This is a genomic window from Aureimonas sp. AU20 (genome assembly GCF_001442755.1).
Lineage (GTDB): Bacteria > Pseudomonadota > Alphaproteobacteria > Rhizobiales > Rhizobiaceae > Aureimonas.
Genome location: NZ_CP006369.1, coordinates 1 through 115,343, shown reverse-complemented (window position 1 = coordinate 115,343; position 115,343 = coordinate 1). Strand labels below are relative to the sequence as shown.

Sequence of the window (115,343 nt, the reverse complement as noted above, 5' to 3'; positions counted from 1 at the left end):
GCGGTCGGGATCACCAGCGCATCGTCGCTGAGCTCGGAGGGGTCGATCACCTCGACCTCCAGCCCCTCGTCGAGACATTGCTGCACCATCAGCCGGCCGACATAGGGATCGCCCCCGCCCCCCGTTCCCAGAAAGGCCGCGCCCAGCGCCAGGTCCTTCAGGTCTTCCGAATTGAGCTTCATCGTCAGGCTCCAATCACGAGGTCGCCGACGGCCTTCACGCGGATGCGCGTCGCCGAGCCCGGCAGGTAGGCGAGCGGAACCTCCTCGATATCGACGATCTTCACCGAACCCGCCGCTGCGCCGGCACGAACGGCGTGTTCGGTAGCCTCCCGCTTCGCGCCGTCGAGAACGATTTCCCGCGAGGTGCCCTCCAGCGAATAGATGCGGTCCACCTCGCCGCCGACCTGCGCGATGGCGGCGCCGATCGCGTTGGCGACCGAGGCGTTCTCGGGCCGGATCACGCGCGAGGCGGAGGGAAGGTCGCGCGACACGAGGATCGAGCCGCCGCCCACCAGCACCACCGGAAGCGGCTGGGCCGATGTCTTCATGCGATCCACCGCCTCGTCCACCATGCGGTGCATCGTGGCGAGCGCGGCCTCCACGGTTGCGGCCGGAACATGCGCCACGCGCGAGCGGTCCCCGATGTCTTCGAGCCCGGCGGCCACGACGATATCGGTCGTGGTCAGCGTGTCGCCGCCGAACACGAGGGCCTTGGAGGTGATCTCGTAGCCGACCGAGTCCGGCCCGATGCGCCGCCCGTCCTCGCGCACCCGCGAGCCGCCGCCGAGCCCGACGGCGAGCACGTCCGGCATGCGGAAGTTCGTGCGCACGCCGCCGATGTCCACCGCCACGGCCGACTCGCGCGGGAAGCCCTGCATCAGCATGCCGACATCGGAGGTCGTGCCGCCGATATCGACCACCATCGCCTCCTTCTCGCCCGCCAGCATGGCCGCGCCGCGCATCGAGTTGGTGGGGCCGGAGGCGAAGGTGAGAACGGGATAGCGCTCGACATGCTCGGGCGTCATCAGCGTCCCGTCGTTCTGGCTGATGAAGAAGGGCGCGGAGATGTTCATGTCGCGCAGCGCCTGGCGGAACGAGGCGACGACGTGCCTGGACAGGTCGGCGAGGCAGGCGTTCATGATCGCCGCGTTCTCGCGCTCCAGAAAGCCGACCCGGCCGATCTCGTGGCTGAGCGAAAGAGCGATGTCGGGCACCTCGTTGCGCAGGATCTCGGCGGCGCGCTGCTCCATGATCGGCGTCACGGGCGAGAAGACCGAGGTGACGGAAGCCGAGCGAAGGCCCTTCTGGCGGATCTCCCGGGCGATGCGAAGGATCTCGGCTTCGTCCAGCGGCGCGATCTCGCGCCCGTCGAACTCGTGTCCGCCGCGAACCATGTAGCCGTGGCGGCCGAGCGTCGTGGCGAGGTCGTCGGGCCAGTCGGTCATGGGCGGAAGGGCGCGCGTCGCCGGCAGGCCGAGCCGGATGGCGGCCACCTCCAGCAGGCGGCGCCGCTCGACCACGGCATTGGTGAAATGCGTGGTGCCGATCATGACGGCCTGGATCGCGCCCGCCTCGACGCCGCTACGCTGGAGAACCTCGCGCAGGACGGCCACGACGCCGGACGAGACGTCGGCGGTGGTGGGCGACTTGCAGGCGGCGACGACGCGCAGGCCGTCCATGAGAGCGGCATCCGTGTTGGTGCCGCCCACGTCGATTCCGATCCGCATGGGGTGTTTCCTCGAAGGTCTGGGACTGAAGTTTGAAAGGGGCCGGCGGTCAGACGGCGAGCGCCTCGCAGCGCCCGGGGTCCCATCCCGCCAGAACGGACGCGCCGGGCGCGAAGCGCGGCTGATGAATCTGGTTCTGCCGCTCCGCCACGATCTCGGCCCCGCCGACGGCGAGCCGGTAGCGCACGATCGGACCCTGGTAGGTCTCCGACAGGATCTTCGCGGGAAACGGCACGACGCCGGGGGGCAGCGCCTCGCCGTCGATCAGGACGTTCTCGGGGCGCACCACGAGCTTGGCACCCCGCTGAACCTCGACCCCCTCGCCCGCCCGCGCCTCGAACTCGGTTCCGCCGAAGCGGACGCGGCAGCGCCGTTCGGAGACGGTCGCGATCTCGACGTCGATCAGGTTGGAATGGCCGATGAAGCTGGTGACGAAGAGCGTTTCGGGCCGCTCGTAGATGTCCTCCGGCGTGCCGACCTGCACGAGCCGGGAGCGCTGCATCACGCCGATCCGGTCGCTCATGGTCAGGGCCTCGTCCTGATCATGGGTGACGTAGACGGTGGTGATGCCGAGCGAGCGCTGGAGATCCTTGATCCAGAACTTCATCTCCTCGCGCATGTTCTTGTCGAGCGCCGAAAGCGGCTCGTCGAGCAGCAGGATGCGAGGCTGCGTGACGAGAACGCGCGCCAGCGCCACGCGCTGCTGCTCGCCGCCGGACAATTGCCGGGCGTAGCGCTCGCCGTATCCCTTCAGGCCCACTTGGTTGAGCACGGCCTCGACCTTGCGCCCGATCTCGGCTTTGGCGACCTTGCGCATGCGCAGCCCGAAGGCGACGTTGGCGGCCACGTCCATATGCGGAAAGATCGCGTAGTTCTGGAACACGATGCCGATGTTGCGCTGCTCGGGCGGCCGCTGGGTGACATCGTCCTCCCCCAGCCAGATGCGCCCTTCGCTCGGGTCCACGAAGCCCGCGATCATGCGCAGCGTCGTGGACTTGCCGCAGCCGGACGGGCCGAGAAGCGAGAAGAACTCACCGTCGCGAATGTGCAGTTCGACGTTGTCGACGGCGCGCGAGGCGCCGTAGCTCTTGGTCAGCTTGATGAGCCGGATGTCGGTCACGGGCGCGGGTCCTGCGGCGGGGTGCGAGGCGAAGGGGCCGGCCTTCGGGCCAGCCCGGCAAGGCGTCAGGAGGCGAAGATCTCGTTGACGGTCTCGACGATGTCGTCCTCGTTTTCGAGATAGCTCTTCCAGTCCGGCATGAAGAGGCCGTCGAGGGCGTTGGCGGTGTTTTCGACGCCCTGGCTTTTCAGGCCTTCGGGCAGCTTGGCGTCGCGGTGGCTCGGCCGGTAGAAGAACACCTCGCCGATCGCGGTCTGATAGGCCGGGTCGAGCGTGCGATCTACCAGCGCGAGCGCGAGCTTCTTCTGCGTCGGCTCGAGATAGCGGCTGACGGTCTTGGTCTGCGTCAGGATCGATTTGGGATTGTCCCAGATCCAGGCGTCCACCGGCACGCCCTTGGCCTTCTGCAGATAGACCTCGCCGTCGTTCTGGACGGCGATCTCGACCTCGCCGCGCTCCACCAGCGCCTGCATGTTGCCGGTGAAGTCCGAGATCTTCAGCGGCACGGCCGCCCGCATGGCCTCGTATCCGGCGTCGAGATCGTACTGGTCCTTGCCGAAATTCATGGCGGCGGCCAGGAAGAAATCCATCTGCAGCGTGTTGGTGGTGACATAGGTGCCGCGCTTGCCGGCATAGCGCGCGTCCCAGAAATCCTTGAAGCTGGTGGGCGGTGCGATTCCGGTGTCGGTGCGGTAGACCCAGCAATAGCGCGAGAAGGCCCAGGTCACGCCGAGCCCGTTGGCGGTCGCGAAGGGCCAGACGCCCTTGGCATTGGGCATGTTGGCCAGCAGTTCCTCCTGCGGCAGGAAATAGTCCCCCGCCCCGGCCGTCTTGAACATTTCCGGCAGGTTCCAGTTCGTCACGGCGTAGGCCGGGTTCTTCGGCCCGCCGGCCACGAATTTGGGGAACCAGGGGAAGGAGCTGTCGTACTGGACGCGGCAGTTGAAGTCCTTCTCGAACCGGTCGAGCAGCAGCTTGCGCTGGGTTTCCTGCCAGAACCCGCCCCATTCCGCGATCGTGATCGTGGCGCCGCCGGCGTCGAACGGGGTGCCGTCATAGGCCACGTCCTGCGAGAAGGCGTGGTTGATGGCGAAGAGATTGACCCCGGAGGCCGCCAGTCCGAAGGCGGCGCCGGCCTTGAGGATCTGCCGCCGGTTCGGCTGCAGGGAGGTCTTGTCATGGGTGTCGGTCATGGCGTTCTTCTCCGGGGTGGAAACGGCGCGTGGCCTTCAGCGTCCGCCGAACAGGCGGCGGAAATTGACGAGGCGTGAGGTCAGGACGGTCGAGGCGATCACGAGAAGGATCGCGAAGATGCCGGCGGCAGCGGCGGTCGGCTCGAACCGGTAGCGCAGCGAGGTGTAGATCGCGATCGGCAGGGGCTGGGTGTCGGGCGAGGCGAGAAACAGCGTCACCTCGAACTGGCCGAAGGAGACGATGAAGGCGAAGAGCGCGCCCGCCGAGATGCCGGGCATGATGATCGGCAGGGTAATGCGGCGGAAGGCACCGAGCGGCGACGCGCCGAGCGCGCGGGCCGCCTCCTCCAGCGAACGGTCGAAATCCACCAGCGCGGCCGTCACGGTTGCGATCACCAGCGGCGTGGTGACGATGACGTGGCCGACGAGAAGGCCGGTGAAGGATCGGGCCAGACCGATCCCGCTCGTCGTGAAGAAGACGTAGAGCGCAAGGCCGAGAACGACGCCCGGCAGAACCAGCGGCAGGACGAAGAGCGTGCGCAGAACCGCGCCGAGCGGGCTGAGCGTGCGCGACAGCCAGACCGCCGCCGCCGTGCCGATCAGGGTGGAGACGAGCGTCGCCGCCGCCGCGAGCTTGAAGGAGAAGAGGTAGGCCGGCACGAAGGTCGGCGAGGTCAGGAAGGCTTCGATCCAGCGGAAGGAGAGGCCCTGGGGCGGAAAGGTCAGATAGTCACCCGAGTTCAGCCCGGTCAGGATCACGATCAGAACGGGAACCAAGAGCACCGTCAGCGCGATGGCGGCGCCGATCTTGAACGGCAGGGGGATCGTCTCGCCGCCGCGCATCAGGCTCGCCCTCCGGCCGTGCGCCGCGCGGCGACCTGATAGACCGCGACCGCCAGGAGGCTGGTCAGGAACAGAACGGCGGCGATCGCGGCGCCGAACTGCCAGCGGCCCGCCTCGGCGATCTGCTGGTAGATGTGGATCGGCAGCGTCACCACCTTCCAGCCGCCCATCAGGGCGGGCACGACATAGGAGGAGATCGACAGCGCGAAGACGAGGAGCGATCCCGACAGGATGCCCGGCATGGAAAGCGGCAGCACCACAGCGCGAAAGGCGGCCCAGCGGGAGGCGCCGAGCGAGCGCGCCGCCTCCTCGTAGGACGGCGGGATCGCCTTGATGACGCCGATCAGCGAGATCACCATGAAGGGCAGCGTGACCTGCACGAGGCCGACCACCACGCCGAACAGATTGTACATCAGCGGCAGCGGACCGGAAACCAGACCCGAAGCGACCAGCGCGCCGTTCACGAGGCCGTTGTCGCCGAGCAGCACCATCAGCCCGTAGAGCCGGATCACCATGTCGAGCTGCATGGAGGACAGGACCAGGATCATCAGAAAGGCGTTGCGCCCGGGATGCGTGGTCTTGGCGATGACATAGGCCAGGGGATAGCCGAGCGCGAGGCACAGGAGCGAGACCAGAATTCCGATCCCGACCGAACGGCCGATCGCCTCATAATAGATCGCGCGGGTGAACACCCGCACATAGTTCTCGATCGTCAGGGCCGAGGTGAAGGCGACACTGCCCGCGACGCCCTTGTTGAAGGACAGGGCGAAGAGCGACGCCGTGGGCAGGACGAAGAAGGCCAGAAAGAACAGGGAGGCGGGCAAGGCCAGGAGCCAGAGGCCGGGGCGCGGGAGACGGGTGAGGACAGTGGCTTTCGCCCGGTCCCGTGGCGTTCTCAGAGCTTGGGTTGCGTCCATGCCGCTCGCTTCTCTTTGCTGAACCTCGGGAATGCCTTACTCCGCCGCCAAGAGGCGGCTCGCCTTCAACGGCTCGAAGCCGAGCAGTTCCTTTTCCGGCGGCGGCGGATAGGTCAGCGCGCTCTGCGTCAGGCCGGAGCGAACGAGCGCCGCCGCGACGTTCACCGCGTTGGGGATCGGGTCCACCACCGGAATGTCGATGCCGTGGGAGAGGAGCCCGTCGCGAACCGCGCTGGCGCAGCCGAGCAGCCCGGTGCAGCCAAAGATCACGGCCTCGGCGCCGTCGATCTCGACCGCGAGCCGCGCCTGCTCGACCAGAAGGCGCTTCGTGGCGTCGAGATCGTCCTCCAATGCCAGGACAGGGATGTCGACATGGCGGACAGAAGTCATGCGCGACGCCAGACCATGCACGGCCGCGGCGTTCTCGAACTGGGCGCGCAGCCGCCGCATAACGGTGATCACGGAGAAGCGGTGACCGAGCATGGCGGCGATATGCATGGCTGCCTGGCTCGGCCCGACCACGGGAATGCGGACCGCCTCGCGGGCGGCGCGCAGCGCCGGATCGGCCATGCAGTCGATCACGACCGCGTCCACCCCCTCGCGCTCGGCCTCGACGATCTTGCGGATCGTATCGGGCGCGCAGACGGCGGTCTCGAATTCGCTTTCGATCGATCCCGGCCCGAAGTCGATCTGCGACCCCGACACCACAAGCCCGGGATATCCCAAGGCTTCCAGATCCTCGACGCGGCGAAAGCCGCGCGTGGTGATCGGTGAAACCACCCGAACATGAACGGAGCGATCGTGCATGACACCCTCATCCGATTTCGTCGTAACGGAATGGTGCGCCGGATCGGCCTCTCGCGAAATCGCGCAGATGGATAGGCCTGCCCTCGATTGGTAGCGCGGGATTTCGGCGTTTGGCCTCAACATCCTACCCGTTTGGATAGTGCAACCTAATTTCGAGAAGCGCGCGCTGCACGACGAGGCGCCGGTGCTTATTTTGCTTAAGAAGCAGTCAACGGCCGCGCTCCTCCTACCCAACCCTGGTTTTTCCAAAGGGCTGCGAGACAGAGCATTTCGGTTCGACCCTGATCCTCAGCCTGGCCAAGGTCTGCGAGTTGGGGGCAAGCGTTCTGACCGGCCGGCGCATCGTCGCTTCGCCTGCGTCGCGCCAGAACACGCCGGGGATGCCGATCGCTGCGCGTTAGGACCGTGGCGGACCAAAAGCTCCGCACCTCGGAAACCATCTCAGGTCTCCATCACCTCGATACGGAACAGAAGGGGATCACCCTGCAACGATTTGGCGTCGCAACGGGACGTCTTTGCCACCTTAAAATATGATTGTATTTATCATGTTATGCGGCTAACAGTCGCAACGATCGACGTTGCGAAAGAAAGTCGTAGCAGATGTGGAAACATTCCAAAGTATTATCCGCTTCGCTCCTTGTCCTGTCCCTCGCTTGTCCCGCATTGGCAGGTGACAGAACGATTCCAATCACGGATGATCGCGGCGTCAGTGTCGAGGTTCCTTCAGACCCGCGCAACGTTGCCGCCGTCTCGTATCTGGCTGTAGATGTCGGACTGGCGCTCGGCGTCGCTCCCAGTCGTTTCGCCGTCACTTACATGACCAAGGGGCGCGATCCCGACTTTCTGCTTGGCCTGACCAAGGACATGGCGTCGCTCGGGCAGCGCGCCAAGCCCAATCTCGAGCTGGTCAGCCAGGCCAAGCCCGATCTTATCGTCGCGATGAAGCGCTACACCGTCGGCAACGCCGCCTCCTACGAGAAGATCGCCCCCTATCTCGCCTTCAATATCGAGCGGTACGACGAGAGCTTCCGGGAAGTCGCCGAACTCTCCAAGGCCTTCGGGCAGCCGGAGAAGGGCGAGGCGCTGAACGCCTCCTTCAGGCAGCATCTCGCGGACTATGTCGCCAAGGCTCCCAAGGACTTGCATCCCCGCTTCCAGATCATGTGGGCCGGCGACACGCCCTTCTCCTTCCATACAGAGAACACGGCCGCCTCGATCGTCGCCGCGCTCGGCGGCGACAACATCGTCGGGCCGATGACGCAGGGCGGCCGCTTCGGCATGGAGATGAGCCTCGAAGCCATGCTGGAGAAGGACCCCGAGGTCATCTTCGTCTACGACAGCGGCCCGGATCGCCCGCAGGAGAACAACCCGATCTGGAGCCAGCTCTCCGCCGTCAAGAACAAGCGGGTCCATTATGTCGGCGATCAATGGGTGGAGACCAACGGCCCGATCGCCCGCGAGATCGTGCTGCGCGAGGCCGCGCATTATCTCTACCCCGACACGTTCCCGGCCGTGGACGTTCGGGCCGAGGCGGCCAAGCTGATCCCCGCCGACATCCGGAAATGACAACCCGCCGCGCAGCCTCGCCGCCGCGCGGCGAGGCGCTTCGGATGCCGGTCCTGACCGGCCTTCTCCTCGTGCTGGCCGCGCTGGCGATCGCCGGCGGGCTGGCGATCGGCGATCGCACGCTGCCCTCCGGCACCGTGCTCGACGCGCTTGTCTCGAAAGCGGGGCGCGTCGACACGATCCTGGTCTGGACGCTGCGCCTGCCGCGCAGCCTCGCGGCCTTTCTGGCCGGGGCGGGGCTGGCGCTGGCCGGCTTTCTGCTTCAGGCGCTGACGCGCAATCCGCTCGCCGGGCCGGGTCTCACGGGCGTCAGCGCCGGCGCGGTGGCCCCGATCGTCGCCGCGTTCGTGTTCTGGCCTGCCCTTTCGTCGGTCTGGTATCCACTGGTGGGTTTCGCGGGCGGCATGGCCGCGGCCTCGGCGACTTTCCTGATCGCCTCGGGGCGGATGGCAAGCCCGCTGCATCTGGCGCTCGGCGGCATGAGCGTGTCCCTCTTTCTCCATGCCGTCACGACCTATGTCCTGCTTCTGAGCGGCCCGCAGGTTCCCTCGCTCCTGTTTTGGCTGGCGGGCGGATTGCAGGGCCGGTCCTGGCCGCAGCTCGCCGCCATGACACCTTTCGTGGCGGTTGCGCTGGCGGGCGCCCTGTCGATCCACCGCGTCGTGGATCTTCTTTCCTTAAGCGAGGGCGCGGCCATGGGCATGGGCCTGAGGCTGGCGCTCTGGCGGCCCCTCGTGCTCTTTCTCGCCGTGCTGCCGGTCGCCGGCATCGTGCCGGTCGCCGGTCCCATCGCCTTTGTGGGCCTTGCCGCGCCGCATATCGCCCGGCTTCTTCGCCCGCCCGGATCGGGATGGGCCATGACGCTCGCCGCCGCGATCGGCGGTTTGACGACAGTGCTCGCCGATCTGATCGCCCGCAGCATCGCGGCGCCGCGCGAACTGCCGGTCGGCCTCGTCACCGCGCTGATCGGCGGTCCGGTCTTTCTGTATCTCGTTCAGCGCCCGCGCGCCCTGGCTGTCGAGGCATGCCGATGACGCCGCTGGCACCCTCGCTCGCCGCCCGCCCGCCGGCACGCTGGCTCTTGCCGGCGCTGGTCGGCCTGACGCTGGCCGCCCCGCTCGTCGCGGTGCTCTTCGGCGTCGCGGACCTGCCCTTGCGCGATGTCGCTGACGTTCTGGCCGGGGGCGGGAGCGCCGGAGCGCGCTCGATCATCCTCGACATCCGCCTGCCCCGGATCGTGACGGGCATGCTGGCCGGGATGCAGCTCGCCACCGCCGGTTTCCTGCTCCAGACCATCACCCGCAATCCGCTGGCCGATCCGTCCCTGATGGGCGTGTCGCAAGGGGCGACGCTCGCGGTCACCCTGTTCCTGATGATCGCGGTCTACAGCCACGATCCCGGCTCCAACACCGTGGTCGAGCTTCCCTTGTCCTGGCTCCCGGCGGTGGGAATGCTGGGCGGGCTCGCGGCCGGCGGTTTCATCTATCTCATGACCCTGCGCCACGATCTCGGAGCCCTGCGGCTGACGCTTTGCGGCGTCGCGATGGGCGCGCTGTTGCAGGCCGTGGCGTTGGGGATCGTGGCGGGCTGGGGCTCGACGCGGATGGAGGTCCTGCTCGAATGGCTGTCGGGTAGCCTCTACGCGCGGCGCTGGGAACACGCCGTCTTCCTCGCGCCCTTCACGCTCGCGGGGTTGGCGGTCCTGCCGCTCTTGCGGCGCCCGCTCGAACTCCTGCGCTTCGAACCCGCCGTCGCGCGCTCCTTCGGCCTCGCCTACGCCAGGAGCTTCTCGCTGGTGCTGCTGGTGTCCTGCGCGCTTGCCGCGAGCGCGGTCGGCGCGGTGGGGCCCATCGTCTTCGTCGGGCTGATCGTGCCCCATCTCGCCCGCCGGCTGGCGCGCGGGCATTTCCCGCTCGTGCTGCCGCTGACGGTGGTGCTCGGCGCGAGCACGGTCACCTTCTGCGACCTCCTCGGCCGCCTTCTCGGCCGGGCCGACGAAATCCCGATCGGCGTCGTCACCGCCTTGTGCGGCGTGCCGCTGCTGATCGTCCTTCTACGTCGAACGCCATGAGCGACCCATGATCCTCAACGCTTGCGACCTCACCGTCCGCTATGGCCAGAGAACGGCGCTCAGCGGATTTTCCCTCCAGCTCGAACCCGGCGAGGTTCGGGCGCTGATCGGCCCCAACGGCTCGGGCAAGAGCACGGCGCTTCAGGCGCTGGCCGGGCTCGTGCGGGCAGCCGGCGGCCGGGTGGAGATCGAAGGTCGTTCCGTCTTCGCCATGGGGCGGCGGGATCTGGCGCGCCGGCTTGCCTTCCTGCCCCAGCAGCCGGTGGCGCCCGACGAGATGACGGTCGGGCAGCTCGTGCGGCAGGGGCGCTTCGCCCATGTCGGCCTGTTCAGGACCTACGGCGAGGGCGACGAGGCGGCGATCGCCTGGGCGCTGGAATGCACCGGGCTCGCGCGCTTTTCCCAGCGTCCCTTGAGCGATCTTTCGGGCGGCGAGCGGCAGCGCGCCTGGATTTCCGCCGCGCTCGCGCAGGAAGCGCGCATCCTGTTTCTGGACGAGCCGACGACCTTCCTGGACATCGGCCATCAGGTGGAGCTTCTCGATCTCGTGTATCGGCTCAGCCGCGAGCGCGGGGTCGCGGTCGTCATGGCGATCCACGATCTCAACCAGGCCCTGTCGGTGGCCGATCGGATCAGCGTCTTGGAAGCGGGGCGCCGCGTCTTCGACGGCGAGCCGGGGGCGCTCGCGGCCAGCGGGCTGATCGAGCGCGTGTTCCGCGTGCAGGGACGCTTCGTGGATCTGGCCCCCGACGCGCCCCCGCATTTCGATGTCGATCTCCTGCGGCGGCATGGCTCTGTGCGTGTCGCGCCTCAGGCCGCCGGGACGCCTTCTCCCCCGGCGTGAGCGGCCGCGAGGCGGCGCAGTTCCACCGTGAAACGCAGCCACAGAAGGAGGCTGGTCGCCCCGAAGCCGAGGCACAGGCCGAACCAGACGCCATAGGCGCCCCATCCCGTCGCATAGGCGCAGAAGGCCATGGCCGGGATGCCGATCAGCCAATAGCCGATCAGCGTGTTGACGAGGCCCGCCTTGGTGTTGCCAAGCCCGCGCAGGAGGCCGACGCAGATGTTCTGCGAGCCCTTGAATATCTGGTGCGCGATGGCGAACCAGAGCAGCGTCGAGGCGACCGCCAGCACCGCGCCGTCGCCCCGCTCCCCGAGAAAGGGCAGAAGCACCGCCTGCGGCGCGAGGACGTAGAGGAGGCCGATCGCGCTCATGAGCGCGAGGCTGATGGCGAGCGCCTGCACGCCGATCCGGCCGATCTCGTCCCGCTCGCCCCGCCCCAGCGCCCGGCTGACCAGGATCGAGGTGCCGTGCGAAAGGCCGATATTGGCCTGATAGACGATATAGGCGAGCTGGTTGACCACGTTGGACGCAGCCAGCGCGACGGGGCCGAACGTGCCCATGAAGAGCGAGGCGATCGAGGTGATGGCCGCTTCCGACCCGTAGGTCAGCGCGATCGGCGTGCCCATGCGTGCGATGCGCATCACCGTCTCCCGACGGGCGCGCCAGGCGTCGAGGGCGAGCAGGTCGCGCATCGCCGCGTCGCGCCGGACCATCCGCCAATAGACCGCGAGGGTCCAGAGCTGAACCAGCGTGGTGGAGAGGCCGATGCCGGCGAGCCCGAGCTTCGGAAACCCGAGCCAGCCATAGATGAAGACGGCGTTGAGAAGCGCGTTGACGCCGATCGAGACCAGCGTCACCGCGAGCAGCGAGCCGGGCCTGCGCATGCCCACGGCGAACTGGCGCAGGACGTTCATCCAGAGCATGGGCACCAGCCCCGGCGCGAGCGCCAGCATGATCGGCCGCGCCATCGCCGCCACGCCCGCGTCCTGCCCGAGAAGGGGCAGAGCATGGCCGAGCGCGACGAGAAGGACGCCCGCCGCGAGGCCCGTCGCGGTCGCGATCAGCAGCGACGCGCGGACGAGATCGCGAATCTCCTCGCGCCCCTGCGCGTCGATGGCGGCCGATCCGCCGCGCTTTTCGGCGCGGCCGACCGCGCCCGCGACGAGATTGCCGACCCCCGTCACCATGCCGACGCCCATCGTGCGCAGCTGGTTGTAGAGAAGGAGCCCGAGGCCGCCTGCGGCCACCGCGCCGAGGCCGAGAAGGCCCATCATCAGAAGATCGACCGTGGTCAGCGCGACCTGCGCGAACTGGATGCCGGCGATCGGCGCGGAGAGCCGGATGATCTCGCGGTAGCGGGAGGAGGTGGAGGACATCGGTGTCACGTTCCCGTCCGCGCGTGGTCGATCGCCGCGAGCCGCCGCGATTCCTCGAAGGCCGCCAGCAGGCGGTGGAGACGCTGATGGGCCGGCTCGTTCAGAAGGCCCCGCTCCCTCAGCCAGGCGTCGTCATACAGCGTGTCGAGATATTTCTCGCCGGCATCGCAGACCAGCACGACCATCGTGCTGCCCGGCTCCACCACGGCCAGCCGCTTCAAGGCGATGAAGATCGCGGCGCCCGCCGTTCCGCCGACGAGGAGACCCGTGCGCCGCGCCACGCCCCGCGCCGTGGTGAAAGCGTCCATGTCGCAGACGGTCACGCCCTCGTCGATCAGCGCGTGCACGACGTTCGGCCCGACCGTGAAGCCCGCGGGCGCGCCCGCACCCGTCTGCCAATACTTGCCGCCGGGGCCACCGAAGATGATCGAGCCTTTGGGCTCCACGCCGATGCTGGTGACGGCCGATCCCCGCTCGCGCAGGGCGCGGACGGTGCCGCACAGCGTGCCGCCCGTCCCGACCGCGCCGACGAGATAGTCGACGTCGCCCGCAAGATCCTCCAGCAGCTCGGCCGCGAGAGTGGCATAGCCGGCATTGTTGTTGGGGTTGTGATGCTGATCGGGCCAGAAGGCGCCCGTGTCGCGCGCGATCTCGCCGGCGACGCGGCGTCGCTCCACCGTGCTCGGCCCTTCGCCGTTGCCGCCCACCACGACGAGATGGGCGCCCATCGCCTGCATCGCGCGCAGCTTGTCCTTCGATGCGTGGTGATCGACCACGGCGATGAAGCGGTAGCCCCGTTCGATCGCGACGAGGGCAAGGCCCGTTCCCGTGTTGCCCGAGGTCGGCTCGACGATGGTTCCGCCGGGCTTCAGCGCGCCCGACCGTTCCGCCGCGAGGATCATCTCGCTCGCCATGCGGACCTTGGTCGATCCCGTCGGGTTGAACTGCTCGAGCTTCAGAAGCAGGCGGCTACCCGCTCCCGTGCGCGTCAGTTCCAGAAGCGGCGTTCGGCCGATCAGCTCCGCCGCGTTTGCGGCCACGCGCTCGCTCTTCATGGATGTCAGGCTCATCGCTCGTCCGTCCTCCAGAGAAAGCGCCCGTCCTGCTCCGTCAGGACGATCTTGGGCGGCAGGGGGAGTTGGTGGAATTCGCTCTCGTTCTTGTCCATCTGATAGCCGGCTGTGTTGGGATAGACGAGAAGGTCGCCATGGCGGGGCACGGCGGGAAAAAGGACTTTTCGCCAAGTCAGGACGTCGTATTCCATGCAGCTCGATCCGCCGACGGCCGCCTGGACCGGCGTCTGCTCCCGCGCCGGGCCGCGCTGCACGAGGATCGGCGTCGGTAGGTATTCGCTGCCCTTCCATTGCTCGGACAGGCTCATGCTGAGGCCGGCGACGGTGACGATTCCGTGCGCGTCGTTGCGCTTGAAGCCCTGCACGGGAAAGACGCTCATGCCGGCGCCGTCCAGAAGCGCCCGGCCGGGCTCGAGATAAAGGTCGATCCCCGCCGCCGAAAGCCGGGCCGCCAGGGACGCGGCCCCGGCCGGGCTTTGCAGGATCGCCTCCAGCATGGCCGCGCCGGTCGGCGCCTGAAAGTAAGGGTAGAAGCGATCGAAGCGCTTGCCGGCGTGAAACTGCGAGGGATCGAGCGACTCTTGGAACGAGCGCCAGTCGCCCTCTTCGAGATAGGCGCAGGCGAAGCCGCCCCCGATCGAGATCGCCGAGGCCGGAAAGCCGCGCTCGCGGGCGTCGAGGCACCGGTCCACCAGCGCGGCGGCGAGCTCTGCGCGGGGCGCGACCGCATAGCCGTCGAGATGGAAGGAGAAGCCGCGCATCTCGATCCTGTCCCGGCAGTCGGCACAGCGCGTCAGCGCCGCTTCAAGATCGCGTTCGCTAAGGCCGAACCGGCTGTCGGGATTGTTCGGTGGAAGCACGCGCAGCAGGATGCGCAGCGGCGGATCGCCTCCAGCGATGGCCGTGGCCCGATCGAGCTCGTCCAGCGCGTCGATGGCGAGGGTGCAGCCATGGCGCGCCGCGAGCCAGAGAAGATCGTCGCTCTTGGCCGCTCCGGTCACGCCGCTGTCCTCGCCCCGGATGCCGTTGGCGAGACAGTGGACGAGTTCCGGCACGCTCGCGACATCGACCGAACCACCAAGGCGCGCGACCTCGCGAAGCCAGGCGCCGGCCTTGTTGGCCTTCTTGCCGAAGTAAACGCTGCCCCGGACGCCATGGTCGCGCAGCACGCTTTGGAAGGCACCGAGATTTTCCGCGAACCGCTCGGGATAGATCAGATGGAACGGCCCGGCGACGGCGTGGGCGATGGCATCGAGCAGGGCTGTGTCCTGGCGCGCGGCTTTCGCCCAAGGAGCTTCGCGCGCCTGAAGAACGGGGGTCAGGTCCACAGTTCGATCCTCCGGCCGCGCCCCGCCGAAATGGCGCGGGTCGCCAGGGCGTGGGCGACGGGAATGTCGGTGATGATCATGCCGCTGGAAAAGGCGAAGACGCGATCTTCCGCCGACCGGCGACCCGGCTTGCGGCCTGCGACGATGTCGGGCAGCTCGGCGTCGATCCGGGCGATGCCGTCCGGGCCGGCGAGGCGCTTGCCCGTGACGCCCAACTGCCCTTCGCTGGTCGCGATCGCGTAGTCGGCCTCATGCAGCGCGCCGGCCTCCAGCCCCTTGCTTGCGACCGAGACGAGAAGCCCGCCGGGCGGGAGCCAGCTCGTTCTGACCTTGGGATGCGCCGCGCGGCCCGATGCGACCACCACGATGTCGGATCGCCCGACCGCATCGGGAACATCGTCCACCATCTCGATCCGCCGATCGGGAAAATAGCGCGCCAGGGTCTCGTGGCTGGCGGCGATCCCGTCGGGATGCGTTCCGAACAGCCGCAGCGTTTCGAGCTGGGGAAGCGCGGTGAGGAGATAGGGAAGCGTGTTCAACCCTTGCGCGCCGGTGCCGATCATCAGGGCCGAGCGGGCGCCTTCCCGCGCGCAATGTTTCGCGATGATGGCCGTCGTCGCGGGCGTGCGCGAGGCGCCGACACGGTGGCAATCCATGAAAACGGACGGCAGCCCGGTCGTGTCGTCGTAGAGGCTGATCGTCGTGTAGTATTTCTCGGCGCTTTCGCTTCCCTGCCGATAGGAGGTCTTGAACCCGACCTGCTCGATCGCACCGTCATAGCCGAGCATCGTGTAGGACACGGCGTCGCGCTCGGGCTCGGGCAGCGGCATCATAATCTTCGTCGGGCAGCGGGACGCGCCTTCGGCGAAGGATCGATAGGCGTCCTCGACAAGGGCGATGACCTCGGCCGGCGGAATATCGATGTCGGACAATTCGCTTCGCGCGATCACATGAACGGCGGGCGTGTGCAGGTAGGCGCTGGACATCGGGAAGAACCTCCTCGTCGAAATGGATGGGCCAAGCGACGCGCGATGAGGCGTTCGCCGCGAGGAACGCGGACGCTGGCAGAGCGGACATTGCCTTGGCTTTGGTGAGGGCCTGAAATCAGGCTCGGACGACGAGCGGTCGCGTGCCGCTCGTTTCGTGTCCGTTCCGGACCAAACGAAGGTCCGAAAGAGGAATGTCGCAGAGGGGAAGCGGGGGATCGAAGATGTGCCGTGTGGTCTTGGCGGGAAAACGCCTCCCGCTGCGGGCCATCGCGATGATATCGCTTGGCGTGATGATCTCGCCTTTCCGCCATGCCATGACGTCCACCTCACCATAATCGAGGAGAACGGCCGGGATGCGATCGAGACCTAGACGATGCGCCACCGTCAGCCGGTGATGGCCATCCATGACGAAGAAGTCACGCTTATGAACCGCGATCGGCTGCGTCCATCGTTGCTCGCGAACGATCTGGCGTTCGAGTTCGCTCGCGCGGTCAGGATCGATATCCTCGGTTGCAACAAGACAGAAAACATCCAAGAGACAGCAAGGCATCGGCAAATCCCTTCTCAGGCTGCGCGAAGTTCAAAAGGTGCTGGTTGATGGATTCAAAGTTCTGGACGAGAGCTAGATAAATTCTGCGTAATCGGCAGTCAATAGCTGTTGTTTTAATTCTCATACATGGAACTGTTATAGTTCTAATTCGAAACTCTTCTAAGTTTGCTTGAGAACTCACGGGAGCGGCGTGATACGTCCGAACCGCGCGGCGACCGGTAAAGGACGCGGAGCATGAGCGCAGCCGTCATAGGTCGGCACTTTGCGCCCGACGTGATCCCGATTTGCATGTGCTGGTGGTGCTGGTTCTCCCGAACTGGACCGCCGCGTTCGATGCTGTCGCAAACCGCTGGAGCGGCAGTCGGTAGGTCGATGAAGGTGCGTTGCGAATGGATGGTTCTCGACGGCGCGATCGGTGAGAGCGGCGAAACGCTGTACCCTCACCGCTTGCGAACGCGCACGACGAAGGCTGCCAAGCGTTTCCTGACCAAGGCGTTGAGCCGATCACCGCACGAAAGACCTTCGGTGATTTCGACGCACAACAACACACATCCCAATGAGGCCATCGCCTGCCTGCGAAGGAAAGGACAGCTCGCTCCCAACTGCCGACAGAGGCGGGTGACAGTCCTGAACAACCGGCTCGGGTCGGATCATGGCGAGCTGACGCAGCGAATCCGTGCTGTGCGTGGGTTTCAGTCGCAAAAGACCACGCATAACGCCACAAGCGGCTTCGAGACGATACGGATTGTCCTTAAAGCCAGTTTCGCTTGACGGCGAGCAGCTTGGCCGAAGGATCCGAAGCCCGATGCATCGGAAGGCTGTTCCAAGTCTTCATCGCCTGAAACTGGGACAGGACAGGATCATTGCGACCCGAGCGACTTTCCGTAACGGAGCCTTCTAAGGTCACCGCCCTCCCACACGCTGGTTAAGGGCCGCGATCTCGAGCGCGTTTCCAAAACGCGCCAGCGCATCACGGTTCTGTTCTCGCCTTGAGGGATGTTCTCGTGCTCCGTCAAAGCATGCGCGCGAGAACGTCGGTCTCACCGCCTTTGTCCTGGAGTCTGTGCAAGACGGCACCCGACACATGCAGCAGGACGCACGCGAGGAGGAGATAGGCGCTGTACATATGAAGCGCGGTGAATATCTCGAACAGCCGGTCGCTCTTCGGGATGATCTCGGGGATGTGCGAGACGAAGAAGAACGGAACCCCGTCGCTCTGTGAGAAGCTGCTCGACATTGCATAGCCGAAGAACGGCGTTGCTATCGTCAAGGCGATCATCAGGCGCTGCACGGTGGCGGACAGGAAGCGCTCCCATGGTTTCAGACCGTGGGGCTCCTGCGGCAAGGTCGAGCGCATGCGCCAACGAAGGGTCAGATGAACCAGCGCCAACAGCCAGACCAGGACCCCAAACTGCTTGTGGTTGGGATAAAGGAAAGCGGCGACGGCATCCCCCTCCTCCCGTCCCGTCATGAACCAGCCGCACGCTAGAAGCCCCAGGATCAAGACCGCACGCGTCCAGTGCAGGACCCGGATCGATGACGGGTATCGGATCGCGGTCGGCTCTCTATTGTGAAGCATCGGACTTCCCTACCGTTTGCTGCGCACGCGGCGCCGTCCCGTCGGCGAGCCATGGAACCATCGGCCCATTGCCCGACTGTGCAGGTTCGATGGAGGCTCGGTGGAGAGATCGATTTGCCCCGAGCCAGCGGATCGGACGGTCTGCGAGGAAGAGCGAAGAGCGCGGCAGGCCCATCGACCCTCTCGCCGAAAGCCCTGGCGTCAGACGCGGCAGAGCGATGGCGAGGATCGTGACGGTCCCCAAATCGCTCAAGGATCGGCGAGCGGGAACGAGATGCCGGGCCGCCGGGGCGGTCGAGGCGCGTTGCCCAACGGCAAGGCCATCTCGAACAAGGCCCCTCCCGCCGGCGATGGTCGATATCGCAAACGTCCGCCGTGCGCCTCGACGATGGCGCGCACGACCGACAGGCCCAGGCCGTTTCCCCCGAGCTCTCGGGAGCGGACCGGGTCGCCGCGCACGAAGGGTTCGAAGACACGCGTCGCCATTTCTGCCGGCAGCCCCGGACCTTCGTCGGCGACACCCAGGATGGCCTCGTCTTCCGATGCCCTCAGCGAGAGGGTGATCGCACCCCGCACGGCATGACGGCGTGCGTTGGTGACGAGGGCGAGGAGCGCTTGGCGGATGCGCGCTGCGTCGGCCTGAACGCAGATGTCGGTCAGCTCCAGCCGTAGCTCGAGGCCCTCGGCCTTGAGATCGGGCGCCAGGAGCTCGGCCATCTCCGCGACGCCGCCCGCCAGACGCACGGGCTCGATGCGCAGATCGAGATGGCCGCTGTCGGCCAGTGTCACCGTTCGAAGGTCCTCCACCAACCGCGCCAGATTATCGACCTGCAGGACGAGGCCACGCAGGGAGCGCTCGTCGGGCTCGAAGATGCCGTCGATGATGCCCTGGAGCCGACCTTTCAGGATGGTGAGCGGCGTGCGAAGCTCATGGGCGATCGTGGCATTCCACACCGCCATGTCGGCCGCCATGTCTTCCAGGCGCTGCGCCATGATGTTGAAGTCGTCGACGAGGCTGGCCGTCTCGCCCAGCGAGCGATCGCCCGCTTCGGCTCTCGCCGTCAGGTCGCCGCCGGCGATCCGGCGCGCGCCTTGGACGACCGTTTCGAGGGGCTGAAGGATACGACGCGCCAGCCGAAGGGCGATCACGGCCGCGATCGGCAGCGCAATGAGGATGGCGGCCGAAAGGATCGCGAGATCGGTGACCGTCAGCCACTCGTCGCCCGTGTCCAACCGGGGATAGAAAACCATGATCACGATGTAGGCGAGATAGGTGCCGAAGAAGACGACGAGGCTCGCCACCACGGTGATGGCGGACATGGCGAGGAGGATCTGGCGGCTCAATCCGGCGGGTAGCCTCATGACTTTAGTCCAGAAGCCGGTAGCCGACGCCGCGCACGCCCGGCAGGAAGCCGACCGCGCCGGCCTGCTCGAGCTTTCGGCGCAGCTTGGAGAGATGGCTGTCCACGGTGCGGTCGAGCGCGTCCGAGCCCGGCAGGCAGGCGTCCACCAGCTCGCCCCTCGTGAAGACCTTGGTGGGGCTGCGGGCCATGTGCGCGAGAATGCGAAACTCGGTCAGCGTCAACTGGATGGCCGCATCGTCGAGACTGGCGCGGTAGGCATCGAGGTCGATCGAAAGCTTGCCCACGCGCAGGACGCCGCCCGAACCGGCCAGCCCCGAGCGACGCAGCACGGCCTTGGCCCGCGCCACCACCTCGATCGGGTTGAAGGGCTTCACCACGTAATCGTCCGCGCCGATGCGCAGGCCCTGCAACCGATCGATGTCCTGGTCCAGCGCGGTGATCATGATCGCAGGCGTCGTGCCTCGTCGGCGCAGCTCGGCCAGAACCTCCCAGCCGTCGAGGCGCGGCATGGTGACGTCGAGCAGCAGAAGATCGGGCTTCAGAGAGAGATGAAGGTCGAGCGCGGTGCGTCCGTCGCGCGCCTTCACCGTGCGAAAACCCTCGCGCACGAGATAGGCGTCGAGGATCGCGGCGATCTCGTCGTCGTCTTCGGCGATCAGAACAAGGGCTGACATGCGGGGCGCTCTCCTTGCCCCTTGGATGCCATCCGCATCGCCGGGCGTCGAGCGCTTCCTGCCCTCCTCCACGAAACCGCAACACAAGCTCCACACCGCACCCACCCGGCGACACGATAAGGGCCGCGTCGCATCCGAGCGATGCTCTCCATGGATGTTCGCGATGACGCGCCCGCCCCGCTTCTCGACCTTGACCCTTCTTCTTGCGGCCGCAGCCGGCCTCGCGGCGTGCACCGAGGCGCGAACCGACCCGGTTCCGGGCGAGGTCTGGACGCAGCCGCCGCGCGTCGCGGTGGTGACGGTCCGGCCGCATCGGGTCGTGGTGGTGGACGAGTTGCCGGGGCGGGTCTCGGCCCTGCGCACCGCCGAAATCCGTCCGCAGGTCGGCGGGTTGATCCAGACGGTGCTTTTTGCGGAAGGGTCCGAGGTCGCGGCCGACCAGCCCTTGTTCCAGATCGACCCCGCCCCGCTCGCAGCCGACGTGGAGGCTGCTTCGGCCGTTCTGGCCCGGGCCGAGGCCGATCTTCTCAACGCCGGCCTCAAGTTCGACCGCATCCAGGCTTTGTCGGACGTTCGGACCGCCAGCGCCGCCGCGCTCGGCGATGCCACGGCCGCGCTCGCTCAGGCCAAGGCCAGCGTCGCGGAGGCGAAAGCCAATCTGACGCGTCGCAAGCTGGAACTCGCGCACGCCACCGTGCGCAGCCCTATCCCCGGACGCATCGGCCAGGCCTTCGTCACGGAGGGCGGCCTGGCCTCGGTCGGCGCGGCGTCGGCGCTCGCCGTCGTCCAGCAACTCGACCGCGTGTATCTCGACCTGCGCCAGTCCGCCACGCGCCGCGAGGCTATCGAGGATCTGATGGCGAGCGGCGGGAGCGAGGGGGCCGGAACGCTGCCGGTTGCCATCCTGACGATCGCGGGCCGACCCTACGAGTTCTTCGGCAAGGCGCTCTATTCCGAAAGCACAACCGATCCCGGCACGGGCAGCATCGCGCTGCGTGTCGAGGTGCCCAATCCGCACCGCCAGCTCCTGCCGGGCATGTATCTGCGTGCCCGCGTGCCGAGCGCGGTCTATCCCCAAGCCTTGAGCGTGCCGCAGCAGGCGGTCGGCCGCGACGGCGCGGGTCGCCCGCACCTCACCATCTTGAACGCGGACAAGACCGCCGCGCGTCGCGACGTCGAGTTGGGCCCTCTGGTCGAGCGCCAATACGTGATCCTGTCCGGCCTGTCCGCCGGCGAGACCGTCCTCGTGGAAGGGCAGGACCGCGCCGAGCCTGGGCGCAAGCTCGACGCCGTGCCCTACCGTCCCGCCGCAAGTCCCGCGAGCGAAAGCTGATCGGTCGATCCCATGCCCCAGTTCTTCATCGAGCGGCCCGTCTTCGCCTGGGTCATCGCGATCTTCATCACACTGGCGGGGCTGGCCGCGATCCCGCAGCTTCCGGTGTCGCGCTTTCCCTCGATCGCCCCGCCCAGCGTCAGCATCGGCGCGTCCTACACGGGGGCCAGTCCGCAGACCGTCAGCGACAGCGTGGTCGCGCCGATCGAGCGCGAACTGACGGCGGTAAAGGACCTTCTCTACTTCGAGTCGTCCGCCGACGCCTCGGGCAATGCCAGCGTCACGGTCACCTTCAAGAGCGGCACCGACCCGGAGCTTGCGCAGGTCGACGTCCAGAACCGGCTGAAAGCCGTCGAGCCACGGCTGCCGGAGGCCGTGCGCCGCGCCGGTCTCTCCGTCGAGTCCGCCTCGTCGGGCTTCCTGATGATCGTCTCGCTGCGCTCGCGTGACGGCAGCGTCGATCCCTTGACGCTCGACGACTATCTCGCCCGCACCCTGGCGCCGGAGCTCAAGCGCGTGGCCGGCGTCGGCCGCGTCCAGTCCTTCGGCTCGGAAGCGGCGATGCGGGTCTGGGTGGACCCCGGCCGCCTCCTGTCCTACTCGACATCGATCGCCGAGATCACGCAGGCCATCCAGACGCAGAACGTGCAGGTCGCGCCCGGTCGTCTCGGCGAGGCTCCGGCGGTGCCCGGCCAGGCGATCAGCGTTCCGCTGACGCTGAGCGGCCAGTTGGAGACGCCGGCGGAGTTCGCCGCCATCGTCCTGCGTTCCAATCCGGACGGCTCGAAGCTGACATTGGGCGACGTCGCGCGGATCGAAGTCGGCGCTCAGACGATGGGATTCTCGATCCGCGACGGCGGAAAGCCCGCAACGGCCGCAGCTATCCAGCTTGCGCCCGGCGCCAATGCCGTAGCGACATCCCAAAGCGTGCGCGCGCGCCTCGCCGAGCTTCAGCCCTCCATGCCCGAGGGTGTCGCCTATGCCGTCTCCTACGACACCGCGCCCTTCGTGAAGCTCTCGATCGTCCAGGTCGCCAAGACGCTCGCCGAGGCCATGGTGCTGGTGTTCCTGATCATGTTCCTGTTCCTGCAGAACGTCCGCTACACGCTGATCCCGACGATCGTCGCGCCGATCGCGCTTCTCGGCACGTTCGCGGCGATGTGGGCGATCGGCTACTCCGTCAACGTCCTGACGATGTTCGGCATGGTGCTCGCCATCGGCATCATCGTGGACGACGCGATCGTCGTGGTGGAGAGCGTCGAGCGTCTGATGGCGAGCGAAGGGCTGTCGCCGCGCGAGGCGACGCGCCGCGCCATGCGCGAGATCACGGGAGCGGTGGTCGGCATCACTCTGGTGCTGGTGGCCGTGTTCCTGCCGATGGGCCTTGCCACCGGCGCGGTCGGGGCGATTTATCGCCAATTCACGGTCTCGCTCGCGGTCTCCATCCTCTTCTCGGCCTTTCTGGCCCTCACGTTGACGCCCGCCTTGTGCGCCACCATCCTGAAGCCGGTCGCGCCCCATCACGAGCGCCGAGGCGTCTTCGCCTGGTTCAACGGCGGCTTCGACCGCCTGACCGGCCGCACCAGCCGCTGGGTCGGCTGGCTCGTCAAGCGCGGCGGGCGCGTCATGCTGGTCTACGGCGCGATCGTCGGGATGCTGGTGTTCGGATACGGCGCACTGCCGACCGCCTTCGTACCGGACGAGGACCAGGGCACGTTCATGACTTCCTTCACTCTCCCGGCGGACGCGACGGCCGAACGCACGCAAAAGCTGGTGAAGCAGTTCGACGCCCATGCCGCCTCGCGCCCCGACATCGAGAACAACCTCTCGATCCTCGGCTTCGGTTTCACGGGCTCGGGACCCAATACGGCCATGGCCTTCACCACGCTTCGCGATTTCGACAAGCGCACCGGGAGCACCGACGGCGAAGTCGAGGCTGCAACGCAGGCGATGCGCGATGCGACGGAGGGCGAGGTCCTCGTCATGAAGCCGCCCGCCATCGAGGAACTCGGCACGACCTCGGGCTTCTCGCTGCGGCTCGTGGACCGGGCGGCCCGCGATGCGGCGGCGCTTCGCACGGCGGCCGACACGCTGATCGACCTTGCCGGGCGAAGCCGCGCCTTGCGCGACGTGCGCGTCGACGGCCTGCCCGGCGGCCCCACCGTGAAACTGCGTGTCGACCGCGACAAGGCCGGTGCTCTCGGGCTTTCCTTTTCCACCATCAGCGACGCGCTCGGCGCGGCCATGGGCTCGACCTACGTCAACGACTTCCCGCGCGCCGGACGGCTCCAGCAGGTCATCGTCCAGGCGCGGGCGGAAGACCGGATGCAGGTGGAGGATGTCCTGAAGCTCCACGTGCGCAACGACCGGGGCGGGATGGTCCCCCTCGCCGAGGTGGTGACACCGGAATGGTCGGTCGGGCCTCTTCAGCTCAATCGCACCAACGGCTACCCCTCGCTGAGCATTTCGGGCGATGCCGCCCCGGGCGTGTCGAGCGGCAGCGCCATGGACGAGATGGAGCGGCTCGCGGCAGAGCTTCCGTCCGGCTTCGCCGTGGAATGGATGGGCCAGTCCTTCCAGGAGCGCCAGTCCGCCTCGCAGGCGCCGATCCTCGTCGCGCTGTCGTTCGCCGTCGTTTTCCTGGTGCTGGCGGCGCTCTACGAGAGCTGGGCGATTCCGGTCTCGGTGATGCTGGTCGTGCCGCTCGGCATCCTGGGCGCCGTCGCGGCCGTGCATCTGCGCGGGCTGGAGAACGACGTGTTCTTCAAGGTCGGGCTCGTCACGCTGATCGGCCTGTCGGCCAAGAACGCGGTGCTCATCGTGGAGTTCGCACGCAAGCTGCACGCGGAGGGGCATAGTCTTGCCGAGGCGGCGCGGGAGGCGGCCCGCCTGCGCCTGCGGCCGATCGTGATGACCTCGCTCGCCTTCGCGCTCGGCATCGTGCCGCTGGTGATCGCCCACGGCCCGAGTTCGGAAACGCAGAACGCGCTCGGCACCGGCCTCCTCGGCGGCATGATCTCGGCCACCGTCCTTGCCGTTCTCTTCGTGCCGGTCTTTTTCGTGCTCGTCATGCGGCTCGCCCAGCGCAAGCGGGCGGCAACGCCCCTCGTTCCCGAGACTGGAAACCCGGCATGATCCCCGCACCCTCCCTCAGAGGCCGGAGCGGAGGAATGCGTCACGGGCACAATCTCGACCACATGCCAAACTCTGACCGTTCAAGCCGCTGGCGGTCCCCTGAGCTCGGGATGGAAGCTCGGTCGCTCGCCCAGCTTCGGCATTCCTGAGCTTCGGATACGCTCTCACCCAATCCTGAGACATAGCGGACGGTTTGAAACCCATTTGGCGGACGCCGGGCCTCGCTCGTCAGTTTCCGATCGCTCCGAACACCAGTCCGGCGTGCAGAGCGATGCCAGCTTCCGCTCCAGACGCGGCCGCGATCAGCGCATTGTTCGCACGAGCGATGTCGCCGGCGGCATAGGCGCCCGCAACGCTCGTCATCCGCGCGGCGTCGGTCGTGATGATGGGTCCGAAACGCCCCTGCTCGATGGTGCAGCCGAGTTGCTCTGCTATCCCGCTTCTCAGCGGTGATCGGGGAGCCACGTACAAGGCGTCGATCGGGAGTCTGCGCCCATCGGCAAGAAGGATCGAGGAGAGACTGGTGCCCTCGCCCTCCAACGCGCGGACCGGAGCGGGCTCGACGCGCACTCCGCGAGACGCGAGCCGCGCCATCATCTCGCCTTCCGGAGGGGCATGGCCATCCAAGAAAAAAGTCACCGGACCCCAGTCGGCGATGAGGTTCGCCTGCATCGCCGACATGGGATGCGACTGGAGGACGCCGAGCTGTCGGTCCGCGAACTCGTACCCATGACAATAGGGACAGGCCAACACCGTCTTCCCCCACCGCTCGGCCAGGCCCGGGAGGTCCGGCAGGACGTCGCTCACACCGAAGGCAAGAACGATCCGACGCGAGTTCAGGACGTCGCCGGAACGAAGGGTGACAGCGAAGTCGTCGATCCCGCCACTGACCCCGGTTGCCAGACCCTTGACGAACCGGGCCGTGGGATAGGCTCCAAGCTGCTCACGCGCTTGGGACAGCATGTCCAGGGGGTCGCTGCCGTCCCTGGTCAAGAAGCCGTGGGAGCGTGAAGCGAAGCGGTTTCGGGGAGTGCCATCGTCGATCACGCACACTCGCCGCCGCGCGCGAGCGATATAAAGGGCTGCCGCCAATCCCGCGAAGCTGCCGCCGATGATGATCGCGTCGTCCATACCTGCCACCCTAACTGCAACTCTGTGAGTAGCAATAAGGCTGGACAGAAAGAATTGCAACTTTCGAAGTTCCGGTTATGACGAATGCGGTAGCGAAGAGAAAGGAAGCCGCACCGTGGCCAAGGACGCTCGACTGACGCGGGTCACGCACGTTCTCGTCCATATGGCCGGGCACGGTGGTCTGGCAGCCTCCGATCGGATTGCCGAGATGCTCGGAACAAACCCGGTCGTCGTGCGACGGATGATGGGTCTGTTGCGAAACGCGGGCCTCGTCCGATCGACGGCGGGAGCGCGCGGCGGATGGCAGCTGACGCGCGAGCTTCGAGACATTACCCTTCTCGAAGTCCATCGAGCGCTACAGTCATCCGTCTTCTCCATCGATGCCGGCACCATGGCGGCGCCGTGCAAGGTCGAGCGCGCGGCCAACGAGGCGATCGCGGGCGCACTCGACACGGGCCGACAGGCGTTCGAAAACGCTCTGGCCAACATCACGCTGGATGATGTACGCGCCGCGACCAGCCTCTAACGGGCCCGATCGCGTAGCGGCAAGGTTGTAAAGGGGGGCGAAAGCTTGAAACTGCCTGATCGGTTCGTCTGGCGTCCCCGGGACCTCCTGCGCGAACTCGGCCAAGTGCTGAACCTCGTTCCCTATCTGGCGATCCTTGCCACGCCTTTCGGCTTCGCGGTGTGGGTGATGGGCTTGGGCGGCAACGCGACGATGGAGGAGATCGAAGCGTCCTGGTGGTTCAAGGGCTACCTCGCGATGATCCTCTTCATCCCCTCCATGGCCGTTTGCGCCCTTCTCGAATGGTGGTCCCGGCGGCGCGGCTGGATGAGGGTGCGAGCCGGCGTCCGCATCTTCCGATGGACGCACTTCCTGGCGGCGTTCGGACCGATCGTCGTCCTGATCCTCCTTCCGTGATCCCGCTACCCGTTCGTGTCTTGCGGAACGAATGGCGAGTGCTTCGCGGGCCAGACGCCGGGTCGACGCCGCTTTCGACCCCTGGCCGTCCCAAGCCGACCTCACTCGCAAACAGCGTCTTATCTGCGATCTGGCAGGGCCCCGCAGCCGCGATACATGCGCTGCCTGAAGGGATCACCAACGCTGGGGTTGCGGTCCTTTCGCCGAGAGACGTAGGGATGGCGTCCCGTCGCCATCGGTCAGGCAGAGGAGAGGGGTTGGACATGCGACATCGCGATCGCGCACAGATGTTGGGTTTTGCACTGCTGGCGGCCGCCTGCCTAGCCGGCTGCAACGGCGAGGGCAAAGACGGCGCGGCGAAGGGGACTGCGACGCAGAGTTTGTCGTCGGCCGAGCAGGCGGAGCTCGCCAAGTCCAATGCCTACATCACGGCCGCCAACGAGAGTTCGGGCGCGTTCGGCAACGCCCTGGCGACGTACCGGGACACGGTTTCTCCCAAGCTTTCCGGCAACCGCCCGCTGGAGACCTACGCCGTCGTTCCGGTTCAGCTCGTGACCAAGATCCGCACCCGTCTGGAGACTGCGGGCGCGATGCAGGGTTCGATCCCGGAGCTCGACCCGGCGGCCCGCGACTATGCCGCCGCCATCGCCGCCTTCGAGCCGGTCAACAACGGCCTGTCCAACTATGCCCAATCCAAGGGCTTCCTGACGGACGGCGGCGCCAAGGCGCGGGCGGAGGACCCCGCCTTCGTCGCATCCCTCGCCAAGGTCGCGGACGCGGAGACCGTCTTCTACGACAAGATCGAGGCGCGCGACGAGCGTCTGATGCGCGAGGCCTACGACAAGGCGCCGGAGGGTAGCGTGGAGCGCTACCGCGCGGGCATCGTCCTGCGCGGCAAGGCGGCCATGAAGGAGGCTCTGACCGTCTTCACCGACCCGGCCGACGTCGCCACACGGCAGGCGTTCGCGAAGAATCTCGACGAGATGGCGGGGATGGTCGAGAACTGGGACCGTGTCGTCAGGGCCGAGAAGCCGGAAGGATGCCCGGCGCTTCAGGGGAGCTTTAACTCTGTGATCGCGGACGGACGCAAGGCGGTCCAGAGTGCCGGCGAGGGCCGGTTCGATCCGAACTCCGGCACGCCGTCCTTCATCCTGCAGCAGGATTACAGCCGCCTCCAGCAGAACTTTTCCATGATGATCCTCCAGCTCAACCAACCCTTCTCCTGCTGAAGGGCGGGGCTTCGTCGGCCATGCGATACGGGGGGCGCCGGGAACCGCGCCTGCGAGCCACATCCGCGTTCGGCCCGTTCGGAAGGACGCGGGATGCAGGCCGGCGGAAAGAACGGTCTTGGCGGGATCGAACTGAAAACCCTGTTCGCAAACTCTGTGGGGTCGGTTCGACGGTTCTATTTCCGCCGTCACGCCAAGGCGAACCATCCGCATGGGCCGCTGCCCCTCCTCGCCGATGCGCCCTCGCCCCCTCGAGTTTAGCGCCTCACGACACCCGAAAATCCTTCGCCGGCCCTGCGCCGCCGAGTTTCCAAACAAGCCTCCAGGGATGTCATGCGCCGCCAGCTTTCTTTCCTCGGCCTCGTCTTGCTGCTTCTCGTGTCCGTCGTCCCGTCGAGCGCCTCCCAGTCGCAGTCGGGACGCTATGGCCCGCTCGCGCTGATCGTGCGCGACGACGGGATGATCCACGGCGTGTTTGCCGAGCAACGGGTCGGCAACGGCACGTTGGACGCGCCGCAGTTCGGCTGCCTGTTTCTTCTCGAGGGCCGTACGGAGGGTGAGCGGGCGCGCGTGGACACGTGGTTTCCGGGCGAGGTCGAGCATATTCGCGGAGAGCTTCGTCTGGGCGCGGCGCCCAGCCTTCGGCTCGAGGAAAACCACGGCGGCTGCCTGATGGCGAGCGGCGACATGAAGGATGCGCCCTACGAACTCCATCTGGACGAGCGGCGGGCGGACTGGATCGGAGCGGGGCTCGTCACCGCCGAGCGGGCGATCCTGCATCCCGAACCCATCGACGCGCCGGGACGCAAGCGTCCCTATCTCGTCCAGTTCGATCCCGTCGCGGTGCTGTCGCAACGTCCCGGCTGGGTCCGCGTCGAGTATCTCGCAGCCGCCGGAGGACCTGTGACGGGTTGGCTTCGCGACGCGGACGTTGCCTTCAGCGCGCCGACGCGTCCCTGACGCGCCGGGCCCGATGGATCCGGTGGCTCGGGTTAGACCGTGGTGGTCGGCTTGCCCGTGGCCGTGGCAAGCACAGCCTGCTGGTCCATGGAGCCCGGCGATCGTCGGTCGCCCCGTCTTTCCAGCCATGCCAGATCGCGGATCGGACGCGCCCGGGTGCATCGTCCCGCGAGACGATCATGGAGCCGTTGCCGGCGTGTCGGGTCTTCGCCCCGCACCAGCTTTACGGCAAGATGGGCGGGGAGATCGGATGGACCGCGAATGCGGTCTTGCGTTCCATGCGGTTCGATCGGCCGCCCGACCCGGCGCGGGGCGACGTTGACCGATGGTGCGACGAGCGCATTTGGCGGCGGGCGCCAAGAGCCTGTTTGGAAACTCGGTCGGGTCGGTCCAACGGTTTCTTTTTCGCCGTCACCCCAGGGCGAGACACGCCGCGCAAGCGCGTCAGTGCTGCGCAAGCGCATCAGATGTTTCGCCCGTCCGCATGGACCGTTGCCAATCCTCGCCGATGTGCCCGCGCATCACTCAAGTTTGGCGCCTCGCGACGCCCCAAAATTCCTTGCCGGCCCTCCGCCGCCGAGTTGCCAAACCGTCGCTAATGGCCTCACTTCAACCGACGAGGATATTCCATGCAGCTTGCCATCCCGCTTCTACCCATCATGGCGCTTCTGGCCGGTGCGTGCGTGGTGCCGGCAAATGCGCAAGGCCCGGAGACCGTCGAGGTCGGCGGTGATCCCGAGCTCGATGCCTGCGCCAGCCTCGGGCGGATCGCCCGACTCGACCCGAAGGGCGACAACTTCCTTTCGGTCCGCGAAGGTCCGAGTTCGAAGCACCGGGAACGCGATCGCCTCAGCGCCGGCGCACTTGTGGCGATCTGCGACGAACGCGGTCCCTGGCGCGGGATCGTCTACCCCGCTCCTGGGACGGAGGCTGATTGCGGCGTGTCCTCTCCGCAAGCAACGCGCTCGCCCTATCGCGGCCCTTGCCGCTCGGGCTGGGTGCATAGCCGCTTCGTGGACGTCGTCGCGGGATGAGGCGCCAGGGGTCGAGGACTCGGATCGTGCGGACAAGCCCAGCCTTCATGCCTCTGGCCGCTGTCGTCTGGCTGAATGCCAGGAGCCTGATCGATGCTTACGGTGCAGGGCCCCCTACTCCGCGCGCGCGACCAACATGGACAAGTGGACCGATCCCCTGCCATGGCTGCTGCCCCGCCCGGGGCGCCGTGACACGATCGCACCTGGCATCCCGATCAGGCTCCGCCGATCATGCCGATCGTCGCGCGAGCGAAAATTCCCGCCGATGCGCCGACCGACGCGATCACCCAGAGTTTGGCCACTCGAGTGCCAGCCGTGGTCAGGATGGCGATGCCGGGCAGGTCGAGCGGATGGACGAGCCAGCCCGCCGCACGGTTGGCGAACTGGGCGTCGATCTCGTCGGCGGCCTTCTGGTCGGCCATGGCGCCGAGGGCTGCAACGCCGCCGCCAAGATACTTGCTCAAGGTCGGGGTGATGAGGCGCTGATCGATCCCGAGCCAGTCGAGGGGTGTTGCGAGCAGCCAGTTCAGGCCGTCGAGGCCGCCGGCCGCCCGTACCGCGGCGATGATGCTGAGCGAGAGCGCCATGATGGGGATGGACCCCGTGGCGATCCGGAAGGCTTCGCCGCCGGCGCGGTTGATGATCGCGAGAATGCCACGCGCGTCCTCCACGATCGCATGATGCGCGACGGCGTCCTCGCCCGGTCCCTCGCTCGACAGATGGCGGCCGAAGACGTGGTAGGTCATCGTCGCCGCGATGAGGCCGCCCAGCAATGAGATCGCCAGAAACCGTCCGACGTCGAGCCCGAGCGCGGCCATGGGAAAGACGACGTTAGCCTGCCCCATCGCGAGGACCATGGCGAAGGTCGTGGCGAGATGCCGGTCCGAGACGCCTTGCCGATCCATGGTGGCAAGCGTGGCGACGGGCGCGGCGAAGCTGACGAAGCTGACCTGCAGGAGCGCGATGATGCTGAGCCCGGTGAGGCCGACGGGGCGCAGGATCGGTGCGAGGAGCCGCGTCAGCCCGTCGAGGAGGCCCGCCGCCTCCGCCAGCCGCATGATCGAGAGCATGACGACCATGACCGGGAGGAGCGTGAAGAGCGACAGCTCCACCGCCGAGCGCCCGGCCGCCATGATGGTGCCGATGATGTCCATGGCCGGGGACCCTGCCACCGCGCGCGGCTCAGGCGTCCCGATCGACGGCGAAGGGCGACCAGGCCTGGCGCTGGGACATGACCTCGAGCCGGTTGATGGCGATGTGCGCCGGCAGGGTGGCGACGTAGACGATCTGGTCCGCGATGTCTTCCGCCGTCAGCGGCGTGGTGTCGCGATAGACGGCGTCGGACGCTGCCTGATTGCCGCGCGTGCGCACCAGCGTGAACTCGGTCTCGGCCGCGCCCGGCGCGATGTCGGTCACACGCACGCCTGTCTTCAGGAGATCGCAGCGCAGGTTGAGGCTGAACTGCTTCACGAAGGCCTTGGTCGCCCCGTAGACGTGGCTGCCGGGATAGGGCCATTCGCCCGCCACCGATCCGATGTTGATGATGCTTGCGCCCTTGCCCGTTTGGATCAGCAGCGGCAGGACGGCATGGGTCGTGTTGACGAGGCCGGTCACGTTGGTGTCGATCATCGTATGCCAATCGGCCAGCGCGACCTGTGGCGCCAGTTCCGGCGCGAGGGCGAGGCCCGCATTGTTCACGAGCGCGGTGATGCCCCGGAAGTCCGCCGGCAGCGCATCCACCACGGCCTGGACGGCTGCGGCATCGCGCACGTCGAGAGCGGCGATGTGGACCGGCACCTGATCGTTCAATTCGGCCGCCAGTTCCTCCAGTCGCTCGACGCGGCGGCCGGTGAGGACGAGTGCCCAGCCCTCGCGGGCGAAGCGGCGGGCAGCGGCGCGGCCGAAGCCGGAGGTCGCGCCGGTGATGAAGGCGACGTTGGTCATGATGGGTCCTTAGTGTCGAATGGGCTCGGCTGCGCGGGAGCGCGCCGCAATGGCATGCGGGGAACGATCCGGCCAGGCGGTCGGCGGGCGTCAGTCCATCCGCTCGAGGAACTTGCGCACCCGCTCCGAATCCGGGTTGCCGAAGAACTTCTCCGGCGGCGCCTTCTCGATGATGAGGCCCTTGTCGAGAAACACGACCTGGTCGGATACGGCTCTGGCGAAGTCCATCTCGTGGGTGACGACGATCATCGTGTACCCTTCCGCCGAGAGGTCGCGCATCACCTGCAGCACCTCGCCCACGCGCTCCGGGTCGAGCGCCGAGGTCGGCTCGTCGAAGAGGATCACCTCCGGGCTCATGGCGAGCGCGCGGGCGATGGCGACACGTTGCTTCTGTCCGCCGGACAGGGTGAAGGGATAGACCTCCGCCTTCTCCAGAAGGCCGACCTTGTCCAGGAGGCCCATCGCCTCCTCGCGGGCCTGCGCCTTGGGCACGCCCTTCACCTGGACGGGCGAGATCATGACGTTCTCGACGACGTTGAGATGGGGCCAGAGGTTGAAGCTCTGGAAGACCATGCCGGCCCGGGCGCGGATGGCGGCCATCTCCCGGTTGGTCATCTTGCGTTTCCTGGCCTCGTTGAAGCCGATGCGCTCCCCCGCGATGCGGATCGCGCCGCTGTCGGGCTCTTCCAGCCAATTGATGCAGCGAAGCATGGTCGATTTGCCGGAGCCCGAGGAGCCGAGGACGCTGACGACCTCGCCCTTGGCGACGGTGAGGTCGATGTCGCGCAGGACCTCGATCCCTGAACGGCGTGTCTGTGCGGCTCGCTCCGTCGCGCAACGTCGATTAGGGCCTTTCAGCGGCGGCCTTCCGCCAACCTCACCCGCCCCCCCTATTCGTGGTCATAGCCCTCCCCGGCCCTACTTTCCTGGCCCAGTTCAGCATCCCTTCCCGGACCGCCACGCCAGGCGTCAACGCACATCGCGCGCACCAGACACTTGCGTTTCATTGGCATTGCAGTATTCTTTGCATCATAAAGCGCTTGGGGGATAGGATGTCTGAACTGAAGGACGCGCTGGCCGATATCGAGGCGATCCGCCGGCGGATGGCGGCCGGAACCGTGTTCAAGGGGTTCGGGCCGCTCGCGCTCGGGGCGACGGCGCTCGTCGCGCTCGCCACCGCGACGATCCAGAACGTGTTTCCGCCCGGCACGCCGCTGGCCTTCTTCGTGGCCTGGATCGTGGCTGCGGTCCTCTGCGCCGCCTTGATCGCGGCGGAGACGGTCGTGCGCACGGGCCGCACCCATGGCGGCCTCGCCGACGCGATGCTTCATCAGGCCATCCAGCATTTTCTTCCCGCCGGGGTCGCGGGCGGCGTGTTCGCCGCCGTGATCGGCCGCTTCTCCCCGGACAGCGCCTGGTTGATCCCCGGCCTTTGGCAGGTGCTGGTGGGGCTCGGCGTCTTCGCCGCCGCGCCCTCGCTTCCCAAAGGCGCCGTGCTTGGTGCCGCGTGGTACTTCGTCTGCGGTTTCGGCGTGATGATGATGATGGCGGCGCGGCCGGGAGAGCTGTCGCCCTGGGGCATGGCGCTTCCCTTCGCGATCGGCCAGACCATCCTCGCCCTGGTGGTTCGTCGCGCGGCGGAGAATGGCTATGACGAAATCTGAAGCGCCCGCCCCCTTCGCCTATGACGGGCTGGATCGCGTCATCCACGAAAAGGCCCGGCTCGGCGTGATGACCTCGCTCGCCGGCAAGCCCAAGGGGCTGGGCTTTGCCGATCTCAAGCGCCTCTGCGGGCTGACCGACGGCAATCTCAGCCGCCATCTCCAAGTCTTGGAGGAGGCCGGCTTCGTGCGCATCGACAAGAGCTTTGCGGGAAAGCGGCCGGTGACGACCTGTTTCCTGACCGACAAGGGGCGCGAGAGCTTTCTCGACTATCTCGCCATCCTCGAACAGGTCGTGCGCGATGCCGCCGCCGCGTCCAAGCGCAGCCTTTCCGACCTCTCAGTGAAACCCGCTTAGAGCCTTTCCCGGCGAAGCTGCCACGCTTTGCCGGGAAAGGCTCCGCCCATTCATTTATCCAAGGACTTTGCAATGCAAAGCACTCTCGACAGAAAATTCCATGCCGGCATCATCATGGACGGCAACGGGCGATGGGCGACCCGGCTCGACCTTTCGCGCAGCCAGGGCCACCGCGCCGGGGTGCGCGCCATCCGGCCGATCGTCGAGGCGGCGAAGGACATGGGCGTCGGCACGCTGACGCTCTACGCCTTTTCCGGCGACAACTGGAAGCGGCCGCCCGCCGAGGTCGCCGTGCTGATGACGCTGCTGAAATCCTATCTGGCCGAGGAGATCGAAACTCTCACAGCTATGGGCGTGCGCCTCAGCGTGATCGGTCGCCGCGATCGGATTTCGCCAGCGCTGGCGCGACGCATCGAGGAAGCGGAGGCGCGGTCCGCGAGCGCCGGGGCGCTGCATCTGCGCATCGCCTTCGACTATTCCTCCCGCGACGCCATCCTCGACGCCGCCCGCCGGTCCCGGTCGGACACGACGCGGGAGGAGTTCGCGCGCCTGCTCACCGGCGGCGCGCCCGAATTGGATCTCGTCATCAGAACCGGCGGGGAGCAGCGGCTCAGCGACTTCCTGCTTTACGAATGCGCCTATGCCGAACTCCTGTTCACGGCGCGTCTGTGGCCGGATTTCCAGCCCGAGCACCTGCGCGAAGCCCTGGCGGAGTTCCGCAGCCGCCAGCGCCGGTTCGGCGCCGCGCCGGCCGAGAGGGTCGCCGCGTGAGCCGCTTGGAGCGAAGCGGGCGCGCGCCTGCCCTCGATCTGCCGTGGCGATTCGGCCCACGCGGCCCGGTCTCGCGCCGCCGGGTCGGGCGCAGCTTGCTGATGGCGGGCCTCGTGCTGGCGGGCGCCAGCCTTCTCTGGGGCGTCTCCGCCTCTCCGGCTTGGCAGGCCTTCGCGCTGGGGCTCGCCTTTCCCGGCGGCGGGTTCGTGATCTGCGGCGCTTCCGCGCCGGCCATGGACATGACGGTCCTCTGGATCGGCGGCGCGTCGGCGGCGGCCTTCGGCCTCGCCTTATCTCTCTGGTTCGCGACCGGAAACGTGCTTGGGCCGCCTGCGGTCTGGCTCGGCGCCGCCGTCGCCGCGTCGCTCTATGCCCTCCACCACGGCTGCCTTGCGGCGGAGAGCGGCGGACTGTCGGTTCTTGGCCTCACGCTGGCGGCGGGTCTTGTCGGGTTGGGGCTTGCCTTCTTTCGCCCGGTCCCGGTTTCGACGCCAGGCCTGATGGAGCGTCCGGCCGCGCGACCCATCGTCCGGGCCACCGCCTCCCCGAGCGAACTCGGCGACGACGATCTCGCGCGCCTGCGCTTTCTGCTCGATCGCGCCTTGCAGCCGCTGGACCGGTTCGACGGGTTCGAAAGGCTAGATCCGTTTCAGTCCGCCGCCTTGCGCTACCAGTTGCAGTTCGCCGGCTTCGCCCTCGCCATGGTCCAGCGAAACCACCTGCCCGCCCTCCAGGCCTATCTCACGGACGCGCAGGCGAACCTGATCGATAAGGCGCGAGCGCACCGCGTCTGGCGCTATTGGGCCGCCGAAAGCCTCTGGGGGCGGGGCCGGATCGACCCCAACCCGTTCGCCGCCGACAACGTCATGTATACCGGCTTCTGCGCCACGCAGATCGCCCTGTTCCAGGCCGCCTCCGGCGACAGGCGCTTCAGCGTGCCGGGCGCCTTCTCGCTCACCCATCCCTCCGGCCGCCGGTTCGAGGCGGATTTTCCCTCGCTGGTCGGCAACATCGCGGAGCAGCACGCCCGGTCCGACTTCGGCCTGATCGCCTGCGAGCCGAACTGGCTCTTTCCCGTCTGCAACAGCATCGGCTATGCCGCCATCGCCGCGCATGATGCGCAGTTCGGCTCGGGGGTCTGGGCCGGCATGGCCGCCCGTCAGCAGGCCATGCTGCGAAGCGAGTTCACCGATGGTCGCGGGCGGTTCGTCACGTGCCGCTCCAGCCACACGGGGCTCGCCATGCCCGCGATCGGCGGCGTGCTCACACAATTGCTGCCGAGTTTCTTTCTGAACGCGACCCTGCCCGGTCTTGCCGCCGAGAACTGGCAGCGCCTGCGCGGCGAACTCATCGCGCAGACGGGTGCCAGCACCCGCCCGCGCCTCGGCCAATTCTGGCCGATCGATGTCGGCAATTATCGCTTTACCCGGATCGCAGGTCTTTGCGGGGCAGCTGCCACGGCGGTGGAGCTAGGGGACCGGGAGGTCGCGGAGGCGATGCTGGACGCGCTCGACGCCCGCTATCCCATGGCGACATCGCACCGGATCGGACACCGCCCCGATGCCTCGATCTGGTCGCACGCCTTCGAGATCATGGCGCGGTGCGGGCGCCAGGACGGGCTGCGCGATCTGGTCCAGAATCCCGTCGACCCCAGCCGGGCCGAGACATCGCCCCACATCTCCGCCTGCCCCTACCCGGCGGCGCTGGTCGCCAAAGCCGCCGCGTTGGACGGGCAACTCGACATCACTCTGGTTCCAGGCTCCGGCGCCGCGCGCGTTTCGCTGGAGTTGGCCGGCCTGCGGCGGTCGCGAGTCTATCGGCGCTCCGACGACGCCTCCGCCTTCACGAGCGGCCCGGACGGGCGGGCCTCGATCGACATCCACCTGACCGAACGGCGCCGCATCACGATCCGCGAGGCCGCGTGATGGCCTGCTGCATCCTGGCCGGCCTCGCCTTCGGCGCGGCCCTCAGCCTCGCGCGTGCGATCCGCCGCCTGTTCGGCACGCGGACAGACCCATTGAACTGGAGACCGGACCGGTGAACACGCCTGACCTTGGAAAGACCGCTTCGCCCGCCCCGGTGCTGACCGCCTTGCGAGCCATTTGGCGCAAGCGGATCAGGAGCTTCGGCCATGCCTTTTCCGGTATCGGCTACATGGTCGCCACCCAGCCGCACGCCCGGTTTCATCTCCTGGCCGTCGCCGTCGTCGCCCTTGTGGGCTGGTCGCTTTCCATCACCGTCACCGACTGGATGATCCTCGCCCTTGCCTGCGGCTTCGTTCTCGCCATGGAGGCGGTGAACACGGCGATGGAGCATCTCTGCGACGTCGTCTGCCCCGCCTGGAGCGAGAGCGTGCGCCGGACGAAGGATGTGGCCGCTGGCGCCGTTCTTCTCGCGGCCGTCACGGCGGCGATCGTCGGCCTTCTCGTCGTCGCCAGGAACCTGGCCTGACCGGCGTCCGCAAGCGACGCCGCTCAGGCCGCCAAGCGCCCGTCGAAGCGCCGACGCGCGCTCTCGACCTCATCCATGTTCTGCAGCGTCCAGGCATAGAGCGCCTTGAAGGGCGTCTGCAGCGAGCGCCCGAGCGGCGTGATCTCGTATTCCACGGCCACCGGCGAGACGGGGATCACCCGACGCGAAACCAGACCGTTTCGCTCCAGGCGTCGCAGGCACTGGGTCAGGGCCTTCTGCGTCACCCCTTCGAGCTGGCGCTTGATCGCGTTGAAGCGCCTCGGCCCGGCGTCCAGCACGGTCAGGACCATCATCGACCACTTGTCGGCGATCTGGTCGAAGAGCAGGCGGCTGGGGCAGTCCACCGCGAAATGCTGGCATTCGGGCATTCGGTTTCCTCCGGTATACCTGGGAGCCTGAAAGTGCGTAATTGACGCTAGGTCTACAAAGTATACCTAAGGCCCGTCACGATCAACGGAGCCTTGCGTATGTCCGCCTCCACCGAAACCCTGTTCCGCCCGATTCGGATCGGGTCGCTCGATCTGCCCAACCGCATCGTAATGGCGCCGATGACGCGCTCCTTCGCCCCCGGCGGCGTGCCCGGCCCCGCCAATGCCGAGTATTACCGGCGCAGAGCCGAAGGCGGCGTCGGCCTCATCCTGTCCGAGGGCACGGTGGTGAACCGCCCGGCCTCGCGCAACGATCCCGGCATTCCCTTCTTTCATGGCGAGGCGGCGCTGGCCGGCTGGAAGGGCGTCATCGACGGCGTTCACGCCGCCGGCGGCCGCATGGGGCCGCAGCTCTGGCACACGGGCGCGGTGAAAAGCTTCCTCACCGCCTGGGAGCCCGACGTGCCGGTCGAGAGCCCCTCGGGCCTCGACGCGCCGGGCGTGGCGCGCGGCGTCGCCATGAGCGAGGAGGCGATCGCCGATACGGTCGCGGCCTTCGCCAAGGCCGCCGCCGACGCCAAGCGTCTCGGCTTCGACACGATCGAACTCCACGGCGCCCACGGCTATCTGATCGACCAGTTCTTCTGGGCCGGCACCAACCTGCGGGACGACCGCTACGGCGGCGCCACGCTGCGCGAGCGCTCGCGCCTCGCGGCCGAGATCGTCTCGGCCGTGCGCGCAGCGGTGGGACCGGACTTCCCCATCATCCTGCGCGTCAGCCAGTGGAAGCAGCAGGACTACGCGGTGCGCCTCGCCGAAACGCCGGACCTCATGACAGACTGGCTCGCGCCGCTGGTCGAAGCCGGCGTCGACATTCTTCATTGCTCGCAGCGCCGGTTCTGGGAACCGGAGTTCCCCGAGATCGACGGCGAAACGGGCCTGAACTTCGCTGGCTGGGCCAAGAAGCTGACGGGCGCCAGGACGATCAGCGTCGGATCGGTCGGCCTGTCCGGCGATTTCATGGCCGCCTTCGGGGGCGAGAATTCCGTGAGCGTCGGGCTGGGCGGCCTGATCGAGCGCATGGAGCGGGACGAGTTCGACCTGATCGCGGTCGGCCGCGCGCTGATCACGGAGCCGCAATGGGTCGCGAAGGTGCGCGCGGGCGAAAGCGCCGGCCTGCGCGGCTTCGACGCCAAGGCTCTCGCCGAACTCGTTTGACCCCGGAGTCGTCGGAGCGAACCGGGCGGGGTCTCGAACGGTTTCCTAGAAACTCCGCTCGATCGCATACACGAGTAGCAGCATCACGGCCCAGGTGAAGGAACCGACGACGACGCGGATCAGGAGCCGATCGAAGCGTTTGGGAGTCATCGCCCCATGCGCTTCGTCAAGGTCTTGAGACGCGTCTCGATCTTCGGATGGTGGTCGCGAGGCCAGCATGAGAGACACTCGGAAGTTCGCTATCCGCCTATAGCAAGCCTCGAAGGTCATCCCAAGCGAAAGGTCGTGTGCTCATGGCACGCAGGCTGTTTGCAGTCGTGCGGCACCAGCCCCAACAGACAGAAAGAGGCGGCCTTCCGGCCGCCTCTATTCATGTCACTCACATCTGGAATGCTTGGTATCAGGCCGGGCGCTCTTCTCCCGCGTTCGGGCGCCAGGTGATGAGCTTGCGCTCCACGACGTCGAGCACGAGATCGATGATCAGGACGAAGACCGCCAGGATGACGATGCCGGCGAAGACGCCGACCGCGTCGAAATTGCCTTCCGACCGGGCGATGAGGTAGCCGAGGCCCGCCGAGGCGCCGAGATATTCGCCGATGATCGCGCCGACCACGGCGAAGCCGACCGAGGTGCGCAAGGACGAGAGAATCCAGCTCGCCGCCGCCGGGAAGTAGACGTGGCGCAGCAGGTCCTTACGCGTGGCGCCGAGGATCTTGGCGTTGGAAAGGACGACAGGGTTCACTTCCTTCACGCCTTGCATGGCGTTGAAGAAGGTGACGAAGAAGACGAGCGTCACCGCCAGGGCCACTTTCGACCAGAGGCCGAGGCCGAGCCAGAGCACGAAGATCGGTGCCAGCACGACGCGCGGAATGGCGTTGAAGCCCTTGATGAACGGATCGAGGACCCGCGCCGCGAAGGGGCTGAGGCCGAGCCAGACACCGGCGGCGACGCCGAGGGCCGTGCCGATGACATAGCCGAGCACCGTTTCGCTGAGCGTGATGCCGACATGCTGATAGAAGCCGGGGTCGCTGACCCAGGTCACGACCTGCCCGACGATGTCGAACGGCGCGGGAAAGAAGAAGCGGTCGATGATCCCGGCGCTGACGCCGAGCTGCCAGCCGCCCACGACGACGACCAAAAGGGCGAGTTGGATGAGGCGAACGTTAGTGCCGCGCATAGCTCTTCTCCACCTCGCCGCGAAGCGACGCCCAGATGTCGCGATAAAGGTCCATGAAACGGGGATCGAGCTTGATCTCCGCGACATTGCGCGGGCGCGCCAGATCCACCGGGAAGCTCTCGATGATGCGGCTCTTGGGGCCGGCGGCGAGAACCACGACCCGGTCTCCCAGTGCGATCGCCTCTTCCAGATCGTGCGTGATCATCACGACGGCGCAGCGATCCTCCTGCCACAGGCGCAGAAGCTCGTTCTGCATGAGGTGGCGGGTGTGGATGTCGAGCGCCGAGAAGGGCTCGTCCATCAGAATGACCTTGGGCTCGGTGATCAGCGCCTGCGCCATCTGCACACGCTTGCGCTGGCCGCCCGAGAGCTGGTGGGGGTAGCGGGCCTCGAAGCCCTTGAGCCCGACCTTCTCCATCCAGGCCAGCGCCTTCCCGCGCCGCTCATTCGCCGGGACCTGCCGGAACAGGAGGCCGAGCTCGACATTCTCGATCGCCGTCTTCCAGGGCAGGAGCGCGTCCTGCTGGAAGAGATATCCGATGTCGTTCTGAACGCCGGAGACCGGCTTTCCGTCGATGGCGACCTGCCCCGAAGCGGGCTTCAGGAGGCCGGCGATGGCGTTGAGGATGGTGGACTTGCCGCAGCCCGTCGGCCCGACGATGGCGAGGAACTCGCCGTCGCGAACCTCCAGATCGACATTCTCCACGGCGACGAAGGAGCCGAAGGCCATGGTCACCCGGTCGATCGTCACCATGGACGGAGGAGCGGGGCCGGTGTCGGCGTTCGGCACGGGTGCGAGCTTTCTGACGGTGGCGGACATGGCGGGGGCCCTCAGTTCGACGCCTGCACCAGGACCTTTTCCACGAAGGCGTTCGTGTAGGTCTTGGAGAGGTCGATGTCGGTTTTCGCGACGCTGGCGTTGAAGGTCTTCAGCACCGCGAGCGGGGTCTGCAGATCCTCAGTCTTGAAAGTGCCATCCAGCGAGAAGATCGCCTTGGCGTTCTCGACGGCCTTCACATAGGTCGCCTTGTCCCCGGTCACGAAGTCGGACGGGAGCTTGTCGACGATCTCCTCGGCGCTGTGGTCCTTCATCCAGTGAAGGGCCTTGACCGTGGCGTTGGTGACCTTCTGGATCACCTCGGGATTCTTGTCGATATAGCTCTGGCTGGCATAGAGAACCGAGGTCGGATAGATGCCGCCATAGACATCCACGGCGCCGGCGTCCGAGCGCGCGTCGATCAGGATCTTGCCGAGGCCCCGCTCGGCCACGATCGTCGCGGCGGGATCGTAGTTCACGAGAAGATCGACCTTGCCCTGCTGGAGCGAGGCGACCGCCGCCGAGCCCGAGCCGACGCCGATCATCGACACATCGTTTTCCGACAGGCCGTGGCGCTGGAGATAGTAGCGCACGAAGAAGTCCGAGGAGGAGCCCGGCGCGGTGATGCCGACCTTCTTGCCCTTGATCGTCTCGGGCTTGGCGGGGTCGAAATCGGTTTCGTTGGTGCCCGCCAGAACCAGGCCGGAATTGCGCGCCAGCTGGACGAAGCCGACGACGCTTTTGCCCTGCGCCTGCATCTGGATCGTGTGATCGTAGAAGCCGACCGCGATGTCGGTGGACCCCGCGACCAGCGCCTGAAGGACCTTCGAGCCGCCTTGCGCGAAATTCTCGGTGGTGACGTCCAGCCCCTCCGCCTCGTAGAAGCCGAGCGCGTCGGCGATCGGGAAGGGCAGATTGTTGAGATTGTAGGAGCCGACGCTGATGCGGACCGACTGCGCGTCGGCGGCGCCGACGAGTGCGAGCACGGCTGCGGCAGCCAAAAGCATGCGACGCATGAGATATCCTCCCGGAAAGATGAACCCGGCTCTCCCGGCCGGGCAGGTGATTGGATCAGGCCGCCCGTTCTATTCGGACGGCGGGCTTGGCGAAGACGAATCCTTCGAACAACCGACGCGCGGTTCTCACGATGCCAGCTACTATGGAACCCTGACGAAATTCGAGCTCGACATCGAGACGTCCGCCCGGATGTTCCAGACAAATTCGCGTGGGGACGGCGGCCCCGCCGACCGCCCGGAAGGCGATCGTGCCAGGCGTGACGCAGGCCGTCGCGATGCCCACGGCCCCGGTGGTGGCAAGAGCCGGGTGGCATTCGTGCGGCATGAAATAGCGCACGCCCAGCGTTCCGCCCTGCGCGGGGGGCGCGATCAAGACCGGCTTGGGGATCACCTTATCGGCGACGTCGCCCATGCCCATCCGCCGCCCCGCTTCCAGGCGGATGGCGGAAAGACGCGCGCCCAGCGCCGCGTCGGCGCTGAGATCGGCGGCGCTCTCGCGGCCGGTGACGCCGAGATCGGCGGCGCGCACGAGAACCATGGGAATGGCGCAGTCGATGCAGGTCGCCTCGACCCCATCGATGATCTCCGAAGCGAGGCCGGTCGGCAGGAGCTTGCCGGTCTTGCCCCCGGCGGCGTTGACGAAGGTCAGCGCGATCGGCGCCGCAAGCCCTGGCACGCCGTCGATCGAGGCGTCGCCGAGATAGGTGACGTGGCCGCCACTGGTCGGGACCTTGGCTTCGATCAGCTTGCCGGTGTTGACGTTGTGGATGCGCACATGGGTCTGCCGGTCGGCGGCCGGAACGAGCCCGGCCTCGATCGCGAAGGGCCCGACGGCGGCCAGCATGTTGCCGCAGTTCGGCGCGTAGTCGACGGTGCGCTGATCGTTGCGGACCTGCGCGAAGAGATAGTCCACGTCCGCGTCCGCCACGCTCGCCGGGCCGATGATGGCGACCTTCGAGGTCACCGGGTTGCCGCCGCCGATCCCGTCGATCTGCAGCGGGTGGCCCGAGCCCATAATCGACAGGAGCGCGGCGTCGCGCGCCGCCGGCTCGGCCGGCAGGTCGGAGCTCAGGAAAAACGGACCGCGAGAGGTGCCGCCGCGCATCAAGACGCAGGGGATCCGCATCAGGTCGTTCATCGCTAGCCCTCCCATTCTTGCGCTCACTGGATCAATCCGTGGTTCTGTTGCAATTTGGCAAAGGGCAGGCGAGATGTGAAATGCAAATATTGGGAGGAGTAATGCGTTTTGAACATCAATTGTGAGATCCTGGACCTACGCGCGTTCCAGCTCGTGGTGGAGTTCGAGAGCTTCCACCGCGCGGCAGAGGCGCTGCACATGTCGCAATCGGCGCTCAGTCGCCGCATCCAGAAGCTGGAGGCTTCGATCGGAGCGCCGCTTCTGGAGCGCACCACGCGCCACGTCGCCGCGACGGCCACGGGACAGGAGCTTCTGCCGCTGGTGCGGCGCATGCTGGAGGAGTTCGACGCCTCGCTCTTCTCGCTGAAGGACGCCAACAGCCAGCGGCGCGGGCTGATCACGATGGCCTGTCTGCCGACGGCGGCGTTCTACTTCCTTCCCAATGTCGTGCGCCGGTTCAACGAGGAGTTTCCCCATATCCGGTTTCGGATTCTTGACCTGACGGCCAATGACGGATTGCGGGCGGTGGCGCGCGGCGAGGTCGAGTTCGGCATCAATCTCATGGGCAATTCCGACCCAGACCTCTCGTTCGAAGCCCTGATCGACGACCCGTTCGTTCTGGCGATGCGCAAGAATCATCCTCTTGCGAAGAAAGACGTGATCCGCTGGCCGGAGCTCGAGGGTCACCGCTTGATCACGGTGGACCGATCAAGCGGCAACCGGGCGCTTCTCGACGCGACGCTCGCCCGCGCCAACCTGCGGCTGAACTGGTTCTATGAGGTGACGCATCTCAACACCTCGCTGGGGCTGGTGGAGGCGGGCCTCGGAATCTCGGTTCTGCCCAAGCTCGCGACCCCGCAGGGGGAGCACCCGTTTCTCGTCACGCGGCCGATCGTCGATCCCGTCGTCACCCGCACGATCGGCCTGGTGCAGCGACGGAGCGGCCGCCTTTCGCCTGCCTCCGAACGCTTTCTCGAGATGCTGATCAAGACTTGGAAGCAGTAAGCGAAGCTCTGGTCTTGTCACATCCGATCGGGACCCTGTCACCGCAAAGCCAGCCGTCGCAAGATCATCGGACGACCACAGACGCCCAGCCTTATCCAACCTCAGGTAATATCATCCGAGCTGGACGGGTGAAGCACCCCAACAACAATAACCGTCAGCTCCACGTACAATAGAAGCTCTTCCTCAGTCAAAACCTGACCAAAAGGGTGCACTAACTATTATCGCATTATCAACATTTTCGTGAAAAAATCTCGCAAAGGTCTGCTCTGGGAGTTGTGGAATTGCGCCTGTCCATCAAGCTGAAGCTCAGTGTAGCATTCGCCAGCGTCCTGGGGATGATGGGGGCGGCTGGATACTACGGTATTCTGAGCCTTCAGTCTTCCAACGAGAATATGCAGACGTTCATCGACCGTCCCTATGCACAGACCAAGCGCATAGAAGACGCCGCGAAGAATATGCACAGCCTGGGTCGAAATATGAATCGCTTTCTGGCGATCACAAACGATGCGGAGATCGCGGATCTTCGATCGAAGATCGACCAGGGCGTTGTCGAAGAAATCCAAGCTTTGGCCGACTACAAGTCCGGTTTGGGCGGTGAGACGCCCGCAGCGTTGGAAGTCGCCGATTCTGTCATCGCCAATCTCAAGACTTGGCAGGTCATGATCGACAAGATCATGGACATTGCACAGGTCAACTCCATGACGCGCGCCAACGAACTTTACGCTCGCGAGGCCGTGCCGTTAATCAACGAGATCACCGGCGATTTCACGGACACGATCGGCAAGATCGACGGCAACCCGAGTGTCTCGAGCGAATTGCGAAGCGCGCTGATCGCGGTCCGTTTCTCCCTTCCGCAGATGATGTACAACTTGATGGCGGCCTTGTCCGAGCAGGACGATGCACGCCTGCAGGTCGCAAAACAGTCGCTGGACACTCAGATCGACGCTTTCGACAAGGCGTTCGCGTCCTATGTGGAGAAGGCGAAAACCTCCCCCTTGTCGGCCGCGGCCATCGAGCAGAGTGGCAATTGGGAGCACCTGAAGCCTGTCATTCAGAAGATCGCCGCCTATGGGACCGCGAACGACGCCGAGCACGCCAACGCTCTGTTCATGGCGGAAGCGCGCCCGCTCATGTATGTCATATTCGGCCAGCTCGATAAGCTGATCGCGGAAGAAACGACCTTTGCCCAGACCCTGGCGAAGAACACCGAGACCGAGTTCACGGCAACCCGCGAGACGATGATCGTGCTGGTCGCGCTCGCCCTCCTGATGGGCATCGGCGCCGCCATCTGGCTGGCGCGGTCGATCTCGGGCGGCCTCAACCTCGCCAAGCATCACGCCCGCAAGATCGGCGACGGCGACATTTCCGAGAAGATCGAGGTCAAGCACGACGACGAGATCGGCGATCTCCTCACCACCATGTGCCAGATGCGCGGCAAGCTGAACGAGACCATCGTCGCGATCCGCGAATCCTCCGCCCAGGTCTCCTCCGGCTCGGCCCAGTCCGCCGCCACCGCCGAGCAGCTTTCCTCCGGCGCCACGCAGCAGGCCGCCGCCTCCGAGCAGGCCTCGGCCGCGATCGAGCAGATGTCGGCCAACGTGCGCCAGAACGCCGACAATGCCGGCACCACGGAGAAGATCGCAGCCCAGGCCTCGGTGAACGCCGAGAAGTCGGGCGCGGCCGTCGGCGCCTCGGTGGTCGCCATGCGCACCATCGCCGAGAAGATCACCGTGATCCAGGAGATCGCCCGCCAGACCGACCTTCTGGCGCTCAACGCCGCCATTGAGGCGGCCCGCGCCGGCAGCCATGGCAAGGGCTTCGCGGTGGTCGCCTCGGAGGTGCGCAAGCTCGCCGAGCGCTCCCAGATCGCCGCGCAGGAAATCGGGCAATTGTCGACGCAGACGCTTCTGACCTCGGAAGAGGCGGGGGAGATGCTGGACGCGCTGGTGCCCGACATCCGTCGCACGGCGGAACTGGTGACCGAGATTTCGGCGGCGTGCCGGGAGCAGTCGATCGGCATCGACCAGATCAACCAGGCGATCCAGCAGCTCGATCAGGTGACCCAGTCCAACGCCGGAGCGGCCAACGAGATGGCGGCGACGGCGAGCCAATTGTCCGCCGAGGCAGGGCGCCTGGAAGAAAGTGCGGGCCATTTCAAGCTGGAGGCGGCCGCCGCAGCGAAGGTGGCCAAGGCCGATCGGGCCGCCAACGTCGCCGAGCTGCGCGCCAAGGTGCAGGCCTTCGGCGCCACCTACGCCAAGCCGAAGACGGCGCCGGTCTCGCACGCGCCGACCGCATCAAACGCCCCTGCCGCTTCGTCCAATGGCTTCGACATGACGCTCGACGACACCAGCGACTTCGAGCGCCTGAGCGCCTGAGCCTCCCCAAGGCGTCTCGCGATCGATCTTCGATCAAGATCAAGAAGATGGGTGCGGGCGACCCGGAGGGTCGCCCGGCCGCACGGAGCGCTCAGCCCTTGGGCTCGGCGCTCCCCTTCTGCTCCATCAGGCGCCGGTGGCGCAGGATGTCGGCGACGAAGTTACGCGACAGGCTGTGGTAGAGCGGCGCGCCGGAGACGAGGCGCGCGGTGCCGAAGCCGAGAAGCGAGGCCAGCATCACCGGCACGACATTGCCGGCATTGCCGGTCATTTCCAGGATGATGACGAAGGCCGTCATCGGCGCCTGAACGACGCCCGCGAAATATCCGGCCATGCCGAGCGTCGCGGCGAGGCTGGACCCGAGGCCGAAGGCGAGGCCAATCGTCGAGCCGAGGCCCGCCCCCACCGCCAGCGAGGGCGCGAAGATGCCGCCGGGAATGCCCGACACCATCGAGGCGAGCCCCGCCACGAACTTGGCGAGGAAGAAGAAGGGCGACAGCGCCGTGCCCTCGATCGCCGAGCGGGCCTGCTCGTAGCCGGTGCCATAGGTCGTTCCGCCCGAGAGAAGTCCCGCGAGTGCCACGACGAGGCCGCACAGGGCAGCCACAGCGACGATCCGGGCGGGCGCGCCCTTGGTCCAGCGCCGGACCCGCCGCATGATCGCCAGCGCGCCGCCGCTGAACATGGCGCCGAACGCGCCGCCGAGAACGCCGCAGGCGACCACCAGGAACCAGCCGCTCGCCGTCACCACATCCGCGTCGGTGCGGCCGAAATAGGTGTAGTTGCCGGTCAGCGCCAGCGAGGCGAGGCCCGCCAGGACCACCGCCGAGAGCACGAGGCCGTTGGTGCGCGCCTCGTAGGCCCGACCCATCTCCTCGATGGCGAAGACGATGCCGGCGAGCGGCGTGTTGAAGGCCGCCGCGATGCCGGCGGCCGACCCGGCCAGGATGAGGCCGCGCGCGTGCGCCATGCCGCCCAGACGCCCCGTCGCCAGCATGATCGCCGCGCCGACCTGCACGGTCGGCCCCTCGCGCCCGATCGAGGCGCCGGACAGGAGGCCGAGCAGGGTGAGAAAGATCTTGCCGAGCGCCGTGCGCAGCGACAGGAGAAGCCCCCGGTCCGCGTCGCTTTCCAGATGCCGCGCGGCGATGGCCTGGGGAATGCCGCTGCCGCCCGAATTGGGAAAGAAGCGCAGGGCGAGATAGCTCGACAGCGCGAAGCCGGCGGGAGGCACGACCAGCAGGGCGGCCGGGCCGAGATGGCTGGCCATCGCCTCGAACATCCGCTGCGCCCAGTCCGCCATCTCCGCGAAGGCCACGCTGACCAGCCCCACCGCCAGCGCGCCCAGCCAGAACACGAGGCGCGGGCGCCAGACGCGCTTCGACATCCAGACCGCGCGGGATCGGCGGAGCATCGGCACGCGGCGGATTCTGGATCGGGTTCCGGCGAGGTTCGGCATGCGGCAAACTCACAAGCGATGATCGGTCCCCTCATGCGGGGATTGGCCGCCGATGTCGAGCGCGATCCGTGGTCGCCCGCGCTTCTGAATTTCCCGAACGGGCTGGTCGGCGGATCAGGGAGGCGAACCGCCGGAGGCCCATCGAAGCCGCGTCCAGACCGCGAGCGCGCAGACCGCAACGAGCGCCACCGCGACGCCGACGAGAAGGCGGTGATGCGTCTTCAGATGGCCGAAGATCGTCTCGATGCCGTGGCCGAACCAATAGCCGGCGGACACGAAGACCAGCGCCCAGACCGTGGCCGCCGCCGCGTTGATGGCGAGGAAGCGGAGCGCGGGAAGCCGCGTCGTTCCGATCGCGATCGGGCTGACGGTTCGAAACCCGTAGACGAAGCGAAAGCCGAAGGTGAAGAGCACGGGCCGCTTCTCGAACTCCGCCAGCGCCCGTGCGAAGAACGGCTTGGCGCTGACGCGCCGCACGAAGCGCGTTTCGCGAAAGAAGCGCCCGCAGGAGAAGAAGATCTGATCGGCCGCGAACGAGCCGAGACCCACCGCGAGCATGACCTGCCAGAGCTCGAGCGTCCCGGCATGGGCGATCACCCCGGCGAGGATGGCGACCGTCTCCCCCTCGAAGCCGGCGCCGAGAAAGATCGCGGGAAGCCCGAACTGCGCGACGAGGCTTTCGATCGTCATGGCGTCGACACCGGCAGGGCCTGACCGCGCACGACCTGGCGCGGTTGGAGCAGCAGGGCGACCAGAGCCGTCCAGCCGGTCTGATGCGAGGCGCCGAGGCCGAGGCCGGTATCGCCGTGGAAGAACTCGTTGAAGGTGACGCGGTCGGCATTATTCGGGTCGGGGTCGGGCCCTGCCATGCCGGGGCGCTGGCCAGTCGCGTCCTTCAGGAACAGCGCGCAAAGGCGGCGCGCGATCTCGTCGCTGATTTCCCGAAGCCCCATCAGGTGCCCGGACCCGGCCGGACATTCGACCTGAAAGGACTCGCCGTAGAAGCGCTCGAACTCCAGCAGCGCCTCGATCAGCATGAAGTTGAGCGGCATCCAGACCGGCCCGCGCCAGTTGGAATTGCCGCCGAAAATGGCAGCCGCCGACGTGCCCGGCTCGTAGCGGACCTCGTAGCGCGCGCCGTCCAGATCGAGCGCGAAAGGGTGCGCCGCGTGCGCCTTGGACAGCGAGCGCAGGCCGTGCGGCGAAAGGAACTCGTTCTCGTCCAGCATGCGGGCGAGCAGCGCCGTCATCCGCTGCCGGCGCAGGAGCGAAAGAAGCAGCCGCTCGTCCTTCCCGGGCTCGGCGAAGCGCGAGACCTCGCGCGTCAGGTCGGGTCGGTGCCGCAGCATCCAGCCGAGCCGCTCGGCAAAGTCGGGATGGCGACGGGCGATGTCGGCGTCCAGCACCTCCACCGCGCAGAGCGGGATGAGCCCGACCAGCGAGCGTACGCGAAGCGTCGTCTCGCGGCCGTCCGGCAGGACCAGCGCGTCGTAGAAGAAGCTGTCCTCCTCGTTCCAGAGGCCCTGCCCGCAGGCCCCCTTCTCCGCCTCGCTGCCGCCGACATGGGTCATGGCGGAGGCGATGGTGAGGAAATGCTCGAAGAACTTCGTCGCGACATCCTCATAGACGGGATTCTCGCGCGCCAGTTCCAGCGCCATGCGCATGAGGTTGAGCGCATACATGGCCATCCAGGCCGTGCCGTCGGACTGCTCGACGAAGCCGCCGCCGGGGATCGGCGCGGAGCGGTCAAAGACGCCGATATTGTCGAGCCCGAGAAACCCGCCCTGGAAAAGGCTGCGCCCCGCCTCGTCCTTGCGGTTCACCCACCAGGTGAAGTTGATCATCAGCTTGTGGAAGATACGCTCTAGGAAGGGCCGGTCGGCCACGCCCGTCAGCGCCTCGTCCATGCGGTAGACGCGAAGCGCGGCGAAGGCGTGGATCGGCGGGTTGGCATCCCCGAACGCCCATTCGTAGGCCGGCAGCTGGCCGCTCGGATGCATGTACCATTCGCGCGTCAGGAGCAGGAGCTGCGCCTTGGCGAGCGCGGGGTCGACCAGCGCGGCGGTAATAGTGTGAAAGGCGAGGTCCCACGAGGCGTACCAGGGATATTCCCACTTGTCGGGCATCAGGACGACGTCGGCATTGGCGAGATGCGTCCAGTCGGCATTGCGCCCGGACAGGCGGGAGGCCGGCGGCGTCGGCTCACCGGGATCGCCGTCCAGCCAGCGCTTCACGTCGTAATGGTAGACCTGCTTGGACCAGAGGAGACCGCTCAGCGCCTGACGCTGCACCAGCCGCGCGTCGGGGTCCGTGATGTCCTTCTGGAGCACGGCGTAGAACTCGTCGGCCTCCGCCAGACGAGCGGTGAAGAGCGCGTCGAAGCCGGCGACGCCCAGCGGCGGCGCACCCTCCGGGCACCAGTGATAGCGCAGCACGAGCTGCTCGCCGGGCTCAATCCTGTGCTCCGACAGAACCGCGCATTTGGTGCCGCTGTCCGGCAGCGCGGCCGCGCGGGCGCCAAGCACATGGTCGCCGATCGCGTCCTTGAAGGCGCCGTCCGGCCCCTCGCCGTAAAGCCTACGCCCGTTCGTCTCGTTCTCGCAGAACAGGAGGCGCGCCGGCTGCAGCGCAGAGAAGCGCCGGGGCGCGAAGCCGGGATGCGCGGCGGAGACGGAGCCGTCCGCCTCGCCCCGGAGCAGGGGCTTTTCGCCGGGATCGCCCCAGCTCCAGACATTGCGCGCCACAAGCTGCGGCAGAACGTGGAGCGGGGCCGCGTCCGGCCCGCGATTGAGCACGCTGACGCGCATCAGGATGTCGTCAGCCCCACGCTTGGCATAGCTGATCTCGACGTCGAAGTAGCGCCGCTCGGCGAAGATGCCGGTGTCGGATATCTCGTATTCCGGCGCGTCCGTTCCCTTGCGCCGCGCGTTCTCGGCCAGAAGATCGGCATAGGGGAAGGCGCCTTGCGGGTAGCGGTAGAGCATCCGCTGGTAGGAATGGGTCGGGGTGGCGTCGAGATACCACCAGACCTCCTTCACGTCCTCGCCGTGGTTGCCCTCCGCGTTGGTGAGGCCGAACAGGCGCTCCTTGAGGATGGGGTCGCGCCCGTTCCAGAGCGCGAGCGACAGGCACCAATGCTGGTGCGCGTCGCAGAAGCCGGCGATGCCGTCCTCGCCCCAGCGATAGGCGCGCGACCGGGCGTGGTCGTGCGGCAGATAGCTCCAGGCGTCGCCGTCGGCGCTGTAGTCCTCGCGCACGGTTCCCCATTGCCGCTCGGCGAGATAGGGGCCCCATTGGCGCCAGCCGGCGGCGTCCGCCTCGCGCAGGCGCCGACCCTCGATCGTGTCGAAGAGCGGCGATGGCGGGCTCAAGCGGCGGGCTCCGCCGCCGGGCCGTCGACGCGCGCGTCGGGATCGTCTCCGAGCTTGGTCCAGCGCCTGCCGTCGCGCGCAAGAAGCGCGTCCGCGCCCGCCGGCCCGTCCGAGCCGGCGGGATAGGGCTCCGGGCCGCCCTTGGCCCAGGCCTCGATCAGGGGCTCGACCACGGCCCAGGCGGACTCGATCGAATCCGCGCGCTGAAACAGCGTGGCGTCGCCGCTCATGCAGGCATGAAGAAGCATCTCGTAGCCGACATTGGGCGTGCGTTGGAAGAAGTCGTCGTGGCGATAGACTTCCGCCACCGGCGCCAGCGTCTGCCCGGGGCCAGGGCGCTTGGTCTGCAGTTCGGTGCACAGGCCCTTTTCGCCGTCGATCTGGATGACGAGGCGGTTGGGCGCGGGCGCGGCGCCGTCGGCCTCGGCAAACAGCGCATGCGAGGCGGGCTTGAAGGTGACGACGATCTCGGTGCGGTGCGCCGTCATGCGCTTGCCCGAGCGCAGGTAGAAGGGCACACCCTCCCAGCGCGGCGCGTCGATCGTCAGCTTCAGCGCGGCATAGGTCTCGGTCTCGCTGTTCGGGGCGACATCCGGCTCGGCGCGGTAGGCGGCGCGCGGCTCGCCGTTCAGGACGCCTGCGCCGTACTGGCCGCGCACGGCATCACCCGGCTGCACGGGCCGCACGGCGGCCAGAAGCTTCGCCTTGGCGTCGCGCACCGGCTTCTCGGCGAAACTCTCGGGCGGCTCCATGGCGAGCATCGAAAGAAGCTGGAAGAGATGGTTCGGCACCATGTCGCGGAGCGCGCCCGCCTGCTCGTAGAAATGCCCGCGCCCCTCGACGCCCAGCGTCTCCGCCGCGGTGATCTCGACATGGTCGATATGCTCGGCCGACCAGATGGGCTCGAAGATCCGGTTGGCGAAGCGCAGCGCCAGGATCGCCTGCACCGTTTCCTTGCCGAGGAAATGGTCGATCCGATAGATCTGGCTCTCCCCGGCCACCGACAGAAGCTCCGCGTCGAGGGCGCGGGCGGAGGCGAGATCGCTGCCGAAGGGCTTCTCCACCACGAGACGTCGGAACGCCCCCTCCCCCTCTTCGAGCAACCCTACACGACCGAGCCCTTCGGCGATGGGCGCGAAGAAGCGCGAGGAGACCGCGCAATAGAAGACGGCATTGCCCGAGACATGGGCGCGCAGCGCTTCGAACGTCGAGGCCTCAGTGATGTCGCCCTTGAGATAGGACAGGCGCGCGCGCAGCGGGTTCCAGACCTCGTCGCGGATCGTGCCGGCGTTGAATTCCGCGCCCGGATCGGCCGCGAGCTCGTGCAGCGACCGGGTGATGCCCTCGGCCCAGCTCGCGTCGGTGAGATCGGCCCGGTCGACGCCGAGGACGCGCATCGAGCCGTCCAAGAGCCCGGCGGCGGCGAGATCATAGAGCGAGGGCACGAGCAGGCGCTTGGTCAGATCGCCCGCCGCGCCGAAGATGACCAGCGTGCAGGGCGGCGCGGCCGCGCGGGCGGTGGGGGACGGCGTCATGACGAGACCTCAGGGGATGAAACGGCGGGAGCACGGGCGCCGAGGCGGGTGGCGACAGTGTCGGCGACGCGCAGCGCGTTGGCAATGATGGTGAGGGTCGGATTCACCGCGCCGATCGAGGGAAAGAAGCTGGCGTCGGTGACATAGAGATTGTCGATCCCATGGGCGCGGCAGTCGCGGTCGAGCACGGCCGTCGCCGGGTCCTCGCCGAAGCGCAGCGTGCCCGCCTGGTGCGCCGTGCCGCCGATCGGCGTGTCCTTGCCGAGATAGAGCGTGCGGTCCATCAGATGCGGATGGATATCGGCCTTATCGCAAATCCGGCGCAGCATCTCGCGAAGCTGGCGGTGGCCGTCCATGTTGCTTTCGGTGAGGTCGAGATGGACCTGCCCGTTGCGGTAATGGACGCGGTTCTCCAGGAGCGGCAGGTCTTCCGAAGTCAGCCAGAAATCGATGGAATGCCGGGCGATCCAGTCGAAAGGCTTTTCGGGCAGCCAATGGAGGAACGGCGGCAGCCCCTCCACCTCGACCTGCGTGCCGTCCGACTTGCCGACCATCTGGATATGGCCGAGCGGAAACTCGAACGGGTTGAGCGGCGACTTCGCATGGGCGTGGTAGAAGTCGTTGAGGCCCAAGGTCTTCTGGAACTCGGTCGGGTTGGGATCGCGCGATATGGCGAGAACCGTCGCGTTGTTGTGGCGCATGTAGTTGCGACCGACCAGCCCCGAGCGGTTGGCGAGCCCATCGGGATGCCGGTCGCTTGGCGAGCGCAGGAGCAGCAGCGCCGAGGATAACGCGCCGCAGGCCACCACCACGATGTCGCCCCGGATCGTGTGCCGGCGCCCCTCTACGATCGTCTCGACCCCGGTGATGGAGCCGCCCGAGGCGTCGGTCGTCAGACGCTCGACATAAGCGTTCTTCAGCAGCGTCAGGTTGGGATGCGCGGCAAGCGCGGGATCGACGCAGATGATCTGGGCATCCGACTTGCCGTTGGTCAGGCTGGGATAGCCGTCGAACGGGTCGCAGCGCAAGAGGGGCGAATGCGGCGTCGCGGCCCCCGTCTCGTCCTGGTCGAGAAGTGCGCCCATCGGCAGGTGAAACGGATGCAACCCCTCCCGCGCCCAGTCGTCGGAGAGTTTCTGAATGCGCGGCTCGTGACGGATCGCGGCGTGCTTGTAGGGTTTGGGGGCGGGCGGCTCGGTCGGGTCCTCGCCCCGCGCGCCGCGCACTTCGAACAGCTCCTCGGCCGCCTGATAATAGGGTTCGAACTCGTCGTATTTCACCGGCCATTCCGGCGCGACGCCGCCGGGATGGCGCACGGCACTGAAATCCTCGACCCGCAGCCGCAGAAGCACGGCGCCATAGACCTTGGAATTGCCGCCGACGAAGTAGTGAAGGCCCGGCTTGAACGTCGCCCCGTCCGACGAGGCCCAGGTCTCGTCCACCTGATAGCGGCCCTTGGCGAAGACCTCGTTCGTGTCCCAGTTCGCGCGCTCGCGCTTGAGATAGTCGCCGCGCTCCACGAGCAGGATGCGCTTGCCGGTCTGAGCCAGCTTCCAGGCCATCGTCCCGCCCCCAGGCCCGGAGCCGATGATGACGACGTCATAGCGATCTTCGATCATGAGGAGCCCGCGCTTGGTTCAGGTCGTCCCTAAAAGCCCCAGCCGGCAGGGCGTTCCCGGCCGCCGCATGACCATTTGTTCACGCGCCGCCGCGCCTCTTGGAGAAACGCGCGGCCCCCGGAATCGAACATGAAGCAAGGAAACGAGGCGGCGCCCGGACCGGGAGCGAGGCTAAGCGGCAACCCTTTCAAGTCTAAGTTCTAATTACGACTGTTGAGCGTCGATGGATTACCCTCCGATCCCTCATAAAAATTGCAAAAACCATCTTGCCGCATTGAAACACTGCGCTACTCCAGTCGCCCGATCGGCTTGATTCATTCGCCGGGGCACACTCATCCAAGCAAACCGAGTTTTTGACTGCGGCTTTACGCACAATAGTAAGATTTTTCGCCCTATTTTGGGCCTGACGATTGGGAACTTCCGTATGCTGACTCGCCGCCTCTTCGCGAAATCCCTGGCCAGTTTGGCGCTTGCGAGCGGCTCCGCTTGGACGCCCGCCTTCGCCAAGACCGCGATCCTCACGCTGAGCGGTCGTTCGAACGGCGCGAGTATCACGGTCCCTCTCGACTTGGCCGACATAGACGCCCTGCCGCAGACGAGCTTTCGAACCACGACGCCCTGGACCGAGGGCGTCGTAGAGTTCAGCGGCGTCTTGCTGCAAGACTGCCTCGCGGCCAGCGGCATCACCGGCGACAAACTCCATCTCGTGGCCCTCAACGACTACGAGGCCGAGGCGGACCGCACCGACATGGCGAATGCCGAGGCGCTTCTGGCCACGCGCCAGAACGGCCGGGTCATGACGATCGCGGACAAGGGACCGGTCTTCCTGATGTTCCCCTTCGATCGGCGCAGCGACCTGCAGCGCCGCAGCTACTATGCCCAGGCCGTCTGGCAGCTGGCGGAGGTCAACATCGAATGATCGCCGGTCGAATGTTCCGCAGGTCCGCGGCCCGGTGCCGCCGGCTCAAGCTCTGGCTCACCGTCATCACCGCCGTGCTGGCGCTCGCGGCCGTCGCGAGCTCCCTCCTCGCCTACACCTATCAGCGCCGGATCATGGAGGCCTCGCGCTACAACACGACCTTCGACTTCGGTCAGACGGCGGCGGAGCTGATGCGCCTGCAGCTGGCGCTGGAGGAAAGCCGGGGAGAGGGCTCGATCGAGGAGGTTCGGTTCCGCTACGCCATTCTGGTCAACCGGCTGAGCATCGTCACGATCAATCGCGTCGACCCCAAATCGGCGCAGGGCAAGGTCCTGGGGAATCTCCAGCGGGAGGTGCTGGCCCTGGCGCCCCTGATCGCGCAGCTGCCCGACCCGACGATGCTGACCCTCACCATCGACCAGCTCCGGCCCTTCGTCGGCCCGGTGCTTCGCCTCGCCGGCCAGGCGCACAGCCAGGCCAGCAACGAGATCCAGAGCAACCAGAACTGGCTGATCGTCATCTTCGCGGCGATCTGCTGCGTGACCCTGTCTCTCGTTCTGTTCGGCGCGGGGCTGATGGTGGTCGTCTTGCGGCAGAACGCGCATCTCGACAGGATCGTGCGCACCGACTGGCTGACCGGCATCGCCAACCGGTTCGCCTTCAGCCACGCCCTGCGCCAGGGCGAAGGCGAGGATCAGACGATGATCCTGCTCGACGTCGATCACTTCAAGACGCTGAACGACACGTTCGGCCACGCGGCGGGCGACAAGCTGCTGATCGAACTGTCCCAACGCCTGCGCTGGGCCTGTGGGGACGCGGCGATGATCGCGCGCATCGGAGGGGACGAGTTCGCGGTTCTCTATCGCGGATCGGACGCCGAGGCCCGGGGCATCGCCTGCTGCGAGCGCATCCTGGAGCAGGTCCGCAGCCCGTTCGACATCGAGGACCGGCAGGTTCGCTCGCATGTCACGCTCGGCCTCAGCTCCGGCGGGGCGGGGCTGCACCAAGGCACGTGCCTGTTCAAACATGCCGACATCGCGCTCTACGAGGCGAAGGCGGCGGGGCGCAACCGGTTCGTCGTCTTCCGCCCCGAGATGAACCAGCATCTGGGCCGGCGACAGGCGCTTCAGAACGGCATGCGGGAGGCGATCGCGCGCGGCGAGTTCTTCCTCCTGTTCCAGCCGATCGTCGATCTCTCGACCGGCCTCACCTGCGGCTTCGAGGCGTTGCTGCGCTGGCAGCACCATGAGCTCGGCCTGATCTCACCGGTCGAGTTCATTCCCGTGGCGGAGGAAAGCGGCCAGATCGCCATGGTCGGCCTTTGGGTGATCGAGGAGGCTTGCCGGCAGGCGGCGCGCTTCCCCACCGAGACCTTCGTCGCGGTCAACGTCTCGGCCGACCAGCTGGTGGATCCGCTCCTGGTGCAGCACACGACCGCCAGTCTTGCCCGGCATGGGCTGGAGCCCGAGCGCCTGGAAATCGAGATCACCGAAAGCACGCTGATCGAGAACGACGAGCGGGCGCTCGCCGTGCTTCACGCGCTGCGGGCCATGGGCTGCCGCATCTCGCTCGATGATTTCGGCACGGGCTATGCCTCGCTCAGCTATCTCCGGCGCTTTCCCTTCGACAAGATCAAGATCGACCAGTCCTTCCTGCGCAGCAGGTCGCATCGAGAGGAAGGCATCGCCATCATCGCGGGCACCTGCGATCTCGCGCGCCGGCTGAACCTCACCATCGTCGCCGAAGGCGTCGAGACGGAAGAGCATCGCCAGATCGTCGCCTCCGCCGGAAGCCACCAGGGCCAGGGCTATCTCTTCGACAGGCCACTCTCGCCCGAGGCCTCGCTGGCTCGGATCGAGGCCGAGGCGCGGCGGACGTCGGCGCGGCCCAAGCCGGAGCGCGAGCAGGGCCCGGCCGAGGCCCTGATGGCGATGATCTGAAACCCGCCGCGCGCCCCTCGCTTTCGCGCTCGCCCTAACCAGGCAGCCTGGGGCAACGCAGTTGCGAAAAAGTACAAGGCGAAAGTGCCCGATTTTTGCAGTTGCGTTTTCGCTCTCAGAAAAACTCTTAGGCCCCTTACCACCAGTTTGTCTTCGCAACCGCCCGAGATAGCACGAGCAAAGCCGCCTGCCGTATGGGATGCGGCCTCGCCTGCTCGAACGATGCGAAGCCCTCTTCCCGCTTTTTCGACCCCGATCGGCCAAAAAAGTATCGATGTCTTGATCGTCCCGATGTAGCGGCCCGGCAACAGCTGGCCCTATGGTCCCCTTGCCGATTGTTCGGACCCGCAGGTTGGGAGACCTCGCGGCTCGACAGGCCCGAAAGGGGCGACGCGGCTGGGGAGGAGCGCGGTCATGCAGCCTGATCTGGAACTCGTGCATATTCGCAAGGGCGAGTCCTTCGCGGCCTGGATGCATGGCTATCCGTTCCGCACCGTGCGCTGGCACTACCACCCCGAATACGAGATCCACCTCGTCGTCGCGACCTCCGGCCGCTACTATATCGGCGACTTCGCCGGCCGGTTCTCGCCCGGCCAGCTCATCATGACCGGCCCCAATCTGCCGCAGAACTGGATCAGCGACATCGCCGAGGGCGACAGCGTGCCGGTGCGCACCATCGTCGTGCAGTTTCCCGAGAGCTTCATCGAAGGGGCGAGCGGCGCCATCGCCGAGATGCAGGCGCTGCGCCCGCTTCTGGAGCGCTCGCGGCGCGGGCTCCTGTTCGATGACGCCACCAGCGCCGCCGTCACGCCGCTCATGCGCCGTCTGGTGGACGCGCAGGGCCTGAGGCGCATCGCCCTGTTCTGGGAAGTGCTCGACCATCTTCAGGCCGGCGAGCACGAGGTCCTGGCCAGCCTCAGCTTCGAGCCCAACCTGTCGCAGACCAAGGACAGCGGCATCAACCGGGCGCTGGCGCATCTGCGCGAACATCTCACGCAGAGCGTCGAGGAAGGCGATCTCGCCGAGATCGTCGGTCAGAGCCCCAGCGTCTTCTCGCGCGCCTTCAAGCGCCACACCGGCACGACCCTGGTGCGCTACCGCAACCAGCTTCGCATCGACCTCGCCTGCCAGATGCTCCTGACCGAGCCCAACGCCTCGATCGCCAGCATCTGCTTCGAGGTCGGCTTTTCCAACCTCTCCAATTTCAACCGTCATTTCCTGAAGCTGAAGGGCCTCTCGCCCTCGCAGTTTCGCGCCAATTTCGCGGCCAACGAGGCCTTCGCCACGGCCAGCTGACCGCCGGCCTCCAGCCACCGACCTTCACCCATCCGCAGCTTCACGCTGCCGGAAACGAGCGGACGCGTCCGCAAACCAAGCCCGGGAGGACTTAACATGCTTCGATCGACCCTTCTCGCCGTGTCCATGGCAGCCCTTGCCGCCTCCATGGTGCCCGCCAGCGCGCAGACCGCGCCCAAGCTCAAGATCGGAATGACGTTCCAGGAGCTGAACAATCCTTATTTCGTTTCCATGCAGGAGGCGTTGAAGGAGGCCGCCGCCAGCATCGGCGCCGATGTGGTCGTCACCGACGCCGGCCATGACGTCGCCAAGCAGATCTCCGACGTCGAGGACATGCTGCAGCAGAAGATCGACATTCTCCTGCTCAACCCGACCGACAGCGCCGGCATCGAGGCCGCCGTTCAGGCGGCGAAAGCGCAGAACGTCATCGTCGTGGCGGTGGACGCCAATGCCAACGGCCCGGTGGACACGTTCGTCGGCTCCAAGAACCGCGACGCCGGCTACATGTCCTGCAAGTATCTCGGCGAGTCGCTGAAGGGCCAGGGCGAGGTCGCCATTCTCGACGGCATTCCGGTGATCCCGATCCTGCAGCGCGTCGAGGGCTGCAAGGCCGCGCTCGGCGAGTTCTCCGGCATCAAGCTGGTGGACACGCAGAACGGCCGCCAGGACCGCTCGGTCGCGCTCGGCGTCGTCGAGAACATGATCCAATCGCACCCCAACCTCGCCGGCATCTTCTCGGTGAACGACGGCGGCGCCATGGGCGCGCTCGCCGCCATCCAAGGCTCGGGCCGCGACATCAAGCTGACCTCCGTGGACGGCGCGCCGGAAGCGGTGAAGGCGGTGGCCGACGGCACGCCCTTCATCGAGACCACCGCGCAGTTCCCGCGCGATCAGGTCCGCGTCGGCCTCGCGATGGCGCTGGCGCAGAAGTGGGGCGCGCGCGTGGTGCCCAAGGAAGTGCCGATCGACGTGCGCGTCGTGGACTCCAAGAACGCCGCCGACTTCAGCTGGTAAGCCGCCCCGCCTCCGCCGCTTACGGGCGGCGGGGGCTCCTCGGCACGATGGGAGCGAACATGCTGGAACTTCGGGGAATCAAGAAGAGCTTCGGCCGCATCGAGGTCCTGCATGGCATCGACCTGACGGTTCGCGCCGGCGAGGTCCATGCGCTGCTCGGCGAGAACGGCGCCGGCAAGTCGACCCTGATGAAGATCCTCTGCGGCATTCTGAAGCCCAACGAGGGCACGATCCGCATCGACGGCGAGCTGCGCCAGTTCGCCGACTACGATCAGGCGATCGAGGCCGGCATCGGCATCGTCTTCCAGGAATTCAGCCTGATCCCGCATATGAACGCGGTCGAGAACATGTTTCTGGCGCGGGAGATCCGTGGCCCTCTGCGGCTGCTCGACCGGCGCGCCATGCGAATGCGGGCGGGCGAGGTCATGGCCCGGCTCGGCGTCGAGGTGCCGCTGGGCGTGCCGGTGAACCGGCTCTCGGTCGCCCAGCAGCAATTCGTCGAGATCGCAAAGGCGCTTCTTCTCGACGCGCGTATCCTGGTGCTGGACGAGCCGACCGCGACGCTCACCCCGTCCGAGACCGAACATCTGTTCAAGGTCATGCGCGAGCTGCGCCGCCAGGGCGTCGCCGTGGTCTTCATCTCGCATCATCTGGAGGAAATCTTCGAGATCTGCGACCGGATCACCGTGTTGCGCGACGGGCAGTTCGTCGCCGAATGCGCCGTCAGCGAGATCGACAACGACCGGCTGGTGGAGATGATGGTCGGCCGCCGGCTGGAACAGAACTTTCCGCCAAAGCCCGCGCGAGACGCGGGCGCCCCGCTCATGCTGGCGGTGGAAGCGATTCAGCTGAAGAAGGGCGGCCCCGTCTCGCGCTTCCAGCTGCGGCGCGGCGAGATCCTGGGCTTTGCCGGCCTCGTCGGCTCGGGCCGCACCGAGACCGTGCTCGCCATGCTCGGCGCCCATTCGGCTGCGCGCTGCGAACTCGAGATCGACGGGCGAAAGGCGCGCCTGTCGGGGCCGGACGAGGCGCTGGCGCAGGGCATCGGCCTCCTGCCGGAAAGCCGGAAAGAACAGGGGCTCATCACCTCCTTCTCGATCCTGCAGAACATCTCGCTCAACAATTACGGCAAGTACCGCCGGAACCACTGGTTCATCGACCGCAAGCGCGAGGTGGCCGCGACCGAGGCCGCCATGGGTCAGGTGCGCGTCAAGGCGCAGGGGCCGCATGCGCGCGTCGACACGCTGTCGGGCGGCAACCAGCAGAAGGTGGTCATCGCCCGCTGGCTCAACCATCAGATGAAGGTTCTCATCTTCGACGAGCCGACGCGCGGCATCGATGTCGGCGCCAAGGCCGAGATCTACACGCTGATGCGCGCGTTTGCGGCGGAGGGGCATGGGATCATCATGATCTCCTCCGAACTGCCGGAGGTCATAGGGATGAGCGACCGCGTCTGCGTCTTCCGCTCCGGCGCCATCGTCGCCACCGTCGAGGGCGAAGCGATCAATGCCGAACAGATCATGACCTTTGCTACGACCGGGAGGGTCGAACATGTCGATTGAAGCACAGGCGACCAGCCGCGACTGGCGCGCCAATTTCGGGTCCTTTCTCCATTCGCCGCTCGTCCTGCCGCTGGCGGGCCTCGTGGTCGTCTCCTGCCTGATGGGGCTGGCGAGCGACAATTTCTTTAGTGTCAGCAATCTCTTCAACGTGCTGCGGCAGGTCTCGATCGTGGCGGTTCTCGCCGTCGGCATGACCTTCGTGATCCTGACCGGGGGCATCGACCTTTCGGTCGGCGCGGTGATGGCGCTGGTCGGCACGGTGTCGGCGGGACTCATCGTCAATTCGGGCCTGCCCGCCGCAGCCGCGCTGCCGCTCGGCCTCGCGCTGGGTCTCGGCATCGGCCTTGCCAACGGCTTCCTCGTCGCCTGGGGCCGCATGCCGGCGATCATCGTGACGCTGGCGACCATGGGCATGGCGCGCGGCCTCGCGCTCATCTACTCCGGCGGCTATCCCGTTTCGGGCATTCCAAGCTGGATTTCCTGGTTCGGCATCGGCCGGGTCGGCATCGTGCCGGTGCCCGTCATCATCATGGTGGTGATCTATGCGATCGCCTTCGTTCTCCTGCAGCGCACCGGTTTCGGGCGGCATGTCTATGCGCTGGGCGGCAACGAGCTGGCGGCGCAGCTTTCGGGCGTCAAGACGCGGCGGGTGAAGCTCACGGTCTATGCCATATCCGGCCTCACCTCCTCGCTCGCGGCGGTGATCCTGACCGGGCGCCTGATGAGCGGCCAGCCCAATGCCGGCATCGGCTTCGAGCTCGACGCCATCGCCGCCGTGGTGCTGGGCGGCACGGCGATCTCGGGCGGGCGCGGCCTGATCCTCGGCACGCTGATCGGCGCGGTGCTGCTCGGCATCCTCAACAACGGCCTGAACCTCATGGGCATCAACCCGTATCTGCAGGACGTCATCAAGGGCGGCATCATCCTCTTGGCCATCTATATCGGTCGCGAATGGCGCTGACCGGCCCTCCCGAACCCCCAACACGCATCAGCAGGAGAGAAAGAATGTCGGAACAGCTTAGCGGCAAAGTCGCCGTCATCACCGGGGCCGCCTCGGGGATCGGCCTCGCCACCACCAGGGCGCTACTTGGCGAGGGCGCGACGGTCGTGATGGTGGACTGGAACGAGACGGCGCTGAACGATCTGGTGGCCGAACTCGGCGAGCGGGCCGTCGCGCAGGTCACCAACCTTCTCGACGCGGAAAGCTGCACCGCCATGGTGCCGGAGATCCTCCAGAAGGTCGATCACATCGACATTCTCTACTGCAATGCCGGCACCTATATCGGCGGCGACCTGACGGAGACGACGCCCGAGGCCATCGACAAGATGCTGAACCTCAACGTCAACGCCGTGATCAAGAACGTCCACGCCGTCGTGCCGCATATGACGGAGCGCAAGACCGGCGACATCATCGTCACCTGCTCCATCGCCGGCCATTATCCCACCTATTGGGAGCCGGTCTACGCCTCGTCGAAATGGGCCGTCACCTGCTTCGTGCAGACCATGCGCCGGCAGATGATCCCGCACGGCGTGCGCGTCGGCCAGGTCTCGCCCGGCCCCGTCGTCTCGGCCCTCCTCGCCGACTGGCCGGAGGAGAACCTGCGCAAGGCCAAGGAGTCGGGCAGCCTGATCGACCCGAGCGAAGTGGCGGACGCCATCGTCTATATGCTGACGCGCAAGCGCACCGTGACGATCCGCGACATGATCGTCTTGCCGACCAATTTCGACCGCGTCTAAGACAAGGCGAGAATGTCGCGGGGAGCGAGGGCCGGCATGACGAGATATTGGATGGGCGTGGATGTCGGCACCGGCTCGGCGCGGGCGGGCGTGTTCGGGGCCGAGGGGCAGCTTCTGTCGCTCGCCCGGGCGCCGCTCGACATGCACCGCGAAGGCGGCACAATCGCCGAACAGTCGAGCGCGCAGGTCTGGCGCGCCGTCTGCGAGGCGGCGCGCGAGGCCGTTCGGCAGGCGGGCGTGGACCCCGTCGAGATCGCCGGGCTCGGCTTCGACGCGACCTGCTCGCTCGTCGTGCTGGGGCCGGACGGCGAGGGCCTGCCGGTCGGCGACCCCTCCCATCCCGAGCGCGACATCGTGGTCTGGATGGACCACCGCGCGACGGAGCAGGCCGAGCGGATCAACGCGGCGGGCCATCCGGTCCTGCGCTATGTCGGCGGCCGCATCTCGCCCGAGATGCAGACGCCCAAGCTCCTTTGGCTGAGCGAGAACCGGCCGGAGGTCTATAAGCAAGCCGCCGACTTCTTCGACCTCACCGACTTTCTCACCTTCAAGGCCACCGGCGCGCGGGATCGCTCGGCCTGCACCGTCACCTGCAAATGGACCTATCTCGCCCGCGAGGGCGGCTGGGACGAGAGCTATTTCCGCCAGATCGGGCTTGGCGATCTCGCCGACCAGGGCTTCCAGCGCATCGGCCGCCGTGTGGTAGAGCCCGGCACGGCGCTGGGCGAGGGGCTGACGGAGGAGGCCGCGCGCGATCTCGGCCTTTCGCCCGGCACGCCGGTCGCCGCCGGGCTGATCGACGCCCATGCCGGGGGTCTCGGCACGGTCGGGGCCAGCGGCGGCACGGGCGATCCGACGACGTGTCTGGGCTATGTCTTCGGCACCTCTTCCTGCACCATGACGACGACGCGCGAGCCCCGCTTCGTGCCAGGCGTCTGGGGGCCCTACTTTTCCGCCATGGTGCCGGGCTTCTGGCTGAACGAGGGCGGCCAGTCCGCCGCCGGCGCGGCGATCGACCAGCTGCTCCTGCTCCACCCCGCGCATGGCGAGCTCGAAGCGCGCGCCGGCAGTGCCGGCAAGGCGCTGCCGCAATGGCTGGCGGAACAGGCGCTGGCGCGCTCCGGTTCGGCCAGCGAGGCCGTGCATCTGGCGGCGGGGCTGCATGTCGTGCCGGAGTTCCTGGGCAATCGCGCGCCCTTCGCCGATCCGCACGCGCGCGCCGTGGTGGCAGGTCTCGGCATGGACAATGGCGAGGCTTCGCTGGTTCAGCTCTACGTCGCCGGCCTCTGCTCGCTCGGCTACGGCTTGCGCCAGATCATCGAGACGCAGGCCGCGCACGGCGCCTCGGTCGAGACGATCAGCGTCAGCGGCGGCGCGGGCGTCCACCCCCTCACCCGCCAGCTTCTGGCCGACGCCACGGGCCGCGTGGTGGAGGTGACGGAATGCCCCGAGCCGGTGCTGCTGGGCGCGGCCATGCTGGGCGCAGTGGCGGCAGGCGAGCATCCCGACCTCGCGAGCGCTATGCCCGCCCTGTCGCGCGTCGCCACGCGCTGCGAGCCGAACCCGGCGACGCACGCGCTGCACGAGCGTCGCCACGCCGCCTTCCTGGCGCTCCAGCGCACCGCCCGCGAGATCCGCGCGGCGGAGGATGCCGCCTCGGTGCACTGAGGCGCCCGCCCCCTTTCCTCCCCGGCGCCCGCCTCGGCGGCGCGCCGGCCCCTCCCCTTTCGAAAGGTCCACCATGCAGTTTTCCGGCAAGAGCGTCATCATCACGGGAGCGGGCAAGGGGATCGGCCGCGCCTGCGCGCAGCTCATGGCCGCGCGGGGGGCGGAGGTCGTAGCGCTCAGCCGCACGCAGGCCGATCTCGACAGCCTGAGGGCGGAGACCGGGGCACGCACGATCCAGGTGGATCTCGCCGACCCCGCCGCCACCCGGGCCGCGATGCGCGAGGCGGGAACCGCCGACCATCTCATCAACAGCGCCGGCATCAACGTTCTGGAAAGCGTCCTCGACATGAGCGATGCCGGGTTCGACGCCGTGATCGGCATCAACCTTCGCGCCGCGCTCATCGCCTGCCAGGAGTTCGCCCGGGCGCGCATCGCGGCGGGCGGCGGCGGCGCCATCGTCAACATCACCTCGATCGCCGGCCATCGCGGCTTTCAGGACCATCTCGCCTATGCCGCCTCCAAGGCGGGGCTGGAGGGCGCGACGCGCGTCCTCGCCAAGGAGCTCGGCCCCCACCGCATCCGCGTCAACGCCGTGGCGCCGACGATCACGCTGACCGAACTGGCGGTCGCCGCCTGGAGCGACCCGGTCAAGAGCGCGCCCATGATGGTGCGCCATCCCATGAACCGCTTCGCCGAGGCCGAGGAGGTGGCGAGCGCCATCGCCATGCTCCTATCGGACGACGGTCTCATGGTGTCGGGCGCGGTTCTACCGGTGGACGGCGGCTTCCTCGCCGTCTGACGCGTTCGCGAGCGGCGAAGCCGGTTCACATTTGCGGCACCTTCCTCTTATACTTTCGGAGGAAAGGATGGGCTCATGCGCAGAATCGGATCGCTGTCTTGCGCCTTGGTCTGGCTTGCGCTGGCGAGCTCCGCCCATGCGGCGGAGGGCGCGGGCGAGGCGGCCAACGCGCCGGGCTGGATCGCGACGCTCGGCTTCAGCGCGGAGGTCGCGACCGGCGGCGACAATTCGATCCTGCCGTCCACGATCGAGCTGCGCCGGGCCGACGAGCCCGAAGGGTTCGGCGCGCCGGACGACGCTTTCGGTTGGGCGCTTCTGGACTGGAACGGCCTCTCGCTCGGCCCGGCGGGGGACGTGCGCCGCGTGTCGAACCGGCTGGCGGCCGATGCCGGCGCCTTTGCGGAATATTGGCCGGTCGAGGGTCGCGTGCGGCTGCGCGCCGAGGCGCTGGACAATGTGGGCTCCGGCCAGGGCGCGCATCTCACGCTCGGCAGCGACCTCGTCCTGCCGGCCTTTTCCGGCTCGACCTTCTCGGTCGGCCCGCGCCTGACGCTCGGCACGGAAGACTTCTTCAAGACCGGCGTCGACGCGCGCGACGCCGTGCCCGCCTCGCGCCGCTTCTATGCCGGCGCCACGACGGCGCTGAAGGTGCCGCTCACGCCCGGCGTTTCCACCACCATCTACGACGAGATCCAGACCCCGCTCGCCGGCAACGGCAGGCGCGACGGCCACGCCGAGAACACGCTCGGCGCCGAGGTGGACTTCTCGTTCAAGGTTCCTTGACCCGAAGCCTCGACTGGATCGAGCCGGCGGAGCATTGCGGGCCTTAGGCCAGCACGGCCTTCGTCACCGTGATCCCCTGCTTCTTGATGCGGTGCCAGAGGCTGCGTTCGCTGATGCCGAGAAGGCGCGCCGCTTCCACCTGCACGCCGTTGGTCTCCTTGAGCGCGGCGAGGATGCGCGCGCGCTCGAACCCGTCCAGCGCCGCGTCGAGATCCATGGGAAAGCTGTCGAAGCCTTCGCGCGCGGCGGCCGGGCGCTGCTCGACATAGGGCGGCAGGTCGCCCGCCCCGATCGTGGAGCCACGCGAGGAAAGGAGCGAGCGCTCCACGCAGTTCTGCAATTCGCGAATGTTGCCCGGCCAGTCGTAGCGCATGAGCAGTGCCTCCGCCTCCGGGCTGAAGCTCACCGCGCGCCGGCCGACCTGCGGCCCGATCTCCTCGGCGAAGCGGCGCAGCAGCAGCGGAATGTCCTCCCGGCGCTCGCGCAGCGGCGGCAGTGCGATCGGGAAGACAGCGAGGCGATAGAACAGGTCTTCGCGGAACGTGCCCTCGGCAACCATGGCGCCGAGGTTCCGGTTGGTGGCGGCCACGATGCGCACGTCGACATGGCGCGTGTGCGAACTGCCGACCGGCTCGAACTGGCGCTCCTGCAAGACGCGAAGGATTTTGGCCTGAAGCGCCAGCGGCATGTCGCCGATCTCGTCCAGAAACAGCGTGCCGCCGTCGGCCTGCGCGAAGCGGCCGACCCGGTTGGCGCTGGCGCCCGTGAAGGCGCCCTTCACATGGCCGAAGAACTCGCTTTCCAGAAGCTGCTCGGGGATGGCGGCGGCGTTGACGGCGACGAAGGGCTTGCCCCGGCGCGGGCCGTTGAAGTGGATGGCGCGCGCCACGACCTCCTTGCCCGTGCCGCTTTCGCCCGTGACGAGAACCGTGGTGCGCGAAGGCGCGACCTCGGCGATGGCCTTGGTCACGTCCTGCATGGCGGGCGAGATGCCGACGAGGCCCTCGACGCGGTAGCGCCCTTCCAGCTCGCGGCGCAGCCGGTCGTTGTCGCGCAGCGCGTCGTGCAGGCGCAGCGCGTTGGCCACCGTCGCCTCCAGCTCCTCCACTTCGATCGGCTTGCCGATATAGTCGAAGGCGCCGTCCTTGATCATCTGCACGGCGTCGCGAACCGTGGTGAAGGCGGTCATCACCACGACGGGCAGGATGGGGTGCGTGCGGCGGATTTCGACCAGAAGATCGTGCCCGCTCATGCCGGGCATGCGCAGGTCGGTCAGCACGAGATCGACGGGCTGGGCGCCGAGCTGCGCGAGGGCGGCGGGCGCGCCCACGGCCTGGAGAACCTCGTAGCCAAGATTTTCCAGCATGCCGCCCAGGACGTCCAGCAGTCTTTCCTCGTCGTCGACGATCAGGATCGTGTGCGTCATCGGTCCAGTTCTTGCGCTGCGGGGGCGGCCATTGCGGGGGCGGCGACGGGAAGCGTCAGCTCGAAGACCGCGCCTCCCTGCGGAGCGTTCCGGGCCTCGATCCACCCGCCATGACCTTCCACGATCGCAAAGACAGTCGCAAGGCCGAGGCCCGTGCCCTGGGCCTTGGTGGTGACGAAGGGATCGAAGACGCGCTCCAGAAGCTCGGGCGGAATGCCCGGCCCGGTATCAGTGAGGCGGATCGGCAGGTTGGCGCCCGCCACGGGGCCGATCTCGATGCGAAGGCGTTTGGGCTTGGCGGAGGTGCCGTCGGCAGCTTCGGACCCCTCCTCCATCGCCGCCAGCGCGTTGAGCACGAGGTTCAGGAAGGCCTGCGCCATCTGGTCGAGATCCACCGTCACCAGCGCGCCGCGCGAGCGGTCTTGAATGTCGAGCGCGACGCCGCGCCGCTCGATCTCCTCGCGGCAGAAGCCGAGCGCGCGCTCCACCAGCTCGCTCGCGGTCAGCGTGCTGGTGCGCTGGGCGGGGCGGGCGAAGACGAGGAAATCGCGGATCAGCTGGTCGATGCGGCGCACCTCTTCCGCGACATAGCCGAGGCGCCGCCGGTCGGCTTCGGCGAGTTCCGTGCGCCGCTGCACGAGCTCGGCCGTGGTCTTGATGATGCCGAGCGGGTTGCGCACCTCGTGCGCGAAGCCGGCCGCAACTTCGCCCAAGGTCGCGAAGCGCTCCTTGCGGCGCAGGCGCGCCTGAAGCTGGCGATAGTCCTGGAGTTGCAGAGACATGGCGTTGAACGATGCGACGAGCCGGTCCAGCTCGTCGTTTCCCTGAACCGGGATCTGCTGCGAGAAGTCGCCCGCCGCCACGGCCCCGACGCCCTCCGCCAGCCGGGCGACGCGCTGCGTGACGAAGCCGGACAGCGCGATGCCGACCACGACGGCCAAGCCCATGCCGGTGGCGAAGATGACCCAGAGCAGCGCATTGGTGCCGGCGATCGGCACGCCGCCGAGATCGACCTCCAGCGAGCAGGCGACGACGCCCACCAGCCGGTCACCGTCCCGCACCGGGATCAGGATGCCGATCGAGGAGCCTTCAGTGCTGCCCGTGCGGTCGATATAGCTGCCGCGCGGCAGGCCGACCAGCGCCGCCAGCGTGTCGGCGTCCGGCGCCGGCACGACATTGGACGAAGAGGAATAGACCGGCCGGAACTTGCCGTCGATCGGGTAGTAGAGGGTGAGGTCGAGCGAGCCGATCGTGCCGATGTCCTTGATGAAGGAATCATCGAGAAAGGCGCCGGCGAAGACCTCCACCGGCCCGGTCGGCGTTTCCACCTGGCGCTCGTGCCCGGTCATGATCACCGTGCGCCCGCCGCCGCGAAAGAGATAGACGTCGTTCCCGCCCTCGAAGGGCAGGCGCTTCAGCTGCTCGAAGGGCAGGTTGGAGTAAAGCAGCCGGCCGTTCGTCTCGCGCAGGGTCAGGAGGTCGAAGCCGAGCGCGTTGAGAAAGGGCTGCTCGTTGCCGACCGAGTTGCCGGCCCGCGTCTTGGCCGCCATCTTCTCAATGCGATGGCGCGTTTCGGGCGTGTTGAGCGCCGGCGCGATGTCCTCGCCGCCGCGCTTCACGCTGGCGAGGAAGAAGCGGCCGATCTGGAACAGCCAGGTCTCGACATTCTCCGTGTAGGTCGCCGACACGACGGAGGCGGCGATCTGCGAGGTGATGAGCATAGGCAGGACGCTGACGGCCACCAGCGCCGCCACCAGCTTCCACCGGATCGAGTCGCGCCAGAGCCGCCGGACCTTGTCTGCCCTCACGCCTCCTCGTTCCCCATCAGGGCGAGGCCAGAGAGGATTAGGGCGATGCCGGCGAGGCGCCAGCCGTCCAGCGTCTCGCCGAACACGAGAACCGAAGCGGCGATGATGGCGACCGTCACCAGCGAGCTCATGGGAAAGCCGCGCGACAGCGGCATCCGGTCGAGGATGGTCATCCAGGCGAGGAACGCGCCGATATAGCCGCAGGCCGCCGCCAGCACCCAGGGCTCATGCAGCGCCGCCGCCAGCCAGGGGCGACCGAAGGCGACGCCCGACAGGCCCTCGCCCGCTTCCTTCAGCGCCACCTGCGCCAGGGTCTCGAACAGGATCAGCGCGCCCCAGGCCAAAAACTGACGCAGGAGCCGGGACGGCCGCGCCTCGCTAGCCGCATGGGGCGTCGCGCTCACGCGCCCTTCCCCGCGAACGTCGCCCCGCGATGATGGGCTTCCTGATGATCGGCCTCCTCGCGGTCGGCCTCCACCAGATCGGCGATCGCAGGGTCGAACCGGTCGAGCCGCACGACGCGCGCCACCTGGAGCAGGATCGCGTTCACCAGCTTGTTGCGATGGCGGAAATACTGGCCGTTGGGCGACAGGCGGCATCCCAGCCGAAGCTTCGGCCCGTAGAAGGCCTGTCCGCTCTGGTAGACCGGCACGCCGTTCTCGATGCACCAAGCGACGTTCACCATCCAGCTGTTGAAGTAGAAATTCAGGGTCCGCGCCACGGCGTAGTCCATGCCGATATACTTGTCGATCAGGCGCTCGGGGGTTTCGATCACGAAATTGAAGCCGAACAGCCGCTCCTCGTGGAAATAGAGCACCATCGCGGCCTGCGGCGCCAGATGGCGGAGCATGGCGGGAAAATAGTCGCGCGGCAGATGCTCGAACTGAAGCTCGCTGTTGTCCACGGTCTGGCAGTAGAGCGCGTAGACCTCGTCGGCGAAATCGTCGATGTTGCGGCGGCGCTCGACGCGCACCCCGGCAAAGGCCTTGCGCTTGCGCCGAAGGTCGCGGCGCATGTTGCGCCCGAGCGTTGCGAGATAATCGTCCACCGAGCGGAAGGGCAGATCGAGGCTGGCGGTCGGCAGGCCCGGCAGAAGCGCGAAGCCCGAGCGCGCGGCGATCGGCGCCCATAAGGCCTCGTCGCGCTCCGCCGCGTCCTTCACCGCGAAGAGACCATAGCCGCGCCGGGCGGCCTCGCCCCGCGCCGCATCCACCAGCTGGCCGAGCAGGGCCTCGCGCCCGCCGACCGGCACACGCTGCGAAAAGCCGACATGACAGACTTCCGCGACCGGCGAGCCGAGCGCGAAGAGGTTCAGCTCCATCAGAAAGGGCACCAGCCGGTGCAGCCGGTCCGTGAAGCGGCGCAGGCCCCCCTGCAGGGTCGTGTCCACGCGGTAGCGCGTGCCGAAGCCCGGCACGATGGCGAGCACGCCGGCAGCGTCGCGCAGCACGGCGTAGAACCAGGTGAAGCCCGGCGGCCCCGCCGCCTCGCAGGCGCGATAGAAATCGAAATTCTCGGGCTCGCGTCCGAAGCAGCCCTCCCACGCCTCCCGGCCGATCTCCTCGACGCTGGCGTGCAGCGTGAAGCTCGCGCTCACAGGAACACCCCGGCTTCGGCCTGCGGCAGGGCGGTCGGCGCGCCCAGGCGGCGCATGAAGTTCACCGAAACGTCGGCGACCGTGTCGCGCTCCTGGTCCACGGTGATCATGTGATAGCTGTCGTAGAGAAGCTGCAGCTCCACCGGGCCGCCGAGATGGCGGGCGATATAGCCGGCGTTGCGCGGGCTGCTGACATCGTCCTCGCTCGCCTGCACCACGAGTGCGGGCGTCTTGATGCCCGGCAGGCGCTTCTTCACCACGCGGATCAGCTTCATGATCTCGTGGATGCTGCGCCCGGGCGTGTCGAGAAGGCCGGCTTCGGCGCTGTTCCCCTTGCGCATGGCCGCGACGATCTTGGCGCGCAGCCGCTCGTCCTTCAGCCCATAAGGGTAGCTCTCGCGAAAGCGCGCGAACCGGCCAAGACCGAGCGCCATGACGGAGGGCAGGAGAACGCGCGTGCGCGGAATGCTCCAGCCGTCGTAGAAGAGCGTCGGCGAGTAAAGCAGCGTGCCGGAGATGCGCTCGCCGAGCTCCGACGCCACCATGAGCGAGAGCAGCGCGCCCATGGACAGGCCGCCGACGAAGACCCGCTCGTAGCGCTGGCTGAGGCGCTCCGCCGCCTCCACCGCCGCGCGCAGCCAGTCCGTCCAGCGCGTGGCGACGAGATCGGCCTCCGTGCCGCAATGGCCGGGCAGGCGCAGCCCGTGAACGGCGAAGCCTGCCTGCGAAATGCGCCGGCCGACCAGCTTCATCTCGGCGGGCGTGCCGCCGAGGCCGTGGATCAGCAGCACCGCCGCGTCGCCGCCGGGAAAAGCGAAGCCCTCGTCGGGAGACAGGCCGTTGTGAAAGGAAGCGTTCATGCGCTGACTCCGACAAGCGCCGCGCCGGCGGCGATGAGTAGGGTGGACATCCAGCGGCGCGGCGGCACCGCCTCGCCCAGGAAGAGCCGGCTCGCCAGGACGACGCCGACATAGGAAAGGGTGGCGATCGGGAAGGCGACCGAGAGATCCATGTGCGACAGGACGAAGAGCCAGGCGACGAACTCGACGGCATAGAGGCCGACGCCGGCCGCGATCTGCGGCGAGCCGAGAACGCGGCGCACGAGGCCAACCTTTTCGTGCTGCGCCGTGTCGGTCTCGTCCGATCCGTCGAGCCCGGTCTTGAAGAGAATCTGGCCGCCGACATCGAGGATCACGGTCAACCCCAGCACCAGGGGCGCGGCGAGTCCGCTCATGCGAAAGCCTCCAACGCTTCCACGAGACGTCGGTTGGCCTCGCCGTTGCAGGCCAGCGCGACGTCCGGCCCACCGGGCGGCCCGCCGCGCGGCTGGTCCATCCACGCCTCGGTGAGCTTCATGGGATGGCGATGGCGGGCGGGGGCATGGTCGCCGCAGATGTCGGCGCCGACGATTTCGCGCGCCTGCCCGATCATACCGATCGCCTCGATCACGCGCGCCAGCGGCATCTGGCCCTGGTCCCAATTGGTGACGGCCTCGCTCGGGGCCAGAACGTCCTTGTCCACGGTGATCCAGACCCGGCCGGGCGGCAGCGAGGCGATCAGCTCGTCCATGAAGCAGGTGAAATTCTCGGCCTCGACATTGCGCCAGTGGATCTCGCCGGACCGGACGCGATGGCCCGGCCCGTCGGACACGCTCTTGCGCGTCGGCGTCGGCGCGCGGCGCCAGGCGAAGACCTGATGCCGGCCGTCCGACAGCGCCTCGAGATTGGCGCCCTTGCGGTCGGGCCGGTGGAGATCGTCGGCGCAGGGGCCGATGGTCACGACGCGCTGCACATGATCCTGCGCCAAGGCCATGTTCACCCAGCCGCCGCAATGGCGGGCGGGAAAGCAGCGGCACCAGTCGGGGTGATTGTCGAAATGCACGACGCTGAGCGGACCCGGCGCGCGGGCGATCAGTGCCGCCGAGACATGGTGATAGTCGCCCGAGCCGAACAGCGTGAGAAAGGGCGCGGGGCCGCCGCGTTCGCTTGTCGCCAGCGCCGCTTCCAGCCGCCGCCAGTCGCGGCCCGAGGACCAGAGCCGGAGCGGGTTGCCCAAGGCCTTGAGATCGATCCGCTCGGCCCGCCCGTCGCGCAGGCGCTCGGCCAGCGGCGCCTGATCCGGCAGGCTGCCGTCGAGATCGAGAAGGCGCATGGGCGCGCGGCGCATCACGCGGCCTCCGTCGCCCGCCTTTCCAGCGGCGGCAGGAGATCGACAATCTGGGCAAGCTGCGCCGTCAGCTCGTCGAAGCTGGTGAAGGCGACATGCCGGCGGCCGAGATCCTCGCAATGGGAGGCGAGCGCGCCCTTGGCGAGCACCAGCTCGACCGCGCCGCTGCCGCAGAAATCCGAGCGCCCGTCGCCGATCAGGATGCGCCGGCTGGTCGCCTGATGGCCAGCGACGGCGCATTTGCAGGTGCCGGCGCCGCTGGCGCAGCCCGCTTCCGCGTGGGGATGCTCCAGACGATAGGAGCGCTCGCCGGTCGCCACGAGGCGGTTGGCCAGAACCGGCAGGCCGCGCACGCCATGGCGGGCGAGGACGCGGCGGATGGCGTAGTCGATCCCGTCGCTGACGACGCTGACCCGCGCGCCGAGCTTGAGCGCGGCGCCGAGAAAGGCGGGGAAACCGGGATCGATCTCGACTTCTTCCAGAACCGCGTCGAGTTCTTCGGCCGAGGCGTCGATCAGCGCCACCTGGCGCGCCATGCACTCGCGCGAGCCGATCTCGCCGCGCTCCCACGACGCTTCCACCGCTTCCCAGCCGGGGACGGCCAGCCGTTCGAGAAGAAGATCGGTCACGTCGGAGCGCGAGATCGTGCCGTCGAAGTCGCACAAGATGTCGAAACCCATGAATGTCGTCCTTGCCACGGGCCGGAGGCGCCGCCTTTCACCCTTCCTTGGCAAAGCCCGTGCCAAGTGAGGGAAAGGCCGGGCGCGAAGGGCGCGCGCGGCGGACGGCCGAAATCGGCCCGCGAGCCGCCCTCCAAATTTTGGAGGAGAGCGGGCACCCTGCCGGCGACACCCCGGCAGGCGGAGGATCAACCTATTGGTAAGGTTGATCTTTTTCGATTCCCTCCATTTTTTGGAGCCGCCCCCGCGTTGCGTGGTCGCCTATACCGAGATGTCAGGCCTACCGCTTAGCGCAATCCCTTGGGGCCCAGAGCCATGCCGGACTTGGCACGGCAAATGCAGAGGGTGGATCAGACCCGCCCGGCCGCCGACGATCCGGCGGCGGCAGGACGAACGGGCAAAGCCGCCCGGCCCCCTACGGAGAACAGCCTTGAACATCGCCCTCAAGCTCCAGCGCCGCACCGACACCAGCGCCAGCCTCTTCGCCAGCGCGCAGGAGGTCATTCCCGGCGGCGTCAACTCGACCGCCCGCGCCACCTGGTCGGGCTGGGAGCCCTATCCGCTCTTCGTCACCAGCGGCAGCGGCTCGCATGTGATCGACGCCGACGGCAACGACTATGTCGACTATCTCCTGGGGCTTGGGCCGATGATCCTCGGCCACCGTCCGCCGCGCGTCACGCGCGCCGTGGTGGAGCAGATCGAGAATGTGGGCACCGTCTTCGCGCTGCCGGCGGCGGCCGAGGCCGATCTCGCCCGCAAGATCATCGCCGCCGTGCCGAGCGTGGAGAGCGTGCGCCTGTCCAATACCGGCACGGAGGGCGTTCTCTACGCCACGCGCCTCGCCCGCGCCTATACCGGACGGCGCAAGATCGTGCGCTTCGAGGGCATGTATCACGGCTTCTCCGACGGCGTTTACTGGAGCAAGCATCCCAAGATCGAGACGGCGGGGCCGGACGCGCGCCCCGTTCCCGTGCCGCAGGGTCCGGGCCTACCCAAGGGCGTGGAAGAGAACCTCATCATCCTGCCCTGGAACGACGCGGAGGCGCTGCGCAGCGTCATCGCCGAGCAGGGCCACGAGATCGCCGCCGTGCTCACCGAGCCGATGATGTGCAACACCGGCTGCATCCTGCCCCTGCCCGGCTATCTCGAGGCGATGCGCGAGATGACGGCCGAGGCCGGGATCGTCCTGATCTTCGACGAGGTCATCACCGGCTTCCGCCTCGGCCTTGCAGGCGCGCAGGGCGTCTTCGGCATCACGCCCGACCTCTCCGTCTTCGCCAAGGGCCTGGGCGGTGGCTTCCCCGTCGCGGCGGTGGGCGGTCGGCGCGAGATCATGGATCTCGTGTCGGACGGCACGGTCTCGCTCGCCGGCACCTACACCGCCAACGGCATCGCGGTGGCCGCAGCCAACGCCACGCTGGACGAGCTGAACGAGCCCGGCGCCTACGAGCGCCTCTACGCCGTGTCGGACCGGCTGCGCCATGGGCTGGAGGAGATCTTCAAGGCGAGCGGCCTGCCGGCGCATGTGGTCGGCCTCGGCCCCGTGCTTCAGGTCTGGTTCTCCGACGCCCCGATCCACAACTACCGCGACGCCGAGCGCCATGCCGACCAGGACATGTTCCGCCGCTGGTGGCTTGGCATGATCGAGCGCGGCATCCTGTTCCACCCCGGCGCCTACGAGAACCTGTTCGTCTCCTTCGCGCATTCCGATCTCGACGTGGACACGACGCTCGCCGCCGCCCGCGAAGTCGTCGCAACGCTTAGCTGAAAAGCCGCCCGGCCCCGGACAGCGCGTCCGGGGCCGGGCACTCCCGACGAAATGCCGATACCGGTCCTCGCCCGCCGGCCCCTGCGCCCGCCCGCCCGAGACCCAAAACCGAAGCCCGCTTCCGCCGCGCGCCGGCCCGCCGCTGAGTGCGCCGCGTCGACATCGCCGCCCCGGAACCGCGCAGCACCGCTGAATTGCCGCCTATGAGACGAGAGCGAGCCGTTCGCGACCGGTGGCGTCCACGGCAATGAGGGGCTGGCGCCAGCCTGTATTGCCAAGTGGTAAGTTATCAAATTACAACTTGAAGATTACAATGAGTCGAACATAAGGTCGGCCTGCGACAATATGGCTGGATCGCTTAGTAAAATCTTTCGCGCGATGAGGTTTTTCTCGCACCTTATTATAACTCCAGGGTAAAATTGCCTGGTTTATCGAGATATTGGTCATGATGCATTCGCTTTCCAGCCAATCACCGGAAATACTTCTCTGGTTCCTCCTGATTGAGACCGCCCTGGCTCTTCGCCAAGTGACCGAGCGGCATCTCAAGGGAGGCAGCGTAAGCTTGACGCCGGGTGAGATCAGGACCCTGGATTATGTCATGCGGCATCAAAGCACCCGGCAGGTCGTCCTGGCCGAGCGCATGGGAATCGAGCCCATGACGCTGTCGGTCTATCTCGATCGGTTGGAATCCTTCGGGCTCATCGAGCGCAAGAAGGACCCGGGCGACCGACGTCTCAAGCTCGTCGAGCCGACAGACAACGCGGCCAAGGTGGTGGCCGATCTCGAACCGACCCTGACCGAAATCTACCAGGCCATGGCCAAGGGGATCGATCGCGAAGACCTCGTTCGCATCACCGCCGGCTTGACCATGATCCGCGCCAATTTGGCGAAGTGCCCTGACGTGACCCCGACCGCTGCGCCCATCGTGGCCAAAGTATCCGCCAAGCGCGACTGAGGTCGCGCCCCGGCGCGAACCCGAGCCTACCTGTCTGAGAGCGCGGCGCCCGGTTTCGCGACCGGTCTGATGGGCTTGAAGAGTGGCATCGCTGGTGGACCCGTCGCGTTCTTGCGAGCGGTCAATGGGTTGGCGGCGAAATGCCGCATCCGATCGCACGCGATTGTTGAGGGGCCACACGTTCACCTTAGCTCAAAGGCAACCGACCCATATCATCATCCCGTGATAGCTTTCTCTATCGCGGACGACGCCCATGCGCCTCACCATCAAGCTCAAGCTTGCCACCGCGTTCGCCGGCGTTCTCGCCTTGATGGGAGGCACGGGCTATTACGGGCTGCACGGGCTGCAGCTCTCCAACGAGAACATGCAGACCTTCGTCTCGCGCCCCTATGCCCAGACCAAGCGGGTCGAGGACGCGGCGCGCGGGATGCAGAACATCGGCCGCAGCGTCAACCGGATGCTGGCCTCCAAGGACGATTCCGAAATGGCGGAGGTCCGCGCCTCGATCGAGAAGGGCTTGGCCGACGAGCTCTCGATCATGAAGGGCTATCGCGACGCCCTGACGCCGGACGCGGTCGGCACTCCCGCGACGGCCGATGCCGTTCTGGCGGCGATCCAGACCTGGCAGGGCATGGTGAACAAAACCATGGACCTGATCCAAGAGAACACCACGACGCGCGCCAACGAGCTGTTCGCGCAGAAGGCCGTTCCGCTGGTAGACGAGCTGACCGAGGATTTCCGCCTGGCGCGCGAGCGCATCAGGACGGAGGGCTCTAACGACCGGCTGCGCGACGCCGCCTCCGCGGCCCGGCTCGGTCTGCCTCAGATGATGTACCGGCTGAAGGTCGCGACGGGGGAACCGGACAAGGCGCGCGGGGCCGCGGCGTTCGATGTCTTCCAGACCAGCTTCAAGGCGTTCGACGAAGGCATGAACGCCTATCTCGCCGCCGCCGAGGACACGCCCTTGGCGGCCGACGCAAAGGAGCAGATGGGCAACTGGGCGGACCTGAAGCCCTTGGTCGAGAAGATCGGCGCGCTGGGCATGACCAAGTCCGTGGAAAGCGCCAACACGCTTTATTCCGGCGAGGGACGGCCCTTTCTCCTCGCGACGATCAAGCAGATGGACGAGCTGATCGCCGCCGAGACCAAGGTCGCCGAGGGGCTGGCGAGCGACACGCAGGACCAGTACGGCACGACCCGCCTGACGATGCTGGTGCTGATCGGCCTCGGCTTGCTGCTCGGCACCGGCGCCGCGCTCTGGCTGGCCCTGTCGATCTCGCGCGGTCTGAATCTGGCCATGCACCACGCGCGCAAGATCGGCGGCGGTGACATTTCCGAGCGTATTCGGGTGAGGCAGAACGACGAGATCGGCGATCTTCTCACGACGATCTGCCAGATGCGGGTGAAGCTGAACGAGACGGTCATCTCGATCCGCGAGTCCGCCCATCAGGTGGCGTCCGGCTCCTCGCAGTCGGCCGCGACCGCCGAGCAGCTCTCCGCCGGCTCCAGCCAGCAGGCCGCCGCCTCCGAGGAGGCCTCTGCCGCCGTCGAAGAGATGACCGCCAATGTGCGCCAGAACGCCGACAATGCCGGCACCACCGAGAAGATCGCCCGTCAGGCCTCCGAGAGCGCCGAGAAGACCGGTGTAGCGGTCGGCGCTTCGGTGGAAGCGATGCGCATCATCGCCGAGAAGATTTCGGTGGTGCAGGAGATCGCGCGCCAGACCGACCTTCTGGCGCTGAACGCCGCCATCGAGGCTGCGCGCGCCGGCCAGCACGGCAAGGGCTTCGCCGTCGTCGCGTCGGAAGTTCGCAAGCTCGCCGAGCGCTCGCAATCGGCGGCGCAGGAGATCGGGCAATTGTCGGCGCAGACGCTGGTCACCTCCGAGGAGGCCGGCCGGATGCTCGACGCGCTGGTGCCCGACATCCAGAAGACCGCCGAGCTGGTGTCCGAAATCTCGGCGGCCTGCCGCGAGCAGTCGGTCGGCATCGAGCAGATCAACCAGGCGATCCAGCAGCTCGACCAGGTGACGCAGAGCAACGCCGGGGCGGCCAACGAGATGGCCGCGACCGCCGGCCAGCTGTCGAGCGAAGTGCAGCGCCTGGAAGCCACCACGAGCTTCTTCAAGCTGGAGAATGGGATTGGCTCCAAGCCCGCCGCGGTGGCGCGCCAGGCCAAGGTCGAGGCGCTTCGCGCCAATGTCCAGGCCTTCGGCGCCGCCCATGGCAAGCGCGCGCCGGTGGCCGCCAAGCAGGCGCCCGCCCCCGCGCCGCGATCCGACGGCGGCTTCGACATGGATCTCGACAGCGACAAGGGCTTCGAGCGCCTGAGCGCCTGACGCGCTCGCGTTTCAGGCGGACCGGATCGATCGAAAGATCGGAGAGGCTTTTCGACAAGCGCGGCGGCGGAGAGCCGCCGAGGAATGTTTCGACGGCCGCGAAGCGGCGAACTTGCGGGATGCGAGGGCGCAGCGGCGAGGATGGGCAACGCTCCGCGCGCCCCATGCCCCGCCATCGGGTGACGTGACAAGCGCGGCGGAGCGGCCGGATCGGAAGACAATCTCTGGAAAAACCGCGAATAGCCAAAGGCGCGCCCTCTCCCTCGACCGAGCGCAAGCGGCGTCGAGCGTCGGACCGCGCCGCCGCGCCATCGACTGCCGGAGCCTTCGCGACTCCGCGCCGTTGAGGGGGAATGAGCCTTCCTTTCAGCTGGTCGCCCGATCCCTACATTCTCGTCCTCACCGGGGCCGGCGTCCTGATCGCGCTCGTGGCGTGGCTGCCGCTGGCGCTGCGGCGCCTGCCGCTCTCTCTGCCGATCGTCTGCATCGGGCTCGGGGCGCTGATCTTCTCCCTGCCGCAGGTGACGCTGCGCCCGCTGCCGCTCCACCACCCCGAGCTGGTGGAGCGCTTCTCGGAATTCGTCGTCATCATCGCCCTGATGGGCGCGGGCCTGAAGATCGATCGCGTCTTCGGCTTTCGGCGCTGGTCGGTCGCCTGGCGGCTGATCGGCATCACCATGCCGCTTGGCATCGCCGCGATCACGATGCTCGCCGGCTGGTGGATCGGCCTCTCCTGGACCCTGGCGCTCCTTCTGGGCGCCGCGCTCGCGCCGACCGACCCGGTTCTGGCCGCCGACGTGCAGGTCGGCCCGCCCAAATCCGGCGAGGAGGACGAGGTCCGCTTCGGCCTCACCTCGGAAGCCGGCCTGAACGACGGTTTCGCCTTTCCCTTCGTGCATCTTGCCATCGCGCTGGCGGCGGCGAGCACGACGGGCGAGCCCTGGTTCGCGCATTGGCTGAGTTTGAACGTCGTCTGGGAAATCGGGGCGGGCGTCGCCGGCGGCTACGCGATCGGGAAGCTCTTCGGCTGGCTCACCTTCCACGTTCCCGCCAAGACCAAGCTCGCCAAGACCGGCGACGGGCTGATTGCCCTGTCGGCGACCTTCGTTTCCTATGGCGTCACCGAACTGATCCATTGCTACGGCTTTCTCGCCGTGTTCGTCACCGCCCTCACCTTCCGCCACGCCCATCGCGACCACGACTTCCAGCGGGACATGCACGCGCTGACCGAGCAGATCGAGCGCATCGCCATGATGGTCCTGCTCATCCTGTTCGGCGGCGCGCTGGTCAGCGGCCTTCTGGCGCCGCTGCGCTGGGTCGATGTCGCGGCGGTTCTCGCCATCCTCCTCGTGATCCGTCCGCTCACCGGCCTCCTCGGCCTTCTCGGCCACCCCGCCGACGGGCGCGAGCGGCTGACGCTCGCTTTTTTCGGCATTCGCGGCGTCGGCTCGATCTACTATCTCGCCTATGGGCTCAACCATATCGAGGGGGTGCAGGACGGCGAACGGCTTTGGGCCATCGTCGGTCTGGTGATCCTCGTCTCGATCCTCATGCACGGGCTGACGGTCACGCCCATCATGCGCCGGCTCGACCGCACGCACGGCCGGGACCCCGACACCGGCCAAGCCACCCCGCCGCCCGGGCTGCAGGGGCCGGCGACGGAGCGCTAGCGGCACGGCACGGCCCCCAACGGCACTCCACACCACGGCGAACGGGACTCGCTCAAATCATTGGCTTGCGAAAGCCTTGCGCGCTATGCAGATCGGGAGCACGTTCGCAAGGGCATGGCGCGAAGCGCCCGCCCCGGTCTCCCGAGCGGCGCGACAGGGCTCCAACTCGTCAGGTATCGGCCGATGACCAAGACTGCCGATGCCACGTTGGACGCCGCGCCCGCCATCGAAGCCGTGCGGTACGGCATGATGCCGATGATCGGCGGCGGCGAGATGGGCCGGCGGGTTCGCGAGACCGACTGGTCCGCCAGCGCGCTCGGCGCCTACGAGAGCTGGCCGCAGTCGCTGCGCTCCTCGCTTTCGCTGGTCCTGAACGCCAAGGGCATCGCCGCGCTCTACTGGGGGCCGGAGCAGTGGCTCCTCTACAACGACGCCTATGGCGCGGCGCTCGGCGACCGGCATCCGCTGGCCTTCGGCCGCCCCATGCCGGAGGTGCTGACCGACATCGCGCCGGTTCTGGGGCCGCAGGTCGCCGAGGTGCTGCGCACCGGCGCGGGCTTCGCCATCGAGAACCTCGCCATGACGATGCGTCGCCACGATCGCGACGAGCTGACCGCCTGGACCTACAGTTTCTCGCCCGTGCAGGGGGAGGATGGCGGTTTTGCCGGCGTGCTCCTGCTCGCCACCGAAGTCACCGACCAGGCGCGGATCGGCATCCGGCGCGACGCGCTGATCGCGCTCGGCAACGTGTTTCGCGATGTCGAGAACGCGGACGAGCTGGCCGCCGGGGCCAATGCGATCCTCGGCCGCGCGCTCGGCGTCAGCCGGGTCGGCTACGACACGATCGATCCCGAAAGCGAGGTCCTGCGCGTGCGGCGGGAATGGAACGCGCCGGGCATCGAGGGGCTGGCGCCCGACATCCACCTGCGCAGCTACGGCAGCTATGTGGAGGACCTGAAGCGCGGCGAGACCAACGTCATTCCCGACGCGCGCCTCGATCCGCGCACCGCCGATGCGGCGGACCAGCTGAAGGCGCTGAGCGTGCAGGCCTTCGTGAACGTGCCGCTGGTCGAGCAGGGGCGGCTGGTCGCCCTTCTCTATGTCAACGACGTCCACGCTCGGGCTTGGCCGGAGGAGGATCTCGACCTCATCCGCGAGTTCGCCATGCGCCTTCGCATCGCCGTGGAGCGCGCGAGCGCCGCGCAGGCGCTACGTGATAGCGAGGCGCTGTCGCGCGAGAACGTGCAGCGCGTGCAACTGGCGCTGTCGGCGGGCGCCATCATCGGCACTTGGCTCTGGGACCTGCCGAGCGACCGCTTCACTGTGGACGAAGCCTTCGCCAAAGCCTTCGGCCTCGACCCCGCGCTCGGCCGGGAAGGCTTGAGCCTCGCGCAGGTCGTGAGCACCGTCCACCCCGACGATCAGGAAGCGCTTGCCGCCGCGATCGGTGAGGCCGTGGCGCGCGGCGGCGCCTATGCGCACCAGTACCGAACGCGCCGCGCCGACGGGAACTACTACTGGCTGGAGGCGAACGGCCGGGTCGAGCATGGGCCGGACGGCACGCCGCTGAACTTTCCCGGCGTCCTGATCGACATCGAGGAGCGCCGCGCCATCGAGGCCGAGCGCGAGCGCGTCACCGAAATGCTCCGCAATCTCACCGAAACGCTGGAGCAGCGCGTCGCCGACAAGACCGCCGAGCTCATGCTCTCCGAGGAGGCACTGCGCCAGAGCCAGAAGATGGAAGCCGTGGGGCAGCTCACCGGCGGCTTGGCCCACGATTTCAACAATCTGCTCGCCGGCATTTGCGGCTCGCTCGACATGATGCAGACGCGCATCGCACAGGGGCGGTTCGGCGAGATCGACCGCTACATGACCGCCGCGCAAGGGGCGGCCAAGCGCGCGGCGGCGCTGACCCATCGCCTGCTCGCCTTCTCGCGGCGCCAGACGCTGGAGCCCAAGCCCTCGGATGTCGACCGCATCGTCGCCGGCATGGAGGAGATGGTGCGCCGGACGGTCGGCCCCGCCATCGCGGTGGAGGTGCATGGTACGGCGGGGCTCTGGCCGGTTCTGGTGGACCCGAACCAGTTGGAGAACGCGCTTCTCAACCTCTGCATCAACGCGCGGGACGCCATGCCCCATGGCGGACGCCTCGTGCTGGAGACCGCCAACCGCACGATTGCCGAGCGCGCGGCCTTGGTGCGCGACATGCCGCCGGGCGACTACGCCTCGCTCACCGTGTCGGACAACGGCGTCGGCATGGCGCCCGAGATCATGGAGCGCGTCTTCGAGCCCTTCTTCACCACCAAGCCGATAGGCCTTGGCACGGGGCTCGGCCTGTCCATGATCTACGGCTTCGCCAAGCAGTCGGGCGGCGAGGTGCGCCTTCATTCGCAGGTCGGCGAAGGCACGTCGGTGACGATCTTCCTGCCCCGCCACGCCGTGGCCGAGGCGGATGCGCGGGTGCCCGAACCGGAACCGGCGAGCCCGCGAACGGGCGCGGGTGAAACCGTGCTGGTGATCGACGACGAGCCGCTGGTGCGCATGCTCGTGGTGGATGTGCTGGAAGACCTCGGCTACAGCGCGATCGAGGCCGCCGACGGGCCGGAAGGGCTGGAGATCCTGCGCTCGGGTATCGGCGTCGATCTTCTCGTCACCGATGTCGGCCTGCCCAAGGGCATGAACGGGCGGCAGGTGGCGGACGCCGCGCGCGCCCTGCGCCCGGGGCTGAAGGTCCTGTTCGTGACGGGCTATGCCGAGACCGCCGTTCTCAGCCACGGCCATCTCGAAAGCGGCATGCAGGTCGTGACCAAGCCTTTCGATCTCACCGTTCTCGCCCGGCGGATCAAGGATCTCATCAACAGCTGACGGCGGCGAGGCCGACAGGCCCGCGCGCAGCGGACGGGCCGTTCCCAAACGAAAAACGCCCTTGCCGGGGGAGGACCGGCAAGGGCGTCAAGGGTGAGCCGGCGGTGGGAGGAACCGGTCGGCTCGAACGCCGCGACCGGGGGAGGACCGGTCGGAGCGAAAGGGAAAAACTGTTAGCGCGCCGTGCGGCGGGCGGTCGGCATGTCGAAGCGGGACATCCCGATGTCGGACAGCTCACGGGCCGTCATGCGGTTCAGCTCGCGCGCATTGGGGCGAAACTGGGTCTTGTCTTCGAAGAGGCGAGCGAGGGTCATGGTCTCTGATCTTTCCGGTCCGGCCTCTCATCGGTGGTGGCCGGCGGGGTCCTGCGTGTTCGATGTCCCGTATGTACCGGCTTCCCCTTCCGTTGTGCAGCGCAAAAGCGGCAAGGGAGACATGCAGTCAGCGAATGGCTCTATTGGATAAACTCTTTGTTAACCCACTTCCGCGCATGGCTCAGGTGATAAGGGACCGTTTTTCTACCGTTTAAGCCGTCCGTTCAGCAGCTTGGCGCTTCACCCGCCTTGTGGCGGGCCGAACATTGGCGAGTCTGTGGTCGGCCTTTCTGGCCTGCCGGTCAGCGGACGCATTTCCCCGCGTTCCTCGTCCCGCCGCCCCTGGCGAGGCACCCTCCCTGAGAGATGAACGGCGGGAGCATTTCCAAAACAAGCGAATACGCTACGCCGTCGAACGGAGCCGCCAAAGCAAAACAGCCCGTTTCCGAGGACAGTTTAAGAAACCGAAAAGCGGGACGCGGCGTCATGCAATCGTCACGGATCGCGTCCTATCACGCGCGCAGGCCTGCCCCTTGCCGCTTTCGGAGGTTTCCCATGCGCATTCGCCGTCTCACCGCGCTGTTCCTCGCCGCCGCCGCCTTTGCCGGTGCGGCGCGGGCCGAGCCGGTCGCCTATCCCAAGGCTTCCGTGTCGGAGGCGCCGGGCGAGGAAACGGCCGTGCTGAACGGCGAAACCTTCGTCAATCACGGGCTCGTCGCGGCGGCGCGCGTGCCCGCCGCCAATCTCGACTTCCTCGGCGACACGCTCGGCTCCTTCTCGGCCATGCTGATCGAGCCGGGCAGCTGGCAGAAGACGGCGGAGGGCTACACCGCGCGCCTGCGCACCCTGCCCGATCGCGGCTACAACGAGCCGGACAAGGGCTTCTTCTCCGACTACCAGGGCCGGCTGGTGGATTTCGACCTGTCGCTGAAGCTCGACGGCAAGGCCGGCACGCTGAGCGTGACGCCCACGGGCACCGGCACGCCGCTCACCGGCTTCGACGGCAAGCCGACCACGGGCGCGGACCCCGCCAGCCACACGATGACCGAGAACGGCCATGTCCTGCCCTCGCCGGCCGAGGGAGCGCTCGGCGCCGGCCGCCTGTCGCTCGACGCCGAAGGCGTGGCGCGCCGGGCCGACGGGCGCATCTATGTCAGCGACGAATATGCCGCCGACATCTATCTCTTCGCCGCCGACGGCCGCCTGGAAGGCATCATCGACCCCAGCCCCGCCATCGTGCCGATGACCGACGGACGGATCGACGACAATTCTCTGAAGGCCCCGGACACGGGCCGTCGCAACAACCAGGGGCTGGAAGCCCTGTCGATCTCGCCGGACGGCAAGACGCTGTTCGCCGTGCTGCAGAGTGGCGCGGTGCAGGATTCCTCGGCCTCCAAGAACCAGGCCAACCGCGCCACGACCCGCGTCTATGTCTACGACATCTCGGCCGACGCGCTGCCCAAGGCGCCCAAGGCCGTCTACGCCCTGGAGTTGCCGGTCTATTCCAAGAAGGGCAATGGCGAGATCGACGCGACCGCCGCGCTGAGCGAGATGGCCGCGCTCAGCGACCACCAGTTCCTGCTTCTGACGCGCGACGGCAACGGCTGGGGCTGCGGCTGCAAGAACCCCGAAATGGTCAAGCAGATCCTGGTGGTGGACACCGCCGGCGCCACCAATCTGGCGGGCACCGACTTTGAGACGACCACCAAACCGATCGCCCCCAAGGTTGGCGAGCGCAACGTGCTCGACCCCGCCATCACGCCGGTGAAATCCGCCGTTCTCGTCAACATGCTGAACCCCGTGCAGCTGGCACGCGTCGGGCTCAACATCGACAACGAAAAGGCCGACGCCAAGACCCTGTCGGAAAAGTGGGAGGCGCTGGCCCTGGCCCCGGCGCGCGACCCGAACGCCCCCAACGACGTCTTCCTCTTCGTCGGCAACGACAACGACTTCCTCACCACCAAGGGCGTGATGCAGGGCAAGAGCTACGATGCCGGACTCGACAATGACAGCATGGTCCTGGCCTACCGCCTGACCCTGCCCGAGACCGTGAAGCTCGGCTGGTAAGGCGGGCGCCCCGCTTCGAGCGGGCGAAGACGGGCGAACCTTAAGACCTCGCCTTTCCCCTTGCGCCGAAGCCGTTGGCGTCGGCGTGGCAACAAAAAACCCCGCCTTGCGGCACGCGGCCGTAAGGCGGGGTTTCGTGTCTTAGGCCGGGTCTTCCCTCGGCGTTACGAGCTCATCTTCTCGAAGGCCGTCTCGCCTTCCTCCGGTCCGAGGTCGAGGGCGATGCCGCCCCGGGCGATGCGCTTGGCGGGGAGCGCGCGGGGCGCTGGGGCGGCCGACGCGGCGGCCGCCGGCTTGGCGACGGGCAACTTCACGGCCAGGGGCTTGGCGGCGAGCGGCTTCACGACGGGCGGGCGGCTCGTGGCGAAGCGATCCACCTCCGCCTGAAGCGCGCGCACGTCGGAGCGCGCGGGCGCTGCCGGCCGGTGCGTCGCTTCGGTTTCCGCGCCGAGACGGAAGAAGGCGACGCGATCGGTCAGGCGCGAGGCCTCGGCCGAGAGCTGCTCGGCGGTCGCGGACATCTCGTTGGAGGCCGAGGCGTTCTGCTGGGTGATCTGGTCGAGCTGGTGAACGGCGGCGGCGTTCTGCTGGGCGATCTCGTCGAGCTGCTGCACGGCCTTGGCGTTCTGCTGCGCCACCTCGTCCAGTTGCTGCACGGCCTCGCTGGTCTGCTGCGTCACCTTGTCGAGCTGCTGGATCGCCTGGTTGATCTGCTCGGCGCCGGTGTTCTGCTCGCGGCAGGCCGCCGAAATCTCGCCCACCAGTTCCGAGGTGCGCTGGATGTCGGGCACGAGCTGCTCGAGCATCCGCCCCGCTTCCTCGGAGATCGAGAGCGTCGAGGTCGACAGGTCGCTGATCTCGGCCGCCGCCTGCTGCGAGCGCTCGGCGAGCTTGCGCACTTCCGAGGCCACCACCGCGAAACCCTTGCCGTGCTGGCCGGCGCGGGCGGCCTCGATGGCTGCGTTGAGGGCCAGAAGATCGGTCTGGCGGGCGATTTCCTGGACGATGCGGATCTTGCCGGCGATGGTGCGCATCGCCTCCACGGAATTGGCGACCGCCTTGCCGCTCTTCTCGGCGTTCACCGAGGCCTGCGCGGCGATCTTTTCCGTGGTCGTGGCGTTCTCGGCGGTCTGGCGAATGTTGGCCGACATTTCCTCCATCGCGGCCGAGGCCTGCTCGGTGGCGGCGGCCTGTTCCGTGGCGCCCTGGCTGAGCCGCTCGGTGGAGGCGGCCTGTTCGGAAATGCCGCGGCTCAGAAGCTGGGCCGAGGCGGCCTGCTCGACCGTTCCCTGCCCCAGCTGCTCGGTGGAGGCGGCCTGCTCGCTGGCGCCCTGGCTCAGCTGCTCGGCCGTGCTCGCCGACTGGTGCGAACCGGCGGCGACCTGCTGGGCCGAGCCGATGACGTCGGAGATGATCTCGCGAAGCTTCCCGCTCATCGCGTTCATGGCGCGCTGAAGGTCGGCGATCTCGTCGCGCCCCCTGATCTCGACGGACTGCGTGAGATCGCCCGCGCTGATGGCCTGCGCCAGACCGACGGCGCGCTGCAAGGGCGCGGAAGTGGCGCGCACCAGCATGATGCCGGAGATCACGAGCATCGCGATCATGCCGAAGAGGCCACCGCCGATCGCCCATTCGATCATCCGCTCGGCCGAAGCGGCGTCCTTCTGACGGATTTCCAAGAGTCCCTTCTCAGTGGAGATGATCTCGCCCGTCACCGCGCGCAGCTCGTCCATCGTCTTCTTGCCGGCATTGGTGATCTCGAAGTTCCAGGCGCGCTCGCGCGTCGCGGGATCGGCCATCAGCGCGATCGCCGGCTCGGCCACCTCGCTCGTCCATTGATCGGCGAGCTCGCCGACCCGCGCCAGGCGGGTCTGCTGCGCCGGGTTGTCGGCCGTCATCTCGCGCGCTTCGCGCAGAGCGTCGGCGAACCGGGCCGAGCCCGCGCGGTAGGGATCCAGATTGGCGGGCGCGCCGGTGATGAGGAAGCCGCGCATGCCGGTTTCCCGGTCGACCATCGCAGCCGTCAGCTGGTCCACGTCGGCCATCACATCATGCGTGTGGTCGTTCCATCGCATCGTGTTGGACAAGGTGGTCTTGCCGCTGAAGATCACGGCGACCGCCGCGATCATCGTGGCGGCTATGATCGTGAACAGAAGGACGATCTTGGCCTTCATTCGAAGATTCGACATGCTGAGCATCAAGGCACCTTCCGTTCCAAGGGAAACGAGGGAGGACAAGGGGGTTCGGGTCTGCGGCAGAGGGGACTGGGGACCGGACAGGGCGCGCGAGCCGAGCGGCCGCGCGGCGTGCGGGGGCGCACGCCCGCCACGCCCCGCTGCTGCGGGGGCGAAGGCGATCGACCGATCCGTATGCGTGGAATGGCTGCGCCCGCCCGGACGCGGGGGGTTCCGCCACGCTTCGAATCGCGCCGAACCTCGAGCACCGAACCTGACCAAGCCGTCGTCCGAGCCGATGGCCGCGAACGCGGCTCTCGATCTCCGACCCTTGCTTGTCCGACAAAGCAGCAGCTGCGACGCTTTGTCGTCCTTATCGTAGAAGATGCGACAGACTCGCGAAAATTGACTTAACGGCAGAGTCGATTCGTGACCGGGCACCTGAACGGATTCCCGGTCGGATGGCTGCTCGTCTATGCGCGACTTGCGTCCTACTCTCGAGATCCAAGAATCGGGACTGCCTCTCGTCGAAGTAACTTGAGGTTATGACAAGGTTCCTCGGCTCGACATCCCGGTCACGCAAAAAGGGGCGCCGCAGCGCCCCCTCCTCTTCGTCTGACAGAGCGCGTCAAAGACGCGGCAGCGCGCGCGGCCGGTAGCGCCCGTCGCCCTTCCGGCCTTCCAGCGCACCGTCGCGGATCATGACCTTGCCACCAAGGATCACATCCGTCGGCCAACCCTGGATCGGCACGCCCTCATAAGGGCTGTAGTCCGCCCCGTCGTGCAGGTCCGCATGGCGGATCGTGCGGCGGGCGGCCGGGTCCCAGATCGCGATGTCGGCATCCATGCCGACCGCGATGCGGCCCTTGCGCTCCAGGCCATAGACCTTGGCATGGTTGGTGCTCGTCAGCGCGACGAAGCGGGGAAGATCGATCCGCCCCTTCATCACCCCTTCCGAGAAGAGGATGGGCAGCCGTGTCTCGACACCGGGAATTCCGTTCGGGATATGGCGGAAGCTCGTCCTGCCCTTGGGGTTCAGCTTGCCGGCGGAGTCGTCGTAGCGAAAGGGGCAATGGTCGGAGGAGAAGAGGTCGAACGTGCCGCTTTCCAGCCCGGTCCAGCAGGCGTCCTGCGAAGCCTTGTCGCGCGGCGGCGGCGAGCAAACGAACTTGGCGCCCTCCCAGTCCATGCCCTCCAGATCGTCGGCGGTGAGCATGAGATATTGCGGGCAGGTCTCGCCGATGACCTTGCGGCCCCGCGCCCGCGCGCGGGCGATCTCCTCGATCGCCGGCCCGTTGGACACGTGGACGATGACCACCGGCACGTCCACCACTTCGGCCAGCGACAGGGCGCGGTGCGTCGCCTCGCGCTCCACCGCGACGGGGCGCGTCGTGGCATGGGCGCGAGGTGCCACATCCCCCTCCGCCTCGTGCCGGCCGATGAGATAGCGGATCGCGTCCTCGTTCTCGCAATGAACCATGACCAGCGCGCCGGTGCGCCGGGCGACGTCCATCGTCTCCAAGATCTCCCGGTCGTTCAGCCGCAGACCCTCATAGGTCATGAAGACTTTGAACGAGGTGTAACCGTCCGCCACCAGGGCGGGCAGTTCCTGGCCGAGCACGGCGGCCGTGGGGTCGGAAACGATCATATGGAAGGAATGGTCGGTGTAGCACTGGCCCTCGGCCAGCGCGTGGTAGCACTTCAGCGCCTCGCGGATCGACTGGCCTTTCTCCTGCAGGCAGAAGGGCAGGATGGTCGTGTTGCCGCCGAACAGTGCGGAGCGCGTGCCGCTTTCGAAATCGTCGGCCATGGTGATGCCCTCCCCCGACGGCTGGGACAGGTGGACATGGCTGTCGATGCCGCCGGGCAGGACGAAGCGGCCGGTGGCGTCGATCGTCTCCGCCCCCTCGCCCAGCGCCTCGCCGATCTGCACGATGCGCCCGTCGCGCACCCCGATATCGGCGGCGAAGACGTCCGACGCGGTGGCGACCGTGCCGCCCCGGATGACGAGGTCGAACGGCGCCGTCACAGCGCGGGCTCCAGCGCGGCGATCAGCCGGTTCAGCTCGGCGGCCGTGTTGTAATGAACCATGGACACGCGCACCACGCCGTCGGTGCGCGTGAGCCCATGCTCCTCCACGATGCGCTTGGCGTAGAAGTCGCCGTAGCGGATGCCGACCTGCGCCTTGTCCACGGCCTCCACGATCCGCTTCGAGCTTTCCTCGCCCACGGTGAAGGAGACGGTGGAGACGCGGTCCGCGATCGCGCTGGAGGTGCGCCCGATGACGCGCACCGAATTGCGACTGGCGAGAAAGTCCATGAGCTGCGCGGTCAGCGCCCGTTCCTGCTCGGCGATCGCGGCAAAGCCCGCCTCGACGCTCGCGCGGCCGGGCGCGGCTCCGTCGCGGGCACCGAGTTCCTCGACATAGTCCACCGCGCCGATCGAGCCGAAGGCGCATTCGTAGTTGATGTTGCCGGGCTCCAGCTTGTGCGGCACGCGGCCCTTGTCGAAGAAATAGTGGTAGATATTGTCGAGTTCGAGCAGCTTCTCCCGCTTGCCGAACATCACGGCATGATGCGGCCCGAACACCTTATAGACGCTGAAGATGTAATAGTCGGCGTCCAGCGCCTTCACGTCGATCGCCCGGTGCGGGGCGTAGGCGACGGCGTCGACGCAAAGCTCGGCGCCGCCCCCGTGAACGATGTCGGCGATCTGGCGGATCGGGTTGATCGTGCCCAGAATGTTGGAGGCGTGTGTGACGCAGACGAGCTTGGTGCGCTCGGTCATCAGGCCTTTCAGGTCTTCAAGGTTGAGCTCGAACGTCTCGGGGTCGCAGCGCCACCAGCGGATCACCACGCCGCGCGCCTCGTGCTTCAGCCAGGGGCCGATATTGGCCTCGTGGTCGGTGTTGGTGAGGATGATCTCGTCGCCCGGCTGCAACCGGCCCACCATGGATTCGGAGAGATAGCGGATCAGGGCCGTGGTCGAGGCGCCCATGACGATTTCGCCGGGATCGCAGTTCATGAACCGCGCGAAGGCGGTGCGCGACTGGGACACGCGCTCGGTCGAGACGCGGCTCGGCTCGTAGCTCGCGCCGGTCTGGACATTGGTGGTCAGGAGATAGTCGAAGACGCGGTCGGCGACGCGGCGCAGAACCTGGCTGCCGCCGGCATTGTCCATATAGGCCCATTCGCCCTGGAGGGCGGGAAACTGGGCGCGGACGAAGTCGAGATCGAGGGTCATGAAATCTTGCCTTGTCGGGCGCGTCCATCCCGCGCCGCCGGGTCGGCTTTCGCCGGGTGGTTCAGGTCTGGAACGTCAGTGGCTTGGAACGTCAGTGGTTTCGAACGTCAGTGGTTGAGAACGGCGTCGAGAAAGGCCCGCGCCCGCTCGTTGCGGGTCGAGGTGAAGAACACGTCGGGCGTCGAGACCTCCCGGATCTCGCCCTCCTCCATGAAGACGATGCGGTCGGCCACCTGCCGGGCGAAGCCCATCTCGTGGGTCACGAGAACCAGCGTCACGCCGGAATGGGCCAGACCCTTGATGACGTCGAGCACCTCGCCCACCATTTCGGGGTCGAGCGCCGAGGTCGGCTCGTCGAACAGGAGAATGCGCGGCTCCATGGCGAGCGCGCGGGCGATGCCGACGCGCTGCTGCTGGCCGCCCGAAAGCTGCGTCGGAAACTTCTCCGCCTGCGCTGCGATGCCGACCCGGTCGAGCAGCGTGCGCGCCTTGGCGCGGCTGGCTTCCCAGGAAAGCTTCTTCACCCGGACCGGCCCGAGCGCGACATTGTCGAGCACGGAGAGATTGGGAAACAGGTTGAAGGCCTGGAACACCATGCCGGTCTGCTGGCGAACCTTCAGGAGGTTGCGCCCGCGCTCCACCCGGACGCCGCCGACGAAGACGTCGCCCGCGTCGTATTCCTCCAGATGGTTGATGCAGCGGATGAGCGTGGACTTGCCCGAGCCGGACGGCCCGAGCAGCACCACGACCTCGCCGGCCGCCACTTCCAGATCGACGCCCTTCAGCGCCTGGAACGTGCCGTAGCGCTTGGCGACGCCGCGCATGCGGATGATCGGCTCGTTGGCTGTAACGGCCATATCAGCGGGCCTCCCGCGCCGAATAGCGCTTCTCGAACCGGGCGACGAGGCGCACCAGCGGCAGAAGCAGGATGAGATAGAGCATGGCCGCGCCGATCAGCGGCGTCGGATTGGCGGCGAGCGCCTGCGCCTGCGTCGCCTGTTTCAGAAGGTCCGGCAGGGCGACGACGGAGGCGAGCGCGGTGTCTTTCATGACGTTGATCGAGTTGTTGGTCAGCGGCGGAATGACGATGCGCACGGCCTGCGGCAGCACGACGTCGCGCATCACGTCCACGGCGTTGAGCCCGATCGACTGCGCGGCCTCGAACTGGCCGCGCGGAATGGCCTCGATGCCGGCGCGGTAGATCTCGGCGGTGTAGGCGGAGGACACTGTGGTCAGCGCCAGACAGGCCGAGGCGAAGGGCGAGAGCCGAATGCCGATGAAGGGAAAGGCGTAATAGACGATGACCAGCCAGACGAGGACGGGCAGCGCGCGGAACACGTCGATATAACAGATGCTCAGCCAGCGCAGCGGGCGCGGCGCGTAGAGCCGCATCAGGGCCAGGCCCAGCCCGCCGAGAAGCCCGAGCACGATGGACAGGCCGCCGAGAAGGATCGTGCGCCAGAGCCCCTGCAGGAGCTGCGGCATGGAGCGCCATAGCACGTCCATGTTGAAGAAGGTGGTGACGATGTCCATGCCGGGCCTTGGGCGAGGAGACAAAGGGCTGGCGGCGAAGGGTCAGCTTCGCCGCCTCGAAGGCAGGAGGCGGTCGCTAGAGCGCCGCCGTCCAGTCTTCAGAGCTTGGGCGTCTCGGCGACCTTGACCGTCGAGGTCGCGGCGTCCGGCTTGGTGCCGAACCACTTCTCGTGCAGCCCGGACAGGAACCCGTCCGTCTTCATCGCGGTGATCGCCTTTGTGGCCTCGGCGACGAGGGGCGAATCCTTGGCGAACATGACCGAATATTGCTCGCCCGTCGGGATGCGCTCCACCACGGCATATTGCGGCTTGTCCTTGATGTAGTAGGCGACGGCCGGAATGTCGGAAATGTAGCCGTCGATGCGACCGGCGGCGAGATCCAGCATGGCGGGCGACAGGCCCTCGAAGCGGCGGATCTCGGAGAGGCCGAGTTCCTTCTCGTGAGCGGTGGCGTAGATGTCGCCGGTCGAGCCGGTGTCGACGCCGACGACCTTGCCGTTTAGCCCCTTCAGGCCTTCGATGCCGGAGGATTTGAGAACCGAGAGCGACTGGTCGCTGTCGTAATAGGGCTGGGCGAAGGAGACCGATTCCAGCCGCTTCTTGGTGATGGTGATGGACGAGATCGCGGCGTCGATGCGGCCGGACTGGACGGCCGAGAACAGGCCGTTGAAGGGAATGTTCTCGAAGCTCGTCTCGTCATAACCCATGCGCTTGGCCATTTCCTTGACCAGCTCGACCTCGAAACCCACGGTTTCCGATTTTTCGTCCTGAAACTCCCAAGGCACGTTGCCGATATTGGCGCCGACCGTCAGCGACTTGGCCGCGGCGGGGCTGGCGATCGTCAGGAGGGCGGCGGCCAGCGCGGCCAGTTTGATGCGGGTCATGTCGGCTCCAGAAAACGAGAGGGACGAAGCGGCGAACCAGCGGGCCTGTTGGCGGCGCGACGGGTTCGATCGGCACGTGAACAAAAATTGGTCAGGCTTGTGCAATGCACTCCACCGGTCAATGGTATGGAGTGTACGGAGCTTTGTGAAGAGGAAAAAACAGGATGGCTGATAAATTGCATACAGAACGAAACGAAGCGGATGTCGCGATCGTCCGCGCCTATCTCGAAGCCTCCATGGTGCCCGACCCCGACAGGGCCGCCGGCTTCATGGCGCCGGGCTGCACCATCACCTTCACCGGCGGCCGCGCGTTCAGCCATCCCAGCGGCCCGACCTCGGTCAATGCGGCGCGCTACAAATGGGTGAAGAAGCGCATGGAGCGCTTCGACGTGGCGCCGGGCGACGGCGTCACCACGGTCTATTCCTGCGGCTATCTCTATGGCGAATGGCCGGACGGCACGCCCTTCGACAACAATCGCTATGTCGATCGCTTCGAGGTCGTGAACGGACGCATCACCAAGATGGATGTCTGGAACGACTCGGCGGAATGGATTCTGGACCCGGCTCTGCGGCGCTGACGGACGACGCGGCGTCCAAGGGACAGGGCGCTCGAAGGGTGGGGATCGCCGTCAGAGGGGACGGCGTTCGGGCGTCGGCTTAAGCGCGGGAACGGAGGTCGTCTTGCTGGAAGGCGGCCGCCGCCGATCCCCTCCCCCTGCCACGGCCGGTGGCAGTGCGGGGTCTGCGTGTCGGGAGGAACGATGCGACGCCCGCACGTCAGCGGGCGCGGAAACGGGGTCCCGCCTTCAAACTGGTTGGCAACTCGGCGGAGGAGGGTCGCCGTGGGATTTTGCGACGTTCGCGAGGTGCCAGACTCGAGTGATGCAAGGACGCATCGGCGAGGATGCGGCAACGAAGCGAGGGCGCAAAAGCGCCGACGGACTGACCCGACCGGGTTGTCAAACAGTCTCTCAGCCCTCGGCCGCCTGCTTGCGGCGGCGGCGCGGGGCGGGCACATCGGTTTCGGCATAGGGGGCCAGGATCTCCATCAGATCGCCCCGCGCCTCCGGCGCCTTCAACAGGGCGCGCTGCGCGACCTGGTCGAGATGATGGGCCATGAGTTCGGCGGCGCTGGTCTCGTCGCCCGCTTCCAGCGCCGTCAGCACCTCGCGATGCTCCGAGATCGCGCATTCCGAGGAATGCGGGCGGCCGAAGGTCGCGAGCGACAGGCAGGAGCGATAGGCGGTCTCGCGGACATAGCGCGACAGGGTCGGGCGCCCCGTCATCTCGGCCAGCCGCACGTGGAACTCGGTGGCAAGGCGGAGCGAGGTGGTTTCCGGCCCGCCGCGCGCCGCCTCCTCCGCCGCCACATGCTCGGCCAGCTCGGCCAGCTGGCGCGGCGACAGGTGGCCGGCGAGGCGCCGCACCACGAGGCGCTCCAGCTCGATGCGGATGTCGAACTCGTCGCGCGCCTCCTCGAATGAGGGCGTCGCCACCACGGCGATCCGGTTGCGCCTGAGCTCCACCAGCCCTTCCGAGGCGAGCTGGCCGAGCGCGTGGCGCGCCAGCGTCCGGCTGACGCCGAAGCGCTCGCCCAACTGGTCCTCCGGCAGCTTGTCGCCCGGCGCCAGCGCCCGCTCCAGAATGGCCCGCCGGATGGCGCGGCAGATCACCGACGCGCGGTCCGTCGCATCCGCCTGACCGTCGGGTGTCGAGTCCTTCGTCACGCCCTGCCGTCCTTCCACGCCCGTTTCGCTGGGGGTAGCACGTCTTATGCGGGCAAAGAAGGCAGAAGACACGCTCTCCGATCCACGAAACCCAACCCATATTGTATGCACTTTCCTGTCGCAATGCATTCGTGACGAGCGGTTTGGCAGGCCCGAGAGACGCCGCGCCGCCGCGTTTCAGGCTGGGTCGTTAGGCTGCGACACTTTCGGTCTCTGTCGGGCGACCCCTTTGCGCCCTACCCTTCCCCCTATCACGCGCGGATCACGCGCCCGCCATCGAGGATTGAGTCCAGCATGAGGATCGATGCGGTTGCGGGGGCCAACGGGCGCTCGATCGTGGTGATCGGCGACTTGGTCGAGGGCTGGCCGCCCCATGATCTCGGCGCACAGGAACTGGACCGCCTGGCCCTCGACGGGCTCGAACCGCCCCAGCCCGCGCCGGAAACCGAGACTCCGCCGCCCGTGATCGGCGGTTATCTCGAACGCCTGCCGCTCTCCTGCGTCGCCGCCGGCCTCGCCGCCCAGGTCGAGATCTGGCATTTCGCGCGCTCGCAAGATCTGCCGCCGACGCGCCACGAAAGCCCCTGGCTGACCCGCCGCGTCTTTCGGCTCGACCGGGAAGGGGCGCCCTTTTCCTCGACGCATATGCTGCGTCATATCGAGCGCTTCGGCGCACCGGCGATCCTGGTCGTGCTGGGCCTCGGCGTCGACGAGCGGGTGCTGGACGCCTGCGAGACGAGCTTCAAGGTCTACAATTCCATCGACGCGCCGTCGCTTCGCGTGCCGCCGGATGTCAGCCGGCATTTCGATCTGGTTCTGACGGGCGCCGAGTGGCAGTCCGCCGAGGTCGAGGCGCGCCATCCCGGCATGGCGACGGCCGTGATGCCCATCGGCCCGGAATTCGCCGATCCCGAGACCTTCCGCCCGCTCGGCACGGACAAGCCCTACGACGTCGTCTATGTCGCGGCGGCGCAAGGCTACAAGCGGCACGACATCCTGTTCGACGCGCTCGCCTCGGCCCCGCGCCCGCTCCGCGCGCTCTGCGTTTTCGGCTATGGCGAGATGGGCGAGGCGCTGCGGCGCGAGGCGCACGAGCGCGGCCTTCAGGTCGATTTCGTCGGGCCGCCCGGCGTGCCCTTTGCCGAGGTCAACGCCTTGATGAACCAGGCACGGATCGGCGTCGTCTGCGGCGTGGACGACGGCGCGCCGGCGATCCTCACCGAATACATGCTCGCTGGCCTGCCGGTTCTCGCCAACGAGAAGCTCGCCTGCGGCCTGCACTTCATCCGTCCCGAAACGGGGCGCGCGGCGCCGGCCGAGCGTTTCGGCGAGGCCCTCGTCGCCATGCTGGACGATCTCGGCCGCTTTCGGCCGCGCGAGGCGGTTCTCGAAAACTGGATCTGGCCGCGAACCGTGGAGCGCTTCGGCGCGTTGGTGCAGCGCAAAGCGTCCGGCGCCTGCCGGATGGCGGCGTCCGACGTCCCGTTGTCCCGGTTCGCACCGGCCCCGGATTGAACTCGAGTGGACGAGGATCTCGACTTGCCGCGACTGATACAGGACGCCTCCGCGCCGACCCACCACCGATCCGGCGAAGGCGTTCGGCCGAGCGGCCCGACGATTATCTGCTTCTCGCATCTGCGCTGGGATTTCGTGACCCAGCGCCCGCAGCATCTGATGCGGCGCTTCGCCAGGGATCACCGCGTGTTCTTCTTCGAGGAACCGATCGGCTGCGACCACCCCCTGCCCTATCTCGAATACCATCCCTTCCCCGCCGACGGCATCGTCGCGCTGCGCCCGCGCCTGCCGCACTGGTGGAACGAGGCCGAGCGCGAGGCGGGTCTGCGCGGTCTCCTCGCCATGCTGGTGGAGATTTCCTGCGCCGGCGAGCCGGTTCTCTGGTTCTACACGCCGATGATGTTCGCCTTCGCGGGCGAGGTCGAGGCGGCGGCCGTGGTCTACGACTGCATGGACGAACTCAGCGGCTTCCGCTTCGCCGACCCGCGCTTGACTGAGATGGAAGCGGCCTTGATGCGCCGCGCCGATCTCGTCTTCACCGGCGGCTGGAGCCTGTTCGACGCCAAGCGCACGCTGCACGACAACATCCACCCCTTCCCCTCCGCCGTCGATGCCAAGCATTTCGGGCGCGCGCGCCGCGCCAATGGGGCCGCCCCGGGGGATCAGGCGGGCTTGAGCGGACCGATCTTCGGCTTCTACGGCGTGATCGACGAGCGCCTCGACCTCGACCTGCTGCGCGAGTTGGCAAGCCTGCGGCCGGACTGGAGCTTCGTCATGCTCGGCCCGATCGCCAAGATCGACCCGGCCGAGTTGCCGCGCGGGCCCAATCTCCATTGGCTCGGCCCCAAATCCTACGGCGAGCTGCCGCATTATCTCGCGGGCTGGGACGTGGCGCTCATGCCCTTCGCCATCAACGAGGCGACGCGCTTCATCAGCCCGACCAAGACGCCGGAATATCTCGCCGGCGGGCGGCCCGTCGTCTCGACGGCGATCAACGACGTGATCCGCCATTACGGCGCGCTGGAGGGCGTCGCCATCGCGGGCGACCCGCCGGCTTTCGCCGCCGCCTGCGAGCGGGCGCTCTCGCTCGGGCGGGCCGGGCCTTGGCTCGGGCAGGCCGACGCGCTGCTCGCCGCCATCAGCTGGGACCGGACGCAGGCCGACATGGCGCGGCTTCTGACTGAGGCCGTGCTCGCCGCGCGCCTCGCCTCCACAAGGGCGGCTAATGACGAGGCCGACGGCGCGAGCGCTGCGCTCGCCCCCTATCTCGCCCGCGTGGCGCAGAGCGCCGAGGCCGAGGATGAAGTCGGGCCGGGCCGCTGCCCCGGCGCCGTGGCCGCCGCCGCCATGCTGACCGCCGGGTCCTCGACTTGAGCCCCAGCCGACCGTTGCTGCGCGTCTGCCTTGCCACCGACAGCCTGATCCCGTCGGGCGTCGGCGAGCATATGCTGGCCCTGGCGCGGGAACTCGCGGGCGAGGCGGAGGTGATCATCGCCGCCGATCCGAGAAGCGGCCTTCTGGAGCGCGCGCTGCGGGCGGGCCTTGCCGCGATCGGCTTCGACGCGGGCGAGCCCGAAACTCTGACGACCGCCCTCTCGCCTTGGCGGCCTGATATTCTGCATATCCAGGCCGGGATCGGCTGGGAGGGCCATGGGTTGGCGGCTGCCGGCCGGGCCAGCGGCGCGCGCGCGGTGCTGCGCACTGAGCACCTGCCTTTCGTGCTGACCGACCCCGAGCAGATCCGCGACTATCTGCGTAGCGTCGGGGAGGTCGACGCCGTGCTCTGCGTCTCTGACGCCGCCGCGCGGACCTACGTTCAGGCGGGCGTCGATCCCGCCAGCGTGGAGGTGGTGCGCAACGGCATTCCCGAGCCCGCCCCGTCGCGCAGCCGCGAGGAGGCGCGCGAAGCGCTCGGCCTTTCGCCCGAGGCACCGGTGCTGCTCGTGCCCGCCCGGCTGACCGAGCAGAAGGGCCACCGCGTTCTTCTGGAGGCGCTGCCGGCGCTTCGGGCGGCGGTGCCGGGCCTCGTCTGCCTCCTGGCGGGCGACGGCCCGCTGCGCGCGGCGCTGGAGGCGCAGGCGGAAGCGGCGGGGCTGCTCAGCCATCCCGAGCCCGCCCCGGAAGCGCGCCGCCTTGTCGCGGTGGGCGCCTGGGACGACGCGCCGGAGGCGGGCGACGATCTCGATCTGGCCGTCCGACCGAGGGACGCCCTCGTCTCCTCGTCCGGTTGCGTGCGCTTTCTCGGCCATCGCGAGGATGTCGCCGACCTTCTGGCCGCCGCCGATCTCCTGGTTCTTCCCTCGCGCTTCGAGGGCCTGCCGCTCGCCGTGCTGGAGGCCATGGCCGCCGGGCGGCCCGTGGTCGCGACCCGCATCGGCGGCACGGACGAGGCCGTGGCGGAGGGCGAGACGGGCTGGCTGGCCGAGCCCGGCGACGCCTCGGCGCTGAGCGAGGCCATCGGCGCGGCCCTTTGCGACCCGGCGGCGCTGCGCCGGGCGGGCGCGGCCGGGCGCGTCAGATTCGAAGCCGCGTTTCGCGCCAGCCGCATGGCGCGCGAGACCGGCGCACTTTATCGGCGGCGCCTCGCCGCCTCCCCTTTCCCCATGCAGGATGTGCAGATGACGCGAACTCGGATCGGTTTTGTGGGCGCGGGCGGCATCGCCCACCGCCATCTCGGCATTCTGGACGGGTTCGACGATGTCGAGATCGTGGGCTTTGCCGACACCGACCGCGCCAAAGCCGAGGAGGCCGCGCTCGCGCGGGGCGCGCGCGCCTTCGCGGACGCCGCCGAGATGATGGACGCCTGCCGCCCGGACGCGGTCTATATCTGCATCCCGCCCTTCGCTCACGGCGCGCCCGAGCGCGCGGCGATCGAGCGCGGCATTCCCTTCTTCGTGGAAAAGCCGGTGGCGCTCGATCTTGGCACGGCGGAGGCGATCGCCGCCGAAGTGGAGGCCAAGGGGCTCGTCACCGCCGTCGGCTATCACTGGCGCTATCTCGACACGGTGGAGGAGGCGCGCGGCCTCCTGGCGGACAACCCGGCCCAGCTCCTGTCGGGCTATTGGCTGGACTCCACCCCGCCGCCACAATGGTGGTGGCGCGAGGACCGTTCGGGCGGTCAGGTCGTGGAACAGGCGACCCATCTTCTCGACCTCGCCCGCTTCCTCTTCGGCGAAGTGAAGGAGGTTTATGGCCGCGCCGGGCATATGGACCGCGAGGCGTTTCCCGGCCTCGACGTCGCGACCGTTTCCACCGCCAGCCTCACCTTCGAAAGCGGGCTGGTCGCCAATCTCGCCTCGACCTGCCTTCTCGGCTGGAACCACCGCGTCGGCCTCCACATCTTCGCCGACCGGCTGGCGATCGAGCTGACCGACCATGACATCATGGTCGATGTCGGCCGGGGCCGCCCGGTGCGCGGCGCCGATGGCGACCCGGTCTGGCGCGAGGATCGCGACTTCGTGGATGCCGTGGCCGGCCGCGAGAACCGCATTCGCTGCCCCTATGGCGACGCGGTCATCACGCATCGCCTGGCGCTCGCCGTGGTGGAATCCGGGCGCAGCGGCGAGGTGATCGAGCTGCCCCTCGACGCCCCGCCGCGCGCGCCGCTGGCCCCGCTTCAGTTCCAGCCGCGCCCCGAGCACCATGGCGAACCGCACGCCCTGCCGCCCGGCCACCGGCATATCCGCTCGCTCGGCGTCGAGCGCCCGGGCGAGCCCTATCATTTTCAGTACGAGGAAGGCCCTCCGGGCGAGGGCCAGGTGCGGCTCGACACGCTCTACACCGGCTTCTCGGCGGGCACGGAGCTGACCTTCCTCAAGAACACGAACCCTTACCTCCATTCGCGCTGGGATGGCGGGCGCGGCGTCTTCGTGCCGGGCGAGGCGGGCCAGCATTTCCCCCTGCCCTTCCTCGGCTACATGGAAGTCGCGCGCGTTTGCGAATCCCGCGCCGGGGGCTTTGCGCCGGGTGAAGTGGTCGCCTCGACCTATGCCCACAAGTCCGGCCACACGGCCGATCCGTTCCACGATCTCCTGGTGAAGATGCCGGCTTCGGTCGATCCGATGCTCGGCATCTATGTCGCGCAGATGGGGCCGATCGCGGCCAACGGGTTGCTTCATGCCGATGCCGAGCTCGGCGGCGCCGATGTCACGCGGCTCGGCCAGGGCGTCGCCGGTCGGCCCGTTCTGGTGATCGGGGGCGGCGTGGTCGGCCTGCTTGTCGCGCTCTTCGCGCGGCGCGCCGGCGCGGCCGAGATCGTGGTCGCCGACCCCTCGCCCTTCCGGCGCGAGCGGATCGAGGCGCTGGGCTTCACCGCCATGGACGAGGACGGCGCCTGGAACCACGCGAAAGCGCGCTGGCACCATGGAGGCGGGGATCGCGGCGCCGACTTCGTGTTCCAGACGAGAGCCGACGCGCGATCGCTGCACGCCGCGCTTCGCGCGCTGCGCCCGCAGGGCACGGTGATCGACCTCGCCTTCTACCAGGGCGGCGCGGAAGCCGTGCGGCTCGGCGAGGAGTTCCACCACAATGGGCTGAACATCCGCTGCGCGCAGATCAACCGCGTGCCGCGCGGCCTGGGCTTTAGCTGGAACAAGCGCCGCCTTGCCGAGGAGACGATCGGGCTTCTGACCGAGCGCGGCGCCGACATCGCCCGGCACATGATCACCCATGTCGTGCCCTTCGAGGAGGCGCCGGCGTTCCTGCGCGATCTCGTCGCCAACCGGCCCGACTTCCTGCAAATCGTCTTCAAGGTGGCCGACTGATGGACGGCTGGGATCGCGAGAGCGGGGATCGCTCGGAACGGGGGGATGCGCAAACCGAGCCGATGCGCATTCTCTTCGTCTTCGCCTGGCTGGTGGTGGGCGGCGAGGAGACGGAGGTGCGGCTTCTCGCGCGCCATCTCGACCCCGCGCGATACCGGATCGACGTGGTCGCCTGCTTCCGCAAGGAGGGCATGCCGGAGCAGACGCATCGGCAGCTGGAAGAGCTCGGCGTGTCCGTCGATCGCACGCCCTATGCCCTCTCGTTCGAGGACACGATCGCGTATCTGAGGGGCAAGATCGCCGGCTACGATCTCGTCGTCTCCTGCCAGAACGTCGCCGACATCTATCCCGCCCTCGAAGGGATGCACGCCCATCCGCCCCTGATCGAGCACGGCGGGCTGGTGTCGGAAGCGCTGGCCGGGCCGAAGCACAAGACCAGCCGTTATGTCGGCGTCTGCCAGACGATCCGCGACGCCGCCGCCTCGCGCATGCCGGGCCGCGAAAGGGACGCGATCGAGATTCCCTCGATGGTGGACCTTTCCGCCTTTCGGCCGGGCGGGCGCGAGGCGATGCGCCGTGCGCTCGGCATCCCGGAAGGCACGCCGCTCGTCGGCTGGGTCGGGCGGCTCGACCCGAAGAAGCGCGTGGAGGATTTCCTCGACGCGGCGGCGCTGGTGCTCGAAACCCGGCCCGACGCGCGCTTTCTCGTCATCGGCGGCCCCGACGCCTTCCTGCCGCATTATGCCGTGGAGCTGCACGAGCGCGCCAGGGCGCTGGGCCTCGACGGCAAGCTGCGTTTTCTGGGCGACCGCGCCGATATTCCCGAGCTTCTGGCCGCGCTCGACCTTTTCGTCTGGCTGTCGCGCGGCGAGGGCATGCCGCATGTCGTAGCGGAGGCCGGGGCGGCCAGCCTTCCCGTCGTCGCCACCGCCGACAACGGCACGCTGGAGCAGATCGAGGACGGGGTGAACGGGCTCTTCGTTCCGCACGAGAGCCCGGCCGAGGTCGCCAAGGCCCTGACCAGCCTGATGGCGGACCCGGCGCGGGCTCGGCGATTGGGTGCGGCGCTGCGCGCCAAGGTCGAGCGCGACTATTCCGCAGAGGCGCTGGCGCCGCGCTGGGAACAGCTTTTCGAGGAGGTGCATCGCGAGGCCAGCGCGCCGGCGCATCGCCCGAGCCTCTTCCGCTCCTTCTTCCATGGCGGGTTCGAATCCTCCAGCCATCGCCGGGCACATGACCGGCGCCGGCTCGACATGATCGCGGCGAGCTATCACGACCGGTTCGCGGTCGAGGACTACGCCGCGCTCGGCCTTCACGGCATCCGCACCGTGCGCGACGGGCTGCGCTGGCACCTGATCGAGCCCGAGCCCGGGCGCTTCGACTGGCGGAGCCTGGAAGCCCAGCTTTCCGCCGCCGAGCGGACGGGCACCCAGGTCGTCTGGGACATTCTCCATTACGGCTGGCCGGACGATCTCGACATCTGGCGCCCCGAATTCGTCGATCGCTTCGCCCGCTTCGCCGCAGAAGCCGCGCGGGTGATCGGCGCGCGGACACGCGGCGCACCCTTCTACGCCCCAGTCAACGAGATCTCGTTCTTCGCCTGGGGCGGCGGGGACGCGGGCTATCTCAACCCCTTCGCGCGCGGCCGGGCGCACGAGTTGAAGGTGCAGCTCTCCCGCGCCTCGATCGCGGCCATGGAGGCGATCTGGCGGGTCGACCCCAGCGTCCGCTTCGTCCATGCCGATCCCGTCATCAATGTCGTGACCGACCCGCACCGCCCGCACGAGGCCCCCCATGCGGAAGGGCACCGGCAGGCGCAGTTCCAGGCCTGGGACATGCTGGCGGGCCGCGCCTGGCCGCAGATCGGCGGGCGCGAGGCGCTGCTCGACATCGTCGGGGTCAACTACTACTTCAACAACCAGTGGATCCACGGCGGCCCGCCGATCGACCACGGCCACCCCCTCTACAAGCCCTTCCGCGCCATGCTGGCCGAGACCCATGCCCGCTACGGCCGCCCGATCTTCGTGGCCGAGACCGGCATCGAGGGCGAGCGGCGCGCGAGCTGGCTCGCTTATGTCGGGCAGGAAGTGCGCGCGGCGCTGCGCGCCGGTGTACCGGTCGAGGGCATCTGCCTTTATCCCGTGCTCGACCATCCCGGCTGGGACGACGAGCGCTATTGCCCGAACGGCCTCCTGCGCTTTTCCGAAAGCCTGGCAGACCGCACCGCCGATCCGGCGCTGGCGGCGGAATTGGCACGGCAAAGGGCACTGTTCGGGGAAAAGGTCGGGGCGCCGCTTTCGGCCTGAAGACCTGTTCGACACCTCGGCGGCGGTGGGCCGCCGAGGTGTCGAACCGGCGTTTACGATCGGCTCGAATAGCTCACACGCCGCCGCTCACTCGCCCCGCCCGAGCCAACTCGCCGCCTCCCGCACCCTCCGCTTGTCCACGTCCAGCGTCAGCCCCGCCTCGAAGCGCTGGAGGGCCTCTGCCGCGTGCCGCCGCGCTTCCTCGGCGAAGCCCGGCGCGTCGAGGCGCGAGAGTGTGAGCAGCGCCTTTTGCAGCCGCACGCCGATTTCCATCAGCGTCGCCCCGTCGCGGGCGATGGGGATGAAGAGATCGTCGAACACGTCGGCAAGGTCGAGCGGTGGCACGAGGATGTTCGGATGCTCGATCTCGCGCTCCCCCTCGCGCGGCTCGGCAAGCGCCGCAAGGACCCGCACCGTGCGCCCTACGATGTCGATCGCCGTGCCAAGATCGTTGGTGGCGGGCGACAGGGCGCGGCTGGCGATCTCGGCCAGAACCGAGATGCCGAAGCGCGGGTCCTGATCGAAGGCGCGCACATCCCCGATCGTGAAGCAGGCGCGGATCCCGGCCTCCACATCCTCGCCCTCGATCCCCGCGAAACAGGCGATCGGCCGGGTCGGGTCGAGGAAATCGCCCGGCACCGCCCGCACGAAGATACGCCCCGCCGATCCCTCTGCGCCCCGCCCCCCGGCGACCTTCGCGACATCCGCGAGGCCGGCGACGTCGACATGCTGGACATAGCCGATCTCGGTGGCGTAGACGGCGCGCGCCTCCTTTGGGATGTCGCGATCGGGATCGCGCAGCGGCGCTCCGCCCATCGCGGGCTCGCGATGGCGCTCGCGCAGCGCCGTCAGCGCCGCCGCCTCGACGCGGCGCGTGGTTTCGGTGACGCGGCCGAGCCGCGAAAGATGGTCGATCCAACGAAGCAGCGTCACCACCACGCCGAGGATCACCGCCAGCGTGACGCCGAACAGCACCACCCGCCCGCTCTCGCCGTAGATGCCCGCCGACAGGGCGATGATGCCGACGAGGCTGAACAGGAACGAGCCGATGAAGGTCGCCAGCATGTTCTGCGTGGTCGCGTCTTCCATCATCAGCGTCGTCGCGCGCGGGGTGACGTTGCTGGTCGCGGCGGAATAGGCGCCGACCATGGTGGTGAGCGAGAAGGTCGTGACCGTCAGCATCGAGGCGGCGATGATGCCAAGAATATTGTCCACCGCATCCGCGCCGATCTGCGCCGGAAGGTCGCTTGGAATATAGGGGCTGAGGAGCGCCGCCACGAGCGCGGTCGCCACCGCCGCGAGCGAGAACAGCGTCGCCCGCACCCAGATGCGCCGCGACAGCTGCCGCAGCCGCCAGAGCCAGCGCGCGGTCATGCCCGGCGCCCGAGTTGGGCGGGTTTCAGGGGGCATGGCTGGCGAAGGCGGATCATCGGTCGATACCTCGGGGAGGGAATGGGTCGGGCTCCGCCCCTCACATGGAACGAGGACGCGAACTGGCGATCCCGATGGCGCAGGATGACGAGGAGAAATCGCCTTGCCGGTGCCGGCGGGTCGGCAGGGCGTTTCAGCAGGCCCCCTTGTGGAACAGAATGCGAGCCTCCATCTACCATCCACTTGGATGGTTTTTGGATGGATGAGCGATGCCGAAGAAGGTGGATGGACCGGGGCGGGGCCTGGAAAGCGAAAAGCTGACGCTCAATCTCGGCTTCGTTGATCTCGGCCGCATCGACCTTCTCGTGCGCGACGGGTTCTATTCCAACCGGAGCGACTTCATCCGCACCGCCATCCGCAAGCATCTGGAGGCGCACGAGGCGCCGATCCGGCAATCCTCCGAGCGGTTGACGCTAGAGCTCGGCCTGCGCCGCTTCACCCGCGCCGATCTCGAACAGGCCCACGCCGAGGGTCAGGTCCTGCATGTCAGGGTTCTCGGCCTCGCGCAGTTCGACGCCGACATATCGCCCGATCTCGCCCGCGCCACGATCGGCTCTCTCACCGTTCTCGGTGCCTTCCAGGCCAGTCCCGCCGTCAAGGCGGCGCTGGCCGACCGGCTGCATTAGAATGACGGGGCGTACGGGGATCGTCGCCTTTTCGGTCATTCCACGGGGAGCCGTGAGCCAGTCAATCGGCTCGGCTTCGACTTCCAACGCGCATCAAGAATGGGGCCTCGCCTCGTCATCGAGACGACGAGTGCCATCAGCGACCCAGCACCTCACGCTCACGCCCAAGCGGACCGACGCTCTCGCCGACATCGTGCAAATGCCCCTCGCCTTTCTCGCCCAACGGCCGTGCGACCGCCTCGCGCAAGTCCCTTCGTCACGGCCAGGAGCCTTCTCATGACCCGATCCTTTCTCGCCTCCATGGAGGCCGCGCGCCGTCTTGTCCTGCAGAACGATTTGACGCAGGCCACCGCGCTGATCCAGGCGCAGTTGAGCGGCGCCGCTCCCTCCTTCGACACGCCGCCGAACCCCGCGCCGGCCTTCGCCGGGCCGACGCTCGAGCTGCACGCCGAGCCAGCCGGCTCAGGATCGCAAAAGCCGTCCTCGGCCGCTCCGTCCGGCTGGCACGCGGCGCCGAAACAGGCCGCGCCGCGCACGCGGCCGCGCTTTCCCCTGCCCGGCATGAAGGCGCATGGCAACGCGAAGGCGCCGACGCTGCCACCCGGCGCGCGCTTCGAGGCCTTGCGCCATGAGGGGCGACAGGGGGCCCGGGCCTATCGGCTCTACACGCCCTCGCGCCCGAGCGAGGGGCCGCGCCCGCTCGTCCTCATGCTGCATGGCTGCACGCAGAACCCGGAGGACTTCGCCATCGGCACGCGGATGAACGCGTTGGCGGAGGAGATGAATGTCCTCGTCGCCTATCCCGAACAGCCGCGCGCGGCCAACAGTTCGCTCTGCTGGAACTGGTTCGAGCCCGCGCATCAGCGGCGCGGCGCGGGCGAGCCGGCGATCTTGGCGGGGATCGTGGAGGACATCGCCCGAGCGAACCCGGTCGATCGCACGCGCATCTTCGCGGGCGGACTTTCTGCCGGCGGCGCCATGGCGGCCGTGCTGGGCGCGGCCTATCCCGATCTTTTCGCCGCCGTCGGCGTCCATTCCGGCCTGCCGCAGGGCTCGGCCGACACGGTCGCCTCCGCCCTCGCGGTGATGCGCGGAGGCAAGGCGCCGGGGCGCGGCACGGCGCGCGGCGCGCGCACCATCGTCTTTCACGGCACGGCGGACCGGACGGTGAACCCGATCAATGGCGAGCGGCTGGCAGGGCTGGCGGACGGCAGCGCGCGGGGGGCCGAAACGCGGGAGGGCGCGAGCGGAGGCCGCGCCTTCACCCGAACGATCCGCCCCGCCGGAGCGGACACACCCGCGATCGAGCATTGGCGCATCGAAGGCCTCGGCCATGCCTGGTCGGGCGGCGACGCAGGCGGCTCCCATTCCGATCCGATCGGCCCCGACGCCTCGCGCGAAATGCTGCGCTTTTTCCTCCAGCCGTAAAGGAGATGGGACGGAGATCATCGGCAAACGGGATGGCGGCGCGCGGTGCCGCCTTCACCCTCCCAGGGAGCAAGTCAACCCTGCGGTCGTCAGCGGACTGTCTGAGATGAAGCGGTCGAGAGTACGGAGGGCGTGAAGCGCTCACGTCTGACGGCTTCGAACCTCCATCGACACGCAGCGACTCACGTTGTCCGATGACAACTGATTCTTTGCGCGCGCACCATGCAACCTATAAGCATTACATATTGAAATGGGCCACGGAGCGCCTGCCGGGTTGATTTGGTTTTCGATGCGATCCATCCCGACCAAAGGCGAGACGAGCTTTCTGAACCCGAAGGCCTGAGCGAGGAAACTCGCGGCGCGCAGATCAGAAGCCAGGAAGGCGAAGGCGAACTCGCCGTTCGCTCCCCTTCCCGGTCGCGACGCCTGCTCCCGCTCGCAGACATGGCATTCCGCCTCAACCCACTCCGCTCAAACAAAAACCCCGCGCCCTGCCGAAGCCGGAGCGCGAGGTCGATGAATGTTCGCAGAAGAGAAGTGCGAATGTCGCCGCCCTCTCACGGCCCCATCACGAGCATGTCCTGCTCGTCGGCGCTGTTGAGAACGCGGGTCATGCGTTCGGCCTCGCCCCGGCTCATGCGGGTCATGGAAACGTCGCGGATTGACACCGCCTGCCGTGTGGCGATGAGGCTCACTGTCCAGGTTCCGACATCGTCCCGGTCGGCGGCATAGCGCGGCAGGCGCTTGGGACCCCATAGCCCTTGGCAGAAGCGGCGGGCCTGCGGTTTCGGCGCGATCGGCTCGGCGGGAAAGTCGGGGCGGCCGTAGAGATCCTCGATCTCGCGGCCTTCGTAGCGCGCGGTGTCGGTGTCGATCACGCATTGAAAGCGCGGCTCGCCCTTGTCCAGCACCACGAAACGCACCGCGTCCTCCAGCGAGGCGAACTTGCGAAAGCGCATCGCGCCCCTCGGCAGCAGCCGCCGCCCGGACAGGGACCAGAACACGTCGGCCTCCGCGCCGAAGCCGGGCGGGCGACCCCCGCCCGTCCGCTCGGCCGCGCTCATGACGGGGACCGCCGTCTTCGCCGCGCGCGTCAACGCGGCGCCCTCACGGACAGGTCCGGAAGGCAGATGGCGGACGCCTGATCCTCCCGCTCCATGCGGACCTGCCGCAGCTTGACGGCCTTGGCGCGCGTTGCCGCGCTCGCCATCCGCACCGCGTCGAAGGTGGAGGGGCCGCCCGGCGAAGGGCGCGCCGTGAAATGCCGGTCGGCGGCGACGTGGAGATCGTGAAGACGGGTCATGGCAGGTCTTTCCCAGAAGAGGCGCACGGCGGGACGAAGTCCCGCACCGCCCAGGTTTCAGGACGCTGGCGGATGCGAAGCCTAGAAACTCTTGCCTTCCATCCAGGCATGGACCTCCGCGTCGGCGTCGCTCTTGGTGTGGCCGGATCGGTCGCGAACCATGCTGGCGAGTTGCTGCTCGTTGTGGATCGTGGTGAGGTCGTAGCGCGTCAGAAAGGGCCAGCGCGACTGAGCTTCTGTCAAATAGGTGCGTTTGCGGGCGACCGTCTGGTCGCTCTCGCCGCCTTGATATCCGAACATGGCTGTTCTCCATGAGAACGGACGGATCGGAATCCAATCATCGAAGGGGCGAACCCGCCCGTGCGATAGACATCGACGCTCTCAAATTTAGCATAGAGAAAGTGCACGGAGATACAAACGATAAGTTCTTTTTTATTTTCGGAACCAATCCATCTTCCGTCATCGAGCGATTACACCCGTTCTGAGAAGAGTCGTGCCTAGCCCAAGTTGAAAATACTTATGTGCCGTTTCCCACCGAATTATCGGAATAAAGCAGATCGAAGGCGTCGAGCAAAAACCCTGGCCGAACCGAACCGCCGGAGGGAAAGAACCGGCCTGCCTCCGCGTTTCCCCGCCATGACGACAGAAGAGGCAAAGACCCCCGCACCTCCGCTCTCGCGCGAATGGCCCTTTCCGCTGGCCGCCGCGCTGGGCTCCGCCGTGCGCGCCAAGGGGATCGAGCGCGAAATCCGCGCCCGCCTGCCCTTTCCCCTTCGGGCGGCGTTGGAGGTCGAGGCGGGGTCGATCCGTTTCAGCCTGCCGGCCAGCGAAGCGCCAAGCTTCGAGACGGGCGCGGCTGTCGTGGCGGATGTGCTCGCCGGGGTCGCGTCCCTCCCCGTTCTGCCCGGCGAGGTGGAGGACATTCTCACGATCCTGCCGCGCGAGCGGCTGAAATGGACCAAGGACGGTCGCCTGCGCAGCGCCGGCACGCGAACCGTGAAGCTGCGCGGGCGCGCCAAGGCCGTCACCTTCCACGTTTTCGATCCCAAGGAGATCGAGGACTGTCTCGACCGCGACCTGCCGGCGCTCTGGCGGGAGGCCGACGCCGAGGCCAGCGCGGAGAACCGCGCCCGCGCCGCCGGCAAGGCGGCCCAGACGCGCGCGGCGGCCAAGTCCGGGGAAGCGAAGGCTTCAAAGCGCAAGCCCCGCGCGGCGCGTGGCAAGACCGGCCGATCGGAGTTGAAGGATTGGGAGGTTTTCGAGGCGGAAGGGTTCCTGCGCTGAGGGTTTCCGGTGGAATGGAAACGGTGGGCTGAGGTGTCTGACTATTCTCCGCCGCTGTCATATTGCGAGGCTTCGGCCCTTCTCTTTCAGTAAACGGCTCTCGCTCACAACTTGTCGCGTTGAAACAACCCATTGCCGTGGCAGTCTGGGAGTCCTGCACAAGCCCTGACGGGCAGCTACCGGCAGCTTCCTTGTCAGATCACGTCGGCGCCAAAGCCGAGCGGCGACACTGGCATTGGTTGCGCTTCTCGTCAGCGAACGAAATCTTTCGCCATTCTTCGCCCGTAGGTTTCTTACCCAGTTCCGAAGACCCGTCATGCCGCTTACCTGCCGACGCATCCCAATGAGCCGCCTCAGAGTCATCGTGAGCACCTTGCCGCGATGTCTCCCCGCCCCGCTTCGAAGCGCTTCCGACCGGTTCCACGCTTGCGGCCATCGGTCCTGCCTGTCTTGACGTTTGCGTGATCGGCGCTCTGTTCCTGCTGGTGGCAGTGGAGTTTGGGCGTCATGGATCTCGACTATCAATCATCGACTTTCGAGCCCGTCGCCGAGCCGCTGGAGCCGGAGGGCGCGGTCCGCGCGCCCGAGCCGACGCGCGTCGTGCTGGCGCCCGCCGAGGCCTTTCCCCGCATCGATCTTCGCGCCAAGGGCGAGCCCTGGGAGCGCCGTCGCACCGCCGGCAAGCGCCTGCGCGCGTCGATCCCGCACGCGCTCCATGCCGAGGGTGTCTCGCTCGATGGCCGCCCCGATCCCGTCGATCTCATCATCCGCTCCAACGAGGGGCGTCAGGCCCGGCTCGTGCCGCTGCGCACGGCGCGCATGGCGCAATCCCCCTTCGCCTTTCTGCGCGGGGCCGCCAGCATCATGGCCTTCGACCTCTCGCGCAGCCCGTCGAGCGGCATCGAAGTCGTCATGAACGGCGATGCGCATATCTGCAATTTCGGCCTGTTCGGCACGCCGCAGCGCGATGTCGTTCTGGATCTCAACGATTTCGACGAAGTGACGATCGGCCCCTGGGAGTGGGACCTCAAGCGTCTGGTCGCCAGTCTCAACGTGGTCGCCCGCGAGCAGGAGATCGGCCGGGACGAGCGCGGCCGGATCGTGCGCAGCTGTGTCGAGGGCTATCGCCGCTCCATGGCCGATCTCGCCCCGCGCGGGCCGATCGATGTCTGGCATCGCGCCGCCCGGGCCGACCAGCTCGATTTCGACGGCATCGAGATCGACGCGGCGTCGCAGACCGTCCTGCGCAAGGCGGTGGAGAAAGCGCGCCGGCGCGACAATGCGAGCCTTCTCGAAAAGGTCGGCGAGCGGCAGGTCGACGGCGGCTGGCGGTTTCGGCTCGATCCGCCGATCCTGGCCGGCATCGACGACGCGACCCGCGACGCCGTGATCTCGGGCTTGGAGCTCTACGCCGAGTCCCTGCCGCGCGAGCGCCGCTTCATGCTCAGCCGCTACCATGTCGTGGATGTCGTCCACCGCGTGGTCGGCGTCGGCAGCGTCGGCACGCGCGCCTATCTCGCGCTGCTCTTCGGCAATTCCGATCAGGACGCCTTGTTCCTTCAGGTCAAGGAAGCCGTCGCCCCCGCCCACGCGCCCTATGTCTCGCCCCTCCCCGAGCCCTACGGCTCGCACGAGGGCGCGCGCGTCGTCTATGGCCAGCGCTTGCTCCAGGCCGTGGGCGACCCCCTGCTCGGCTGGACCACGATCGGCGACCGGCCCTTCTACGTCCGGCAGATGAAGAACATGAAGGGCGAAATCCCCCATGCGCTGCTCGGCGGTCGTTCGCTCTCCTTCTTCGCCTTCGGCTACGGCGCCCTTCTCGCCCGCGCTCATGCGCGAACCGGAGACGCCGCCGCCATCTCCGGCTATTGCGGCGGCAAGGAAAACCACGGTTTTGACGAGGCGCTGGCCGAGTGGGCGGAGACCTATGGCGATCAGAACGCCGCCGACCACGAGGCGTTGGTGAAGGCCATCGCGGACGGTCGGTTGGAGAGCGGCGGCGTGACGGAAGGCTGATCCGTCGGCGCAACGCTCCTCTTCTTCCATCGTCACAAGAGCGCAGCCACCCTCCGAGGTCGCTGCGCTTTTTCGTGCGCAAGCCATCCCGTTGTTCGACCTTCCTCGAAGTATCCGAACCCATTAAACCGCCAAGCTTCGCCGGCGCACTGCCTTCAGGCAGCAACGCTTGAACCGTCAAAAACCGTGTTAAACCCTGATCAGGGCTTACATTTTGCCGGTGATAGCGCTTTCCTTCTTTTTCCAAAGCCCCATCGTACCTCTCAAGCGCTGCCCCTCCGGAATTTCGCTCAGAACGATAGAAGAATTGATTTGAGACTGGTTTTTGGATGACAGGACTGTCACCCCCGAAGCCCCAAACTGGCCGCGTGTAGTGTCGATCATCCCGCCGAAAGGCTGGAACAGCGCCTTGGGTGTTTCCGCCAGCCAGCGCGCCAGCCCCCTCGCCTCCTCAAAGAATGGCAGGACGCGTTCGGTAAGCGTGACGGTGAGACCGAGATGGAGGCCGCGTGCGTTGCAGCGGGTCTTGAGCTCGATATAGCCGAAGCGCACGAGGTCCACGAGATAGCGGCGGATGGTGCGGGGCGAGCGCGACATGATGTTGCCCGCAGTGCCCTTGGTGATGGTGGTCTCGCGCGTCTTGCCGCAGCGGGCGCGAAGGACCTGGAGAAAGGCCTTGGCGTGCGGGGTCAGCCGGTCGTCGCGCGCGGCGGTGGTGGCCATGGGCTGCGCGTATTGCCGGCTTTCCTGCGGCGCGGGCCGGCTGTGGCGCGGACGCGGGACCGGGGCTTGGCGCGGCGCTCTGGAGCGAGGCGCACGCGTGGCCTCACCCGCCGGCTCGCGCCCGATAGCGGCCGAGCGCAGGCGCGCCTCGGCGAGCGACAAGAGGCCCGCCGCCTGGTCGCGCCAGATCGCGGCGCGGGCAAGAAAGTCGGGATGCGGCCCGGCTGCGTCCGCTGGCTCGGGCGCAAGTGTCTGCGTTCCGTCACTTGCCCCTGATAGACAGGCAAGGATCGGTCCGCGCACGCGTCCAGGCGTGCGGGTTTGATGGTCCGTCATGGCGTCCCCCTTGCGCGAGGCAAAGCGAGGCCGTGGCGGGAAGCCGCAAATTCACTTGACGATGAGGTTGGGGGAAGCTAAACCTGCAAACAGCGACGAATACAGATGAAGGCTCCGGCGGCTCCCGCTTCGGGGCCTTTTTCTTTGCCTATGGCGTCTCCCTGTTGATGACATAAGACGGCCGGGCGCCGCGAAGGCATCCAGCCGCAATTCCGTGATCCGCCGGGCGAAGAGCCCAGCGTGAAAGATCGCCGCGCAGGACGAGCGGAGCCGCAGCCAGCCTCAGGCGCCCTCCCCTCGTCCCGCGCGCGGCGGTCATGATTGTGTCTCGCCCTTGGCCGGCACGGGCGATCCCTCGCCGCGCTCGGCCTCGTAGGCGGCGAAAAGGTCGGGCAGCCGCTGGGCGACGAAATCGGCAAAGCCCAGGCCCAGCTCGCGATCGATCACCAGCTTCGCGTCCCGCTCGTTGGCGGACAGTGTCGCGACGCGGCGGCCGGAATGGGCGAGGATCATGCGCTCCACCGGCGCCCGTGCGCCCTTGCGCTTGGCGGCGGCCAGAAGTGCGGTGAAGCGCTCGTCCGAGGACAGGCCCGATGGCGGCTCCCAGAGATAGCGGGCGACGCGATCGCTCGCCCCCTCGCCTTTCAGCGCCTCCGCCATGGCCTGCCAGCGCGTGCGGCCGACCTTGGGCGCGCGGCCGACATGGCGCAGCACATTCTCCGGCACGGCGCGCGCCACGGTGATGAGCTTGGACACCTCGGCCTTGTCGACATTGAGCGCCCGGCCGATCACCTGCCGGCTCTGCCCCGCCTCTTCCAGCCGCACGGCGAAGACCGCGCGCTCAATGAAGGTGAGGTCCTGCCGGGCGGAGTTTTCGATGCCCTGCGCCAGCGCCAGCGCCTCATCGTCCATCTCGCGCACGATGGCGCGCACCGGACGGTTGAGCGACCGCGCGGCCCGAAGGCGGCGATGCCCGAAGGCCGTCTGAAACCGCGTGGGGTCCTGGGGATGGGTGCGTAGGAGCACCGGCACTTCCTGCCCGCTCTCGGCGATCGACGCCACCAGCGCTTCGAAGGACGCCTCGTCCTCCTCGTCCGGGATGCGGTCGGCATAGGGCGACGGGTCGACCAGAAACGGATCGATCTCCACGATGCGCGCGCCTTCCGACAGGCTCTGGCGCAGCGTCTCGTTCTCGCGCTCGATCTGGCTGAAGCTTTCCTTCATGGACCGCACCGAACCCGACGAGACGCGCGGCAGCCGGCTCGCGTTGTCAGATGACAACTCGTCCGCTTCCGGGCGCGTCGCGAAAATCGAGGCGATCGACTTGGAGCGCTTGTTCATCGTCCCCAGGCTCCCTGTATCAGGCTTTCGACTTCCGTATTCACGGCGTTGACGCTCTCCAGCGCCCGGTCATAGGCTGCCCGGCCGACCGCGCCGCGATCGAGCTCGTAGAGCGACTGCTTGGTCAGACCCGCATTGGCGATGGCCGTGGATTTCCAAGCCGTGGCGGCGAGCACGTCCTGATGGAACAGACCGCGCAGCAGCGCCACGATCTGCGCCTCCGGCACGTCGTTGGGATCGTGCCGCGTCACGACATAGCGAACGAAGTCGAGATCGAGATGGCCGCCGGCATCTTCGACCACGCTCATGAGGTCTGCGGTCATGAGCAGGAACTGGCTCATGGACGCGACATCCACCATCTGCGGATGGATGGTGACCAGTAGAGCCGAAGCGGCGTTGAGCGCGCCGACCGTGAGAAAGCCGAGTTGTGGCGGGCAGTCGATGACCACCACGTCGTAATCCGCCTCGACCTCGGCGATGACGCCCGAGACGCGGCGGAAGAACATGTCGCGGCCGCGATCGCCCCGCATCATGGCGCGCGGGGTCTCGTGCTCGAACTCCATGAGTTCGAGATTGCCGGGCACGAGATCGATCCCGTCGAAATAGGTCTTGCGGATGACCTCGCGCATCGGGCGCCGGTCGTCGTCATAGCGGATGGCGCCGTAAAGCGTCTCGTTCTCGCCGATGTCGAATTCCGGCTGATAGCCGAACATGGCCGAAAGCGAGGCCTGCGGGTCGAGATCGACCGCCAGGACGCGGTAGCCCTGCAGCGCCAGGAACTGCGCGAGATAAAGCGAGGTCGTCGTCTTGGCCGAGCCGCCCTTGAAGTTGGCGACGGCCAGGACCTGCAGCTTCTCGCCCTCGCGCCGCCGGGGCACGAAGGCGAGGGCCTCTTTGGGTCGATGTTGGGAGAGGAAGGTTCGAAGCTCGTTCATTTGAGCGAGTGTATAGGAGCGCCGACCCCCCGTGGATAAAGTGGGGACAGGTCCGAGCCCGTCGAGCGACAGCTGCCGGAGGTAACCATCGGAAACGCCGACGATTTTGGCGACTTCGCCCGAGGAAAAAGATCGCAAACTCTTCTGCGCTGTCGGCGGAAACATCGCGTCGCGCATCGAGCGCAGCTGCGCCGACAGGAGTTCGGCATGCTGCGTGATTCGCTGCGTCGCGCTCAGTGAGGCAGCGGGGATGGGCCGTGCGGCTCTCATGTCTCTCTCTAAACCTCAGACGGACTATCGGCGTCAGACGGCCATTTTCCGTCTGGCAT

At 67.6% G+C, this 115,343-nt stretch carries 97 protein-coding genes (1 of these 97 running past the window's edge); 45 read left to right on the top strand and 52 right to left on the bottom strand.

Translation table 11 applies throughout. The annotated features are described in order from the left end of the window. The 7 genes from M673_RS19575 to M673_RS19545 all read right to left on the bottom strand — a co-directional run. A protein-coding gene (locus M673_RS19575; RefSeq protein ID WP_082639900.1) for a DUF917 domain-containing protein crosses the window boundary here: on the bottom strand, positions 1-182 show its start. It extends 910 nt beyond the left edge of the window; the window shows 182 of its 1,092 coding nt (coding positions 1-182); it begins with the start codon at positions 180-182; the stop codon falls past the left edge of the window. Between the two features lie 2 nt (positions 183-184). Continuing rightward, positions 185-1,729, bottom strand: a complete 1,545-nt coding sequence (locus M673_RS19570; protein ID WP_061978404.1) for a hydantoinase/oxoprolinase N-terminal domain-containing protein — start codon at positions 1,727-1,729, stop codon at positions 185-187. A gap of 49 nt (positions 1,730-1,778) precedes the next feature. Beyond that, positions 1,779-2,849 (bottom strand): ABC transporter ATP-binding protein, encoded by a 1,071-nt coding sequence (locus M673_RS19565; protein WP_061978403.1) that lies wholly within the window; start codon positions 2,847-2,849, stop codon positions 1,779-1,781. A gap of 65 nt (positions 2,850-2,914) precedes the next feature. After that, positions 2,915-4,042, bottom strand: coding sequence for an ABC transporter substrate-binding protein (locus M673_RS19560; protein ID WP_061978402.1), 1,128 nt, complete (start codon positions 4,040-4,042; stop codon positions 2,915-2,917). A gap of 36 nt (positions 4,043-4,078) precedes the next feature. After that, positions 4,079-4,885, bottom strand: a complete 807-nt coding sequence (locus M673_RS19555; RefSeq protein WP_061978401.1) for an ABC transporter permease — start codon at positions 4,883-4,885, stop codon at positions 4,079-4,081. After that, entirely contained in the window at positions 4,885-5,802 is a 918-nt protein-coding gene (locus M673_RS19550; RefSeq protein ID WP_082639899.1) for an ABC transporter permease, read from the bottom strand. The genes M673_RS19555 and M673_RS19550 overlap by 1 nt, the downstream gene beginning before the upstream one ends. A gap of 36 nt (positions 5,803-5,838) precedes the next feature. After that, positions 5,839-6,609, bottom strand: coding sequence for an aspartate/glutamate racemase family protein (locus M673_RS19545; RefSeq protein WP_061978400.1), 771 nt, complete (start codon positions 6,607-6,609; stop codon positions 5,839-5,841). Positions 6,610-7,209: 600 nt separating this feature from the next. On the opposite strand from M673_RS19545, the gene M673_RS19540 reads away from it, so the two are divergent. Genes M673_RS19540 through M673_RS19525 form a run of 4 tightly spaced genes read left to right on the top strand, consistent with a single transcriptional unit; the run spans position 7,210 to position 11,090 of the window. Continuing rightward, entirely contained in the window at positions 7,210-8,175 is a 966-nt protein-coding gene (locus tag M673_RS19540) for an ABC transporter substrate-binding protein (RefSeq protein WP_061978399.1), read from the top strand. Beyond that, a complete protein-coding gene (locus M673_RS19535; protein ID WP_082639898.1) occupies positions 8,172-9,209 on the top strand; it encodes a FecCD family ABC transporter permease in 1,038 nt (345 codons plus the stop codon). The genes M673_RS19540 and M673_RS19535 overlap by 4 nt, the downstream gene beginning before the upstream one ends. Then, the gene (locus M673_RS19530; protein ID WP_061978398.1) at positions 9,206-10,246 is read left to right on the top strand and encodes a FecCD family ABC transporter permease; all 1,041 of its coding nucleotides are present in this window, start codon (positions 9,206-9,208) and stop codon (positions 10,244-10,246) included. Before M673_RS19535 ends, M673_RS19530 begins: the two co-directional genes overlap by 4 nt. A gap of 7 nt (positions 10,247-10,253) precedes the next feature. Further along, positions 10,254-11,090: an ABC transporter ATP-binding protein gene (locus M673_RS19525; RefSeq protein WP_061978397.1), complete on the top strand. Its 837-nt coding sequence runs from the start codon at positions 10,254-10,256 to the stop codon at positions 11,088-11,090. Here the strand turns inward: M673_RS19525 and M673_RS19520 are convergent. The 5 genes from M673_RS19520 to M673_RS19500 all read right to left on the bottom strand — a co-directional run bounded on the left by M673_RS19520 (position 11,057) and on the right by M673_RS19500 (position 16,406). Next, positions 11,057-12,466: an MATE family efflux transporter gene (locus M673_RS19520; protein WP_061978396.1), complete on the bottom strand. Its 1,410-nt coding sequence runs from the start codon at positions 12,464-12,466 to the stop codon at positions 11,057-11,059. The two genes, M673_RS19525 and M673_RS19520, sit on opposite strands and share 34 nt — an antisense overlap. A gap of 5 nt (positions 12,467-12,471) precedes the next feature. Beyond that, a complete protein-coding gene (locus tag M673_RS19515; RefSeq protein ID WP_244493214.1) occupies positions 12,472-13,536 on the bottom strand; it encodes a PLP-dependent cysteine synthase family protein in 1,065 nt (354 codons plus the stop codon). Beyond that, complete coding sequence (locus M673_RS19510; protein WP_443111191.1) at positions 13,533-14,861, bottom strand: Y4yA family PLP-dependent enzyme; 1,329 nt, start codon at positions 14,859-14,861, stop codon at positions 13,533-13,535. Before M673_RS19510 ends, M673_RS19515 begins: the two co-directional genes overlap by 4 nt. Continuing rightward, positions 14,858-15,853, bottom strand: coding sequence for an ornithine cyclodeaminase (locus M673_RS19505; RefSeq protein ID WP_061978394.1), 996 nt, complete (start codon positions 15,851-15,853; stop codon positions 14,858-14,860). The genes M673_RS19510 and M673_RS19505 overlap by 4 nt, the downstream gene beginning before the upstream one ends. A gap of 118 nt (positions 15,854-15,971) precedes the next feature. Next, positions 15,972-16,406, bottom strand: coding sequence for a ParB N-terminal domain-containing protein (locus M673_RS19500; protein ID WP_061978393.1), 435 nt, complete (start codon positions 16,404-16,406; stop codon positions 15,972-15,974). Positions 16,407-16,640: 234 nt separating this feature from the next. Here M673_RS19500 and M673_RS23805 point away from each other — a divergent pair, with 234 nt between their 5' ends. Further along, positions 16,641-17,177 (top strand): DDE-type integrase/transposase/recombinase, encoded by a 537-nt coding sequence (locus M673_RS23805; RefSeq protein ID WP_082639897.1) that lies wholly within the window; start codon positions 16,641-16,643, stop codon positions 17,175-17,177. Between the two features lie 241 nt (positions 17,178-17,418). Here the strand turns inward: M673_RS23805 and M673_RS19495 are convergent, their stop codons facing one another. From M673_RS19495 to M673_RS19485, 3 genes are all read right to left on the bottom strand, one after another. Further along, a complete protein-coding gene (locus tag M673_RS19495) occupies positions 17,419-17,985 on the bottom strand; it encodes a cytochrome b (protein WP_061978392.1) in 567 nt (188 codons plus the stop codon). 249 nt (positions 17,986-18,234) lie between these two features. Next, entirely contained in the window at positions 18,235-19,347 is a 1,113-nt protein-coding gene (locus tag M673_RS19490) for an ATP-binding protein (RefSeq protein WP_061978391.1), read from the bottom strand. 4 nt (positions 19,348-19,351) lie between these two features. After that, positions 19,352-20,023 (bottom strand): response regulator, encoded by a 672-nt coding sequence (locus M673_RS19485; protein ID WP_061978390.1) that lies wholly within the window; start codon positions 20,021-20,023, stop codon positions 19,352-19,354. A gap of 163 nt (positions 20,024-20,186) precedes the next feature. Here M673_RS19485 and M673_RS19480 point away from each other — a divergent pair, with 163 nt between their 5' ends. Both M673_RS19480 and M673_RS19475 read left to right on the top strand, forming a co-directional pair. Then, complete coding sequence (locus M673_RS19480) at positions 20,187-21,356, top strand: efflux RND transporter periplasmic adaptor subunit (protein ID WP_061978683.1); 1,170 nt, start codon at positions 20,187-20,189, stop codon at positions 21,354-21,356. Between the two features lie 12 nt (positions 21,357-21,368). Next, complete coding sequence (locus M673_RS19475; protein ID WP_061978389.1) at positions 21,369-24,491, top strand: multidrug efflux RND transporter permease subunit; 3,123 nt, start codon at positions 21,369-21,371, stop codon at positions 24,489-24,491. A 228-nt stretch (positions 24,492-24,719) separates the two neighbouring features. Here the strand turns inward: M673_RS19475 and M673_RS19470 are convergent, their stop codons facing one another. After that, positions 24,720-25,622 carry an NAD(P)/FAD-dependent oxidoreductase gene (locus tag M673_RS19470; RefSeq protein WP_061978682.1) on the bottom strand — a complete coding sequence of 301 codons (903 nt, stop codon included), beginning with the start codon at positions 25,620-25,622 and terminating at the stop codon, positions 24,720-24,722. 115 nt (positions 25,623-25,737) lie between these two features. Here M673_RS19470 and M673_RS19465 point away from each other — a divergent pair, with 115 nt between their 5' ends. The 5 genes from M673_RS19465 (at position 25,738) to M673_RS19445 (ending at position 29,767) form a co-directional block, all read left to right on the top strand. Then, positions 25,738-26,148: an Rrf2 family transcriptional regulator gene (locus M673_RS19465; protein ID WP_148640197.1), complete on the top strand. Its 411-nt coding sequence runs from the start codon at positions 25,738-25,740 to the stop codon at positions 26,146-26,148. Between the two features lie 45 nt (positions 26,149-26,193). Then, positions 26,194-26,544, top strand: coding sequence for a hypothetical protein (locus M673_RS24340; protein ID WP_061978388.1), 351 nt, complete (start codon positions 26,194-26,196; stop codon positions 26,542-26,544). 263 nt (positions 26,545-26,807) lie between these two features. Then, positions 26,808-27,773 (top strand): DUF3829 domain-containing protein, encoded by a 966-nt coding sequence (locus M673_RS19455; RefSeq protein WP_061978387.1) that lies wholly within the window; start codon positions 26,808-26,810, stop codon positions 27,771-27,773. A gap of 333 nt (positions 27,774-28,106) precedes the next feature. Further along, the gene (locus tag M673_RS19450; RefSeq protein ID WP_061978386.1) at positions 28,107-28,733 is read left to right on the top strand and encodes a hypothetical protein; all 627 of its coding nucleotides are present in this window, start codon (positions 28,107-28,109) and stop codon (positions 28,731-28,733) included. Between the two features lie 629 nt (positions 28,734-29,362). Further along, on the top strand, positions 29,363-29,767 hold the full coding sequence (locus tag M673_RS19445; protein ID WP_061978385.1) for a hypothetical protein: 405 nt from the start codon (positions 29,363-29,365) through the stop codon (positions 29,765-29,767). A 215-nt stretch (positions 29,768-29,982) separates the two neighbouring features. On the opposite strand, the gene M673_RS19440 is transcribed toward M673_RS19445, so the two are convergent. The 3 genes from M673_RS19440 to M673_RS19430 all read right to left on the bottom strand — a co-directional run bounded on the left by M673_RS19440 (position 29,983) and on the right by M673_RS19430 (position 32,569). Continuing rightward, complete coding sequence (locus M673_RS19440) at positions 29,983-30,921, bottom strand: nucleoside recognition family protein (protein ID WP_061978384.1); 939 nt, start codon at positions 30,919-30,921, stop codon at positions 29,983-29,985. A 28-nt stretch (positions 30,922-30,949) separates the two neighbouring features. Further along, entirely contained in the window at positions 30,950-31,711 is a 762-nt protein-coding gene (locus tag M673_RS19435) for an SDR family NAD(P)-dependent oxidoreductase (RefSeq protein ID WP_061978383.1), read from the bottom strand. A 90-nt stretch (positions 31,712-31,801) separates the two neighbouring features. Continuing rightward, positions 31,802-32,569: an amino acid ABC transporter ATP-binding protein gene (locus M673_RS19430; RefSeq protein WP_061978382.1), complete on the bottom strand. Its 768-nt coding sequence runs from the start codon at positions 32,567-32,569 to the stop codon at positions 31,802-31,804. A 194-nt stretch (positions 32,570-32,763) separates the two neighbouring features. Here M673_RS19430 and M673_RS19425 point away from each other — a divergent pair, with 194 nt between their 5' ends. The 5 genes from M673_RS19425 to M673_RS19405 all read left to right on the top strand — a co-directional run bounded on the left by M673_RS19425 (position 32,764) and on the right by M673_RS19405 (position 36,952). Continuing rightward, positions 32,764-33,375 carry a hypothetical protein gene (locus tag M673_RS19425; RefSeq protein ID WP_061978381.1) on the top strand — a complete coding sequence of 204 codons (612 nt, stop codon included), beginning with the start codon at positions 32,764-32,766 and terminating at the stop codon, positions 33,373-33,375. Continuing rightward, complete coding sequence (locus M673_RS19420; RefSeq protein WP_061978380.1) at positions 33,362-33,730, top strand: winged helix-turn-helix domain-containing protein; 369 nt, start codon at positions 33,362-33,364, stop codon at positions 33,728-33,730. Before M673_RS19425 ends, M673_RS19420 begins: the two co-directional genes overlap by 14 nt. Positions 33,731-33,802: 72 nt before the next feature. Further along, positions 33,803-34,501 carry a polyprenyl diphosphate synthase gene (gene uppS / locus M673_RS19415; protein WP_061978379.1) on the top strand — a complete coding sequence of 233 codons (699 nt, stop codon included), beginning with the start codon at positions 33,803-33,805 and terminating at the stop codon, positions 34,499-34,501. After that, positions 34,498-36,426, top strand: a complete 1,929-nt coding sequence (locus tag M673_RS19410) for a linalool dehydratase/isomerase domain-containing protein (RefSeq protein WP_061978378.1) — start codon at positions 34,498-34,500, stop codon at positions 36,424-36,426. The genes uppS and M673_RS19410 overlap by 4 nt, the downstream gene beginning before the upstream one ends. Before the next feature lie 112 nt (positions 36,427-36,538). Continuing rightward, positions 36,539-36,952: a diacylglycerol kinase family protein gene (locus tag M673_RS19405; RefSeq protein ID WP_061978377.1), complete on the top strand. Its 414-nt coding sequence runs from the start codon at positions 36,539-36,541 to the stop codon at positions 36,950-36,952. Positions 36,953-36,975: 23 nt separating this feature from the next. On the opposite strand, the gene M673_RS19400 is transcribed toward M673_RS19405, so the two are convergent. Then, complete coding sequence (locus M673_RS19400) at positions 36,976-37,341, bottom strand: winged helix-turn-helix transcriptional regulator (protein ID WP_061978376.1); 366 nt, start codon at positions 37,339-37,341, stop codon at positions 36,976-36,978. Positions 37,342-37,440: 99 nt separating this feature from the next. On the opposite strand from M673_RS19400, the gene M673_RS19395 reads away from it, so the two are divergent. Beyond that, positions 37,441-38,559 carry an NADH:flavin oxidoreductase gene (locus M673_RS19395; protein ID WP_061978375.1) on the top strand — a complete coding sequence of 373 codons (1,119 nt, stop codon included), beginning with the start codon at positions 37,441-37,443 and terminating at the stop codon, positions 38,557-38,559. 400 nt (positions 38,560-38,959) lie between these two features. Here M673_RS19395 and M673_RS19390 read toward each other — a convergent pair whose 3' ends face one another. From M673_RS19390 to M673_RS19375, 4 genes are read right to left on the bottom strand one after another with little or no spacing between them, the layout of a single operon-like run. Further along, positions 38,960-39,736: an ABC transporter permease gene (locus tag M673_RS19390; RefSeq protein ID WP_061978374.1), complete on the bottom strand. Its 777-nt coding sequence runs from the start codon at positions 39,734-39,736 to the stop codon at positions 38,960-38,962. Further along, positions 39,723-40,556 carry an ABC transporter ATP-binding protein gene (locus tag M673_RS19385; protein ID WP_148640196.1) on the bottom strand — a complete coding sequence of 278 codons (834 nt, stop codon included), beginning with the start codon at positions 40,554-40,556 and terminating at the stop codon, positions 39,723-39,725. The genes M673_RS19390 and M673_RS19385 overlap by 14 nt, the downstream gene beginning before the upstream one ends. Positions 40,557-40,567: 11 nt before the next feature. Next, positions 40,568-41,569, bottom strand: coding sequence for an ABC transporter substrate-binding protein (locus M673_RS19380; protein WP_061978372.1), 1,002 nt, complete (start codon positions 41,567-41,569; stop codon positions 40,568-40,570). Between the two features lie 55 nt (positions 41,570-41,624). Then, positions 41,625-42,707: a 4-oxalomesaconate tautomerase gene (locus M673_RS19375; RefSeq protein WP_061978371.1), complete on the bottom strand. Its 1,083-nt coding sequence runs from the start codon at positions 42,705-42,707 to the stop codon at positions 41,625-41,627. 108 nt (positions 42,708-42,815) lie between these two features. Between M673_RS19375 and M673_RS19370 the strand changes: the two genes are divergently transcribed. Then, positions 42,816-43,712, top strand: coding sequence for a LysR family transcriptional regulator (locus M673_RS19370; RefSeq protein WP_061978370.1), 897 nt, complete (start codon positions 42,816-42,818; stop codon positions 43,710-43,712). 281 nt (positions 43,713-43,993) lie between these two features. Beyond that, complete coding sequence (locus M673_RS19365) at positions 43,994-46,090, top strand: HAMP domain-containing methyl-accepting chemotaxis protein (protein ID WP_062215189.1); 2,097 nt, start codon at positions 43,994-43,996, stop codon at positions 46,088-46,090. Positions 46,091-46,181: 91 nt separating this feature from the next. Here M673_RS19365 and M673_RS19360 read toward each other — a convergent pair whose 3' ends face one another. From M673_RS19360 to M673_RS19340, 5 genes are all read right to left on the bottom strand, one after another. Next, positions 46,182-47,549: a chloride channel protein gene (locus M673_RS19360; protein WP_061978368.1), complete on the bottom strand. Its 1,368-nt coding sequence runs from the start codon at positions 47,547-47,549 to the stop codon at positions 46,182-46,184. A 114-nt stretch (positions 47,550-47,663) separates the two neighbouring features. After that, complete coding sequence (locus M673_RS19355; RefSeq protein WP_061978367.1) at positions 47,664-48,239, bottom strand: DedA family protein; 576 nt, start codon at positions 48,237-48,239, stop codon at positions 47,664-47,666. Beyond that, positions 48,236-50,920 (bottom strand): MGH1-like glycoside hydrolase domain-containing protein, encoded by a 2,685-nt coding sequence (locus tag M673_RS19350; protein ID WP_061978366.1) that lies wholly within the window; start codon positions 50,918-50,920, stop codon positions 48,236-48,238. Before M673_RS19350 ends, M673_RS19355 begins: the two co-directional genes overlap by 4 nt. After that, a complete protein-coding gene (gene zwf, locus M673_RS19345) occupies positions 50,917-52,455 on the bottom strand; it encodes a glucose-6-phosphate dehydrogenase (protein ID WP_061978365.1) in 1,539 nt (512 codons plus the stop codon). The genes M673_RS19350 and zwf overlap by 4 nt, the downstream gene beginning before the upstream one ends. Beyond that, positions 52,452-54,074, bottom strand: coding sequence for an FAD-dependent oxidoreductase (locus tag M673_RS19340; protein ID WP_061978364.1), 1,623 nt, complete (start codon positions 54,072-54,074; stop codon positions 52,452-52,454). Before M673_RS19340 ends, zwf begins: the two co-directional genes overlap by 4 nt. A 424-nt stretch (positions 54,075-54,498) precedes the next feature. Between M673_RS19340 and M673_RS19335 the strand changes: the two genes are divergently transcribed. From M673_RS19335 to M673_RS19290, 10 genes are all read left to right on the top strand, one after another. Then, positions 54,499-54,993, top strand: a complete 495-nt coding sequence (locus M673_RS19335; RefSeq protein ID WP_061978363.1) for a hypothetical protein — start codon at positions 54,499-54,501, stop codon at positions 54,991-54,993. Positions 54,994-55,004: 11 nt separating this feature from the next. Beyond that, positions 55,005-56,933, top strand: coding sequence for a putative bifunctional diguanylate cyclase/phosphodiesterase (locus M673_RS19330; protein WP_187301358.1), 1,929 nt, complete (start codon positions 55,005-55,007; stop codon positions 56,931-56,933). A 414-nt stretch (positions 56,934-57,347) separates the two neighbouring features. Further along, positions 57,348-58,229: an AraC family transcriptional regulator gene (locus M673_RS19325; protein ID WP_061978361.1), complete on the top strand. Its 882-nt coding sequence runs from the start codon at positions 57,348-57,350 to the stop codon at positions 58,227-58,229. A 126-nt stretch (positions 58,230-58,355) separates the two neighbouring features. Continuing rightward, positions 58,356-59,243 (top strand): ABC transporter substrate-binding protein, encoded by an 888-nt coding sequence (locus tag M673_RS19320; protein ID WP_374700964.1) that lies wholly within the window; start codon positions 58,356-58,358, stop codon positions 59,241-59,243. A 59-nt stretch (positions 59,244-59,302) separates the two neighbouring features. After that, complete coding sequence (locus tag M673_RS19315; RefSeq protein WP_061978359.1) at positions 59,303-60,805, top strand: sugar ABC transporter ATP-binding protein; 1,503 nt, start codon at positions 59,303-59,305, stop codon at positions 60,803-60,805. Next, positions 60,795-61,766 (top strand): ABC transporter permease, encoded by a 972-nt coding sequence (locus M673_RS19310; protein ID WP_061978358.1) that lies wholly within the window; start codon positions 60,795-60,797, stop codon positions 61,764-61,766. Before M673_RS19315 ends, M673_RS19310 begins: the two co-directional genes overlap by 11 nt. A 44-nt stretch (positions 61,767-61,810) precedes the next feature. After that, entirely contained in the window at positions 61,811-62,542 is a 732-nt protein-coding gene (locus tag M673_RS19305) for an SDR family oxidoreductase (protein ID WP_061978357.1), read from the top strand. A gap of 36 nt (positions 62,543-62,578) precedes the next feature. Continuing rightward, positions 62,579-64,210, top strand: a complete 1,632-nt coding sequence (locus M673_RS19300; RefSeq protein ID WP_061978356.1) for an FGGY-family carbohydrate kinase — start codon at positions 62,579-62,581, stop codon at positions 64,208-64,210. A gap of 73 nt (positions 64,211-64,283) precedes the next feature. Further along, positions 64,284-65,009 carry an SDR family oxidoreductase gene (locus tag M673_RS19295; RefSeq protein ID WP_061978355.1) on the top strand — a complete coding sequence of 242 codons (726 nt, stop codon included), beginning with the start codon at positions 64,284-64,286 and terminating at the stop codon, positions 65,007-65,009. Between the two features lie 75 nt (positions 65,010-65,084). Beyond that, on the top strand, positions 65,085-65,792 hold the full coding sequence (locus M673_RS19290; RefSeq protein WP_061978354.1) for a hypothetical protein: 708 nt from the start codon (positions 65,085-65,087) through the stop codon (positions 65,790-65,792). Positions 65,793-65,835: 43 nt separating this feature from the next. On the opposite strand, the gene M673_RS19285 is transcribed toward M673_RS19290, so the two are convergent. The 8 genes from M673_RS19285 to M673_RS19250 are packed head-to-tail and all read right to left on the bottom strand — an operon-like array spanning position 65,836 to position 73,469. Beyond that, the gene (locus M673_RS19285; RefSeq protein ID WP_061978353.1) at positions 65,836-67,218 is read right to left on the bottom strand and encodes a sigma-54-dependent transcriptional regulator; all 1,383 of its coding nucleotides are present in this window, start codon (positions 67,216-67,218) and stop codon (positions 65,836-65,838) included. Next, the gene (locus tag M673_RS19280; protein ID WP_061978352.1) at positions 67,215-69,026 is read right to left on the bottom strand and encodes a sensor histidine kinase; all 1,812 of its coding nucleotides are present in this window, start codon (positions 69,024-69,026) and stop codon (positions 67,215-67,217) included. Before M673_RS19280 ends, M673_RS19285 begins: the two co-directional genes overlap by 4 nt. After that, positions 69,023-69,430, bottom strand: coding sequence for a DMT family transporter (locus M673_RS19275; RefSeq protein ID WP_061978351.1), 408 nt, complete (start codon positions 69,428-69,430; stop codon positions 69,023-69,025). The genes M673_RS19280 and M673_RS19275 overlap by 4 nt, the downstream gene beginning before the upstream one ends. Then, a complete protein-coding gene (locus tag M673_RS19270; RefSeq protein ID WP_061978350.1) occupies positions 69,427-70,623 on the bottom strand; it encodes a GNAT family N-acetyltransferase in 1,197 nt (398 codons plus the stop codon). The genes M673_RS19275 and M673_RS19270 overlap by 4 nt, the downstream gene beginning before the upstream one ends. Next, entirely contained in the window at positions 70,620-71,483 is an 864-nt protein-coding gene (locus M673_RS19265; protein ID WP_061978349.1) for an alpha/beta hydrolase, read from the bottom strand. The genes M673_RS19270 and M673_RS19265 overlap by 4 nt, the downstream gene beginning before the upstream one ends. Continuing rightward, positions 71,480-71,857: an EamA family transporter gene (locus M673_RS19260; protein ID WP_061978348.1), complete on the bottom strand. Its 378-nt coding sequence runs from the start codon at positions 71,855-71,857 to the stop codon at positions 71,480-71,482. The genes M673_RS19265 and M673_RS19260 overlap by 4 nt, the downstream gene beginning before the upstream one ends. After that, a complete protein-coding gene (locus M673_RS19255) occupies positions 71,854-72,789 on the bottom strand; it encodes a hypothetical protein (protein WP_061978347.1) in 936 nt (311 codons plus the stop codon). Before M673_RS19255 ends, M673_RS19260 begins: the two co-directional genes overlap by 4 nt. After that, positions 72,789-73,469, bottom strand: coding sequence for an MtnX-like HAD-IB family phosphatase (locus M673_RS19250; protein WP_061978346.1), 681 nt, complete (start codon positions 73,467-73,469; stop codon positions 72,789-72,791). Before M673_RS19250 ends, M673_RS19255 begins: the two co-directional genes overlap by 1 nt. Positions 73,470-73,899: 430 nt before the next feature. Between M673_RS19250 and M673_RS19245 the strand changes: the two genes are divergently transcribed. The 5 genes from M673_RS19245 to M673_RS19225 all read left to right on the top strand — a co-directional run bounded on the left by M673_RS19245 (position 73,900) and on the right by M673_RS19225 (position 83,065). Beyond that, entirely contained in the window at positions 73,900-75,237 is a 1,338-nt protein-coding gene (locus M673_RS19245; RefSeq protein ID WP_061978345.1) for an aspartate aminotransferase family protein, read from the top strand. Positions 75,238-75,682: 445 nt separating this feature from the next. Continuing rightward, positions 75,683-76,192, top strand: a complete 510-nt coding sequence (locus M673_RS19240) for a MarR family winged helix-turn-helix transcriptional regulator (RefSeq protein ID WP_061978344.1) — start codon at positions 75,683-75,685, stop codon at positions 76,190-76,192. A gap of 253 nt (positions 76,193-76,445) precedes the next feature. Continuing rightward, positions 76,446-78,530: a HAMP domain-containing methyl-accepting chemotaxis protein gene (locus M673_RS19235; protein ID WP_061978343.1), complete on the top strand. Its 2,085-nt coding sequence runs from the start codon at positions 76,446-76,448 to the stop codon at positions 78,528-78,530. Between the two features lie 353 nt (positions 78,531-78,883). Next, positions 78,884-80,200 (top strand): cation:proton antiporter, encoded by a 1,317-nt coding sequence (locus M673_RS19230; RefSeq protein ID WP_061978342.1) that lies wholly within the window; start codon positions 78,884-78,886, stop codon positions 80,198-80,200. 183 nt (positions 80,201-80,383) lie between these two features. Next, on the top strand, positions 80,384-83,065 hold the full coding sequence (locus M673_RS19225; RefSeq protein WP_244493218.1) for an ATP-binding protein: 2,682 nt from the start codon (positions 80,384-80,386) through the stop codon (positions 83,063-83,065). 173 nt (positions 83,066-83,238) lie between these two features. Here the strand turns inward: M673_RS19225 and M673_RS23800 are convergent, their stop codons facing one another. After that, on the bottom strand, positions 83,239-83,379 hold the full coding sequence (locus M673_RS23800) for a DUF1127 domain-containing protein (RefSeq protein WP_082639895.1): 141 nt from the start codon (positions 83,377-83,379) through the stop codon (positions 83,239-83,241). A gap of 555 nt (positions 83,380-83,934) precedes the next feature. Here M673_RS23800 and M673_RS19220 point away from each other — a divergent pair. Next, positions 83,935-85,446 carry an esterase-like activity of phytase family protein gene (locus tag M673_RS19220; RefSeq protein WP_061978341.1) on the top strand — a complete coding sequence of 504 codons (1,512 nt, stop codon included), beginning with the start codon at positions 83,935-83,937 and terminating at the stop codon, positions 85,444-85,446. 164 nt (positions 85,447-85,610) lie between these two features. On the opposite strand, the gene M673_RS19215 is transcribed toward M673_RS19220, so the two are convergent. From M673_RS19215 to M673_RS19190, 6 genes are all read right to left on the bottom strand, one after another. After that, the gene (locus M673_RS19215) at positions 85,611-87,644 is read right to left on the bottom strand and encodes a methyl-accepting chemotaxis protein (RefSeq protein ID WP_061978340.1); all 2,034 of its coding nucleotides are present in this window, start codon (positions 87,642-87,644) and stop codon (positions 85,611-85,613) included. Between the two features lie 604 nt (positions 87,645-88,248). Next, entirely contained in the window at positions 88,249-89,649 is a 1,401-nt protein-coding gene (gene hydA, locus M673_RS19210) for a dihydropyrimidinase (protein WP_061978339.1), read from the bottom strand. After that, a complete protein-coding gene (locus M673_RS19205; protein ID WP_061978338.1) occupies positions 89,646-90,863 on the bottom strand; it encodes a cysteine desulfurase-like protein in 1,218 nt (405 codons plus the stop codon). Before M673_RS19205 ends, hydA begins: the two co-directional genes overlap by 4 nt. A gap of 107 nt (positions 90,864-90,970) precedes the next feature. Further along, positions 90,971-91,720: an amino acid ABC transporter ATP-binding protein gene (locus tag M673_RS19200; RefSeq protein ID WP_061978337.1), complete on the bottom strand. Its 750-nt coding sequence runs from the start codon at positions 91,718-91,720 to the stop codon at positions 90,971-90,973. Between the two features lies 1 nt (position 91,721). Then, the gene (locus tag M673_RS19195) at positions 91,722-92,396 is read right to left on the bottom strand and encodes an amino acid ABC transporter permease (RefSeq protein WP_061978336.1); all 675 of its coding nucleotides are present in this window, start codon (positions 92,394-92,396) and stop codon (positions 91,722-91,724) included. A 98-nt stretch (positions 92,397-92,494) separates the two neighbouring features. Then, positions 92,495-93,280: an ABC transporter substrate-binding protein gene (locus M673_RS19190; protein ID WP_061978335.1), complete on the bottom strand. Its 786-nt coding sequence runs from the start codon at positions 93,278-93,280 to the stop codon at positions 92,495-92,497. A 164-nt stretch (positions 93,281-93,444) separates the two neighbouring features. Here M673_RS19190 and M673_RS19185 point away from each other — a divergent pair, with 164 nt between their 5' ends. Beyond that, entirely contained in the window at positions 93,445-93,858 is a 414-nt protein-coding gene (locus tag M673_RS19185; RefSeq protein ID WP_061978334.1) for a nuclear transport factor 2 family protein, read from the top strand. Positions 93,859-94,251: 393 nt separating this feature from the next. Here the strand turns inward: M673_RS19185 and M673_RS19180 are convergent, their stop codons facing one another. Continuing rightward, positions 94,252-95,007, bottom strand: coding sequence for a GntR family transcriptional regulator (locus tag M673_RS19180; RefSeq protein WP_061978679.1), 756 nt, complete (start codon positions 95,005-95,007; stop codon positions 94,252-94,254). A 294-nt stretch (positions 95,008-95,301) separates the two neighbouring features. On the opposite strand from M673_RS19180, the gene M673_RS23795 reads away from it, so the two are divergent. Genes M673_RS23795 through M673_RS19160 form a run of 4 tightly spaced genes read left to right on the top strand, consistent with a single transcriptional unit; the run spans position 95,302 to position 103,591 of the window. Further along, entirely contained in the window at positions 95,302-96,522 is a 1,221-nt protein-coding gene (locus tag M673_RS23795; RefSeq protein WP_082639890.1) for a glycosyltransferase, read from the top strand. A 24-nt stretch (positions 96,523-96,546) separates the two neighbouring features. After that, positions 96,547-97,896, top strand: coding sequence for a glycosyltransferase (locus tag M673_RS19170; protein ID WP_244493219.1), 1,350 nt, complete (start codon positions 96,547-96,549; stop codon positions 97,894-97,896). Next, positions 97,893-101,285 (top strand): glycosyltransferase, encoded by a 3,393-nt coding sequence (locus tag M673_RS19165; protein WP_274534683.1) that lies wholly within the window; start codon positions 97,893-97,895, stop codon positions 101,283-101,285. Before M673_RS19170 ends, M673_RS19165 begins: the two co-directional genes overlap by 4 nt. Beyond that, positions 101,285-103,591: a glycosyltransferase family 4 protein gene (locus M673_RS19160; RefSeq protein ID WP_061978332.1), complete on the top strand. Its 2,307-nt coding sequence runs from the start codon at positions 101,285-101,287 to the stop codon at positions 103,589-103,591. Before M673_RS19165 ends, M673_RS19160 begins: the two co-directional genes overlap by 1 nt. Before the next feature lie 87 nt (positions 103,592-103,678). Here the strand turns inward: M673_RS19160 and M673_RS19155 are convergent, their stop codons facing one another. After that, the gene (locus M673_RS19155) at positions 103,679-104,965 is read right to left on the bottom strand and encodes a DUF2254 domain-containing protein (protein WP_061978331.1); all 1,287 of its coding nucleotides are present in this window, start codon (positions 104,963-104,965) and stop codon (positions 103,679-103,681) included. Positions 104,966-105,231: 266 nt separating this feature from the next. Here M673_RS19155 and M673_RS19150 point away from each other — a divergent pair, with 266 nt between their 5' ends. Together M673_RS19150 and M673_RS23790 are read left to right on the top strand one after the other, a co-directional pair. Next, the gene (locus M673_RS19150; protein WP_061978330.1) at positions 105,232-105,648 is read left to right on the top strand and encodes a hypothetical protein; all 417 of its coding nucleotides are present in this window, start codon (positions 105,232-105,234) and stop codon (positions 105,646-105,648) included. A 276-nt stretch (positions 105,649-105,924) separates the two neighbouring features. Next, a complete protein-coding gene (locus M673_RS23790; protein WP_244493220.1) occupies positions 105,925-107,076 on the top strand; it encodes an extracellular catalytic domain type 1 short-chain-length polyhydroxyalkanoate depolymerase in 1,152 nt (383 codons plus the stop codon). 557 nt (positions 107,077-107,633) lie between these two features. On the opposite strand, the gene M673_RS19140 is transcribed toward M673_RS23790, so the two are convergent. The 3 genes from M673_RS19140 to M673_RS19130 form a co-directional block, all read right to left on the bottom strand. Then, positions 107,634-108,140 (bottom strand): hypothetical protein, encoded by a 507-nt coding sequence (locus M673_RS19140; RefSeq protein ID WP_148640193.1) that lies wholly within the window; start codon positions 108,138-108,140, stop codon positions 107,634-107,636. Positions 108,141-108,169: 29 nt separating this feature from the next. Further along, a complete protein-coding gene (locus M673_RS19135; protein WP_061978328.1) occupies positions 108,170-108,379 on the bottom strand; it encodes a hypothetical protein in 210 nt (69 codons plus the stop codon). An 81-nt stretch (positions 108,380-108,460) separates the two neighbouring features. Continuing rightward, positions 108,461-108,679 carry a hypothetical protein gene (locus tag M673_RS19130; protein WP_061978327.1) on the bottom strand — a complete coding sequence of 73 codons (219 nt, stop codon included), beginning with the start codon at positions 108,677-108,679 and terminating at the stop codon, positions 108,461-108,463. Positions 108,680-109,015: 336 nt separating this feature from the next. Between M673_RS19130 and M673_RS19125 the strand changes: the two genes are divergently transcribed. Both M673_RS19125 and M673_RS19120 read left to right on the top strand, forming a co-directional pair. Then, a complete protein-coding gene (locus M673_RS19125; RefSeq protein ID WP_061978326.1) occupies positions 109,016-109,663 on the top strand; it encodes a hypothetical protein in 648 nt (215 codons plus the stop codon). Positions 109,664-110,170: 507 nt separating this feature from the next. Further along, positions 110,171-111,679 carry a DUF2252 domain-containing protein gene (locus M673_RS19120; protein ID WP_082639888.1) on the top strand — a complete coding sequence of 503 codons (1,509 nt, stop codon included), beginning with the start codon at positions 110,171-110,173 and terminating at the stop codon, positions 111,677-111,679. Between the two features lie 207 nt (positions 111,680-111,886). Here M673_RS19120 and M673_RS23785 read toward each other — a convergent pair whose 3' ends face one another. The 3 genes from M673_RS23785 to repA form a co-directional block, all read right to left on the bottom strand. Next, positions 111,887-112,738, bottom strand: coding sequence for a helix-turn-helix domain-containing protein (locus tag M673_RS23785; RefSeq protein ID WP_082639885.1), 852 nt, complete (start codon positions 112,736-112,738; stop codon positions 111,887-111,889). 315 nt (positions 112,739-113,053) lie between these two features. Beyond that, positions 113,054-114,079 (bottom strand): plasmid partitioning protein RepB, encoded by a 1,026-nt coding sequence (gene repB, locus M673_RS19110; RefSeq protein WP_061978324.1) that lies wholly within the window; start codon positions 114,077-114,079, stop codon positions 113,054-113,056. Beyond that, positions 114,076-115,284, bottom strand: coding sequence for a plasmid partitioning protein RepA (repA, locus tag M673_RS19105; RefSeq protein WP_061978323.1), 1,209 nt, complete (start codon positions 115,282-115,284; stop codon positions 114,076-114,078). Before repA ends, repB begins: the two co-directional genes overlap by 4 nt. Positions 115,285-115,343: the final 59 nt, after the last annotated feature.

What these genes read in the sequence shown, in the direction of transcription:
- M673_RS19570 (WP_061978404.1), bottom strand. Translation starts at nt 1,729, where the DNA reads ATGCGGATCGGAATCGACGTGGGCGGCACCAACACGGATGCCGCTCTC.
- M673_RS19560 (WP_061978402.1), bottom strand. Translation starts at nt 4,042, where the DNA reads ATGACCGACACCCATGACAAGACCTCCCTGCAGCCGAACCGGCGGCAG.
- M673_RS19555 (WP_061978401.1), bottom strand. Translation starts at nt 4,885, where the DNA reads ATGCGCGGCGGCGAGACGATCCCCCTGCCGTTCAAGATCGGCGCCGCC.
- M673_RS19550 (WP_082639899.1), bottom strand. Translation starts at nt 5,802, where the DNA reads ATGGACGCAACCCAAGCTCTGAGAACGCCACGGGACCGGGCGAAAGCC.
- M673_RS19545 (WP_061978400.1), bottom strand. Translation starts at nt 6,609, where the DNA reads ATGCACGATCGCTCCGTTCATGTTCGGGTGGTTTCACCGATCACCACG.
- M673_RS19540 (WP_061978399.1), top strand. Translation starts at nt 7,210, where the DNA reads ATGTGGAAACATTCCAAAGTATTATCCGCTTCGCTCCTTGTCCTGTCC.
- M673_RS19535 (WP_082639898.1), top strand. Translation starts at nt 8,172, where the DNA reads ATGACAACCCGCCGCGCAGCCTCGCCGCCGCGCGGCGAGGCGCTTCGG.
- M673_RS19530 (WP_061978398.1), top strand. Translation starts at nt 9,206, where the DNA reads ATGACGCCGCTGGCACCCTCGCTCGCCGCCCGCCCGCCGGCACGCTGG.
- M673_RS19525 (WP_061978397.1), top strand. Translation starts at nt 10,254, where the DNA reads ATGATCCTCAACGCTTGCGACCTCACCGTCCGCTATGGCCAGAGAACG.
- M673_RS19520 (WP_061978396.1), bottom strand. Translation starts at nt 12,466, where the DNA reads ATGTCCTCCACCTCCTCCCGCTACCGCGAGATCATCCGGCTCTCCGCG.
- M673_RS19515 (WP_244493214.1), bottom strand. Translation starts at nt 13,536, where the DNA reads ATGAGCCTGACATCCATGAAGAGCGAGCGCGTGGCCGCAAACGCGGCG.
- M673_RS19505 (WP_061978394.1), bottom strand. Translation starts at nt 15,853, where the DNA reads ATGTCCAGCGCCTACCTGCACACGCCCGCCGTTCATGTGATCGCGCGA.
- M673_RS19500 (WP_061978393.1), bottom strand. Translation starts at nt 16,406, where the DNA reads ATGCCTTGCTGTCTCTTGGATGTTTTCTGTCTTGTTGCAACCGAGGAT.
- M673_RS23805 (WP_082639897.1), top strand. Translation starts at nt 16,641, where the DNA reads ATGAGCGCAGCCGTCATAGGTCGGCACTTTGCGCCCGACGTGATCCCG.
- M673_RS19495 (WP_061978392.1), bottom strand. Translation starts at nt 17,985, where the DNA reads ATGCTTCACAATAGAGAGCCGACCGCGATCCGATACCCGTCATCGATC.
- M673_RS19490 (WP_061978391.1), bottom strand. Translation starts at nt 19,347, where the DNA reads ATGAGGCTACCCGCCGGATTGAGCCGCCAGATCCTCCTCGCCATGTCC.
- M673_RS19485 (WP_061978390.1), bottom strand. Translation starts at nt 20,023, where the DNA reads ATGTCAGCCCTTGTTCTGATCGCCGAAGACGACGACGAGATCGCCGCG.
- M673_RS19480 (WP_061978683.1), top strand. Translation starts at nt 20,187, where the DNA reads ATGACGCGCCCGCCCCGCTTCTCGACCTTGACCCTTCTTCTTGCGGCC.
- M673_RS19475 (WP_061978389.1), top strand. Translation starts at nt 21,369, where the DNA reads ATGCCCCAGTTCTTCATCGAGCGGCCCGTCTTCGCCTGGGTCATCGCG.
- M673_RS19470 (WP_061978682.1), bottom strand. Translation starts at nt 25,622, where the DNA reads ATGGACGACGCGATCATCATCGGCGGCAGCTTCGCGGGATTGGCGGCA.
- M673_RS19455 (WP_061978387.1), top strand. Translation starts at nt 26,808, where the DNA reads ATGCGACATCGCGATCGCGCACAGATGTTGGGTTTTGCACTGCTGGCG.
- M673_RS19450 (WP_061978386.1), top strand. Translation starts at nt 28,107, where the DNA reads ATGCGCCGCCAGCTTTCTTTCCTCGGCCTCGTCTTGCTGCTTCTCGTG.
- M673_RS19445 (WP_061978385.1), top strand. Translation starts at nt 29,363, where the DNA reads ATGCAGCTTGCCATCCCGCTTCTACCCATCATGGCGCTTCTGGCCGGT.
- M673_RS19440 (WP_061978384.1), bottom strand. Translation starts at nt 30,921, where the DNA reads ATGGACATCATCGGCACCATCATGGCGGCCGGGCGCTCGGCGGTGGAG.
- M673_RS19435 (WP_061978383.1), bottom strand. Translation starts at nt 31,711, where the DNA reads ATGACCAACGTCGCCTTCATCACCGGCGCGACCTCCGGCTTCGGCCGC.
- M673_RS19425 (WP_061978381.1), top strand. Translation starts at nt 32,764, where the DNA reads ATGTCTGAACTGAAGGACGCGCTGGCCGATATCGAGGCGATCCGCCGG.
- M673_RS19420 (WP_061978380.1), top strand. Translation starts at nt 33,362, where the DNA reads ATGACGAAATCTGAAGCGCCCGCCCCCTTCGCCTATGACGGGCTGGAT.
- uppS (WP_061978379.1), top strand. Translation starts at nt 33,803, where the DNA reads ATGCAAAGCACTCTCGACAGAAAATTCCATGCCGGCATCATCATGGAC.
- M673_RS19400 (WP_061978376.1), bottom strand. Translation starts at nt 37,341, where the DNA reads ATGCCCGAATGCCAGCATTTCGCGGTGGACTGCCCCAGCCGCCTGCTC.
- M673_RS19395 (WP_061978375.1), top strand. Translation starts at nt 37,441, where the DNA reads ATGTCCGCCTCCACCGAAACCCTGTTCCGCCCGATTCGGATCGGGTCG.
- M673_RS19390 (WP_061978374.1), bottom strand. Translation starts at nt 39,736, where the DNA reads ATGCGCGGCACTAACGTTCGCCTCATCCAACTCGCCCTTTTGGTCGTC.
- M673_RS19385 (WP_148640196.1), bottom strand. Translation starts at nt 40,556, where the DNA reads ATGTCCGCCACCGTCAGAAAGCTCGCACCCGTGCCGAACGCCGACACC.
- M673_RS19380 (WP_061978372.1), bottom strand. Translation starts at nt 41,569, where the DNA reads ATGCGTCGCATGCTTTTGGCTGCCGCAGCCGTGCTCGCACTCGTCGGC.
- M673_RS19375 (WP_061978371.1), bottom strand. Translation starts at nt 42,707, where the DNA reads ATGAACGACCTGATGCGGATCCCCTGCGTCTTGATGCGCGGCGGCACC.
- M673_RS19360 (WP_061978368.1), bottom strand. Translation starts at nt 47,549, where the DNA reads ATGCCGAACCTCGCCGGAACCCGATCCAGAATCCGCCGCGTGCCGATG.
- M673_RS19355 (WP_061978367.1), bottom strand. Translation starts at nt 48,239, where the DNA reads ATGACGATCGAAAGCCTCGTCGCGCAGTTCGGGCTTCCCGCGATCTTT.
- zwf (WP_061978365.1), bottom strand. Translation starts at nt 52,455, where the DNA reads ATGACGCCGTCCCCCACCGCCCGCGCGGCCGCGCCGCCCTGCACGCTG.
- M673_RS19340 (WP_061978364.1), bottom strand. Translation starts at nt 54,074, where the DNA reads ATGATCGAAGATCGCTATGACGTCGTCATCATCGGCTCCGGGCCTGGG.
- M673_RS19335 (WP_061978363.1), top strand. Translation starts at nt 54,499, where the DNA reads ATGCTGACTCGCCGCCTCTTCGCGAAATCCCTGGCCAGTTTGGCGCTT.
- M673_RS19330 (WP_187301358.1), top strand. Translation starts at nt 55,005, where the DNA reads ATGTTCCGCAGGTCCGCGGCCCGGTGCCGCCGGCTCAAGCTCTGGCTC.
- M673_RS19325 (WP_061978361.1), top strand. Translation starts at nt 57,348, where the DNA reads ATGCAGCCTGATCTGGAACTCGTGCATATTCGCAAGGGCGAGTCCTTC.
- M673_RS19320 (WP_374700964.1), top strand. Translation starts at nt 58,356, where the DNA reads ATGGCAGCCCTTGCCGCCTCCATGGTGCCCGCCAGCGCGCAGACCGCG.
- M673_RS19315 (WP_061978359.1), top strand. Translation starts at nt 59,303, where the DNA reads ATGCTGGAACTTCGGGGAATCAAGAAGAGCTTCGGCCGCATCGAGGTC.
- M673_RS19310 (WP_061978358.1), top strand. Translation starts at nt 60,795, where the DNA reads ATGTCGATTGAAGCACAGGCGACCAGCCGCGACTGGCGCGCCAATTTC.
- M673_RS19305 (WP_061978357.1), top strand. Translation starts at nt 61,811, where the DNA reads ATGTCGGAACAGCTTAGCGGCAAAGTCGCCGTCATCACCGGGGCCGCC.
- M673_RS19300 (WP_061978356.1), top strand. Translation starts at nt 62,579, where the DNA reads ATGACGAGATATTGGATGGGCGTGGATGTCGGCACCGGCTCGGCGCGG.
- M673_RS19295 (WP_061978355.1), top strand. Translation starts at nt 64,284, where the DNA reads ATGCAGTTTTCCGGCAAGAGCGTCATCATCACGGGAGCGGGCAAGGGG.
- M673_RS19290 (WP_061978354.1), top strand. Translation starts at nt 65,085, where the DNA reads ATGCGCAGAATCGGATCGCTGTCTTGCGCCTTGGTCTGGCTTGCGCTG.
- M673_RS19285 (WP_061978353.1), bottom strand. Translation starts at nt 67,218, where the DNA reads ATGACGCACACGATCCTGATCGTCGACGACGAGGAAAGACTGCTGGAC.
- M673_RS19265 (WP_061978349.1), bottom strand. Translation starts at nt 71,483, where the DNA reads ATGAACGCTTCCTTTCACAACGGCCTGTCTCCCGACGAGGGCTTCGCT.
- M673_RS19260 (WP_061978348.1), bottom strand. Translation starts at nt 71,857, where the DNA reads ATGAGCGGACTCGCCGCGCCCCTGGTGCTGGGGTTGACCGTGATCCTC.
- M673_RS19255 (WP_061978347.1), bottom strand. Translation starts at nt 72,789, where the DNA reads ATGCGCCGCGCGCCCATGCGCCTTCTCGATCTCGACGGCAGCCTGCCG.
- M673_RS19250 (WP_061978346.1), bottom strand. Translation starts at nt 73,469, where the DNA reads ATGGGTTTCGACATCTTGTGCGACTTCGACGGCACGATCTCGCGCTCC.
- M673_RS19240 (WP_061978344.1), top strand. Translation starts at nt 75,683, where the DNA reads ATGATGCATTCGCTTTCCAGCCAATCACCGGAAATACTTCTCTGGTTC.
- M673_RS19235 (WP_061978343.1), top strand. Translation starts at nt 76,446, where the DNA reads ATGCGCCTCACCATCAAGCTCAAGCTTGCCACCGCGTTCGCCGGCGTT.
- M673_RS19230 (WP_061978342.1), top strand. Translation starts at nt 78,884, where the DNA reads ATGAGCCTTCCTTTCAGCTGGTCGCCCGATCCCTACATTCTCGTCCTC.
- M673_RS19225 (WP_244493218.1), top strand. Translation starts at nt 80,384, where the DNA reads ATGACCAAGACTGCCGATGCCACGTTGGACGCCGCGCCCGCCATCGAA.
- M673_RS23800 (WP_082639895.1), bottom strand. Translation starts at nt 83,379, where the DNA reads ATGACCCTCGCTCGCCTCTTCGAAGACAAGACCCAGTTTCGCCCCAAT.
- M673_RS19220 (WP_061978341.1), top strand. Translation starts at nt 83,935, where the DNA reads ATGCGCATTCGCCGTCTCACCGCGCTGTTCCTCGCCGCCGCCGCCTTT.
- M673_RS19215 (WP_061978340.1), bottom strand. Translation starts at nt 87,644, where the DNA reads ATGCTCAGCATGTCGAATCTTCGAATGAAGGCCAAGATCGTCCTTCTG.
- M673_RS19205 (WP_061978338.1), bottom strand. Translation starts at nt 90,863, where the DNA reads ATGACCCTCGATCTCGACTTCGTCCGCGCCCAGTTTCCCGCCCTCCAG.
- M673_RS19200 (WP_061978337.1), bottom strand. Translation starts at nt 91,720, where the DNA reads ATGGCCGTTACAGCCAACGAGCCGATCATCCGCATGCGCGGCGTCGCC.
- M673_RS19195 (WP_061978336.1), bottom strand. Translation starts at nt 92,396, where the DNA reads ATGGACATCGTCACCACCTTCTTCAACATGGACGTGCTATGGCGCTCC.
- M673_RS19190 (WP_061978335.1), bottom strand. Translation starts at nt 93,280, where the DNA reads ATGACCCGCATCAAACTGGCCGCGCTGGCCGCCGCCCTCCTGACGATC.
- M673_RS19185 (WP_061978334.1), top strand. Translation starts at nt 93,445, where the DNA reads ATGGCTGATAAATTGCATACAGAACGAAACGAAGCGGATGTCGCGATC.
- M673_RS23795 (WP_082639890.1), top strand. Translation starts at nt 95,302, where the DNA reads ATGAGGATCGATGCGGTTGCGGGGGCCAACGGGCGCTCGATCGTGGTG.
- M673_RS19160 (WP_061978332.1), top strand. Translation starts at nt 101,285, where the DNA reads ATGGACGGCTGGGATCGCGAGAGCGGGGATCGCTCGGAACGGGGGGAT.
- M673_RS19155 (WP_061978331.1), bottom strand. Translation starts at nt 104,965, where the DNA reads ATGACCGCGCGCTGGCTCTGGCGGCTGCGGCAGCTGTCGCGGCGCATC.
- M673_RS19150 (WP_061978330.1), top strand. Translation starts at nt 105,232, where the DNA reads ATGCCGAAGAAGGTGGATGGACCGGGGCGGGGCCTGGAAAGCGAAAAG.
- M673_RS23790 (WP_244493220.1), top strand. Translation starts at nt 105,925, where the DNA reads ATGACCCGATCCTTTCTCGCCTCCATGGAGGCCGCGCGCCGTCTTGTC.
- M673_RS19140 (WP_148640193.1), bottom strand. Translation starts at nt 108,140, where the DNA reads ATGAGCGCGGCCGAGCGGACGGGCGGGGGTCGCCCGCCCGGCTTCGGC.
- M673_RS19135 (WP_061978328.1), bottom strand. Translation starts at nt 108,379, where the DNA reads ATGACCCGTCTTCACGATCTCCACGTCGCCGCCGACCGGCATTTCACG.
- M673_RS19130 (WP_061978327.1), bottom strand. Translation starts at nt 108,679, where the DNA reads ATGTTCGGATATCAAGGCGGCGAGAGCGACCAGACGGTCGCCCGCAAA.
- M673_RS19125 (WP_061978326.1), top strand. Translation starts at nt 109,016, where the DNA reads ATGACGACAGAAGAGGCAAAGACCCCCGCACCTCCGCTCTCGCGCGAA.
- M673_RS19120 (WP_082639888.1), top strand. Translation starts at nt 110,171, where the DNA reads ATGGATCTCGACTATCAATCATCGACTTTCGAGCCCGTCGCCGAGCCG.
- M673_RS23785 (WP_082639885.1), bottom strand. Translation starts at nt 112,738, where the DNA reads ATGACGGACCATCAAACCCGCACGCCTGGACGCGTGCGCGGACCGATC.
- repB (WP_061978324.1), bottom strand. Translation starts at nt 114,079, where the DNA reads ATGAACAAGCGCTCCAAGTCGATCGCCTCGATTTTCGCGACGCGCCCG.
- repA (WP_061978323.1), bottom strand. Translation starts at nt 115,284, where the DNA reads ATGAGAGCCGCACGGCCCATCCCCGCTGCCTCACTGAGCGCGACGCAG.